At 62.8% G+C, this 115,343-nt stretch carries 100 protein-coding genes (1 of these 100 running past the window's edge); 50 read left to right on the top strand and 50 right to left on the bottom strand.

The features are described 5' to 3' along the window. Nucleotides 1-56 carry the 3' end of a sigma-54 dependent transcriptional regulator gene (locus I8746_RS18800; protein WP_012051385.1) on the top strand. The gene continues 1,273 nt to the left of window position 1, outside the view, so 56 of the gene's 1,329 nt are visible here — the last part of the coding sequence; its start codon lies beyond the left edge, outside the window; it ends in the stop codon at nt 54-56. A 23-nt stretch (nt 57-79) separates the two neighbouring features. Continuing rightward, nucleotides 80-415 (top strand): GlpM family protein, encoded by a 336-nt coding sequence (locus I8746_RS18795; RefSeq protein ID WP_003254977.1) that lies wholly within the window; start codon nt 80-82, stop codon nt 413-415. A 117-nt stretch (nt 416-532) separates the two neighbouring features. Here the strand turns inward: I8746_RS18795 and I8746_RS18790 are convergent, their stop codons facing one another. Continuing rightward, nucleotides 533-1,528 (bottom strand): alpha/beta fold hydrolase, encoded by a 996-nt coding sequence (locus I8746_RS18790; RefSeq protein ID WP_012051384.1) that lies wholly within the window; start codon nt 1,526-1,528, stop codon nt 533-535. Between the two features lie 195 nt (nt 1,529-1,723). Here I8746_RS18790 and metR point away from each other — a divergent pair, with 195 nt between their 5' ends. Then, entirely contained in the window at nt 1,724-2,641 is a 918-nt protein-coding gene (metR, locus tag I8746_RS18785; RefSeq protein WP_003254981.1) for a transcriptional regulator MetR, read from the top strand. On the opposite strand, the gene I8746_RS18780 is transcribed toward metR, so the two are convergent. Beyond that, complete coding sequence (locus tag I8746_RS18780; RefSeq protein ID WP_003254983.1) at nt 2,625-3,038, bottom strand: NUDIX domain-containing protein; 414 nt, start codon at nt 3,036-3,038, stop codon at nt 2,625-2,627. The two genes, metR and I8746_RS18780, sit on opposite strands and share 17 nt — an antisense overlap. A 136-nt stretch (nt 3,039-3,174) precedes the next feature. On the opposite strand from I8746_RS18780, the gene I8746_RS18775 reads away from it, so the two are divergent. Next, complete coding sequence (locus I8746_RS18775; RefSeq protein WP_221100934.1) at nt 3,175-7,455, top strand: DEAD/DEAH box helicase; 4,281 nt, start codon at nt 3,175-3,177, stop codon at nt 7,453-7,455. A gap of 282 nt (nt 7,456-7,737) precedes the next feature. Beyond that, on the top strand, nt 7,738-9,357 hold the full coding sequence (locus I8746_RS18770) for an FMN-binding glutamate synthase family protein (protein WP_012051382.1): 1,620 nt from the start codon (nt 7,738-7,740) through the stop codon (nt 9,355-9,357). A 36-nt stretch (nt 9,358-9,393) separates the two neighbouring features. On the opposite strand, the gene I8746_RS18765 is transcribed toward I8746_RS18770, so the two are convergent. Further along, nucleotides 9,394-10,812 (bottom strand): amino acid permease, encoded by a 1,419-nt coding sequence (locus tag I8746_RS18765; protein WP_003254987.1) that lies wholly within the window; start codon nt 10,810-10,812, stop codon nt 9,394-9,396. 388 nt (nt 10,813-11,200) lie between these two features. On the opposite strand from I8746_RS18765, the gene I8746_RS18760 reads away from it, so the two are divergent. The 3 genes from I8746_RS18760 to I8746_RS18750 all read left to right on the top strand — a co-directional run bounded on the left by I8746_RS18760 (nt 11,201) and on the right by I8746_RS18750 (nt 15,739). Next, complete coding sequence (locus tag I8746_RS18760) at nt 11,201-14,350, top strand: transglycosylase domain-containing protein (RefSeq protein WP_012051381.1); 3,150 nt, start codon at nt 11,201-11,203, stop codon at nt 14,348-14,350. A gap of 89 nt (nt 14,351-14,439) precedes the next feature. Next, nucleotides 14,440-14,985 carry a PadR family transcriptional regulator gene (locus I8746_RS18755; protein WP_012051380.1) on the top strand — a complete coding sequence of 182 codons (546 nt, stop codon included), beginning with the start codon at nt 14,440-14,442 and terminating at the stop codon, nt 14,983-14,985. Further along, entirely contained in the window at nt 14,978-15,739 is a 762-nt protein-coding gene (locus tag I8746_RS18750; protein ID WP_012051379.1) for a siderophore-interacting protein, read from the top strand. The genes I8746_RS18755 and I8746_RS18750 overlap by 8 nt, the downstream gene beginning before the upstream one ends. 275 nt (nt 15,740-16,014) lie before the next feature. Here I8746_RS18750 and I8746_RS18745 read toward each other — a convergent pair whose 3' ends face one another. Genes I8746_RS18745 through I8746_RS18690 form a run of 12 tightly spaced genes read right to left on the bottom strand, consistent with a single transcriptional unit; the run spans nt 16,015 to nt 26,442 of the window. Continuing rightward, nucleotides 16,015-16,677 carry a type II secretion system protein N gene (locus tag I8746_RS18745; RefSeq protein ID WP_221100933.1) on the bottom strand — a complete coding sequence of 221 codons (663 nt, stop codon included), beginning with the start codon at nt 16,675-16,677 and terminating at the stop codon, nt 16,015-16,017. After that, nucleotides 16,674-17,060 (bottom strand): type II secretion system protein GspM, encoded by a 387-nt coding sequence (gspM, locus tag I8746_RS18740; RefSeq protein WP_014859960.1) that lies wholly within the window; start codon nt 17,058-17,060, stop codon nt 16,674-16,676. The genes I8746_RS18745 and gspM overlap by 4 nt, the downstream gene beginning before the upstream one ends. Beyond that, a complete protein-coding gene (locus I8746_RS18735) occupies nt 17,057-18,133 on the bottom strand; it encodes a type II secretion system protein GspL (RefSeq protein WP_237617306.1) in 1,077 nt (358 codons plus the stop codon). Before I8746_RS18735 ends, gspM begins: the two co-directional genes overlap by 4 nt. Beyond that, nucleotides 18,130-18,720, bottom strand: a complete 591-nt coding sequence (locus tag I8746_RS18730) for a type II secretion system protein (protein WP_012051376.1) — start codon at nt 18,718-18,720, stop codon at nt 18,130-18,132. Before I8746_RS18730 ends, I8746_RS18735 begins: the two co-directional genes overlap by 4 nt. Further along, on the bottom strand, nt 18,717-19,085 hold the full coding sequence (locus I8746_RS18725; protein WP_003254995.1) for a type II secretion system protein GspI: 369 nt from the start codon (nt 19,083-19,085) through the stop codon (nt 18,717-18,719). Before I8746_RS18725 ends, I8746_RS18730 begins: the two co-directional genes overlap by 4 nt. Beyond that, nucleotides 19,082-19,513 carry a type II secretion system minor pseudopilin GspH gene (gene gspH, locus I8746_RS18720; RefSeq protein ID WP_003254996.1) on the bottom strand — a complete coding sequence of 144 codons (432 nt, stop codon included), beginning with the start codon at nt 19,511-19,513 and terminating at the stop codon, nt 19,082-19,084. Before gspH ends, I8746_RS18725 begins: the two co-directional genes overlap by 4 nt. 2 nt (nt 19,514-19,515) lie before the next feature. Beyond that, the gene (gspG, locus tag I8746_RS18715; RefSeq protein WP_004575677.1) at nt 19,516-19,950 is read right to left on the bottom strand and encodes a type II secretion system major pseudopilin GspG; all 435 of its coding nucleotides are present in this window, start codon (nt 19,948-19,950) and stop codon (nt 19,516-19,518) included. A gap of 17 nt (nt 19,951-19,967) precedes the next feature. Beyond that, nucleotides 19,968-21,170 carry a type II secretion system inner membrane protein GspF gene (gene gspF / locus I8746_RS18710; protein ID WP_012051375.1) on the bottom strand — a complete coding sequence of 401 codons (1,203 nt, stop codon included), beginning with the start codon at nt 21,168-21,170 and terminating at the stop codon, nt 19,968-19,970. 3 nt (nt 21,171-21,173) lie between these two features. Next, on the bottom strand, nt 21,174-22,622 hold the full coding sequence (locus I8746_RS18705) for a GspE/PulE family protein (protein WP_020192622.1): 1,449 nt from the start codon (nt 22,620-22,622) through the stop codon (nt 21,174-21,176). Further along, nucleotides 22,622-24,358: a type II secretion system secretin GspD gene (gene gspD / locus I8746_RS18700; RefSeq protein ID WP_221100936.1), complete on the bottom strand. Its 1,737-nt coding sequence runs from the start codon at nt 24,356-24,358 to the stop codon at nt 22,622-22,624. Before gspD ends, I8746_RS18705 begins: the two co-directional genes overlap by 1 nt. A gap of 21 nt (nt 24,359-24,379) precedes the next feature. Then, entirely contained in the window at nt 24,380-24,802 is a 423-nt protein-coding gene (locus I8746_RS18695) for a hypothetical protein (RefSeq protein ID WP_003255004.1), read from the bottom strand. Further along, on the bottom strand, nt 24,802-26,442 hold the full coding sequence (locus tag I8746_RS18690; protein WP_221100932.1) for a lipoprotein UxpA: 1,641 nt from the start codon (nt 26,440-26,442) through the stop codon (nt 24,802-24,804). Before I8746_RS18690 ends, I8746_RS18695 begins: the two co-directional genes overlap by 1 nt. 224 nt (nt 26,443-26,666) lie before the next feature. Between I8746_RS18690 and I8746_RS18685 the strand changes: the two genes are divergently transcribed. Continuing rightward, a complete protein-coding gene (locus tag I8746_RS18685) occupies nt 26,667-28,742 on the top strand; it encodes a PhoX family phosphatase (RefSeq protein ID WP_012051371.1) in 2,076 nt (691 codons plus the stop codon). A 129-nt stretch (nt 28,743-28,871) separates the two neighbouring features. On the opposite strand, the gene gspK is transcribed toward I8746_RS18685, so the two are convergent. Continuing rightward, complete coding sequence (gspK, locus tag I8746_RS18680; protein ID WP_003255010.1) at nt 28,872-29,837, bottom strand: type II secretion system minor pseudopilin GspK; 966 nt, start codon at nt 29,835-29,837, stop codon at nt 28,872-28,874. Between the two features lie 145 nt (nt 29,838-29,982). Between gspK and tatA the strand changes: the two genes are divergently transcribed. From tatA to tatC, 3 genes are read left to right on the top strand one after another with little or no spacing between them, the layout of a single operon-like run. Further along, nucleotides 29,983-30,216: a twin-arginine translocase TatA/TatE family subunit gene (tatA, locus tag I8746_RS18675; protein ID WP_012051370.1), complete on the top strand. Its 234-nt coding sequence runs from the start codon at nt 29,983-29,985 to the stop codon at nt 30,214-30,216. Then, nucleotides 30,216-30,506, top strand: a complete 291-nt coding sequence (tatB, locus tag I8746_RS18670) for a Sec-independent protein translocase protein TatB (protein WP_003255013.1) — start codon at nt 30,216-30,218, stop codon at nt 30,504-30,506. Before tatA ends, tatB begins: the two co-directional genes overlap by 1 nt. Next, nucleotides 30,503-31,264 carry a twin-arginine translocase subunit TatC gene (gene tatC / locus I8746_RS18665; protein WP_012051369.1) on the top strand — a complete coding sequence of 254 codons (762 nt, stop codon included), beginning with the start codon at nt 30,503-30,505 and terminating at the stop codon, nt 31,262-31,264. Before tatB ends, tatC begins: the two co-directional genes overlap by 4 nt. Before the next feature lie 103 nt (nt 31,265-31,367). Here the strand turns inward: tatC and I8746_RS18660 are convergent, their stop codons facing one another. After that, nucleotides 31,368-31,679, bottom strand: a complete 312-nt coding sequence (locus tag I8746_RS18660) for an NIF3 1 (RefSeq protein ID WP_012051368.1) — start codon at nt 31,677-31,679, stop codon at nt 31,368-31,370. A gap of 3 nt (nt 31,680-31,682) precedes the next feature. Continuing rightward, nucleotides 31,683-35,582 (bottom strand): phosphoribosylformylglycinamidine synthase, encoded by a 3,900-nt coding sequence (purL, locus tag I8746_RS18655; RefSeq protein ID WP_012051367.1) that lies wholly within the window; start codon nt 35,580-35,582, stop codon nt 31,683-31,685. Nucleotides 35,583-35,919: 337 nt separating this feature from the next. Between purL and mltF the strand changes: the two genes are divergently transcribed. Then, complete coding sequence (mltF, locus tag I8746_RS18650) at nt 35,920-37,377, top strand: membrane-bound lytic murein transglycosylase MltF (protein ID WP_012051366.1); 1,458 nt, start codon at nt 35,920-35,922, stop codon at nt 37,375-37,377. 91 nt (nt 37,378-37,468) lie between these two features. On the opposite strand, the gene tadA is transcribed toward mltF, so the two are convergent. Both tadA and I8746_RS18640 read right to left on the bottom strand, forming a co-directional pair. Continuing rightward, nucleotides 37,469-37,948: a tRNA adenosine(34) deaminase TadA gene (gene tadA, locus I8746_RS18645; RefSeq protein ID WP_012051365.1), complete on the bottom strand. Its 480-nt coding sequence runs from the start codon at nt 37,946-37,948 to the stop codon at nt 37,469-37,471. Beyond that, nucleotides 37,948-39,327 (bottom strand): multicopper oxidase family protein, encoded by a 1,380-nt coding sequence (locus I8746_RS18640; RefSeq protein ID WP_012051364.1) that lies wholly within the window; start codon nt 39,325-39,327, stop codon nt 37,948-37,950. Before I8746_RS18640 ends, tadA begins: the two co-directional genes overlap by 1 nt. Before the next feature lie 340 nt (nt 39,328-39,667). Between I8746_RS18640 and I8746_RS18635 the strand changes: the two genes are divergently transcribed. Both I8746_RS18635 and tri1 read left to right on the top strand, forming a co-directional pair. Then, a complete protein-coding gene (locus I8746_RS18635; protein WP_012051363.1) occupies nt 39,668-41,143 on the top strand; it encodes a DUF6861 domain-containing protein in 1,476 nt (491 codons plus the stop codon). Continuing rightward, nucleotides 41,140-42,207 carry an ADP-ribosylarginine hydrolase Tri1 gene (tri1, locus tag I8746_RS18630; protein ID WP_221100931.1) on the top strand — a complete coding sequence of 356 codons (1,068 nt, stop codon included), beginning with the start codon at nt 41,140-41,142 and terminating at the stop codon, nt 42,205-42,207. The genes I8746_RS18635 and tri1 overlap by 4 nt, the downstream gene beginning before the upstream one ends. Before the next feature lie 124 nt (nt 42,208-42,331). On the opposite strand, the gene guaA is transcribed toward tri1, so the two are convergent. The 4 genes from guaA to I8746_RS18610 all read right to left on the bottom strand — a co-directional run bounded on the left by guaA (nt 42,332) and on the right by I8746_RS18610 (nt 46,904). After that, nucleotides 42,332-43,909: a glutamine-hydrolyzing GMP synthase gene (guaA, locus tag I8746_RS18625; RefSeq protein WP_003255024.1), complete on the bottom strand. Its 1,578-nt coding sequence runs from the start codon at nt 43,907-43,909 to the stop codon at nt 42,332-42,334. 78 nt (nt 43,910-43,987) lie between these two features. Next, on the bottom strand, nt 43,988-45,457 hold the full coding sequence (guaB, locus tag I8746_RS18620) for an IMP dehydrogenase (RefSeq protein WP_003255025.1): 1,470 nt from the start codon (nt 45,455-45,457) through the stop codon (nt 43,988-43,990). 86 nt (nt 45,458-45,543) lie between these two features. Continuing rightward, nucleotides 45,544-46,101 carry a hypothetical protein gene (locus tag I8746_RS18615; protein WP_003255027.1) on the bottom strand — a complete coding sequence of 186 codons (558 nt, stop codon included), beginning with the start codon at nt 46,099-46,101 and terminating at the stop codon, nt 45,544-45,546. 47 nt (nt 46,102-46,148) lie between these two features. Beyond that, a complete protein-coding gene (locus I8746_RS18610) occupies nt 46,149-46,904 on the bottom strand; it encodes a sulfite exporter TauE/SafE family protein (protein ID WP_012051361.1) in 756 nt (251 codons plus the stop codon). Nucleotides 46,905-47,001: 97 nt separating this feature from the next. On the opposite strand from I8746_RS18610, the gene I8746_RS18605 reads away from it, so the two are divergent. From I8746_RS18605 to leuA, 4 genes are all read left to right on the top strand, one after another. Next, nucleotides 47,002-47,880, top strand: coding sequence for a LysR family transcriptional regulator (locus tag I8746_RS18605; protein ID WP_003255031.1), 879 nt, complete (start codon nt 47,002-47,004; stop codon nt 47,878-47,880). A gap of 203 nt (nt 47,881-48,083) precedes the next feature. After that, on the top strand, nt 48,084-49,463 hold the full coding sequence (gene xseA / locus I8746_RS18600) for an exodeoxyribonuclease VII large subunit (protein ID WP_029611814.1): 1,380 nt from the start codon (nt 48,084-48,086) through the stop codon (nt 49,461-49,463). 3 nt (nt 49,464-49,466) lie between these two features. Further along, entirely contained in the window at nt 49,467-50,294 is an 828-nt protein-coding gene (locus I8746_RS18595) for a M23 family metallopeptidase (RefSeq protein ID WP_012051358.1), read from the top strand. A 432-nt stretch (nt 50,295-50,726) separates the two neighbouring features. Then, nucleotides 50,727-52,400, top strand: coding sequence for a 2-isopropylmalate synthase (gene leuA / locus I8746_RS18590; RefSeq protein WP_003255035.1), 1,674 nt, complete (start codon nt 50,727-50,729; stop codon nt 52,398-52,400). Nucleotides 52,401-52,462: 62 nt separating this feature from the next. On the opposite strand, the gene I8746_RS18585 is transcribed toward leuA, so the two are convergent. From I8746_RS18585 to zwf, 5 genes are all read right to left on the bottom strand, one after another. Next, nucleotides 52,463-53,176, bottom strand: a complete 714-nt coding sequence (locus I8746_RS18585; RefSeq protein ID WP_014755484.1) for a monalysin family beta-barrel pore-forming toxin — start codon at nt 53,174-53,176, stop codon at nt 52,463-52,465. 19 nt (nt 53,177-53,195) lie between these two features. Then, nucleotides 53,196-53,915: a monalysin family beta-barrel pore-forming toxin gene (locus tag I8746_RS18580; RefSeq protein ID WP_221100930.1), complete on the bottom strand. Its 720-nt coding sequence runs from the start codon at nt 53,913-53,915 to the stop codon at nt 53,196-53,198. Nucleotides 53,916-54,135: 220 nt separating this feature from the next. Then, nucleotides 54,136-54,816, bottom strand: a complete 681-nt coding sequence (locus I8746_RS18575; RefSeq protein WP_003255037.1) for a bifunctional 4-hydroxy-2-oxoglutarate aldolase/2-dehydro-3-deoxy-phosphogluconate aldolase — start codon at nt 54,814-54,816, stop codon at nt 54,136-54,138. 17 nt (nt 54,817-54,833) lie between these two features. After that, the gene (gene pgl / locus I8746_RS18570; RefSeq protein ID WP_012051355.1) at nt 54,834-55,547 is read right to left on the bottom strand and encodes a 6-phosphogluconolactonase; all 714 of its coding nucleotides are present in this window, start codon (nt 55,545-55,547) and stop codon (nt 54,834-54,836) included. Next, complete coding sequence (gene zwf, locus I8746_RS18565; protein ID WP_014755481.1) at nt 55,534-57,003, bottom strand: glucose-6-phosphate dehydrogenase; 1,470 nt, start codon at nt 57,001-57,003, stop codon at nt 55,534-55,536. The genes pgl and zwf overlap by 14 nt, the downstream gene beginning before the upstream one ends. A 211-nt stretch (nt 57,004-57,214) precedes the next feature. On the opposite strand from zwf, the gene hexR reads away from it, so the two are divergent. After that, nucleotides 57,215-58,078 carry a DNA-binding transcriptional regulator HexR gene (gene hexR / locus I8746_RS18560; protein ID WP_169774905.1) on the top strand — a complete coding sequence of 288 codons (864 nt, stop codon included), beginning with the start codon at nt 57,215-57,217 and terminating at the stop codon, nt 58,076-58,078. Here the strand turns inward: hexR and I8746_RS18555 are convergent. The 11 genes from I8746_RS18555 to edd all read right to left on the bottom strand — a co-directional run bounded on the left by I8746_RS18555 (nt 58,071) and on the right by edd (nt 71,349). Then, nucleotides 58,071-58,925 carry a D-hexose-6-phosphate mutarotase gene (locus I8746_RS18555; protein ID WP_003255044.1) on the bottom strand — a complete coding sequence of 285 codons (855 nt, stop codon included), beginning with the start codon at nt 58,923-58,925 and terminating at the stop codon, nt 58,071-58,073. The genes hexR and I8746_RS18555 overlap by 8 nt on opposite strands. A 117-nt stretch (nt 58,926-59,042) precedes the next feature. Then, nucleotides 59,043-60,386, bottom strand: a complete 1,344-nt coding sequence (locus I8746_RS18550) for a carbohydrate porin (RefSeq protein WP_014755478.1) — start codon at nt 60,384-60,386, stop codon at nt 59,043-59,045. Nucleotides 60,387-60,426: 40 nt separating this feature from the next. Further along, complete coding sequence (locus I8746_RS18545; protein WP_012051353.1) at nt 60,427-61,581, bottom strand: ABC transporter ATP-binding protein; 1,155 nt, start codon at nt 61,579-61,581, stop codon at nt 60,427-60,429. A gap of 3 nt (nt 61,582-61,584) precedes the next feature. Continuing rightward, nucleotides 61,585-62,430 carry a carbohydrate ABC transporter permease gene (locus I8746_RS18540; protein ID WP_221100929.1) on the bottom strand — a complete coding sequence of 282 codons (846 nt, stop codon included), beginning with the start codon at nt 62,428-62,430 and terminating at the stop codon, nt 61,585-61,587. After that, a complete protein-coding gene (locus tag I8746_RS18535) occupies nt 62,423-63,331 on the bottom strand; it encodes a carbohydrate ABC transporter permease (RefSeq protein WP_009683405.1) in 909 nt (302 codons plus the stop codon). The genes I8746_RS18540 and I8746_RS18535 overlap by 8 nt, the downstream gene beginning before the upstream one ends. A 133-nt stretch (nt 63,332-63,464) precedes the next feature. Continuing rightward, nucleotides 63,465-64,751 carry an ABC transporter substrate-binding protein gene (locus I8746_RS18530; RefSeq protein ID WP_012051351.1) on the bottom strand — a complete coding sequence of 429 codons (1,287 nt, stop codon included), beginning with the start codon at nt 64,749-64,751 and terminating at the stop codon, nt 63,465-63,467. A 107-nt stretch (nt 64,752-64,858) separates the two neighbouring features. After that, complete coding sequence (locus I8746_RS18525; RefSeq protein ID WP_221100928.1) at nt 64,859-66,112, bottom strand: AGE family epimerase/isomerase; 1,254 nt, start codon at nt 66,110-66,112, stop codon at nt 64,859-64,861. A gap of 215 nt (nt 66,113-66,327) precedes the next feature. Further along, nucleotides 66,328-67,782, bottom strand: a complete 1,455-nt coding sequence (locus tag I8746_RS18520; RefSeq protein WP_012051349.1) for an ATP-binding protein — start codon at nt 67,780-67,782, stop codon at nt 66,328-66,330. Beyond that, the gene (gene gltR, locus I8746_RS18515; protein WP_221100927.1) at nt 67,763-68,488 is read right to left on the bottom strand and encodes a two-component system response regulator GltR; all 726 of its coding nucleotides are present in this window, start codon (nt 68,486-68,488) and stop codon (nt 67,763-67,765) included. Before gltR ends, I8746_RS18520 begins: the two co-directional genes overlap by 20 nt. Before the next feature lie 78 nt (nt 68,489-68,566). Beyond that, nucleotides 68,567-69,526, bottom strand: coding sequence for a glucokinase (locus I8746_RS18510; RefSeq protein WP_004575645.1), 960 nt, complete (start codon nt 69,524-69,526; stop codon nt 68,567-68,569). After that, nucleotides 69,523-71,349 (bottom strand): phosphogluconate dehydratase, encoded by a 1,827-nt coding sequence (gene edd / locus I8746_RS18505; protein ID WP_003255057.1) that lies wholly within the window; start codon nt 71,347-71,349, stop codon nt 69,523-69,525. The genes I8746_RS18510 and edd overlap by 4 nt, the downstream gene beginning before the upstream one ends. Before the next feature lie 264 nt (nt 71,350-71,613). Between edd and gap the strand changes: the two genes are divergently transcribed. From gap to I8746_RS18475, 6 genes are all read left to right on the top strand, one after another. Next, nucleotides 71,614-72,615 (top strand): type I glyceraldehyde-3-phosphate dehydrogenase, encoded by a 1,002-nt coding sequence (gene gap, locus I8746_RS18500; RefSeq protein ID WP_003255058.1) that lies wholly within the window; start codon nt 71,614-71,616, stop codon nt 72,613-72,615. Nucleotides 72,616-73,007: 392 nt separating this feature from the next. Beyond that, nucleotides 73,008-73,520 carry an RNA polymerase sigma factor gene (locus I8746_RS18495; RefSeq protein ID WP_003255059.1) on the top strand — a complete coding sequence of 171 codons (513 nt, stop codon included), beginning with the start codon at nt 73,008-73,010 and terminating at the stop codon, nt 73,518-73,520. A gap of 88 nt (nt 73,521-73,608) precedes the next feature. Then, nucleotides 73,609-74,571 (top strand): FecR domain-containing protein, encoded by a 963-nt coding sequence (locus tag I8746_RS18490; RefSeq protein WP_221100926.1) that lies wholly within the window; start codon nt 73,609-73,611, stop codon nt 74,569-74,571. Between the two features lie 125 nt (nt 74,572-74,696). After that, nucleotides 74,697-77,285 carry a TonB-dependent receptor gene (locus I8746_RS18485; RefSeq protein ID WP_221100925.1) on the top strand — a complete coding sequence of 863 codons (2,589 nt, stop codon included), beginning with the start codon at nt 74,697-74,699 and terminating at the stop codon, nt 77,283-77,285. Between the two features lie 221 nt (nt 77,286-77,506). Continuing rightward, nucleotides 77,507-78,100 carry a biliverdin-producing heme oxygenase gene (locus I8746_RS18480; RefSeq protein WP_014755469.1) on the top strand — a complete coding sequence of 198 codons (594 nt, stop codon included), beginning with the start codon at nt 77,507-77,509 and terminating at the stop codon, nt 78,098-78,100. Between the two features lie 54 nt (nt 78,101-78,154). After that, complete coding sequence (locus tag I8746_RS18475; protein WP_003255065.1) at nt 78,155-78,568, top strand: YbaN family protein; 414 nt, start codon at nt 78,155-78,157, stop codon at nt 78,566-78,568. On the opposite strand, the gene arcD (I8746_RS18470) is transcribed toward I8746_RS18475, so the two are convergent. Then, entirely contained in the window at nt 78,548-79,975 is a 1,428-nt protein-coding gene (gene arcD / locus I8746_RS18470; RefSeq protein ID WP_003255067.1) for an arginine-ornithine antiporter, read from the bottom strand. The two genes, I8746_RS18475 and arcD (I8746_RS18470), sit on opposite strands and share 21 nt — an antisense overlap. A gap of 436 nt (nt 79,976-80,411) precedes the next feature. Between arcD (I8746_RS18470) and arcD (I8746_RS18465) the strand changes: the two genes are divergently transcribed. From arcD (I8746_RS18465) to gltS, 7 genes are all read left to right on the top strand, one after another. Further along, on the top strand, nt 80,412-81,839 hold the full coding sequence (gene arcD / locus I8746_RS18465; RefSeq protein ID WP_003255071.1) for an arginine-ornithine antiporter: 1,428 nt from the start codon (nt 80,412-80,414) through the stop codon (nt 81,837-81,839). A 33-nt stretch (nt 81,840-81,872) separates the two neighbouring features. Beyond that, a complete protein-coding gene (gene arcA, locus I8746_RS18460; protein WP_221100924.1) occupies nt 81,873-83,126 on the top strand; it encodes an arginine deiminase in 1,254 nt (417 codons plus the stop codon). A gap of 69 nt (nt 83,127-83,195) precedes the next feature. Continuing rightward, nucleotides 83,196-84,206, top strand: a complete 1,011-nt coding sequence (locus I8746_RS18455; RefSeq protein ID WP_010952185.1) for an ornithine carbamoyltransferase — start codon at nt 83,196-83,198, stop codon at nt 84,204-84,206. A 163-nt stretch (nt 84,207-84,369) separates the two neighbouring features. After that, complete coding sequence (arcC, locus tag I8746_RS18450) at nt 84,370-85,299, top strand: carbamate kinase (RefSeq protein WP_221100923.1); 930 nt, start codon at nt 84,370-84,372, stop codon at nt 85,297-85,299. 56 nt (nt 85,300-85,355) lie between these two features. Then, on the top strand, nt 85,356-85,724 hold the full coding sequence (locus tag I8746_RS18445; protein ID WP_012051340.1) for a DUF5064 family protein: 369 nt from the start codon (nt 85,356-85,358) through the stop codon (nt 85,722-85,724). A 152-nt stretch (nt 85,725-85,876) separates the two neighbouring features. Further along, a complete protein-coding gene (locus tag I8746_RS18440; RefSeq protein ID WP_012051339.1) occupies nt 85,877-87,385 on the top strand; it encodes a sigma-54-dependent transcriptional regulator in 1,509 nt (502 codons plus the stop codon). A gap of 127 nt (nt 87,386-87,512) precedes the next feature. Beyond that, nucleotides 87,513-88,718 (top strand): sodium/glutamate symporter, encoded by a 1,206-nt coding sequence (gene gltS, locus I8746_RS18435; RefSeq protein WP_012051338.1) that lies wholly within the window; start codon nt 87,513-87,515, stop codon nt 88,716-88,718. Nucleotides 88,719-88,779: 61 nt separating this feature from the next. On the opposite strand, the gene I8746_RS18430 is transcribed toward gltS, so the two are convergent. Together I8746_RS18430 and I8746_RS18425 are read right to left on the bottom strand one after the other, a co-directional pair. Next, a complete protein-coding gene (locus tag I8746_RS18430) occupies nt 88,780-89,421 on the bottom strand; it encodes a DUF1109 domain-containing protein (RefSeq protein WP_221100922.1) in 642 nt (213 codons plus the stop codon). Continuing rightward, nucleotides 89,411-89,995: a sigma-70 family RNA polymerase sigma factor gene (locus I8746_RS18425; protein ID WP_012051336.1), complete on the bottom strand. Its 585-nt coding sequence runs from the start codon at nt 89,993-89,995 to the stop codon at nt 89,411-89,413. Before I8746_RS18425 ends, I8746_RS18430 begins: the two co-directional genes overlap by 11 nt. A gap of 224 nt (nt 89,996-90,219) precedes the next feature. On the opposite strand from I8746_RS18425, the gene I8746_RS18420 reads away from it, so the two are divergent. The 10 genes from I8746_RS18420 (at nt 90,220) to I8746_RS18375 (ending at nt 99,963) form a co-directional block, all read left to right on the top strand. After that, nucleotides 90,220-90,507, top strand: coding sequence for a DUF2282 domain-containing protein (locus I8746_RS18420; protein WP_003255083.1), 288 nt, complete (start codon nt 90,220-90,222; stop codon nt 90,505-90,507). Between the two features lie 16 nt (nt 90,508-90,523). Then, nucleotides 90,524-91,357: a DUF692 domain-containing protein gene (locus I8746_RS18415; RefSeq protein ID WP_221100921.1), complete on the top strand. Its 834-nt coding sequence runs from the start codon at nt 90,524-90,526 to the stop codon at nt 91,355-91,357. Beyond that, nucleotides 91,354-92,127 (top strand): DNA-binding domain-containing protein, encoded by a 774-nt coding sequence (locus I8746_RS18410; RefSeq protein ID WP_221100920.1) that lies wholly within the window; start codon nt 91,354-91,356, stop codon nt 92,125-92,127. Before I8746_RS18415 ends, I8746_RS18410 begins: the two co-directional genes overlap by 4 nt. Further along, nucleotides 92,120-92,587 (top strand): DoxX family protein, encoded by a 468-nt coding sequence (locus I8746_RS18405; protein WP_012051332.1) that lies wholly within the window; start codon nt 92,120-92,122, stop codon nt 92,585-92,587. The genes I8746_RS18410 and I8746_RS18405 overlap by 8 nt, the downstream gene beginning before the upstream one ends. A gap of 303 nt (nt 92,588-92,890) precedes the next feature. Further along, nucleotides 92,891-93,274, top strand: coding sequence for a glycine cleavage system protein GcvH (gene gcvH, locus I8746_RS18400; protein WP_221100919.1), 384 nt, complete (start codon nt 92,891-92,893; stop codon nt 93,272-93,274). 11 nt (nt 93,275-93,285) lie between these two features. Further along, a complete protein-coding gene (gcvP, locus tag I8746_RS18395) occupies nt 93,286-96,141 on the top strand; it encodes an aminomethyl-transferring glycine dehydrogenase (protein ID WP_221100918.1) in 2,856 nt (951 codons plus the stop codon). Nucleotides 96,142-96,291: 150 nt separating this feature from the next. Continuing rightward, nucleotides 96,292-97,668, top strand: coding sequence for an L-serine ammonia-lyase (locus tag I8746_RS18390; protein ID WP_004575653.1), 1,377 nt, complete (start codon nt 96,292-96,294; stop codon nt 97,666-97,668). Nucleotides 97,669-97,695: 27 nt separating this feature from the next. After that, the gene (gcvT, locus tag I8746_RS18385) at nt 97,696-98,817 is read left to right on the top strand and encodes a glycine cleavage system aminomethyltransferase GcvT (RefSeq protein ID WP_221100917.1); all 1,122 of its coding nucleotides are present in this window, start codon (nt 97,696-97,698) and stop codon (nt 98,815-98,817) included. A gap of 357 nt (nt 98,818-99,174) precedes the next feature. Next, nucleotides 99,175-99,384 carry a cold-shock protein gene (locus I8746_RS18380; RefSeq protein ID WP_003255093.1) on the top strand — a complete coding sequence of 70 codons (210 nt, stop codon included), beginning with the start codon at nt 99,175-99,177 and terminating at the stop codon, nt 99,382-99,384. 90 nt (nt 99,385-99,474) lie between these two features. After that, the gene (locus I8746_RS18375; protein ID WP_012051329.1) at nt 99,475-99,963 is read left to right on the top strand and encodes an RDD family protein; all 489 of its coding nucleotides are present in this window, start codon (nt 99,475-99,477) and stop codon (nt 99,961-99,963) included. Nucleotides 99,964-100,111: 148 nt separating this feature from the next. Here I8746_RS18375 and lptG read toward each other — a convergent pair whose 3' ends face one another. Then, a complete protein-coding gene (lptG, locus tag I8746_RS18370) occupies nt 100,112-101,173 on the bottom strand; it encodes an LPS export ABC transporter permease LptG (protein WP_010952171.1) in 1,062 nt (353 codons plus the stop codon). After that, nucleotides 101,166-102,281, bottom strand: coding sequence for an LPS export ABC transporter permease LptF (gene lptF / locus I8746_RS18365; RefSeq protein WP_004575655.1), 1,116 nt, complete (start codon nt 102,279-102,281; stop codon nt 101,166-101,168). The genes lptG and lptF overlap by 8 nt, the downstream gene beginning before the upstream one ends. Before the next feature lie 301 nt (nt 102,282-102,582). Between lptF and I8746_RS18360 the strand changes: the two genes are divergently transcribed. From I8746_RS18360 to rlmF, 5 genes are all read left to right on the top strand, one after another. Then, on the top strand, nt 102,583-104,076 hold the full coding sequence (locus tag I8746_RS18360; RefSeq protein ID WP_161773537.1) for a leucyl aminopeptidase: 1,494 nt from the start codon (nt 102,583-102,585) through the stop codon (nt 104,074-104,076). Between the two features lie 50 nt (nt 104,077-104,126). Next, nucleotides 104,127-104,555: a DNA polymerase III subunit chi gene (locus tag I8746_RS18355; RefSeq protein WP_014755450.1), complete on the top strand. Its 429-nt coding sequence runs from the start codon at nt 104,127-104,129 to the stop codon at nt 104,553-104,555. A gap of 5 nt (nt 104,556-104,560) precedes the next feature. Then, a complete protein-coding gene (locus I8746_RS18350; protein ID WP_003255102.1) occupies nt 104,561-104,926 on the top strand; it encodes a hypothetical protein in 366 nt (121 codons plus the stop codon). Nucleotides 104,927-105,124: 198 nt separating this feature from the next. After that, the gene (locus tag I8746_RS18345) at nt 105,125-107,971 is read left to right on the top strand and encodes a valine--tRNA ligase (protein ID WP_003255103.1); all 2,847 of its coding nucleotides are present in this window, start codon (nt 105,125-105,127) and stop codon (nt 107,969-107,971) included. A gap of 178 nt (nt 107,972-108,149) precedes the next feature. Continuing rightward, nucleotides 108,150-109,103: a 23S rRNA (adenine(1618)-N(6))-methyltransferase RlmF gene (rlmF, locus tag I8746_RS18340; RefSeq protein ID WP_012051325.1), complete on the top strand. Its 954-nt coding sequence runs from the start codon at nt 108,150-108,152 to the stop codon at nt 109,101-109,103. A gap of 47 nt (nt 109,104-109,150) precedes the next feature. Here rlmF and I8746_RS18335 read toward each other — a convergent pair whose 3' ends face one another. Continuing rightward, nucleotides 109,151-109,432, bottom strand: coding sequence for an HU family DNA-binding protein (locus I8746_RS18335; RefSeq protein WP_003255106.1), 282 nt, complete (start codon nt 109,430-109,432; stop codon nt 109,151-109,153). A gap of 369 nt (nt 109,433-109,801) precedes the next feature. On the opposite strand from I8746_RS18335, the gene yejK reads away from it, so the two are divergent. After that, nucleotides 109,802-110,809: a nucleoid-associated protein YejK gene (yejK, locus tag I8746_RS18330; RefSeq protein ID WP_012051324.1), complete on the top strand. Its 1,008-nt coding sequence runs from the start codon at nt 109,802-109,804 to the stop codon at nt 110,807-110,809. On the opposite strand, the gene I8746_RS18325 is transcribed toward yejK, so the two are convergent. From I8746_RS18325 to I8746_RS18310, 4 genes are all read right to left on the bottom strand, one after another. Beyond that, nucleotides 110,757-111,098, bottom strand: coding sequence for a GIY-YIG nuclease family protein (locus I8746_RS18325; protein ID WP_003255109.1), 342 nt, complete (start codon nt 111,096-111,098; stop codon nt 110,757-110,759). The genes yejK and I8746_RS18325 overlap by 53 nt on opposite strands. Beyond that, nucleotides 111,091-111,567, bottom strand: coding sequence for a nuclear transport factor 2 family protein (locus I8746_RS18320; protein ID WP_014755447.1), 477 nt, complete (start codon nt 111,565-111,567; stop codon nt 111,091-111,093). The genes I8746_RS18325 and I8746_RS18320 overlap by 8 nt, the downstream gene beginning before the upstream one ends. A gap of 109 nt (nt 111,568-111,676) precedes the next feature. Continuing rightward, a complete protein-coding gene (locus I8746_RS18315) occupies nt 111,677-112,957 on the bottom strand; it encodes an MFS transporter (RefSeq protein WP_017148121.1) in 1,281 nt (426 codons plus the stop codon). Nucleotides 112,958-112,970: 13 nt separating this feature from the next. Beyond that, nucleotides 112,971-113,621 carry a FadR/GntR family transcriptional regulator gene (locus tag I8746_RS18310; RefSeq protein WP_004575660.1) on the bottom strand — a complete coding sequence of 217 codons (651 nt, stop codon included), beginning with the start codon at nt 113,619-113,621 and terminating at the stop codon, nt 112,971-112,973. Between the two features lie 139 nt (nt 113,622-113,760). Between I8746_RS18310 and I8746_RS18305 the strand changes: the two genes are divergently transcribed. Then, on the top strand, nt 113,761-114,945 hold the full coding sequence (locus tag I8746_RS18305; RefSeq protein ID WP_014755444.1) for an alkaline phosphatase family protein: 1,185 nt from the start codon (nt 113,761-113,763) through the stop codon (nt 114,943-114,945). Nucleotides 114,946-115,343 lie beyond the last annotated feature (398 nt).

Here is a 115,343-nt window from a genome sequence, read left to right as displayed (position 1 = left end):
TGGGCATGGCCAAGACCACGCTGTTCGACAAAGTGAAAAAATACGGCCTCGCCTGACTGAACCCAAACTGGAAAACAACGTGGACCTGGTATTCAAAGCGGCCCTGGGCGCAGGCGTGGTGCTGTTGCTGGCGGTGCTGTCGAAAACGCGCAACTACTACATCGCGGGGCTGGTGCCGCTGTTCCCCACCTTTGCCCTGATTGCCCACTACATCGTCGGCAAGGGGCGCAGCATTGCCGACCTCAAGACCACCATCCTGTTTGGCATGTGGTCGATCATTCCGTATTTCGTGTACCTGGCAACCCTGTATGTACTGGTCGACCGCTTGCGCCTCGAGGCATCGATGGCGCTGGCCACGCTGGCCTGGCTGATCGCCGCGACTGTGCTGGTGACTGTGTGGGTGCGGATGCACTGAGCGAAAGCGGCGCTGGCTGCTTCGCGGGCTCGCCCGCTCCCACAGGGTCTCCACAATGTCTGAGATCGGTGCAGCACCTGTGGGAGCGGGCAAGCCCGCGAAGCAGCCAGCGCGGATTCAGAGCCCTGCGATGTGCGTGACCGCTTGCCTGTGCGCCTGCAAATAAGGCAACACCGCCCCCAGTAACGGCGCCTTGAACGGCTCCTGAAAACGGTGCGCCAACCCCGGGATCAAGCGTAACTGGCTGCCCTGGATATGCGCCGCCAGGTGCACGCCATGCATCACCGGCAATAACGGATCAGCCGTGCCGTGTACCACCAGGGTCGGCACTCGCAACTGGTTGAGCAACTCGACGCGGCTCGGCTCGGCCAGTATCGCCATGATCTGGCGCTTGGCCCCGTCAGGGTTGAACGCCCGGTCGTAGGCCTGCGCCGCCTGCTGCAGCAGCACTTCGCGGTCGTCTCGTACCTCAGGGCTGCCCAAGGCCGCCAGCAGGTCGGCCTGCTGCTCGATAGCCACTTCACGGTTCGGCGCGCTGCGCCGGGCCAGCAACTGCACCAACGCCGGGGCCGGCGCCGGCAGCCCCGCCGCCCCTGAACTGGACATGACCAGCGTCAGGCTGCGCACACGCTCAGGCGCCATCGCCGCCAGGTGCTGGGCAATCATGCCGCCCATGCTCACCCCCAATACATGAAACTGGCGCACGCCCAACGCGTCCATCAGGCGCAAGCCGTCATCGGCCATATCAGTCAGCGTATAGGGCGCCGACACGGGCAGGCCCAACTTGTAACGCAACAGTTCGAGCGTCAGGTTGGCGTGCGGTGGTACCTGGTTCCAGCGGGACAGGCCGACATCGCGGTTGTCATAGCGGATCACCCGAAAACCTTGGCGGCACAATGCCTCGACCACATCATCTGGCCAATGAATCAGCTGCCCGCCCAAGCCCATGACCAGCAGCAAGGCCGGGTCGCGTGGCGCACCGACGCTCTGGTACACCAGGCTGACGGCACCGAGTTCGGCACGCTGCACCGGCACCTGGGCGTCACAGCGCTGTTCGGCGAAACTCGCCGGTGCGCTGAACAGAAAGAAAAGAAAAAGCCAAAAAGCCCGCATGAAAGAAACACCAGAATGCAGATCCCCAGTAGAGCGCGAGTCTGATGAATTCTGTTCGGGCGCGCTGCCACAGTTCGGTGACAGTTTCATGACTCCCGCCAGGCGGTGCGACGATCGCCTAGTCGACAGATGTAGCATCATGAGAGAAACTCAACTCATTACCTGGTTCCTCTATTCCATACCCCGGAGTTATCTGTGCTGGAGATCCGTCACCTGAAAACCCTTCATGCCCTGCGCGAAGCCGACAGCCTGGTGGAGGCCGCCGAACGCCTGCACCTGACCCAGTCGGCGTTGTCGCACCAGTTCAAGGAGCTGGAAGAGCGCCTGGGCCTCCCGATTTTCGTGCGCAAGACCAAGCCAATCCGCTTCACCAGCGCCGGGCTGCGTCTGCTGCAACTGGCTGATGCCACCCTGCCGTTGCTGCGCAGCGCCGAACGTGACATCGCACGCCTGGCCGGAGGCACTGCCGGACGCCTGCACATGGCTATCGAATGCCACAGCTGCTTCCAGTGGCTGATGCCGACCATCGACCAGTTCCGTGATGCCTGGCCGGAAGTGGAACTGGACCTTGCCTCGGGCTTTGCCTTCGCCCCGCTACCGGCCCTGGCCCGCGGCGACCTTGACCTGGTGGTGACCTCCGACCCGGTGGACCTGGCAGGCATCACTTATGTACCGCTGTTCACCTACGAGGCGATGCTGGCGGTGGCCAACCAGCACCCGCTGGCCAGCAAGCCTTACATCGTGCCGCAAGACTTGCTCGACCAGACGCTGATCACCTACCCGGTGGAGCGCGATCGCCTGGACATCTTCACGCGCTTCCTGGAGCCGGCCGATATCGAGCCAGCCGCCGTGCGTACCTCGGAACTGACGGTGATGATGATGCAGCTGGTGGCCAGCGGCCGTGGCGTATGCGGCATGCCGCATTGGGCGCTGCACGAGTACAGCTCGCGCGGCTATGTGAAGGGCAAACGCCTGGGCGAGAAAGGCCTGTTTGCCACGCTTTATGCCGCCGTACGCACCGACATGCTCGATGCCCCGTACATGCGCGACTTTTTGCTGACGGCCAAGGACACCTCGTTCGCCACCCTCGACGGCGTCAGCGCGGTGCGTTGAGCGCCTGGCGATACAGCGGCAGGATCAAGTCGCGGGTCAGGGGAGCCAGTGGCATGACGGGCGCCTGATCTGCAGCCAGCCAGACCACCTCCTCGATCTCTGCGGCCGGCACCACGGCAGCGGCGCTGTCGACACGGAACAGTTCAGCTTGCACTTCGAAGCCTGGTTCGTTGGCGGCGGGGGCACTGAACTGGCCCAGGTGCATGGCCTGAGCCGGGTCGATGCGCAGGCCCAGTTCCTCCTGCAACTCGCGCACCAGCGCCTGTACCGGCGTTTCACCGGCATCGATCTTGCCGCCTGGCTGCATGAAAGCCTCGGTGCCACGCTTGCGCACCAGCAGCGTGCGGCCCTGAGGGTCGATCAGCAGGGCGGCGGCGATGCGGATGATGTTGGGCATGAAATGGGCTCGCTAAATAAAATGACCCGCGAGGATCCCATGGGGTCATTGGCCTGACAAGGCCGGTCATTCCTGTGTCGGCCTGGCAGACGAGCGGCCCCTTGCCAACCTGTTGCACACCCTCCATAAACAACACATGAACCTGCCCGCCAAACACCACCCGGTGCTCGAGCTGTTCCACCCTGCCGTCAGCACCTGGTTCCGCCGCCGCTTCGCCACGGTCACCGATGCCCAGGCACAGGCCTGGCCGTTGATCCACGCCGGGCAGTCCATGCTGCTGGCCGCGCCGACCGGCTCAGGCAAGACCCTGAGCGCTTTTCTGGCCGTGCTAGATGAGCTGCTGCGTGAAGGCATGAAGCACCAGGGCGAACTGCCCGCACAGACACTGGTGATCTACGTTTCACCTCTGAAGGCCCTGTCCAATGACATTCGTCTGAACCTGCAGACCCCGCTCGAAGGCATCTGCCAAGCCATTGCAGAGCAAGGCCTGAACGCCCCACGCATCACCACGGCGGTACGCACCGGCGATACTCCGCAGAAGGAACGCGCCGCCATGCGCAAGCTGGCCCCGCACATTCTGGTGACGACTCCCGAATCGCTTTATGTGCTGATGGGCTCGGCTTCTGGCCGTGAAGGCCTGGCCCATGTGCACACGGTAATCGTCGACGAAATCCATGCCTTGGCCGGTAACAAGCGTGGCGCCCATCTGGCACTGACCTTGGAACGCCTGCAAGCCTTGTGCAAAAAGCCACTGCGGCGGATCGGCCTGTCCGCTACCCAACGCCCGGTCGAACGGGTGGCACAGTTTCTGGTGGGTAGCGCGCGCCCCTGCGCCATTGTCGATATCGGCCATGCCCGCAAGCGTGACCTGGCCATCGAAGTGCCGCCGGTACCGTTGGGGGCGGTGATGGCCACTGATGTCTGGGGCCTGGTGTATGACCGCTTGGCCACCCTTGCCCGTGAACACCGCACCACGCTGGTATTCGTCAATACCCGGCGCCTGGCCGAACGTATCACCCGCCACCTCAGCGACCGGCTGGGCAAGGAGGCGGTTGCCGCACACCATGGCAGCCTGTCCAAAGCGCTGCGCCTGGATGCAGAGCAGCGGCTCAAGAGCGGCCAGCTCCAGGTGCTGGTCGCGACCGCATCGCTGGAGCTTGGCATTGATATCGGCGATATCGACCTGGTCTGCCAGATCGCCTCGCCGGGCTCGATTGCCGGCTTCCTGCAACGGGTTGGCCGCGCTGGACACCAGGTCGATGGTGTGCCGAAGGGGCGCCTGTTCCCCACCTCACGCGATGACCTGATCGAATGCGTTGCCTTGCTTGACTGCGTTCGACAGGGCGAACTGGACGCACTGCACATCCCCCGGGCACCGCTGGATGTACTGGCCCAGCAGATCGTCGCAGAAGCCAGCAACCAGGCCTGGCACGAACAGGATCTGCTGGATTGCCTGCGCCAGGCCACACCTTACGCCGAGCTTGACCAGCACCATTACCAGGCCCTGCTGCGCATGCTCGCCGAGGGCTACAACGGCCGCCAGGGTGTGCGCAGTGCCTATTTGCACCGTGACGCAGTGAGCGGCACGCTGCGTGGCCGACGTGGCAGCCAACTGACCGCGCTGACCAGCGGCGGCACCATCCCCGACAACGCCGACTACACCGTGTTGCTGGAGCCGCAGGCGTTGAACATCGGCAGCGTCAATGAAGACTTTGCCGTGGAAAGCATTGCCGGCGATATTTTCCAGCTGGGCAACGCCTCCTATCGCATTCTGCGCGTCGAGCCGGGCCGGGTGCGGGTAGAGGATGCTCATGGCCTGCCACCGACCATTCCGTTCTGGCTGGGTGAAGCGCCGGGGCGCAGTGACGAGCTGTCTGCCGCCGTGGCCCGGCTGCAGGCGCGAATCGACCAGCAACTGGCGCTGGCAGGCGGCGACACGGTGGAGGTACTGGCCTGGTTGCAGGCGACCTTCGAACTGGACGAAGCTTGTGCGGGCCAGTTGCTCGACTACCTGGCCCGCACCCGTGAAGTGCTTGGCGCCCTGCCCTCGCAGGATACGCTGGTGATGGAACGTTTTTTCGATGAGTCCGGTGGGACCCAACTGATCATTCATTCACCCTACGGTAGCCGCATCAACCGCGCCTGGGGCCTGGCCCTGCGCAAGCGCTTCTGCCGCACCTTCAACTTCGAACTGCAGGCTGCCGCCAGCGAGGACGCCATCGTGCTGTCACTGTCGACCAGCCACAGTTTCGAGCTGGACGAAGTGTGGCGTTACCTGAACAGCCGCAGCGCCGAGCCGATTCTCATCCAGGCCCTGCTCGATGCACCGCTGTTTGGCGTGCGCTGGCGCTGGAATGCAGGCGTGGCCATGGCACTGCCGCGCTTTGTGGGCGGACGCAAGGTGGCGCCACAAATCCAGCGCATGAAGAGTGAGGACCTGGTTGCCGCCGTGTTCCCCGACCAGATCGCCTGCCTGGAGAACATCGTCGGCGAGCGGCAGATTCCCGACCATCCGCTGGTCGAGCAAACCCTCGACGACTGCCTGCACGAGGCGATGGACAGCGAAGGCTGGCTGGCGCTGCTGCAGCGCATGGAAAGCGGTGCAGTGCGCTTGCTGTGCCGCGACTTGCCCGCCCCCTCGCCGCTGGCTTCAGCGATTCTCAACGCCCGGCCTTATGCCTTTCTGGACGATGCGCCACTGGAAGAACGACGTACCCAGGCGGTACTCAACCGGCGCTGGAACGACGTGCACAGTAGCGACGACCTGGGCGCGCTGGACGCTGATGCCATTGCTGCCGTCGCGGCCGAGGCCTGGCCACAGCCGGCCAATCCCGACGAAATGCACGAAGCATTGATGAGCCTGGGGGCCATCGGTCAGGTCGAGGTAGATGCCAACCCCTGCTGGGATGTGCTGCTAAGGCAGCTGGCCAAGGCCGGGCGTGCCTTGCGCCTGCCCGATGACAAGCTCTGGTTGGCCCGCGAACGCCTGAACCTACTGCTGGCACTGTACCCCACAGCGCACAGGGAGCCACCGCTCGAACGGCTCGCTGGCTTTGACCAGCCCATCGAGCCCGACCACGCACTGAGCGAACTGCTGCGCGCCCGCCTGAGCGGCCATGGCCCACAGACCCTGGCGCAAATCGCTGCGCCATTGGGCAAACCGGTAACCGATATCGAACAGTCGCTGGCCCGCCTGGAAGCCGAAGGCTATGTGCTGCGCGGGCATTTCAGCCCAGGTGCCACTGACCTGCAATGGTGCGAACGCCACTTGCTGGCGCGCATCCACCGCTACACGGTCAAACGCCTGCGCCGCGAGATCGAACCGGTCAGCCTGCAAGACTTCATGCGCTTTCTGTTCGATTGGCAGCACCTGGCGCCAGACGAGCGCCTGCGTGGTCCGCAGGCGGTGGCCGAAGTGCTGGGCCAGTTACAAGGGTTCCCCAGCGCTGCAGCGGCCTGGGAGGCGGAACTGCTGCCGGCGCGTATCAAAGACTACAGTCCGCATTGGCTCGACGAAGCCTGCCGAAGCGGCCAGTTTGCCTGGAGCCGGCTGGCGGCAACAGTGGCGAGCAGCACGTTGACCAGTACCCCACTGGTGTTGCTGCCGCGGGACCAGTTGAACACGTGGCGCAGCCTGGCGCCCGCACCTGCTGTCGACGCCCTTGGCCTACGTGCGCAACGTGTGCACGAAGCGCTGAAAACCCAGGGTGCGCTGTTCTTCGATGAACTGGCACATGAGGCACACCTGCTGCCCAGTGAACTGGAAACTGCACTGCAGGAGCTGGTGGGCTCGGGCCTGGCCGGGGCGGACAGTTTCACTGGCTTGCGCAGCCTGATCACGCCTGCAACCAAGCGCAGCGCACGTAACAGCCGCCGAGGCCACCCGCCGCTTTCCAGCAGCATGGCGCATGCCGGACGTTGGGCCCTGCTGCGCCGCAGCGATGCGCCACCGGACCACGACCAGCGCCTGGAGCACATTGCCCGCACGCTGCTGCGCCGCTATGGCGTGATCTGCTGGCGGCTGTTGGCGCGCGAGAGTGATGTACTGCCGCCCTGGCGTGAGCTGCTGCGCTGCTATCACCGATTGGAAGCGCGTGGCGAGATCCGGGGCGGGCGCTTCATTGCCGGGCTGGCCGGTGAACAGTTCGCCTTGCCTGAGGCGGTAGTGTTGCTGCGGCAAGTGAGACGACGTGAACCGGACGGAACGCTGCAGGTGGTGAGCGCCGGTGACCCGCTGAACCTGATCGGCTCGTTGCTGCCCGGGGCGAAAGTGCCGGCAGTGATTGGCAACCGGCTTCTGTATCGCGACGGGATACCGGTGGCGGTGCGGATGGCCGGGCGTTACGCGTATCTGGTCGAGGCGTCCGCACAGGAGCAGGAAAGCTGGCGGCAAAAACTGCTGCGCGCCCCCCTGTAGGAGCGGGTTTACCCGCGAATACGGTGGCGGCGGCAACGCTGACCGGCGGGTAGAAATTGGCCAGCAGGCCCGACCCTTTCGCGGGTAAACCCGCGCCTACGACGGCCTGCGCCCAATCATCAATGTGTGTCCACCACCGATCTGCGTTGCGACCAGGCAATTTGGCTCGGGTCGAGAATGATTTTCGCTACCCCGATTTTATTTTGCAGTGCCCGGCAACTTGGCTATGGTCGGGGTTTGCCCCAGGCCCTGAGCCTGACCGCGCCATCGCAAGGACCCTGTATGAGCCTGTCACTTCTCAGTCGTTATGCCTTCTTCGCCGCCTGTGTGCTGTTCACCCTGGCGAGCCTCCCCTTCAGCCACCACGAATGGCTGTGGCCGTTCACCCTGACCACAGGCATTCTCAGCCTGATCGGCCTGTTCGACCTGCTGCAGCAGCGCCACGCCGTACGCCGCAACTACCCGATTCTCGGCAACATCCGCTATCTGGTCGAGGCCATTCGCCCGGAAATCCGCCAATACCTGCTGGAGTCCGACAGCGATGCCCTTCCCTTTTCTCGCGCCCAGCGCTCGCTGGTGTATGCCCGGGCGAAGAACGAAGCCTCGGACAAACCTTTCGGCACCCTGATCGACGTATATGAATCCGGTTTCGAGTTCATCGGCCACTCCATGCGCCCGGCACCGCTGGCCGACCCGGCCAGCTTCCGCGTCATCGTCGGTGGGCCGCAGTGCAGCCAGCCGTACTCCGCGTCGATCTTCAACATTTCGGCCATGAGTTTCGGCTCACTCAGCGCCAATGCCATCCGTGCGCTCAACCAGGGCGCCAAACTGGGCAATTTCCACCATGACACCGGCGAGGGCAGCATCAGCCCCTACCATCGCGAGCACGGTGGTGACCTGGTGTGGGAACTGGGCAGCGGCTACTTCGGGTGCCGCACGCCAGATGGACGCTTCGATCCCGAACGCTTCGCCGCCCAGGCGCGCAGCCCTCAGGTGCGCATGATCGAGATCAAGATGAGCCAGGGTGCCAAGCCTGGCCATGGCGGCATATTGCCCAAACACAAGGTCACCCAGGAAATCGCCGAAACCCGTGGCGTGCTGATGGGCGAGGATTGCATCTCACCGTCGCGCCACAGCGCCTTCTCGACACCGATCGAAATGATGCAGTTCATCGCCCAGTTGCGTGAGCTGTCCGGTGGCAAGCCAGTGGGGTTCAAGTTCTGCCTGGGCCACCCGTGGGAATTCATGGGCATCGCCAAGGCCATGCTGGAAACCGGCATCCTGCCCGACTTCATCGTCGTCGATGGCAAGGAAGGCGGCACCGGCGCAGCGCCCGTGGAGTTCACCGACCATATCGGCGTGCCACTGCGTGAAGGCCTGCTGTTCGTGCACAACACCCTGGTCGGCCTGAACCTGCGCGACAAGATCAAGCTGGGCGCCAGCGGCAAGATTGTCAGCGCCTTCGACATCGCCAGCGTGCTGGCCATTGGTGCCGACTGGGCCAACTCGGCACGCGGCTTCATGTTTGCCATCGGCTGCATCCAGTCGCAAAGCTGCCACACCAACAAGTGCCCGACCGGTGTGGCCACGCAAGATCCGCTACGCCAGCGTGCGCTCGTGGTGCCCGACAAAGCCCAGCGGGTGCTGAACTTCCACCACAACACGTTGCGTGCCTTGGCAGAAATGCTGGCGGCGGCCGGCCTGGAGCATCCGGCACAACTGGAGGCCAAGCACCTGGTGCGGCGCATTTCAGCCACCGAGATCAAGCTGTTCTCGCAGATGCATGTGTTTTTGAAGCCAGGTGAGCTGCTGACCGGCGAGGTGAACGGGCAGTTCTATTCGCGGATGTGGCAACTGGCCCGGGCGGACAGTTTCGAGCCGCACAGCGAAGTGGCGGCCTGAGAGAACGCTGGGGCCGCAAAGCGGCCCCACGTCAGGTCAGGAGGCGGTACTCGTCACACCTTGTGCGTCTTTCGGCGCCAGGCGGAACGTGTAATACAGCACCGTCAGCAGCACCAGGAACGCCGGGCCGATGTACAGGGCCACACGCGTATCCTCGAAGTACGCCATCAGCCCGACCACCAGCACCAGGAAGGCCAGTGCCAGATACGAGCTCAGCGGCCACAGCCACATGCGGTACTTCAGTGCCTTGCGCTCGGCCGTGGTAAGGCCGGCACGGAACTTCAGCTGCGCCAGCAAGATCATCACCCAGGTCCAGATCGCACCGAAGGTGGCGATCGAGGTCACCCAGACGAAGACCTTTTCTGGCACCAGGTAGTTGGCCAGCACGCCCAGCAGCAACGCGCCGATCGACAGCAGCAGCGCATTGCGTGGCACGCCGTTCTTCGAGGTGCGGGCGAAGGCCGCCGGCGCCTGGCCGTTCTGCGCCAGGCTATAAAGCATGCGCCCGGTGCTGAAGATGCCGCCATTGCACGACGAAAGCGCCGCCGTGATGACCACGAAGTTGATGATGCCGGCAGCGGTCTTGATGCCGAGGCGCTCGAAGGTCATGACGAACGGGCTGCCCTGGCTGCCGATTTCGTTCCACGGGTAAATCGACAGGATCACGAACAACGCGCCGACGTAGAACAGCAGGATGCGCCAGAACACCGAGCCGATGGCCTGGGGAATGGTCTTTTGCGGGTTGCGTGCTTCACCGGCGGTGAGGCCGATCATTTCCACACCCAGATAGGCGAACATCACCATCTGCAGCGACATCAGCACGCCGGTCACGCCATTGGGCATGAAGCCGCCGTTGCTCCACAGGTTGGAGATCCCCACTGCCACACCGTCATTGCCAAAGCCGAAGGCAATGATGCCGATGCCGCCAAGCACCATGGCGATGATGGTGACGATCTTGATCAGCGCGAACCAGAACTCGAACTCACCAAAAGCCTTCACCGCCACCAGGTTGACCGCGCCCATGCTGCCCAGCGCCGCCAGGGCCCAGATCCAGCGCGGAACGTCGGGGAACCAGATGCCCATGTAGATGGCCACTGCCGTGATTTCGGCAACACAGGTCACCAGCCACAGGAACCAGTAGTTCCAGCCGGTCAGGAAGCCCGCCAATGGGCCGAGGTAATCCTGGGCATAACGGCTGAACGAGCCGGCGACGGGGTTGTGCACGGCCATTTCACCAAGGGCGCGCATGATCACCAGGATGGCCAGGCCGCCGATGATGTAGGACAACATGATGGCCGGACCGGCCATTTCGATCGCCTTGGCCGAACCGAGGAAAAGACCGACACCGATACAGGCGCCCAGCGCCATCAGGCGGATGTGCCGTTCGCCCAGTTCACGCTTGAGCGGGCCGCCTTCTGTGGCCTGGCCGTGGGCAGAGTGGTTGCCGACTGGCATAGCAATACAACCTCATTTTGTTATTGGATTTGACCTTCGTGCCGCCGCGACCAAGCCGATAGGCGTGGCATTGGCTTGCCAGGCTGGCCTTGTGGACCGGCCCGTGTGCCGGAGTAGAGCGTCCGGCAAGGCGAAGGGGGCGAGCAGTATAGGAAGACCGTTGTAGGAGTTTTCACTGTATATATGCAGAAATTTGGCTAGAACTCTGGGGCCGCTACCCGCCCCAAAAATCGCCGGGGCACCATAGCAACATCGGCCGTTGAAGGAACCCACACCAAAGCCGCATAGCCCCTCACCACTTTCCTTCTTCTACAAATTTTTCACCCTATCCACTCAACGTCTAAGCTTCAGACAAGCAAGACGAAAATACTTGGCCGGATAGAAGACTATGGGCGCACTGTGGCAATCGGAACCAAGCAGAACGGAAGCACCCGAGATACCTCCGGCCGAGACGCCACAACCCAAGTCCCCCCGTCAGCGTCGGCTATGGTGGCGGCTGATCATCCTCATCCTGCTGGTGGCACTGGTAGCCATAGGTGTTGCCGCGTATGACGAATTCCGTACCTCCGAACTGCAATCGCGCGAGTTCAGTAAACTGGCCGGTACACTGACCTATTCGCTGCAAGCCGGTCCCAGCGATGCCATCATCTACCCCGGTGACGGGCCGTTCGACAAACGCCTGGGCTATAGCGCCCTGGGTGAATTCCTGCCACGCCTGCTCAAGCGCGACTACCTCATCAGTGAACAGGTGAAGTTCTCACCCGCATTGATGAACTACGTCGATCATGGGCTGTTCGCGCCCTATATCGAGAAAATCCAGGCCGGCCTGTCGATCACCGACTGCCGCGGCGACACGCTGTACCAGTACAACTACCCCCAGCACCTGTACCCGGACTTTGCAGCGATCCCTCCCGTGATGGTCAACAGCTTGCTGTTCATCGAAAACCGCGACCTGCTGGATACCCAGGACCCACGTAACAACCCGGCAGTGGACTGGCCACGCTTTGCCAAGGCCGCCTACAGCCAGGTCGCCAAGTACCTGGCCCTGCCCGGCCAGTCTGCCGGCGGCAGCACCCTGGCCACGCAGCTGGAGAAATATCGCCACTCACCCGACGGCCTGACGGTGTCGGGCGCGGAGAAAATCCGGCAGATGATTTCTGCCAGCGTGCGTGCCTACCAGGGCGGTCCCGACACCACCGAGGCACGCCAGCGCATCGTGCGTGACTACCTCAACAGCGTACCGCTGTCGGCTGTACCTGGGCATGGTGAGGTACATGGCATGGCCGAGGGCCTGCGGGTGTGGTACGGCGCCGACTTCGACCAGGTCAACCAGGCCCTGAACGCCACCGCTACCGACCCCGAGAGCATGGCCGCACGTGGCCTGGCCCTGCGCCAGGTGCTTTCGCTGATGATTGCCCAGCGCCGCCCCTCGCATTACTTGTCCAAGGGCCGGGTCGAGCTGGCCGAACTCACCGATTCGCACATTCGCCTGCTTGCCGCCAACAAGGTCATCGATCAGCCGCTGGCCGATGCCGCGCTGGCCAGCAAGGCGGTGTACCGCGACTGGGTCGCGCAGCCGACCATCGTACCGATCATTACCAACAAGGGCATCAGCCTGGCGCGCAACCGCCTGTCGGCCATGCTCAATCGCCCGCTGTACGACCTCGACCGCCTCGACCTGTCAGCCACCAGTACCTTGCAGGCCGACCTGCAGTTGCAGATCAGCCAGTACCTGAAAAACCTTGCCGACCCGGCGTTTGCCGCACAGATCGGCCTGATCGGCGAGCGGCTGCTCACTGCCAAGACCACCGACCAGGTGAGCTACAGCTTCACCTTGTTCGAACGCACCGCCGATGGCTCGCGGGTCCGGGTGCAGACCGACAGCACCAACCAGCCCTTCGACATCAACGAAGGCAGCAAGCTGGAGCTGGGCTCAACCGCCAAGCTGCGGGTACTGACCACCTACCTTGAAATTATCGCCGAGCTGCACGACAAGTACGCCGGCAAACCTGCCGCCGAGCTGAAGAAGGTCGAAGTGGCCGAACTCGACCGCATCACGCAATGGTCGCTGGAATGGCTGGCGCTGAACAGCAAGAACCAGAGCCTTGACGCCATGCTCGACGCCGCGCTCGAGCGCAAGTACTCGGCCAACACCGGCGAAGCGTTTTTCACCGGTGGCGGGATGCATGTGTTCAACAACTTCCGCAAGGAAGACAACAACCGCAACCCGACACTCAAGGATGCACTGCGCGAGTCGATCAACCTGCCGTTCATCCGCCTGATGCGCGACCTGGTGCGCTACGTGACTTACCAGCAGCCGTACAACCGCGTGCCGCTGCTCAAGGACGATGCCGACCCGCGCCGCCAGGAATACCTTGCGCGCTTTGCCGACAAGGAAGGCACCAACTACCTGATGCGCTTCTGGAAGAAGTACCAGCGTAAAACCTCGCAACAACGCCTGGACACCTTCCTCGACAGCATGCGCGTGACCCCACAGCGGTTGGCGGCGGTACACCGCTACCTGTTCCCCGAGGCAGGCCAGGAAACCTTCAACGCGTTCGTGCGTGCCCACCTCAAGGGCGACAAGGCCGTGCTGGGCAAACTGACCGATGGCCGTCTGTCCGAGATGTACGCAGCTTACGGCCCCGGCAAGTACGACCTGCCCGACCAGGGTTACATCGCCAAGGTCCACCCACTGGACCTTTGGCTGCTTGGCTACCTGCTGAAGAACCCAAGCTCGACACTGACCGAGATGATCAACGCCAGTCGTTTCGAACGCCAGGAGGTATACGGCTGGCTGTTCAAGAGCCGCCACCAGGGCGCCCGTGACAGCCGCATCCGCACCATGGTCGAAATCGAAGCCTTCCTCGATATCCACCAACGCTGGAAACGCGTGGGCTATCCATTCGACCACCTGGTGCCCTCATTGGCCACCGCCATCGGCAGCTCCGGCGACCGCCCCGCTGCCCTCTCCGAACTGGTCGGGATCATCCAGAACGACGGTGTTCGCCTGCCGACCCTGCGCATCGACACCCTGCATTTCGCAGCCAACACACCCTATGAGACCAAGTTGATCACAGACCCTGACCGGGGCGTGCGAATTCTGCCAGTCGAAGTGGCGCGTGCACTCAAAGGCGCCATGTCGCAAGTGGTCGATGCAGGTACCGCGCGGCGTATTTCCGGCAGTTTCAAGCTGCAGGACGGCACCCCACTGGTGATGGGCGGCAAGACCGGTACCGGCGACAACCGAATCGAGAGCTTTGGCGCCGGCGGCCGGCTGATCGGCTCGCGCTCGCTAAACCGCACCGCCACCTTCGTGTTCTTCCTCGGCGACAACCATTTCGGCACGCTGACCGCCTTCGTGCCGGGTCGCACGGCAGAAGCGTTCAAATTTACTTCGGCGCTGCCAGTGCAGGTGCTCAAGGGCATGGCACCGATCCTCATGCCATACCTGCAGCCTGGCAATCCGAATGAGTGCAAGCCGCCACAGGTTGCCCTGCACACACCGCCACCGGCAGGGAACACATCGACGCAGTAGATGATAATCATCAGCATTTAAGGGCTTGTCTTTAGATATATCTTAAGTAATATCTTAAGATATATCGCAAACGACGGAGCCCTATCCTTATGCGCGAACATCCCCCTCATGATCCCTTCGAGCGGCGCCCCGCCCGTGGCGAGCGCGGCCCGCGTGTCTTCGCCCCGGGTGACCTCAAGCTGCTGATGCTGGACTTGCTGGCCGAGCAGCCCGGCCACGGTTACGACCTGATCCGCCAGATCGAAAATCTGTTCGACGGCAGCTACAGCCCAAGCCCTGGGGTGATCTACCCCACGCTGAACTTCCTCGAAGAGGCCGAACTGATCAGCGGCCAGGTACAAGGCAGCAAACGCCTCTACGCCATCACCGATGCCGGCCGCAGCGCCTTGGTGGATCAGGCAGTAGCCCTGGATGGCGTGCGCATGCGCATCGAGGTCAGCAAACGCGCCCTGCGCGGCCACGACCGCCCGCCAGAGATTCATGAAGCGGTCGGCAACCTGCGCCATGCACTGCACATGCACAGCGGCCGCTGGACAGTGGAAGAAATCGAACGGGTCCGTGACCTGCTCAACCATACCGCCAAGGCCATCGCCTCCGGGCCCACCGAACCTTTCAGGGAGACGCCCCATGAGTGACACCATTCACCGCGTAAACCACGAGATCCGCCAGCGCCGTCTGCAGGTGCTGCGGGTCACCGAGCTGACCCCGCGCATGCGCCGCATCACCCTGGGGGGTGCCGAGCTGCAAGGCTTTACCAGCGTGGGCAGCGACGACCATATCAAGCTGCTGTTCGCCGAAACGCCGGAGCAACAACAGGCCATCGAGGCCCGTAATCTGGGCAAGGACGGTGGCGCGCGGCCCACCATGCGCGAGTACACACCACGGCGCATCGACCTGGTGGCACATGAGCTGGACATCGACTTCGTGCTGCACGGCGACGGCCCTGCCTCTACCTGGGCCGCGCAAGCCGCGCCCGGGCAAACCCTGGACATCGCAGGGCCACGGGCCTCGCTGGTGGTGCCGGATATTTTCGACAGCTACCTGCTGATCGGAGATGAAACTGCCATCCCGGCCATTGGCCGTCGGCTGGAGGAGTTGCCGGCGGGCCGCCAGGTGCTGGCAGTGATCCAGATCGAAGACGAGCACGAGCGCCAGCCGCTGCCAAGCAAGGCGCAGGTGGAAGTGATCTGGGTACGTCGCCAAGGGGAAGACTTGTTGGAGCTGGTGCGTAACCTGAGCTTGCCGCAAGGCCAGCTGTATGCCTGGGTGGCGCTGGAAAAAGCCCTGACTCGCCAGGCCAAGGCGTTGTTGCTGGAGAAAGGGGTAAAGGAAGACGCGCTAAAGGCTGCAGCCTACTGGCGGGCCAACGGGACTGCCGACGACGAGTGATCGTGATTGCCTGATCTGCCGTCTTCGCGGGCAAGCCCGCTCCTACACTGATCGGGGATGGACACAACTCGGCGGTTGGGCACAAATCGGTGGTTGGGCACAGGCCGTTGTAGGAGCGGGTTCACCCGCGAACACCGGCGCAGCCGGTGCCACGCAACGCGCCGCCTGCTTCGCGGGTATGCACCATCGATACGACCAAGCGCTTAAGCCCCGAGCACCTCAGAAAAGCTCGACCGCTCGCAGCGTATCTACAGGAGGCCGCGCCACGTTGTTGCTTACCAACGAAGGTCTCGCTGCCCCGCCAAGGCCTGCGGCCCAAGCCATTGGGCCCCACGCAACAATGGCGTCAACTGCGCTTCAGGCTGCAGCTGGAACACCACCTGCGCCTGGCGTCCTGGCAGGTCGGCATCCACGGTCAGTTGATGTTGCCCTTGCTGCGCCAACTGCCCGCGCAGGTGCCAGCCACTGCGGCAATCCATTTCCAGCCAGCCGTGCCCAAGGCCTAGGGACCAAGGGTCGCTCAGGGCAAGGTCGGTTACGATCACGCGGCCTTCACTGGCCTGGCATTGGCGCCCTGTCCCCTGCATCCTCAACACACCCTGCCACTGGCCGGCCAGGCGGTAATCCGTCGAGACCGTCGCCAAAGGCCCCTTGGCTGATGCCTCCAGCCGCCAACGCCAGGGCCAGCCTTCTGCACGCAACTGCCAGGCCTGCCCCTGGAACCCCACTTGCGCGTTCGCCTGCAAGCGCCAGGGCTGCAGCGTCCAGCGCAAAGGCCCGACCGGCCCCCATTGTTGTGCCTGCCCTTGCCAGAGGCTTCCACCGACATCGCGTACCGGCAGGCCGAACGCACGCACCACCCAATTGGCCGGAAGCTCGATAAACAGCGTGAGCACGAATACCAGTAACACCCAGGCCATTGCTGCACTGCGGCTCATGGCTGCACCACCAGATCAAATCGCAAAGCCTTGCCCTGCTGCTCCAGTCCCCATTGCAACGGCAGTGCGCCTTCTGCACGCAGGCTCTGCACCCAGCCTTGCAGCATGCGCTCATCGGCCACCTGCCCGCGCAGTTGCCAGGCCTTGCCTTGCGTATCGACTTCGGTCAGTTCGACCCCACGGGCCTGGGCCGACTGACGTAGCCGCTCCAGGTTCAAACCGGGCCCGCCTTGCAGGCTGGCCGCCTGTTCGGCCAGCACACGCCACTGGCCAAGCACGCGCCATTGCGCAACGCCTTCGCGCAGGGCCAGGAAGGCCAGCAGCAGGGCGATCAGTCCCCAGGCGAACGTGAAGCGATGACGCTGTAGCCAGTCCCGGTTCATGAAGCTGCTCCCAGGTCGAAGATCACTTGGCCTTCTTGAACCTGCACTGTGGCGCCAGCGGCAGCCGCCATATCACGCCATGGTGGCGCACTGCCCTCGCCCTCCAGGCGCAGGTGCCAACGCTGACCATCGAAGCGCACCGCTTGCAGGCGCAAGCCGGGGTTGGCACGCAGCCAGGTCTGCAAGCGAGCCTGCAGGTCGTCTAGCTGACGTGTACGCAGTTGCTGCTGCAGTACGCTCTCGCGCAGGCGCTTGAGGGCCTGTGCCGCGTGCCGAGGGCTGGCCTGCTCGCCGGTCACGGCAACGACCTGGTTGCGCCAGAGTTGCGCCTGACGCCATTGCTGACTCACCCACAGGCCACCCCAAACGGTGGCCAGCACCAGGCAAGCTGCCAGCAGCCGCTGCTGCTGGCGGGAGGCCGCCGGCAACGAGCGCACCTTGCGGGCGCGATCGAACAGGCCGGGCAGTGTGTCGAGCGGCGCAAATACGGTTGGCCAATTGCCGCTCAGCGACGTCTTGTGCAGCCCTGCCCACGGTGGCTGCGGCACGCCACCCAAGGCATCAGGCCACGCCAGCCAGTGCTCCTGTCCGTCTTCGGCCAAGCCTTTGTAGAAGGACAGCCCGGGGGTGCGTTGCCATTGCCAGGCGCATCCTGGCTCGGGCGAAGGCAGCAGCTGCAGCTCCGCCCAGCAACGCACCGTCTGCAAGCCCCATTCGGCACATTGGCCACGCCAGTCATCCAACTGCTGACGCGCCACTACCAGCAGACGAAGGTAGCCGGGTTCACGGGCCAGGCAGGCACAGGCCACCTCATGCGGGGCCTGCAGCAAGCGATCCTCAAGCAGCAAAGGCCACTCTTCGCGCTTGAGCCCGGGCGGGGCCGGCACGCGAAAATGGCTGCACGCCTCGGCAGGCAGGACCAGCGCAACATGGGCCTGCGGGTTGGCCGGTGGCTCGCCCTGCCCCTGGCTTTGCAAAATACCGTCCTGGACCAGCGCCCAATGCCAGACAGCACCCGGGCGCAGCAGCAGCCACACCTGGGCCGGCGCACGCCGCCGCCATTCAAGTTTCATGAGCGCCCCCATGGAAGGGCGAAGGTGCAGACATAGGGGGCTCCATCACGCAGCAGTTCCAGACGCACACCACGGCCTGGGTGCACCGGTTGGTCAGAAGGCCAGGCCAGCCAGCGGCCGCCCTGGTAGTACAGAACGTTCATGGCGCTGACCTGGTCGAGTCGTTCGCGCTGTACCCAGCGCGGGGCGACGGCGGCGTACAAGTCCGCCGAGCTTTCCAGCAGCAGGCGTTGCTCCCGGGCCTCGAACCGCAGGCGCTGGCGTTGCAGGCGCGAGCCACCTTCGGCTGCCGGCAGGCCGGTGCTGGCGACCCACAGCAACTGGTTGCTGGCGGGCTGCCAGTCCAGCCAACGGCTGGCCAGCGGCAGACGCTGGTCGTAGACACGGCGCAGCACCGGGCTGTCGAAGCGCCGCTCCAGGGCCAGGCAAAAGTCCAGCACCGAGGTTTGCCGAATGGTGTCCTGCAAGCGTTCGCGCACCTTCAGCCAGCCGTTGACCAGGGCGGCCAGCATGATGCCGAGCACGGCCGTCAGGGCCAGCGCGACCATCAGTTCGATCAGGGTCAGACCTGCCTGGCGGTGTTTCATGGGCGCTCCAGAAACACGGTGTACTGGCCCAGTGGCAGGCGCTGATCGCGGTCAGCGAACAATTGCAGTTCGCCACGGCGCAGGTCTCGCACGCCAGTGCGGCGCAGTTGCAGTTGCCAGTGACACCGTTGGCCACCTTGGCCGAGCTCGCCGGCTACCTGGTTTTCGGCAGGCCAGTACTGCTCGACGGCAAAGCGGGCTTGCAGCTCACGCGCGCACAGCAGGCCAAGGCGGTGCTGTTGCAGGTTGTCCTGAACGGCCAGCCGCTGGCGCAGCACCTGGCTGGTGATCACCGCCAGCACGGCAGCGATTGCCAGGGCTACGGTCACCTCCAGCAGAGTGAAACCACGCTGTGCTTGCTTCATGGCACGACCCACATGCCATCGGTGCGGCTCCAGGCCCATTGCTGACTGCCATCGGCCCAGCGCCAGCGCACGCTACCCGCCTGCGCCCAGCCATGCGGCGTGAACAGCACGCGCGGTTGCGGGCTGGCGGGCCAGTCCGGGTGCAGGCCCTTGGGCCAGTCGCCGAGCGGGACCGCTTCGACCACCCAGGCATTGCCCTCGCGGCGGACGAACTCCGGGCGCTGGCCATTCCAGCGCAACCCGCGCAGTTGCCCCGCATGCCGGGCCAGCGCGGCCTGGCCGCGGACCTCGACCGCCAGCCGTTGCAGGGCCTGCTCGACACTGGCCTGGCCGTTGCCAAGGCCGGCCACCGCCAGCCCGGTCATCAGCCCGGCAATGGCCAGTACCACCAACAGTTCGATCAGGCTGAAGCCGCGCTGATGACGCACCGTTACAGCGCCCAGTTACCCAGGTCGGCATCCTGGCCTTCGCCGCCCGGCAGGCCATCGGCACCCAGCGAGTACACATCGACCCGGCCATGCTCGCCGGGCATGCGGTACTGGTACGGGGTGCCCCACGGGTCCTCCGGCAGGCGACGTACGTAGCCATCACTGCGCCAGGCCCGAGGCACTGGCTCCTGAGCCGGCTTTTTCACCAGCGCGGCCAGGCCCTGTTCGCTGCTGGGGAAGCGCAGGTTGTCCAGCCGGTACATGTCCAGCGCCTGCTCCAGGGTGGCCAGGTCGGCCATCACCTTCTGCTTCATGGCCTTGTCCTGGTTGCCCAGCACGCTGGGCGCCACCACGGCGATCAGCAGGCCGATGATGAAGATCACCACCATGATCTCCATGAGGGTGAAGCCGCGTTGGCGGTTACGTCGATGCTGCATGGCAATACTCCTTGTCGTCACAATTGCAGGCCCTGGTTGAGTTGCATGATCGGCAGCAGCACCGCCAGCACGATGAACAGCACCACGGCGCCCATCACCAGGATCATCAGGGGTTCGAACAGCGCCATGGCGGTATCGACCTGGCGGGCAAAGCCGCGCTCCTGGTCGTCGGCCACGCGCTCGAGCATGTCCGCCAGGGTGCCGCTGGCCTCGCCGCTGCCGACCATGTTCACCAGCAGCGGCGGGAATTGCTGGCTGGCATCCAGCGCACGGTGCAGGCTGGTGCCGCCCTGCACGTGTTGGCGCACCTGCTCCATGGCCAGGCGGATACGCCGGTTGCCGATGGTTTCGGTGGCCACTTGCAAGGCTTCGAGCAGGGCCACGCCACTGCCAGTGAGAATCGCCAGGCTGCGCGCCAGGCGCGCGCTCTCCAGCACCTGCAGCAGGCTGCCAATACGCGGCAGGCGCAGCAGCAGCTGGTCGCGACGCAGGCACCAGTGCGGTTTGCGCAGCAGCCAGCCAGCCAGCCCCCCGAGCAACAGCGCCCCCCCTAACAACCAGGGCCCGGCGTGCACCAGCCCCTGGCTCAGGCCGATCAGCAACGAGGTGATCAGCGGCAGGCTTTGCCCGGCGTGGGCGAATTGCTCGGTGAGTTTGGGCACGACGAACGTCATCAGGCCAATCACCACTGCCAGCGACACACCCATCAGCACAGCGGGGTAGATCAGCGCTGTGCGGGCCTTGTGTTGCTGGCGTTGCACCTGCTCCAGGTGGTCGGCCAAGCGGGTCAGCACCTGGGCCAGGTGCCCGGAACGTTCGCCGGCCTCGACCAGCGCGCAGTACAGGCCAGTAAACGGTGCGCCCTGCCGGGCCAGGCTGCGGGCCAGGCCCAGGCCTTCGGCCAGTGAGCCGCGCAAGGCCACCAGCACACTGTGCAAGGCGGGTTGACGCAGTTGCCGTTCAAGGGTGGCAAGGGCATCGACCAAGGGAATGCCGGCCCCGGTCAAGGTGGCCAGCTGACGGGTCAGCTCACACAACTGGGCGCGGCTCAAGCGCTGGCGTCGGGGTTGTCGGCTGCCGGCTTCATGGCGCTGCAACTGGCGGGCGAACAGGCCCTGCTCGCGCAGCAGCTGGCGGGCGTGGCGTTCACTGTCAGCCTGCAGGCTGGCCTTGTGCGATTTGCCGGCGAGGTCAACGGCCTGGTAGCGATAGGTCGGCATGCCTTAGCCCTGCACCACGCGCAGCACTTCAGCCAGGCTGGTCTCACCGCGGGCCAGGCAATCGCTGGCCATCGCCACCAGGCTCTGACGCCGATCAGCCAGGTAATCCTGCATGGCCAGCTCGCTGGCGCCGTCGTACAACAGGCCGATGAGCCCGGCGTCCAGCTCGATGAATTCGTACAGCCCCAGTCGGCCGATATAACCGCTGCCCTGGCACTGCTCGCAACCCACGGCGTGATAAGTGCTGCCCAACGCCGCAAGCTCAGGCCACAGCTCGCGCTCGGCAGCCTGTAGCGGGTGCGCCACGGCACAGCTGCACAAACGCCGCACCAGGCGCTGGGCCAGGACGCCGCGCAGGCACGAGGCGATCAGGAACGGCTCGATGCCCATGTCGCGCAGGCGGGTCACTGCGCCTACCGCGCTGTTGGTGTGCAAGGTCGACAGCACCAGGTGGCCGGTGAGGCTGGCCTGCACGGCGATCTGCGCAGTCTCCTGATCGCGGATTTCGCCGAGCATGATCACGTCAGGGTCCTGACGCAGGATGGCGCGCAGGCCACTGGCAAATGTCAGCCCGGCACGCGGGTTGATGGCGGTTTGGCCAATGCCGGCGATGGCGTACTCCACCGGGTCCTCGACGGTGAGGATGTTGCGGCTGCCGTCGTTGAGGCTGTTCAGGCTGGCGTACAGGGTCGTGGTCTTGCCCGAACCGGTCGGGCCGGTGGACAACACGATGCCGTTGGGCCGCGCCAGGCAACTGCGCAGGCCCTGCAACACCGCTGCCGGCATGCCCAGGTTATCCAGCGCCAGCAGGCTGGCCTGCTTGTCGAGCACGCGCATCACCACCCGCTCGCCGTGGATGCCGGGCAAGGTCGAGACCCGTACGTCCACTTCGCGCCCCGCCGCGCGCAAGGTGATGCGGCCGTCCTGGGGCTGACGCTTTTCAGCAATGTCCAGGCGGGCCATGACCTTGATCCGTGATACCAGCATGGCCGACAACGCACGTGGAGGGCGCAGCACCTCACGCAGGTGGCCATCGACCCGCAAACGCACCACCAGGCTCTGCTCGAAGGTCTCGATATGGATGTCCGAGGCGCGCAGCCGCAGCGCCTGGCCGAACAGGCCGTTGATCAGGCGGATCACCGGGGCTTCGTCGTCGCTTTCAAGCAGGTCTTCGATGCGCGGCATCTCGCTCATCAGGCTATCCAGGTCGACCTGGTCGCCAATGCCTTCGATCAGCGCTTCGGTGGCGGCATCGCCGGCCTGGTACAGCTGGCCAAGGCGCTCGTCGAACAGCGCAGGTTCCAGGTATTCGAGCAGGCTTGGCTGGCCATGCACACGCAGCAACTCCTGCAACTGGGCATTGTCGGCGTCGGGCCGCAGCCATAGCTGCCAGCCCTGCTCTGCCGGGGCCATGGCCACTCCGCTCTGCCGTGCCTGGCGATAGGGCAGCATCACCAGTCACCGCCTTCCAGGCGTGCGCGGCTGGCGGGGAATACCTGCAACAGCCGCGTGCCCTCTGCAAGGTCCGGCAATTGCAGCGGTGTGGTCTGCTGCAGGGTGCGGTACTTGTCTTCACTGAGGCCCGCCAGGCTCGGGCCGTCGCGCAGAATGCGCGGGCGGATGAACACCATCAGGTTCTGCTTGGTGTTCCTGGTGGCATCGGAGCGGAACAACCGGCCAAGATAAGGGATGTCGCCGAGCAGCGGCACACGCTGGTTGCTGGTACTCAACTCGTCGCTGATCAGGCCGCCAAGTATCACCAGGCCGTTGTCCTCGACCATGACCTTGGTCTTGATCTCGCGCTTGTTGGTGATCACGTCGCTGGCCGAGCTGGTGTCGGCAATCGACGACACCTCCTGAACGATGTCCAGGCGCACGCTGTTGTCGATATTGATCTGCGGCTTGATGCGCAGCTTCACCCCGACTTCCTTGCGCTCGATGGTCTGGTACGGGTTGGCGTTGTTCTGCGTCACGGAGCCGGTGACGAAGGGCACTTCCTGGCCAACCAGGATCGATGCCTCGGCGTTGTCCAGGGTCAGCAAGGTGGGCGTGGACAGCAGGTTGAAGCCGCTCTTGCCCTTCAGCGCGTTGATCAGCATGGCGAAGTTGAAGCCCCCGCCGAAATGGCCAATGCCCGCCGTGGCACCGGTGGTGGTGGACAACAGGTCACCCAGGGCCTCGCTGTCGCCACTCGCGGCGGCCCCGGCAATGCTGGCGATATTCACCCCGTTACTGCCGAAGTTGACGATACCGGCACCGAACTTCTCGTCGGCGAACAGCCACTGCACGCCCAGCTCCTGGGCGCTGCTGTCGGACACCTCGGCGATGATCGCTTCGACCACCACCTGGGCACGGCGAATGTCCAGTTGCTCGACAATGGCCCGGTACGCTGCCAGCTCGCTGTCGGGGCCGACCATGACCACGGCATTGGTACCTTCTTCGTATTCCAGGCGGATACCCGGGCCACCGGAGGCTGGCATCACCGGCCGGTCCTTGCCCTCTGCCTCGCCCGCGCCTTCAGCCGGCACCGCCCCTTCCTGGCTGAGCCCTCGCAGCACCTTGACCACTTCACCGGCATTGGCATGGCGCAGGTAGATCACCTGGGTACTGCCGCTGCCCGGTGCCTCTTGAGGGCGGTCGAGCTGGCGCAGCAGGCTGGCGATGCGTTCGAGGTTGCTGCGCCAGTCAGTCACCACCAACTGGTGCGCCGCCGGGTACGGTGTAATCACTCCAACCCGCGGGTCGATCAGCGGTTTGAGGATGCCCAGTACCTGTTCGCTGGCGGCGTTGCGCACGCTGAATACGCGGGTGGCCACGCTGTCGCTGCCCTCGCCCTGCTGCCCGCCCGCCTCTACCGGCACCGGCTCCAGGCGCGCGGCCTGGTCGGGTACGATTTTCACGCTGCCATTGGGCAGGTCGACGGTGGCATAGCCCTGGGCACGCAGTTGGGCCAGGAAGATGTCGTAGATGGCGTCGGCGTCGTGCAGGTCGACAGTGCGCACGGTGACCTTGCCCTTGACCCGGGGGTCGACGATGAAGGTGGTGCCGGTGATACGCGACACGCTGTCGATGAACTCACCGAGTTCGGTATCAACGAAGTTCACTTCGTACATCGGCGTACCGTTGTCATCGAACACCGGCTCTTGGGCATAGGCCATGGACAAGGCCAGGCTCAGCGCAGCCGCCATGCAGTATCTAACAGGCATCGTTCATCCTTGCCGCTTGAAGCCGGTCACGGCGGGGCGTGGCGGCCAGGGCAGGCGCTCACGCCGCCCCTGGTTGTTGAAAATCAGGCCATCGCTGTCGATGTCCTGCAGCACGATCCCTGGCGCCAGGCGCTGACCGCGGGCCAGGGTGCGCACTTGCTCGCCGTAGCGCAGCACCACCACACTGGCGGCCAATGGCTGGGCCTTGAGGCCGCCGAGGTATTGCAGCGGCAGACGGGTAATGGTGATGGCGCCGTCGTCGGGCGGCGCCTGCCAGTGACCGACCATCAGCCCGGGCAGCAGGCTGTCGGCCACCGCAGACGCCGTGGCCGGGTGTGGCTGCCGGCTCAACTGCAGCACACACTGCGCAGACAGCCAGCCGGCCAGGGTCAGGCCAGCGCCGGTGAGCAGACGCGAGGTGAGCATCACGAGGCCAACTGCCGTGGGTGCCAGCCTGGGTGCCCCTGCACGTAACGCACTTCGGGCAGTTGCAGCGGCGCCAGTTGCCAGTTGTCAGGCTGACGGGCCAGCCAGGCTTCGACCCGCTGCCACAGTGGCTCGCCGGCCTGGCTTTCGAATTGCAGGCCAAAGGTGCGGCAAAGGCCCTGCACCGGCTCCAGCCCCGTGATGCGCTTGCCTTGTGGGCTGTAGCTGACGCTCCAGGCCTGGCCCAGCCAGCGCGGCAGGTCCTGGCTGTTGTCCAGCAGCAGCGGGTCACCGAACAATTGTTCAGCGGCGTTTTCCAGCACTTGTTCGACCTGCCTGGCCGGTGCCTCGACCACTGGCGCCGGGTAGCCACCGGTAAGGCTGATCAGATGTTCGCGGGTAATGGGCGCCCCTACTGCCAGCGGGTAGTCATAACGCAGGCCCGGCAGCAACACGGGCATGCTGCTATCGTCGGCCAAGGCTTGATGCAGCAGGCGGTCCCAGCTGCCGCCACGGGTATCGCGGCGCCACAAGGCCTGGGGCGCGCGGGCCAGCGGCTGGTCGAGCCAGGCCGCATGGCCGGCCCGTTGCTGGTGCAGTTGCGCCTGCAGTGGCGCGACACGCAGCTGCGCGGCAGGCGCCAGTTGCTGTTCAAAGGCCGGGAAAAAACGCCCGTCGAACTGCCACTGGCCGGCCACACGCTGGCAGCGCAGGCGGAAGGCACCGCTGCCCCGGCAGCCGGCAAACAGCACCGGTACGCGGCGACCGCTGGCCTGGGTGACCTCGACCGGCGCGGGCCACAGGTCCTGACCACGGGCGCACAACAGCACGTCGACTTGCGGCACCCGTTCAGCCAGCCACAGGCCGGGGCCCGTGCCTGCATCGGCCATGGCCACCACCAGGTCAGCCTCGCGCCGGGCTTGCTCGAACACAGGCAGCAGAGACTGGTACCACTGTTTAAGAGAGGCTTTCTGGTCTTGGGCATAGGGGTCGGTCACGCCAACCACTGCAATACGGGCACCGCCGCGCTCGAAAACGTGCAGGGCTTGCACGCCCAGTGCCTGGCGTTGTGCGTCTGCCAGCCCGGCGCCGAGGGTAATGGCGCTGGTCTGGCGATACAGGCCCGTGCTGCGTTGTGGCCACAGCACACGCTCATCGCTGCTGACCCGCGCTTCGATGCCCAGCAGTTGGCTGCCTTGCACACCACTTTCGCCCTGGGTCAGGTACGCCAGGCCACTGCCATTCCAGCCCTGGCCGTTCTCCAGGGTCAGGCTGTTGCCCGCACCGGCCTCGCCACGCAGTTGTTCCAGCAACGCCGCGAGCACCGCATAACCGCCCAGTTGCGCTGCCGTTGCCTGGCTGGCATCCAGCAGCGGCGCCAGTTGCGGGTAGGCGATACTGGCACTGCGGCCAGTCATCCAGGGCGCGCGGCCCAAATGGCTGACCGGCCCCAACCGGGTAGCCGGTACCACCGCCTGGCCAGGCTGGCGGGCATCGAGGGTATCGGCGACGTACAGCAAGTCGAGCTGGGCGTTGCCGCCCTGCTGCCCTGGGAAGGCTGTGCAGGCGCCGAGCAGCGGTGCCAAGGCACCGATACCCATCCAGCCGATCACTTCGCGCCTGTGCACACTGCTCGCCATCGCATCCGCCATCCTTATCCACGTCCATTCAGGGACCCGGATGTTGCGGCGTTGGCATTACAGTTTGATGGCAGAAATCCGACAGCAATTCCAATTTGATCTGTAGACCACAAATCTAAGAACTGGCAGTTTTAAAAGCTCGTTAACATTTCTGCCAAGGAATCATCACACTTGCGCCTTAAAGTCGCGGTTTCCTCCCACTCAGCCAACACAAGGACACCCTGATGAGTCGAGATACCGGCGACAACCTGGACCGGAACCAAAGCGGCAACCTGCCGATGGCCAATGTCATGGACGCCTACCTGAGCCGCCGCAGCGTCATGCGCGGCAGCCTGGGCGCCGCCATCGCCATGATCGCCGGTACCGGCCTGACAGGCTGCTTCGACGGTGGTGGTTCCGATCATGATGATCCGGTCACCGAGCCCCCGGTGACCGAACCGCCAGTCACCGAGCCGGAAGTGCCGAAACTGGCACTGGGCTTTCAGTCCATCCCAGGCTCGCGCACCGACGCCTGTGTGGTCGCCGCCGGCTACAGCGCCTACGTGCTGGCGCCCTGGGGGACGCCACTGAACAGCAACGGCAACCCGTGGAAGTCCGACGGCAGCAACACCTCGACCGACCAGGCCAACGCCATGGGCATGCACCACGACGGCATGCACTTCTTCCCCATCAACGGCAGCTCGGAAGACGGCCTGCTGGCAATCAATTTCGAGTACATCGACACTGCCGCCCTGCACCCGGCCGGCCCCACTACCGATGTCAATGGCAAGCGCCCGGTTGAAGAAGTGCGCAAGGAAATCAACGCTCACGGTGCTGGCGTTGTACGCCTGCAGAAGATCAACGGCCGTTGGCAAGTGGTCGACAACGACCCGCTGAACCGTCGCTTCACCACGGCTTCACGCATGGAAATCACCGGCCCGCTGCGTGGCACCGACCACGTCAAGACCAAATACTCCACTGCTGGCACCCACTGCCGTGGCACCAACAACAACTGCGGCAACGGCTATACCCCGTGGGGCACCTACCTGACCTGCGAAGAGAACTGGCCGGGCATCTTCGTCAACAAGGGCACCCGCCCCGAGGACCAGCGCCGCATTGGCGTGGGCACCTCCAGCGGCCAGTACAAGTGGGAAACCGCTGCCGGTGACGCCAGCGAAGTGGACGACGAATTCGCCCGCTTCGACGTTACCGTCAAAGGCGCCAGCGCCACCGACGACTACCGCAACGAAGCCAGCACCTACGGCTACATCGTCGAGATCGATCCGTACAACAACAGCACCCTGGCCACCAAACGCACTGCGCTGGGCCGCTTCCGCCACGAGGGCTGCGCCCCCGGCCTGCCCGTCGCCGGCAAGCCGCTGGTGTGGTACATGGGTGACGACTCGAACAACGAGTACCTGTACAAGTGGGTGTCCACCGCCGTGTGGGACGCCGCTGATGCCAACCCGGCCGACCGCCTGGCCACCGGCGCCAAGTACCTCGACCAAGGCAAACTCTACGTGGCCCGCTTCAATGCCGACGGCACCGGCGTATGGCTGCTGCTGGACGTGGCCACCGCCACCACCGGCGGCAGCACCCTGGGCGCGCTGTATGGTGACCTGCCGGGCATCATCCTCAACACCCGTGGTGCTGGCGACGCCGTGGGCGCAACGCCGATGGACCGCCCGGAGTGGACCACGGTCAACCCGCTGAACGGCGATGTGTACCTGACCCTGACCAACAACAGTGCACGCACCCCGGAAAAGGTCGATGCAGCGAACCCACGCGGCCCGAACCGACACGGCCACATCATTCGCTGGCACGACAGCGACGACCAACTGAGCTTTACCTGGGACATCTTCGTGTTCGGCGCCAACGCTGCCGGCACCGCCGACATCAACCGCTCCGGCCTGACCGAACTGAACCAGTTCGCCAGCCCCGACGGCATGAGCTTCGATAGCCGCGGCGTGCTGTGGTTCGAGACCGACAACGGCGAAACCACCTTGACCGACTACACCAACGACCAGTTGCTGGCGGTGATCCCTACCGACCTGGTGGATGCCAGCGGCAAGCAGGTGCCGGTGAACGCACAGAACCAGGTGGACCTGCGGCGCTTCTTTGTCGGGCCAAATGGTTGCGAGGTGACCGGTATTACCTTTACCCCGGACAACAAGACGCTGTTCGTCAACATTCAACACCCGGACAACTGGCCGTATACCGACAAGGCGACCGATGCGACGCCGGCTGGGGCTACCGTGCGGCCGCGGGCTTCGACGGTGGTGATCCAGCGTATTGATGGTGGGGAGATCGGGACCGTTTGATCCCGTGCCGGTCAGCCAACGTTTGCTGGCTGTACCGGCCTCTTCGCGGGCAAGCCCGCTCCTACAGGGGGCTCACTGGTTTCAGAACCAGCGTAGGGGCGGGCTTGCCCGCTTAGAGGTCAGTGAACGTTACCAGGCTATTGGCTCCCGGCTACGCACCCGCACTTGCTGCGCGGGCACCCGGGCATGCCATTGCACCACCCCCAGCGCCTCCACCTGGAACTCGCTGCGCATCACCCGCCCCTCTTCCTCGAACGACAGCTGCAACAGAAAATGCCCGCTGTTGAGCAGCAGCCCTTCGCTCAACCGTTCGAACGTTTCGTCATCCACCGCCCCAAGCGCCTGACGCAGTGCAGCCGCGTCCACATACCCCGACGCCGGCCTGCCGCTGACAATGCGGCTGAGCAACGAACGCGAGTAACGCCCTTCATACAGCGCCTCCAGCAGGGGCAGATGCTCCAACCCCAGCGCGTTGGCGTTGAGCCGCCAACCCGTGGTCTGGGGCAAGGCGCACAGCATCGGGTAACGCGCCTGGCGGCTGGCGTCCGGCTCCAGCAACAGGTTCAGCTCGCTGGTGTCGAGCATCGGCTGGTCAGCCGCCAGCCGTGGCGGTTGCTGACGCAGGTACTGGGCGCTCTCGGCGCCCTGCAGGCGGGCATCACTGTCGGCATCGAGCCAGTCGGCCAAAGCATCGACCAGGCGTTCGGCCGCCATGTCATTGCCCAGCAAGTAACGCAACTGGCGCTCGGCGCGTTCGCCATCGGCCCCCAGCAACGCATTGACGTTGAAGCAGGTGTGCTGGTCGCGTACCCGCAACTGCGCCTGGCCAGCGCCAAAATCGTAGTTAAGCGGCTGCCCACGCAAGGCTTGCCAGAACAGCGGACTGAGCCGCCAGGCGGGGTCACGCAGGGCCTGCCCGGCATAGGCCAGGCCGGCCTGCTCCATGGCCCGCACCTGCACTCGCTGGTGCAGCAGGCGCACTTCGTCGACCTGACGCCGGCCATCTTCCACCAGCCAGGCCATGCCCGCCGCCAGCATTGCCAGCACCACCATCACCATCAACAGGGCCGCACCCTGCTGTTGCCTTCCACCCATCGGTGCGTGCCTCGCTTGCGGAATAAAAACGCCAGTCAACACGCGGGGTGTTTCAGGTAGATGGCAGTGCCCGTTCGTCATGTGCTCGTCATCTAGGCAAGGCAGGATTGCCCTTCCTTTTCATGACCTTACAGGAGTGGTCGCTATGGGTGGCATTGGAATCTGGCAACTGGTGATCGTATTGCTGATCGTGTTCTTGCTGTTTGGTACCAAGCGCCTGAAGGGGCTGGGTAGCGATGTGGGCGAGGCGATCCAGGGTTTTCGCAAGTCCATGGGTGGTGACAATGACGCCAACGCCGCTGACCAGGCGCACGTGCAGCAACAGTGTCCGCTGAACGGCCAAGTTGCCCAGCAATCTCAAGCGGACCGCCAGGCCTGATGTTCGAGGTCGGCTTCAGCGAGTTGCTGCTGATCGGCGTCGTCGCGCTGTTGGTGCTGGGCCCCGAGCGCCTGCCGGTGGCAGCCCGTACCCTCGGCCGCGGCCTGGGCCAGGCGCGCCGGGCCATGCACGCATTGCGCACGCAGGTGGAGCGCGAAATCGAGATGCCCAACCTCGACCAGGCACCTCTGCAACGCCTGGAACAGGAGATCCGCCAGGGCATCAGCCTGAACGCGGAACCGGCCAATGATGCGGCCACGGCCGTGCTGCCCAAGGAAAATGCTTCATGAGTATTGCCATGGACCCTGCCGCGAACATGCCCCTGACCGAACACCTGCGCGACCTGCGCAAACGCCTGGTGCGTTGCCTGGCGCTGGTGGCATTGGTGTTCGCCGGCCTGTTCCCCTTTGCCCAGACGCTGTACACGCTCATATCCGAGCCGCTACGGCGCTTTTTGCCGGAAGGCGCGAGCATGATCGCCACCAGCGTCACCTCGCCCTTTCTGGCACCGTTCAAGCTGACCGCGATGTGCGCCCTGTTCCTGGCCATGCCGCTGCTGCTGCATCAGGCCTGGGGCTTTCTGGCGCCGGGGCTGTACCGCCGTGAACGGCGCATTGCCCTGCCGCTGCTGGTATCGAGCATCGTTTTGTTCTATGCCGGCATGGCGTTCGCGTTCTTTCTGGTGTTCCCGATGATGTTCGGTTTCTTTGCCAGCGTGACGCCGGACGGCGTGGCGATGATGACCGATATCAGCCAGTACCTGGACTTTATCCTGGCGCTGTTTCTGGCCTTCGGGCTGGCGTTCGAGATCCCGGTGGCGACGTTCATCGTGGTCTGGGCAGGGTTGGCCGATGTGGCCACATTGCGGCGCAGCAGGCCCTACGTGGTCGTCGGGTGCTTTGTGGTGGGGATGATCCTGACACCGCCGGATGTGTTTTCGCAGACGATGCTGGCAGTGCCGATGTGGGTGCTGTTCGAGGTGGGGTTGCTGGCTTGTGGAATGTTGAAGCGGCCGGAGCCAGGCAAGGAGATTGTGGCTGGATTGTAGGGCCCTTTCGCGGGCACGCCCGCTCCCACAGGGATATCACAGGTTCTGAAGATTGTGATATCCCTGTGGGAGCGGGCGTGCCCGCGAATAGCCGTGATGCGTTCTAGAACTCGGCGAGCCGCCAGACTTCATAGGCTGGCGTCTCGTACGGGTGGCTCTGCTTGAGCGCAGCGACGACCTGCACAATCAGCTCGTCAGCCACCACCAGCTCCACCTTCCACTCTTCCACCACCTCGACCTGGCCGGTTTGCCCGAGGAACGGCTGGCTGCCGTCCAACGGGCGGAACTGGCCCTGGCCAAGGGTTTGCCAGGCGCAGTGCTCATAGTCACCGATGCGCCCGCCGCCAGCAGCGAACACAGCGGCCTTGACCACTTCGACATGGCTGGCGGGGACGAAGAAGGCGAGCTTGTACACGCCTTAGTTCACCCACACCCGCGCGTTGCGGAACATACGCATCAGCGCGGCATCTTCCTGCCACTCGTCCGGGCGCCAGGAGTTCTGCACAGCGCGGAACACACGCTCCGGGTGCGGCATCATGATGGTCACGCGGCCGTCGCGGCTGGTCAGGCCAGTGATGCCACGTGGCGAGCCGTTCGGGTTGGCCGGGTAAGCTTCGGTGACCTTGCCGTGGTTGTCGACGTAGCGCAGGGCCACGCAACCGGACACATCGGCTTCCAGCAATGCTTCTTCGCTGGCGAACTCGGCATGGCCTTCGCCGTGGGCAATGGCGATCGGCATGCGCGAACCGGCCATGCCCTGCAGGAAGATCGAGTTGGACTTCTGCACTTCGACCATGGCCACGCGGGCCTCGAATTGCTCCGAGCGGTTGCGCACGAAGTGCGGCCAGTACTCGGTGCCCGGGATCAGCTCGTGCAGGTTGGACATCATCTGGCAACCGTTGCACACGCCCAGGGCGAAGCTGTCGGTACGCTCGAAGAAGGCCTGGAAGGCGTCACGGGCACGGGCGTTGAACAGCGCCGACTTGGCCCAGCCTTCGCCAGCGCCCAGCACGTCACCGTACGAGAAGCCGCCACAGGCGACCAGGCCCTTGAAGGCTTCGAAGTCGACACGGCCAGCGAGAATATCGCTCATGTGCACGTCGATGGCGGCGAAGCCGGCGCGGTCGAAGGCAGCAGCCATCTCGACCTGGCCGTTGACACCCTGCTCGCGCAGGATGGCCACTTGCGGGCGCACGCCTTTCTTGATGTAAGGCGCCGCGATGTCGTCGTTGACGTCGAAGCCCAGCTTCACCGACAGACCCGGGTTGTCTTCCTCGAGCAGCAGGTCGAACTCCTGGTCAGCGCAGTCGGCGTTGTCGCGCAGGCGCTGGATCTGGTAGCTGGTTTCAGCCCACTGGCGCTGCAGCATGCGACGGTCATCGTCGAACAGCACTTCGCCGTTCAGGCTGATGGTCACTTCAGCGTTGTTGACTGGCTTGCCGATCACCGCGACGCACTCTTCACCCAGGCCAGCAGCGCTGAACTGAGCCAGCACGTCCGGGGTAGCGTCCTGGCGAACCTGGATCACCGCACCCAGCTCCTCATTGAAGAGGATGGCCGGCACTTCGCCCTTGCTGTCGGTCAGCGGGTCGAGTTGCAGGTCGAGGCCGCAGTGGCCGGCGAAGGCCATTTCCAGCACGGTGGTAACCAGGCCGCCGTCGGAACGGTCGTGGTAGGCCAGCAGGTGGCCGTCGGCGTTCAGGCCCTGGATCACGGCGAAGAAGGCCTTGAGGTCTTCGGCGTCGTCGACGTCCGGTGCCTGCGCAGCGATCTTGCCGTAGGTCTGGGCCAGGATCGAGGCGCCCATGCGGTTCTTGCCGCGGCCCAGGTCGATCAGGATCAGGTCGGTCTCGCCCTTGTCCATGCGCAGTTGCGGGGTCAGGGTCTTGCGGATGTCGGTGACCGGGGCGAAGCCGGTGATGATCAGCGACATCGGCGAGGTGACGCTCTTCTCGACGCCCTCGTCGCTCCACTTGGTCTTCATCGACATCGAGTCTTTGCCGACCGGAATGGTGATGCCCAGCTCCGGGCACAGCTCCATGCCGACAGCCTTCACGGTGTCGTACAGGCGTGCGTCTTCACCTGGGTGACCAGCCGCGGACATCCAGTTGGCCGACAGTTTGATGTCGGACAGCTTTTCGATGCGCGAAGCCGCCAGGTTGGTCAGGGTTTCGCCGATGGCCATGCGGCCGGACGCCGGGGCATCCAGCAGCGCCAGCGGCGTACGCTCGCCCATGGCCATGGCTTCACCGGTGTAGACGTCGAAGCTGGTGGCGGTAACGGCGCAGTCAGCCACCGGAACCTGCCACGGGCCGACCATCTGGTCACGGGCAACCAGGCCGGTGATGGTGCGGTCGCCAATGGTGATCAGGAAGCTCTTGCTGGCCACGGCCGGGTGGTTCAGCACGCGCTGGACGGCGCTGTCCAGGTCCAGTTCGCTCGGGTCGAAGTCATCGCCCAGCTCGGCTTCGCGGGTAACCGAACGGTGCATGCGCGGCGGCTTGCCCAGCAGCACGTCCAGCGGCATGTCCACCGGGGTGTTGCCGAAGTGGCTGTCGCTGACGGTCAGGTGCGGTTCTTCAGTGGCTTCACCCACCACGGCAAACGGGCAACGTTCGCGCTCGCAGATGGCCTTGAAACGCTCGAAGTCGACCGCGCTGACGGCCAGCACGTAACGCTCTTGCGATTCGTTGCTCCAGATTTCGTGCGGGGCCATGCCCGGCTCGTCGTTGGGCACGTTGCGCAGCTCGAAGCGGCCACCGCGGCCACCGTCGTTGACCAGCTCAGGGAAGGCATTGGAAATACCGCCAGCGCCCACGTCGTGGATGAAGGCGATCGGGTTGTTGTCGCCCAGCTGCCAGCAACGGTCGATGACCTCCTGGCAACGGCGCTCCATTTCCGGGTTTTCGCGCTGTACCGAAGCGAAATCCAGGTCAGCCGAGCTGGCACCGGTAGCCACCGACGAAGCAGCGCCGCCGCCCAGGCCGATCAGCATGGCCGGGCCACCGAGCACGATCAGCTTGGCGCCGACAGTGATTTCGCCCTTCTGCACGTGGTCTTCACGGATGTTGCCCATACCGCCGGCGAGCATGATCGGCTTGTGGTAGCCGCGCACTTCTTCACCGTGCGGGGTGTTGATGGCTTGCTCGAAGGTACGGAAGTAACCGGTCAGGGCCGGGCGGCCGAATTCGTTGTTGAACGCAGCGCCGCCAAGAGGGCCTTCGATCATGATGTCGAGGGCGTCGACGATACGCTCGGGCTTGCCATAGGCCTGCTCCCACGGCTGCTCGAAGCCCGGAATGCGCAGGTTGGACACGGTGAAGCCGGTCAGGCCGGCCTTGGGCTTGGCGCCACGGCCGGTCGCACCTTCGTCGCGGATTTCGCCACCGGAGCCGGTGGAGGCGCCGGAGAACGGGGCGATGGCGGTCGGGTGGTTGTGCGTTTCCACCTTCATCAGGATGTGCACCGGCTCCTGCACCGCGCCGTACTGGCGGGTTTCAGGGTTCGGGAAGAAGCGGCCGGCAACGTTGCCGACGATCACCGAGGCGTTGTCCTTGTACGCCGACAGCACACCTTCGTTGTGCATCTGGTAGGTGTTCTTGATCATGCCGAACAGGCTTTTTTCCTGGGCCTGGCCGTCGATATCCCAACTGGCGTTGAAGATCTTGTGGCGGCAGTGCTCGGAGTTGGCCTGGGCGAACATCATCAGTTCGATGTCGTTCGGGTTGCGCTTGAGGCCTTGGAAGGCATTGACCAGGTAGTCGATCTCGTCTTCGGCCAGGGCCAGACCCAGGTCGATGTTGGCCTTGGCCAGGGCGTCACGGCCGCCGGCCAGGATGTCGACCGAGGTCATTGGCTTGGGCTGGGCGTGGCTGAACAGGTCAGCGGCCTGCTCCAGCTGGCTGAGCACACGCTGGGTCATGCGGTCGTGCAGTTCGGCGGCGATCAGGGCGGCGTCAGCGTCGCTCAGGGTGCCGGCCACGTAGTAGGCGATGCCGCGCTCCAGGCGCTGGATCGACTGCAGGCCGCAGTTGTGGGCGATGTCGCTGGCCTTGCTGGCCCATGGCGAAATGGTGCCCAGGCGCGGTACCACCAGGAACAGACGACCCGTCGGCTCCTGTACCGGCACGCTCGGGCCGTACTTGAGCAGACGGCCCAGCACCTGCTGCTGGTCGGCGGTCAGCTCGCCGTCAACATCGGCGAAGTGGGCAAATTCGGCATACAAACCAGTAACAGCGGGGACTTTCTGGCTCAGTTGCTCGAGTAATTTACCGTGGCGAAAGGCAGAAAGGGCAGGAGCGCCGCGCAGGATCAACATCGTCGGGACAGCCTCAGGAAGGGGTGTGCTTAGAGGCCGTGCATTCTAGCCTAATTCGATGGCTTTCGGCACCTGCTCTAAGCCACGCCTGCCAGGCGGCGGAACCGGACTTCGGGGTCAGTTTTCAGCGGTGTCCGGCTTGAGACGAGATCGAGCGCCGCCGGGTGTCCGGTTCAACACATTCAGCGCCTGTGAGATCGCCCAGGCGCTGAATGTCTCAAACCGGGCACCTGGTAGCCCTCATGCAATCCCCCTCCCCAACCACACAACCCGCTACCAGACAAGCTAACCGTTGTCGAGATATGGTTGGGCCAGTCCTTTGCGTATACTGCAACCTATGTTCGCCCACACTGCTTTGCGCCAGCGTTGCGCCAAATGGCTTCTCGCAACCGGACTCTTTCTGCTGCTAGGTGCCTGCGTTGAAAAACCCAGCACCCTCGAGCGCGTGAAGGAGGATGGCGTGCTGCGCGTGATCACACGCAACAGCCCGGCAACCTACTTCCAGGACCGTAACGGCGAAACCGGCTTCGAGTACGAACTGGTCCAGCATTTCGCCGACGATCTCGGCGTAAAGCTGCAGATCGAGACCGCCGACAACCTGGACGAGCTGTACGACGCCCTCGGCAAACCTTCCGGCCCGGTACTGGCTGCCGCTGGCCTGGTTAGCAGTGAGCGGCGCAAAACCCAGGTGAAATACTCCCATCCCTATCTGGAGGTGACCCCGCAGGTCATCTACCGCAACGGCCGCGCGCGCCCCACCGGCGCCAAGGGTTTGGTCGGCAAGAAGATCATGGTGCTCAAGGGCAGCAGCCATGCTGACCAGTTGGCCGAGCTGAAAAAGCAGTACCCTGCCTTGCAATATGAGGAATCCGACGCCGTCGAAGTGGTCGACCTGCTGCGCATGGTGGACGAAGGTCAGATCGACTTGACCCTGGTGGACTCCAACGAACTGGCGATGAACCAGGTGTATTTCCCCAACGTGCGGGTCGCCTTCGATTTGGGCGACACCCGCGACCAGCGCTGGGCAGTGGCAGCCGGCGAAGACAACAGCCTGCTCAACGAAATCAACGAATTTCTCGACAAGGCACAGAAAAACGGCACCCTTCAACGCTTGAAGGACCGCTACTACGGCCATGTCGACGTGCTTGGCTATGTCGGCGCCTACACCTTCGCCCAGCACCTGCAACAGCGCCTGCCCAAGTACGAGAAGCACTTCAAGAGCTACGCCAAGGTCGAGCAGGTCGACTGGCGCCTGCTGGCCGCCATCGGCTACCAGGAATCGATGTGGCAGCCGGAAGTCACCTCCAAGACTGGCGTGCGCGGCCTGATGATGCTGACCCAGCGCACCGCCCAGGCCATGGGTGTGTCCAACCGCCTGGACCCGAGGCAGAGCATCCAGGGCGGCGCCAAGTACTTCATGAAGATCAAGGAAGAGCTTGACGACAGCATTCAGGAACCGGATCGCACCTGGTTTGCCCTGGCGGCCTACAACGTCGGCAGCGGCCACCTGGAAGACGCCCGTACCCTGGCCAAGCGCGAGAAGCTCAACCCGAACAAGTGGCTGGACGTGAAGAAAATGCTGCCGCGGCTGGCTCAGAAGCAGTGGTACCGGCAGACCAAGTACGGCTATGCCCGTGGGGGCGAACCGGTGCATTTCGTGGCCAACATCCGTCGTTACTACGACATCCTCACCTGGGTGACCCAGCCGCAGCTCGAAGGCCAGGTGGCCGAGGGTAACCTGCATGTGCCTGGGGTCAACAAGGACAAGCCAGCGGATAAGTCGTCGCCGATGTAAGCCAGTAGGCCTCTTCGCGGGCAAACCCACGCCTACAAGATTTGCGCAGAACCTGTAGGAGTGGGCTTGCCCGCGAAGAGGCCGGTGCTGCTCAAGCCTTGGCCCGGCGGGCCTTGAAGAAGTCGCTGAGGATCTGCCCGCACTCTTGCGCCAGCACCCCGCCCTCCACCATCACCCGATGGTTGAGAAAGCCTTGGCCAAAGAACTGCCCCTGGCTCTGCACGATCCCCGCCTTGGGCTCCAGCGCGCCAAACACCACGCGCATCACCCGCGAATGCACGATCAGCCCCGCACACATGCTGCACGGTTCCAGGGTCACATACAGGGTGCTGCCGGGTAGCCGGTAGTTGCTGGCCGACCTGGCTGCCGCCCTGATCGCCACCATCTCGGCATGCGCGCTGGGGTCGCTGTCGATGATCGGCCGATTGAAACCCTGGCCGATCACCTGCCCATGCTGTACCAGCACCGCCCCCACCGGCACCTCGCCCAGTGCCGCGCCTTCGGCGGCCAAGGCCAGCGCCAGGCGCATGAACTCCTGATCGCGACTGCGATCGATGATCTGCGGGCGCATCAGACCACCGCAATCGCGGCCATCAGGCCGGTTTCCATGTGGTCGATGACGTGGCAGTGAAACATCCAGGTCCCAGGGTTATCCGCCACAAGTGCTACCTGGGCGCGCTCGTTCTTGCCCAACAAGTAGGTGTCGGTGAACCACGGTTCCTTGATGTCGTGACGGTTGGAGGCGATCACCTTGAAGCTCATGCCATGCAAGTGGATCGGGTGCTGGTACTGGGTCATGTTCTTAAGCTCGAAGATGTAGCTCTTGCCCTTCTGCAACGTGGCGATGGGGCGGTCGGCGCAGGTCTTGTCGGTAATATCCCAGGCCTGGCCGTTGATCTGCCACATGCTCGACGGTTTGGCCGGATCAGCGGTGACAGAGACGCTGGCCGCCCACTCGAAATTGAAGTTCAGCTTTTCGGCATTCTCCAGGTCCGGCTCGGCGATCGGATTGGGCGGCAGCGCGGGCGGCCAGTCACTCGGCGCGTCGTTGTTGGCCACCGAACGCAGGGTGCCCAGGCGCACGAAACCGTCGCGCAGGGAAATTTCCTCACCCGCCTCAGGAATGCGGATGGCCAGGCAGATACGCATGCCAGGGCCTAGCCAGTATTCGTCCAGCGCACGCGGGGTCACCGGGTTGCCGTCGAGGGCATAGATTCTCGCCTCGCAGTTGCCCTTGAGGTTGAGGCGGTAGGTCCAGGTATTGTCCAGGTTCAGCACGCGCACCCGCACCACCTGGCCGGCCGGCAGCTCGGTGATCGAGTCGGCCTGGCCGTTGATGGTGATCAACCGCCCGGCAGTGCCGTTGCGCGCGGCCTCGCGCGGGATGCTGAAAGGCAGCCATGCGCCCTGCTCGTCCACATGCCAGTTCTTCAGGCTCAGCGTACGCTCATGCTGGAAACCGGTGGGCTCACGCTCCTCGACGATCAGCGGCCCGACCAGACCGCGGCCTAGCTCCTCGGAGCTGCTGACGTGCGGGTGGTACCAGTAACTGCCGGCGTCCGGCACACGGAATTTGTAATCGAAGTACTCACCCGGCTTGACCGGCAACTGCGACACATAGGGTACGCCGTCCATTTCCAGCGGCAGGCGAATGCCGTGCCAATGGATAGTGGTTTCGACCGGCAGATGGTTGATAAAGCGTACCCGCAGCCAAGTGCCCTGGCGCACGCGCAGCTCGGTGCCCGGGGCCGATGGGCCGAAGGCCCAGGCCTCGGTCTTGAAGCCCGGCACCAGCTCGACGTCCAGGGGTGCTGCGATCAGCTCATAATCGTGCCCTGCGCTGTCGTCTTCGACCTTGCCCAGCCAGTAACGCGCCGCGCCCCCGGCGCCCAGGCCAACCACAACCAGGCCGGTCAGGCCCTTGAGCATTTGTCGACGGGTGAAGGACATCGGTGCGGGTACCTCGTGTTCTGCGCAATCAGTCTGCCAGCAAGGCGCTGACGATGAGGGGCGAATACGATACACCTGCAAATGGGAAATATTAAGTGAAGTATCCAAGCATCGTCCGCTTTAGCCACGGCATTGGCTGGACGGCAGGCGTAGCGGAACCAATCGACAGCGCCGACATCAAATTGACACCATTGCCAGAGGCACCTCAGATGAGAAAATGCCTCGCAATGCAACCATCAGCTTATTTGGCAGTTGGCTTGACTGCCAGGGCGGTGCATGGGAATGAATCGCCTTCAGCCAGCACACTCACCGGGCCTTCTCTAAAGGAATGCAATGGTAAATGGACTTATCAGCTTACGTCCCTAGCTGGGACGACATCGAACGCAACCTGGACCAGAAGTTCAGCGCCCTGAATCAGAGCGTCAGCAGCGGGTTGCGCAGTGCCCATGACAGCTGGGACGGCTTCACCCGCCGTGTAAGCGATGGCGCCAGCCAGGCCTATGGCGCTGTAGGCGGGCACCGGATCGACAACGTCCGGCAGGCGATGGCGCTGTCCTATCCCATGATGCAGTCAAATCTGTCCCGCAAATGGGCATCCATCAACATCGACCAGATTTTGCCCGTGCTGCTCAAGCTCGTGCAGGAAGTGGTGATGATTCTCGGCGGCAGCGTCGCGCTAGGCGGCGCTATAGGCGGCGCGGTAGGTTCTCTTGCCTTTGGCGTGGGCGCGGCACCTGGGGTGGTCGCAGGCAGCGGTATCGGCCTGCAGGTCGGTAACCTGATCCTGATGGCATTGGGCCTGGCCGCCATCGCGGAGTATTTCTATCAAGGGCTTCCCGCCTGCCTGGCCTCGATGCAAGAGGGGCTTGCAACCGCGTGGACTGCCGAAGACGGCCTGAAACCCTCGGGTCTCGACCCTTCGGGCGGCTCGGCCGCGCTGGTTCAAGAACGTACCGAACAAGCTGCAAGGCAACTGGCACGCGGACAAGAGCAACTCGTGATGCTTTTGCTGATGGCGATCGTGACCTACCTGACCCGCGGGCAGATGAAAGCCGGCGTGATGAGCAGCATGGAAAGCATCGCCAGCCGCAGCGCCAAGCTTCAGGCCGAGATTTCCAACAAGCAGTTGGCCAACTGGCTGGCAAAAAACCAGAACAGGCTGCTGATCGAACCTGAGCTGCAGATGAAAACCGCAACGCCGCTTAAGAAAGCGGAGCCAGAGCTGCCCCCAGCGACGCAAGCCACGGAAAAAACCGTTGCAGCGGCGCCGAAGAAGCTCATGAGCCTGCGCGATGCAGTGGGCAAGGACATGGCAGAGCGATGGATTGCCGAAGGCCGCGCTCGGGCAGACATACGGGCCCCGGAGCTTTCAAGACTGCTCAGCGACGATCAAATAGGCGCACTTTACGGCTACTCTACCAACGATGTGTACAAGGCGTATAACCAAGCATTGCGCGAAGGCACTGCTACGCCTGGTATCAAGGCCTTTGCCGAGCATGCAACCGAAGGCCTGGCACGCTTGCCTCGCTACTTAGGCGCTGAAACCTATCGTGGAACGGATCTTCCGCAGCATGTGCTCAATCGGATGCAAATGGGTGCAGTAGAGACCGACATGGCATTCTTCAGCTCATCCGCTACAACACCGTTTTCGGGCAATACCCAGATGGTCGTACGCGGCGTATCCGGCAAGGACATCAGTTTCCTCACGCAAATTCCCGAAGCGGAGGTACTGTACCCGCCAGGTACCTCTTTCAGAGTACTGAATCGGATTGAACAAGGCCCCACGACTCGTCTCTTATTAGAAGAAGTACTATGATCGACCTCCACAGCTCCACCCTCGCCGTTACCGAATATGCCTACCGGTACAACCACTTGCTGCCAGCGCCCACCCCACGCGAATCCGCAAGCCGTGGGTACGTACACCCGCAATGGCAAAATTCGCGCGCCTGCACACTCACCCCCGATCAATCGCTCGACAGAGCCAAGGGGGCATTGCTGGGGTTGGCCATTGGCGATGCCGTAGGCACCACACTGGAGTTCTTGCCCCGTGATGCCAAGCATGTCGATGACATGGTCGGCGGCGGGCCGTTCAGGCTCAAGCCAGGTGAGTGGACCGATGATACGAGCATGGCGCTTTGCCTGGCGGACTCGTACCTGGCGTGCATGCGATTTGATCATGCCGATTATCTTGAGCGTCTGTGCAGGTGGTACAAGCAAGGGGAAAACAGCGCTAACGGTGTCTGCTTCGACATTGGCAATGCAACCCGCCTTGCCTTGGAAGGATGGCTACGGCAAGGCTTGGACTGGTCAGGCAACACAGACCCGAACACGGCCGGTAATGGCTCGATCATCCGACTCGCCCCGACCGCCATATTCAGGCGCCACATGCTACCGTCCACCTGGCGCGAAGCTCAAAGTCAGAGTCGGACCACCCACCGGGCGCCCGAAGCACTAAGTTGTTGCGAACTGCTGGGTGCGCAGCTGCACCTCGCCCTGAACGGCGCGGACAAGGATGAAATGTGCCGCCCTATGGTCCGCCCGCTGCAAGCCCGCGCCACCATCATCAACGCTGGCGAATACAAGGAAAAAAGCCGCGATCAGATCCGCTCTTCAGGGTATGTCATCGACACCTTGGAAGCTGCACTGTGGGCGGTGTGGAATACCGACAACTTCAGGGACGCAGTGCTTCTGGCCGCAAACCTGGCAGACGATGCCGACAGTGTGGCAGCCGTGGCGGGGCAACTAGCCGGGGCGTTGTACGGGGTATCCGGTATGCCCGAGCAATGGGTAAAGACAGTGGCGTGGTCAGAACACATACAAGACCTCGCCCAAGCGCTGCACGACCAGGCGCCTGAAAGCGACCCGTTCTACTCGCTGTGATATTGCACGCAGCGGGGCAGATGAACGTGAGGAGCCGATAGACCTCAGAATGACAAAGGCCCGCGATTACGCGGGCCTTTGTGTGTTACAGGTCATCTGACACTGGCTATTGCCATGTGCCGGCTTATTCCCACTCGATGGTCGCCGGCGGCTTGCTCGACACATCGTAGGTAACGCGCGAGATACCGTCGATTTCGTTGATGATACGACCGCTGACAGTTTCCAGCAGCTCGTACGGCAGGTGTGCCCAACGCGCGGTCATGAAGTCCACGGTCTCGACAGCACGCAGGGCCACAACCCAGGCGTAGCGACGGCCGTCGCCGACGACGCCGACCGACTTGACCGGCTGGAACACCACGAATGCCTGGCTGGTCTTGTGGTACCAGTCGGCCTTGCGCAGCTCTTCGATGAAGATGTGGTCGGCGCGACGCAGGATGTCGGCGTATTCCTTCTTCACTTCACCGAGGATACGCACGCCCAGGCCCGGGCCCGGGAACGGGTGGCGGTAGACCATGTCGTATGGCAGGCCCAGCTCCAGGCCGATCTTGCGCACTTCGTCCTTGAACAGTTCACGCAGCGGCTCGACCAGCTTGAGGTTCATCTCCTCCGGCAGGCCACCAACGTTGTGGTGCGACTTGATCACGTGAGCCTTGCCGCTCTTGGCGCCAGCCGACTCGATCACGTCCGGGTAGATGGTGCCCTGGGCGAGGAACTGGATGTTCTCCAGCTTGCTGGCTTCGGCATCGAACACGTCGATGAAGGTGCGGCCGATGATCTTGCGCTTCTTCTCAGGGTCGGCTTCGCCGGCCAGGTTGTCCAGGAACTGCTTTTCAGCGTCGGCGCGGATCACCTTGACGCCCATGTTCTCTTTGAACATGGCCATCACCTGGTCGCCTTCGTGCAGGCGCAGCAGGCCGTTGTCGACGAATACGCAGGTCAGCTGGTCGCCGATGGCGCGGTGCAGCAGCGCGGCAACCACCGAGCTGTCAACGCCGCCGGACAGGCCCAGCAGGACGTTGGCCGAACCGACTTGCGCACGCACCTGGGCGATGGCGTCTTCGACGATGTTGGACGCCGTCCACAGGGCTTCACAGCCGCAGATGTCCTGCACGAAGCGGGACAGGATGCGACCCCCTTGCTTGGTGTGGGTCACTTCAGGGTGGAACTGCACGCCGTAGTAGCCGCGGACGTCGTCGTACATGCCAGCGATCGGGCAGCTTGGGGTGCTGGCCAGAATGTTGAAGTTGCCAGGCATCTGGGTGACCTTGTCACCGTGGCTCATCCACACGTCCAGGCCCAGCACGCCGTCGTCGTCAACGTGGTCTTCGATGCCGTCGAGCAGGCGGCTCTTGCCGACAACGTCCACGCGGGCATAACCGAACTCACGCAGGTCGGAACCTTCTACCTTGCCGCCCATCTGCTCGGCCATGGTCTGCATGCCGTAGCAAATACCCAGCACAGGCACATTCAGGTCAAACACGGCTTGCGGAGCGCGCGGGCTGTTGGCTTCGTGGACCGACTCGGGGCCGCCGGCAAGGATGATGCCGCGCGGGTTGAATTCGCGGATCGCTTCATCGTCCATGTCGAACGGGTGCAGTTCGCAGTACACGCCGATTTCGCGCACGCGGCGGGCGATCAGCTGGGTGTACTGGGAACCGAAATCGAGGATCAGGATGCGGTGAGCGTGAATGTCGAGGGCCATGACTCAATCTCGTCAGTGGAAATCGGAAACGACGCGGGGCTGTCATGACAGCCCCGCTTTATGTTGTAGCTGGAAGCCTCAGCCTACGCGGTAGTTAGGGGCTTCTTTGGTGATTTGCACGTCGTGCACGTGGGACTCGGCCATGCCGGCACCGGTGATACGCACGAACTCCGGCTTGGTGCGCATTTCTTCGATGGTTGCGCTGCCGGTATAGCCCATGGACGAACGCAGGCCGCCCATCAGCTGGTGGATGATCGCGGCCAGGGCGCCTTTGTAAGGAACGCGGCCTTCGATGCCTTCCGGTACCAGCTTCTCGGCGCCGGCCGAGGAGTCCTGGAAGTAACGGTCGGACGAGCCTTGCGCCTGTGCCATGGCACCCAGCGAGCCCATGCCGCGGTAGGCCTTGTAGGAACGGCCCTGGAACAGCTCGACTTCACCCGGGGCCTCTTCGGTACCGGCGAACATCGAACCCATCATCACGCAGGACGCGCCGGCAACGATGGCCTTGGACAGGTCACCGGAGAAGCGGATACCGCCGTCAGCGATCAGTGGCACGCCAGTGCCTTCCAGTGCTGCGGCAACGTTGGCGATGGCGCTGATTTGCGGCACGCCGACACCGGCAACGATACGGGTGGTGCAGATAGAGCCAGGGCCGATACCGACCTTGACCGCATCGGCACCCGCTTCGGCCAGGGCCTTGGCGGCAGCGCCGGTGGCGATGTTGCCGCCGATCACCTGCACTTGCGGGTAGGTTTCTTTCACCCAGCGTACGCGGTCGATCACACCTTTGGAGTGGCCGTGGGCAGTGTCGACGACGACGACATCAACGCCAGCTGCCACCAGCGCAGCAACGCGCTCGCCGGTGTCCTTGCCGGTGCCGACGGCGGCGCCGACGCGCAGGCGACCTTGGTCGTCCTTGCTGGCCAGCGGGTAAGCCTTGGCTTTTTCGATGTCCTTGACGGTCATCATGCCCTTGAGGTTGAACTTGTCGTCAACGATCAGGACTTTTTCCAGGCGATGCTTGTGCAGCAGCTCGCGAACTTCGTTTTTATCGGCGCCTTCGCGGACGGTGACCAGGCGCTCTTTCGGCGTCATCACGTCGCGAACCTTGGCGTCCAGGCGATTTTCGAAGCGCACGTCACGGGAGGTGACGATGCCGACCAGGTCGCCGTTCGCCAGTACCGGCACGCCGGAGATGTTGTTCAGGCGGGTCAGCTCGAACAGGTCGCGCACAGTGGCATCGGCGTCGATGGTGATCGGGTCCTTGACCACGCCAGCCTCGAACTTCTTGACCTTGCGCACTTCGCCGGCCTGTTGTTCGATGGTCATGTTCTTGTGGATGATGCCGATACCGCCTTCCTGAGCCATGGCAATGGCCAGACGCGCTTCGGTCACGGTATCCATGGCAGCGGAAACCAGCGGAATGTTCAGCTCGATGCCACGGGTCAAACGGGTCTTGAGACTGACTTCATTGGGCAGTACCTCGGAATAGCCAGGTACAAGGAGGATATCGTCGAAGGTCAGGGCTTCTTGGCTGATACGCAGCATCGCGGGGGCTCCCGGGCGGGAAAAATGGAAGCGCGCCATTATACTCATGCATGGCGCGCCGCTCAATGCAAAATAAGGGCCTTCGGTCAGGCTTGTGGCAGTTTTACCTGCACCACGGCCACCGGCTGGTCGAGCCAGTCGGCGAAGCTGTCGAGAAAGGCCTGGGTGAACCCGGCCTCGCCCCAGTTGTTGAAGATGAACCCCAGGTTGGAAAAGGCACATGGCTGCAGGTAAATGAAGCCATTGATGTCATCTTCGAAGCCGCACAGTGGGCAGGTAAAGTTGTCGCTCACTGCCGGCATCCACTCTTCCAGGCTTTCGAACAACGGCTCGCCTACCTCGCGCCGGCACTCCGGGCAACCGGCTTCTTCGAGGAAGCCTTCGGTGGGGGTATAGATGCAGCGCTTGAGCATCACTTCCAGGCCGTTGACCGGTTCGCCGAAGGGCAGTTTTTCCGGGTGCAGGGCCACTTTGCGCGCCCCTGCCGCCAGGGCATGGCCCATGCGGTTACCGGTGCGGCCACAGGTGGTCAGCTGCTCCTCGACGACCTTTTCGCGCACCAGCCAGCGCAGGATGGCGCGTGCGCGGGCTTCATGCACCGGGACGGTAGACAGCTTTGGAACGATGATGCTCTGGGTGTTCATGAACGGGACAAGCCTGAGAAACGCCGGTAATGACGCAATTCTACCGCTCAGGCGCTCAGGTAGCGACCAATCAACGCCAGCCCACTGGCCAGCACCAGCCAGGTCACCAGCCGTACGAACGCTTCGCGGGATAACCGGTGGGTCAACCGACGCCCTACCCACAGACCAATGAACATGACAGGCAGCAGGCAGGCGGCGAGCAGCAGCAGGCGTTGGTCGGCATAGACACCGGCGATCAGGAACAGCGACAGACGCACTATCGTACTGCAGCTGATCAGCGCGCTCTGGGTGGCGCGTACCTGTTCCTTCACCTCCAGCCGTGCGCTCAGGTAAAGGGCATAAAGAAACCCGCCGCTGCCGAACAAAGCCCCGAACAACCCGCCTGCCGTGCCCATCGGCACCGCCCAGAAGCCGGACAGGCTGGCTGGCCTCACTTTCACTGCCAGCCCGTAAAGTGCATAGGCAGTCACGAATACCCCCATCAACAGCAGCAACAGGTCGGACTTCAGTTGCAGCAGGAACACCACGCCCAACGTACAACCCAAGGCCATGAAGGGCAGCAGCCGCAGCAATTCACTGCGTACCACATCCCGGCGCGACGGCAGCAGGTTGCCGAACGCGGCCACGAAATCCAGCAGCACCAGCAACGGGATGATGCGTGACAACGGCATGAAGTGAATCAGCACCGGCCCCGCCACGAGTGCAGTACCGAAGCCGGCGATGCCGAAGACGATGTAGGCCGCAGCGATGGCGAACAGGATCGGCAGCCAGTCAAGGCCGGAAAACGACAGTTGGGCAAGCATGGCAACAGTTCCTGGGGAGACAGGCAAAGGTTAGTCAGCCATGAGCCATGCCGACTAATATGCCTTTATCCAGAAAGCCATCTCGAAAAGGCATGACATGACGTCGATCCGACAGTTGCGTTACTTCGTGGAAATCGCCGAGTGTGGCAGTTTCAGCAGTGCAGCCGAGCGACTGTACGTCGCCCAGTCTGCCCTTAGCCGGCAGATCAAGGAGCTGGAGCAGCAACTGGGCACGCCGCTGTTCGAACGCACGGCGCGCCTGCCTCGCCTGACGCTGGCCGGTCAGGCCTTTCTTGAACGGGCACGACGCCTGCTGGCTGACCTGGCACAGGCGGAGCGGGTTACCCGTGACATTGGCCAAGGGTTGCAAGGCAGCTTGCGCCTGAACCATTCCAGCACCGTGCCGCTGACCGGCGGGCTTCTGGCTCGCCTGGGGAACTACCTGAAGCACAACCCAGGGGTTTCGCTGGAGATTGCGCAGCAGTCGTCGGAGGCACAACTGGAAGACATTGCTGCCGGACGGCTGGATATCGGCCTGTTGCGCTTGCCGGTGCTGCGCCAGCATGAAGGCGTGGTGCTGCATGAACTGTTCGACGAACCCTTGTTGCTGGCGGTCGCCGCTGGGCACCCCTTGGCGGGTACTCGGCACGTGCAACTGGAGCAATTGAAGGAAGAACGCTTCATTTCCATCCCGCACCGGGATCGCGGTGGCTTGAGCTACCTGTCGGCCTCGCTGTGCATGGGGGCAGGGTTCTTCCCGCAGGCGGCGCAGGTACTGTCGCGCAAAACTACGCAGTTGCAGCTGATACAGGCGGGGTTTGGGGTGGCGTTGTTGCCGCGGTGCATGTGCGAGATTGCCCCGGCTTCAGTCAGCTTCGTAGCGCTGGAGGGTGATTGCCAGAGCACGGTGGCACTGGCCTGTCGCCGTGATGCGGGGCAACTGGTGCGGCAGTTCGTGGCGACGATGCAGGGCTGAAGGCACCGGTTGCGGTCTTGTGGGAGCGGCCTTGCGTCGCGAAAGGGCTGCGATGCGGCCCCAGGTTTTCAGCTTCGCCGCATGAAGTGCCGGGGCCGCGTTGCGGCCCTTTCGCGACGCAAGGCCGCACACAAGGATGGGGTCAAGGCTGACAGTAGGGGCAAGACAGACAACCGGGGCCGATGTCATTTATGATGCCTGCCATGATCAAAGACCCTTTCGAACGACTCGGGCTGGACCGCGAGGTCCTTACCGTCAGCCAACTCAACGGCCGCGCCCGCGTGCTGCTGGAAGACGTTTTCCGCAGCGTGTGGGTGGAAGGCGAAATCTCCAACCTCGCCCGCCCGGCGTCCGGCCACATGTACTTCACCCTCAAGGACAGCGGCGCCCAGGTGCGTTGCGCGTTGTTCCGGCAGAACGCCACGCGGGTACGCCAGGCGCTGCGAGACGGCCTGGCGGTGCGGGTGCGCGGCAAGGTTTCGCTGTTCGAGGGACGTGGCGACTACCAGCTGATTCTCGACACCGTCGAGCCCGCCGGTGATGGCGCGCTGCGCCTGGCTTTCGAGGCCCTGAAGGATAAGCTCGGTGCCGAGGGACTGTTCAGCACCGAACGAAAGAAGCCACTGCCGGCTCACCCGCAGCGCATCGGCATCATCACCTCGCCCACTGGCGCGGTGATCCGCGACATCATCAGTGTGTTCGGCCGCCGTGCCCCGCAGGTGGAGCTGAACCTGATCCCTACGGCGGTACAGGGCCGCGAAGCCATCGCGCAGATCGTACGCGCCATCCGCCTGGCCGACAGCCTCGGCTTCGATGCGCTGATTCTGGCGCGTGGTGGTGGTTCGCTGGAAGACCTGTGGTGTTTCAACGAGGAAGCCGTGGCGCGTGCCGTGGCCGCCTGCGTCACGCCAATTGTCAGCGCCGTGGGCCATGAAACCGACGTGTCGATCAGCGACTTCGTGGCTGACGTGCGCGCGCCCACCCCGTCGGCTGCCGCCGAGCTGCTGGCCCCTGACAACAGCGGCCTTCGGCAACGCCTGGATGGCCTGCAACGGCGCCTGCTGCTGCGCATGCAGAACCGCCTGACCCACGACCGCCTGCGCCTGGAGTCACTCACCCGTCGCCTGCGTCATCCAGGCGAGCGTTTGCGCCAGCAGGCTCAACGCCTGGACGACCTGGACATGCGCCTGCGTCGCGCGTTCATGCTCAACCTCAACCAGCGCCGCGAACGCCTGGCACGCCTGGACGCCCGCCTGGCCGCGCAGCATCCGGGGCGTAACCTGAAACTGCTGAACCAGCGCCTGGACAGCCTGGCCGAGCGCCTGCCACGGGCCATGCGTGAGGTGCTCAAGGACCGTCGCCAGCGGTTCCAGGCCCAGTTGCAGACACTGCAGGTGGTCAGTCCGCTGGCCACCCTGGCCCGCGGATACAGCATTTTGCTGGATGAACAAGGCCAGGCCATTCGCAGCGCGGAACAGACCCGCAACGGCCAACGCCTGACCGCCCGCCTGAACGAAGGCGAGCTGCTGGTGCGGGTCGAAGACAACCACCTGACCCCGGTCACCCTCTCACTACTGGACTGACACATGCCCCGCGTGCTCGCGCCCCTGCTTGCCCTTTCCCTGTTGCTGCTGGCCGGCGGCGCCCAGGCCAGCTACATCACCCGTACACTGAACAAACCGGTACCCGGCGGTGTGGCAGTCGTCGACCTAGGCCCCGCCGCCAACGCACCCAGCGCCCGTTTCGACGGCAAACCGGTGCTGGTGGTGAAGGAGCAGGACAACTGGCTGGCCATCGTCGGCATCCCGCTGACCCAGAAGCCCGGCACCGCAGTGCTGAACCAGGGCGGGCGCACCCTGCCTTTCAGCGTAGGCAGCAAGACGTACCCTGAGCAGCGCATCACCCTGAAGAACACGCGCCAGGTCAACCCGAACCCGGCCGACCTCAAGCGCATCGACCGCGAACTGGCCGAGCAGATCAAGGCCTACCGCAGCTTCAGCCCTAACCTGCCGAGCAACCTGGTTCTCGACAAGCCGGTCAACGGCCCGCTGTCGAGCAAGTTCGGCGTGCGCCGCTTCTTCAACGGCGAAGAACGCAACCCGCATGCGGGGCTGGATTTTGCGGTGCCGGCAGGCACGCCGATCAAGACACCCGCCAATGGCAAAGTGATTCTGGTGGGGGACTATTTCTTCAACGGCCGCACGGTGTTCGTCGACCATGGGCAGGGCTTTATCAGCATGTTCTGCCACATGTCGAAAATCGATGTGCAGGTGGGCCAGCAACTGCGTCGTGGCGAGGTGGTCGGACGCGTGGGCTCGACCGGGCGGGCTACCGGGCCGCACATGCACTGGAACGTCAGCCTGAACGATGCGCGGGTGGACCCGGCGATTTTCATTGGCGCGTTCCAGCCCTGAAACTGCGGCGCCTGCTTCGCGGGCACGCCCGCTCCCACAGGTACAGCGAAGCCTTCAGACACAGCTCAATACTTGTGGGAGCGGGCATGCCCGCGAAGAGGCCAGCGCAGTCGACAGCAGTTCAACTGTGTTGCGCCATCGAAAAATACTGCGCAAAAATCAATAAGCACCCAGCAGATCCAAGCCATAAAATCTCGCCTAATTACTTTTTTTAAGCATTCCTCTCAATTTTTCCCGAACGCTTGCCATCCCCCACCCCACTGGTTAAGTTTGAAGGCATGAAAACCTTCAGCACCCTCATCCTGCTCCGACAACATCGCAGCCTCTGCCTGGTCAGCGCCCGACTACCAGGCTGAATCGCGTCGCCTCGCCTCTTCATATCGTTATCGCTCGGCAGGCCCGATCTCGGCCGCACACAAAAGGATTGCTTCCATGACCATGCTCAAAGACCCTTCGAAGAAATACCGCGCTTTCCCGACCATCGACCTGCCTGACCGTACCTGGCCGTCGAAGACCATCACCCAGGCACCTATCTGGTGCAGTTCCGACCTGCGTGACGGCAACCAGTCGCTGATAGAGCCGATGGACTCGGAGAAGAAACTGCGCTTCTGGAAGACCTTGGTGCAGGTTGGCGTGAAGGAGATCGAAGCCTCGTTCCCGTCTGCCTCGCAAACCGATTTCGACTTTGTGCGCACCCTGATCCAGGACGGCCACATCCCGGATGACACCACCATCCAGGTGCTCACCCAGGCACGTGAAGACCTGATTGCCCGCACCTTCGAATCGCTGCGCGGTGCGAAGAAGGCCATCGTCCACCTGTACAACGCCACCAGCCCGTCGTTCCGCCGCATCGTCTTCAATCAGGACAAGCAAGGCGTGAAGGACATCGCGGTGAACGCGGCCAAGCTGTTCGTCAAGTACGCCGCTCAGCAGCCGGAAACCCAGTGGACCTTCCAGTACTCGCCAGAAACCTTCAGCGCCACTGAAATGGAGTTCGCCAAGGAAGTCTGCGACGCGGTCATCGAGGTGTGGAACCCTACCCCTGAACACAAGATCATCCTCAACCTGCCGGCCACCGTGGAAGTGTCCACGCCAAATATTTACGCCGACCAGATCGAGTGGTTCTGCCGCAACGTCAGCCGCCGCGACAGCGTGATCATCAGCCTGCACTGCCACAACGACCGCGGCACCGGCATCGCTGCCACCGAACTGGGCCTCATGGCCGGCGCCGACCGTGCCGAAGGCTGCCTGTTCGGCAACGGCGAGCGTACCGGTAACGTCGACCTGGTGACCTTGGCACTGAACCTCTACACCCAGGGCATCGACCCGTTGCTGGACTTCTCCGACATCGACGGTGTGCGCAAGGTGGTCGAAGAGTGCAACCAGTTGCCAGTACACCCACGTCACCCGTATGTGGGCGACCTGGTCCATACCGCGTTCTCCGGCTCGCACCAGGACGCCATCCGCAAGGGCTTCGCCAAGCAGCAGGATGGGGAACTGTGGGAGGTGCCTTACCTGCCGATCGACCCGGCCGACATCGGCCGCAGCTACGAAGCGGTAATCCGCGTCAACAGCCAGTCGGGCAAAGGCGGTATCACCTACCTGCTCGAGCAGGAATATGGCATCAGCCTGCCGCGTCGCATGCAGATCGAATTCAGCCAGGTGGTGCAGGGTGAGACTGACCGCCTGGGCCTGGAAATGACCGCCCAGCAGATCTACAGCCTGCTGCACAAGGAATACCTCCAGGCCAACGCGCCATACGCACTGGTCAGCCATCGCCTGCAGGAAGAAAACGGCCACAGCGCTGTGGAAGTGGAAGTTGCCGGTGAAGGCGAAACCACCCTGCACTGGCGCGGCAAGGGCAACGGCGCCCTGGAAGCACTGGTGGCCGGCCTGCCGATTGCCGTGGAGATCATGGACTACAACGAGCATGCGATTGGTGCTGGCACCAACGCCAAGGCAGCTGCCTACATCGAACTGCGCGTGGCCGGTGGCCGCCCGGTGCATGGCGTGGGTATCGATGAGAACATCACCACGGCCAGCTTCAAGGCCCTGTTCAGCGCGCTGAACCGCTCGCTGAGCCAGCAGGAAGCAAAAGCGGCTTGATCAAACCACTACAGGCAGAAAGCCCGCTGGTTTAAAGCGGGCTTTTTTCATTACGACGTTAATCAAAATACCGAGAAATCAAAAGTCCAGCGTCTGGCACCTGGCGCTTTCTCAAATTGATTGAACAAGACCGCTTGGTTAACCTGACTCCAGGTCAGAGGCTTTATTGATTTTTCATTCCTGACCGGAACAAGCTGATCGCAAACCACCGATGAAAGCATCGTGATGTCCTGCCGCACCAGCCGCCCATCGTCATTGAATATATCTGAGCTCTTGGTATAGGGTACGTATCCAGCAAGCACGCCAGCGGATGTCATGTGGTGCGCGTAGACCATGTGCACTTGATACACCATGATGGTCCCATCGCCCTTCACTCTCAATGAGCGCTTGGTTGACTCCGAACCGCTCACCGTTTCAGAAACCGAAAACATGGCAGTGAGTTCAGCGTTCGCATTCGCCGGGCCGAAGTCAGCAGAGAAGCCTACCTTAAACTCGACGCCTTGGGAGAAACTCTTGCTGAAGCCCTCGCAAACTACCACTTCGCGCTCGTGTTCCGTTTGCACATTGGATCGTATCGTGGCCACATGTTGCAGATAAGCAAAGACTGGCCGCGTGTAAGTGGCCCAGTCATAGTTACCACACCTGACATCACCGTAGGTGGTATCGGCATCCACCCAGCAACCGGCATGCAACTGATCACCTATCAGGTACTGCTCGATTTCGAAAGACCCTCTTTTCAGGGGGTACCGGCTGATTTCATTCATCAAATCGCTCATTGAATATGACCTCATCCACTCAATATTGCAGGAAGCGGTTGCTGGCCGCCTGATCATTAAAACTCCAGCCGGCGTCACCCGCTGCGCCATAAGCAAGATTGAATATCAGGTGATATAACGCCTGTCGTGATATTGGCGCTTTGGTGTTATCCAAACCATGTCCTACCCACATCAGGTCTGTGGCCACGGAAGAAAGGAAGAAAACGCCTTTGTTGTCGCCTTGCACACGCACGGGCTGTACCTTGAACAGCTCAGAGCACTGGGCATCGCCCTGTTTTACCCAATGCGCATAGACCTGCTTCAACTGGTAGGCCACATAGCATTCAGCTCCCGCTACGCGCACGGTATGCCCAACCGATGATAACGGCCGCCACTCTTCGGCAGAGCAGCCGGAGAGCAGATCTGACTTTACGCTTACCAGCCCGATTCCACTCGGCGCAGAAAAGCCTTCGGCATCATGTGCAAACCAGACCTCATGCCCACTGGCACGGGACAGATCAATTTCACAGTCTCCAGCACTTAATGTTTTATAAGTGCCCACGTAGTCGAAGTAGGCGAAAACCGGGCGGGTCAATACCTTCTTTTTTCCTGAAGGAAACCCAAACCCACCGTAGACGGTTTCACCTTCTATCCAACATCCAGGATGAAACTCGTCCGTGCTGAGCAGGTACCTTTCAATCAGGTATGAACCGTTTAAAACGGGGAACGCATCGGGTGACAAACGCTCGAAGCCTGTCATCGCACACCTCTGAACAATAGTTGAAGGCGTGAGACTATTAACTGTTGAGTTCTGCGCCTAGGCGCTCATGTTTCCTCACCAGGAAGTGTTTATGGGGGCGTGATCACGTATTGAGGGCCGGCACGTCAGCCGTCAGGTGGCAAAGCAGACAACGAAATCAAAGGATAAAAAAAAGGGGCGCCGACCAAGCGCCCCATAAGCCGTAAAGCACACAACTGATTCAGTTGGCGTCCAGCAGTGCCATTGCCTCGGCACTGCACGCTTCGATCCGCGCCCAGTCACCGTTCTTGATCCAGCTGCTGTCGAGCATCCAGGTTCCCCCCACGCACATCACGTTTGGCAGTGCCATGTAGTTGCGCACGTTGGCCGGGTTTACACCACCGGTAGGACAAAAACGAATGTCGCCGAACGGGCCACCAAAGGCCTTGATCGCCGCTACGCCGCCGCTGATTTCCGCCGGGAACAACTTGAACCGGCGGTAGCCCAGGGCATAGCCCATCATGATTTCGGACGGCGTGCTGATGCCCGGCAACAGCGGGATTTCGCTGTCCACGCCAGCCTCGAGAATATCCTGGGTAATGCCAGGGGTAACGACGAACTGCGCGCCCGCAGCTTCAACCGCCGCGAACATGCTGCGGTCGAGCACGGTACCGGCACCGACACACAGCTCCGGGCGCTGCTCACGCAGCACTTGAATGGCCTTGAGGCCATGCTGTGAGCGCAGGGTCACTTCCAGGGTACGGATACCGCCAGCGGCCAGGGCGTCAGCCAGCGGCAGGATGTCTTCCTCACGAGCAATGGTGATTACCGGCAGGATGCGCGCCTTTTTGCAAATGGCGTCGATCCGCGCGGCTTTATCAGCCATCGAGAGCTTGGGCTGTGGGCGTTCAAGGGTGGTCATGACTGTGGATCCTTGGCTCATGGGCACCAGTAGATGTCCAGGGGGTCGTGAAGAAAAGCGCGAATCGGCATTTCAGTAAGGTCATTGCCTGCCAGCGCGGCGCGCAGGGTAGCGAGTTTGCTCTGGCCTTGCACAGACAGCGCGATGAAGGCCGCGCTGGCCAGCAGCGAACGGGTCATCGACAGGCGCTGGTGCGGCACGCTCGGCGCCAGCAATGGCAGGCAGCGGCGCGGGCCGGCCGGGTCCAGGCCTGCTTCCAGGTTGGGACTGGCGGGGAACAGCGAGGCGGTATGGCCATCATCGCCCATGCCCAGCACCAGCACGTCGATCGGCGGTAGCTCGGCCAAGGCCTGGTCAGCTTTGAGCGCAGCTGCATCAAGGTTCTCCGCCTGCTGGTACAGGCCAACGAAGCGGGCCTTGGCCGCTGCGCCCTTCAACAGGTGGCGGGCCAGCAGGCCGGCATTGCTGTCAACGTGCTCCACTGGCACCCAGCGCTCATCAGCCAGGCTGACGATGACCTTGGCCCAGTCCAGCTGCTCGCTGGCCAGCTTCTCCAGGAACGGCACCGGGCTGCGGCCGCCAGACAACACCACACAGGCCTGCCCCTTGGCGGCAATCGCGGCGCGCAGGCGCTCAGCCACATCATGAGCCAAGGACACGGACAGTGCCTTGGCATCCGCCAGTTCATGAGCCTTCACGGCCGCTGGCAGTTTCAATTCAGATATCCCCATACCACGCCCTCCCATCGCGTGTGATCAGTGCAATCGAGCTCATCGGCCCCCAGGAGCCCGCCGCGTATGGCTTGGGCGCATCGCCCGCATTACGCCAGCCGGCGATCAACTGGTCGCACCACTTCCAGGCGTACTCGATTTCGTCCTTGCGCACGAACAGGTTCTGGTTGCCGCGCATCACTTCGAGCAACAGCCGCTCGTAGGCATCCGGAATTCGTGCACTACGCCAGGCATCGGAAAAATTCAGCTGCAATGGGCCACTGCGCAGTTGCATGCCCTTGTCCAGGCCCTGCTCCTTGGTCATCACCCGTAAAGAAATGCCTTCGTCCGGTTGCAGGCGGATGATCAGCTTATTACCGATCTGCAAACGCTGTTCCGGGGCGAAGATGTAGTGCGGCGTTTCCTTGAAGTGAATGACGATCTGCGACAGCTTTTGCGGCATGCGCTTGCCGGTTCGCAGGTAGAACGGCACGCCCGACCAGCGCCAGTTACGGATGTCGGCACGCAGGGCGACGAAGGTTTCGGTGTCGCTCTGGGCGTTGGCGTTGTCTTCTTCCAGGTAACCCGGCACCGGTTTGCCTTCGCTGTAGCCGGCAATGTACTGGCCACGCACCACACTGGTGCTCAAACCGTCACCAGTGATCGGTGCCAGGGCTTTAAGCACTTTCACCTTCTCGTCGCGGATGGCATCGGCGGACAGTTCGCTGGGCGGGTCCATGGCGATCAGGCACAGCAACTGCAGCAGGTGATTCTGAATCATGTCGCGCAGTTGGCCGGCCTTGTCGAAATAACCCCAACGGCCCTCGATACCGACCTTTTCCGCGACGGTAATCTCCACATGGGAGATGGAGTTCTGGTTCCATTGGGTTTCGAACAGGCTATTGGCGAAGCGCAGGGCAATCAGGTTCTGCACCGTCTCTTTGCCCAGGTAGTGGTCAATGCGGTAAACCCGGCTTTCAGGGAAGAACCGCGCCACGGCATCGTTGACCCGGCGCGACGACTCCAGGTCGTGGCCAATCGGTTTCTCGAGCACTACCCGGGTGCGCGCAGCCAGCCCGACCTTGTCGAGGTTTTCGCAGATGGCCCCATACACCGCCGCCGCCGTGGCGAAGTAGGCGATCAGCGGCAGCTCACCGGGTAGTTGCTCGGCCAGGACCTGATAGCCCTCGGGCTGAAGGAAGTCCAGATGCTGGTAATTCAGGCGGGCGAGGAAGCGCCCCAGCGCGGCAGGCTCGATATCTGCCTCGGGCACGTGCCGACGCAGGTGGGCTTCGATGCTGTCCAGGTGCTCCTGCGCACTGCCGACCTCACGGGCGAGGGCCAGCAGGCGGGTGTCCGGGTGCAACAGGTTGGCCCGGTCGAGCTGGTAGAGCGCAGGAAACAGCTTGCGCAATGCCAGGTCGCCGAGGGCGCCAAACAGGGCAAAGGTGCAAGGTTCGACACTGATTGCAGCCATGATGTTGGTTCTTTCCTAAAGTTGGTCTAGGAATACCGCTTTCACACACGGTTTTCAAGGGATAATGTAGTAAAAACCACAACATTACACACAAGTGTTACAGACAAGTGGTACGCCAACCGCACCGACAGTACGATAGACGACCGTGCAAAAAGCCTGCTGCTCCCACAGCCGGCTGTCTTCCCGACCCAAGGACACACCCATGGACCGCGTGCGAAACCTCCTGGAACAGATCCAGGGCCGCCTCGACGAGCTGAACAAGGCCGAACGCAAAGTCGCCGAAGTCATCCTGCTCAACCCGCAACAAGCCACCCGTTTCAGCATCGCTGCGCTGGCCCAGGCGGCCAAGGTCAGCGAACCGACCGTCAACCGCTTCTGCCGCTCGTTCGGCGTCAGCGGCTACCCCGAGCTGAAGCTGCAACTGGCGCAGAGCCTGGCCAGTGGGGCTGCGTATGTCAGCCGCGCAGTGGAGGCCGACGATGACCCGGCCGCCTATACCCAGAAGATCTTCGCCAGCGCCATCGCCTCGCTTGACAGCGCCTGCCAGCAACTGGACCCGCAACAGGTCAGCCGCGCCGTGGACATGATGATCCAGGCCCGGCAGATCCACTTCTTCGGCCTCGGTGCCTCGGCCCCGGTGGCCCTGGATGCGCAGCACAAGTTCTTCCGCTTCAACCTGGCCGTGTCGGCCCACGCCGATGTGCTGATGCAACGCATGCTGGCCTCGGTCGCCCACACCGGCGATCTGTTCGTGATCATTTCCTACACCGGGCGCACCCGCGAACTGGTCGAAGTGGCGCGCCTGGCACGTGAAAACGGCGCTTCGGTGCTTGGCCTGACCGCCGCGGGCTCGCCACTGGCCAATGCCTGCAGCCTGAGCCTGCACATCCCGCTGCCGGAAGATACCGACATCTACATGCCGATGACCTCGCGGATCATCCAGCTGACCGTGCTCGATGTACTGGCCACCGGCATGACCCTGCGCCGCGGCGTGGACTTCCAGCCCCACCTGCGCAAGATCAAGGAAAGCCTCAACGCCAGCCGCTACCCGATCGAGGACGACGAACTCAACTGAGCCGGTGCGCCTGCAAACGCAGGTGCGCACGCTGTCCAGGCGCCAGGCTCAGGCCTTCGCCACTGCCGCTGGTCGCCTCGACGCAGACAAAACGCTGCGACTCGCGGCCAGTCACCCCCATCAGCGGGCGATTGCCAGGGTGCCAGACCACGGTGTCGTCGCTGTCACCGGTGTCGATGCACAGCTCGCGCTGCCAGGCCGGGTCCTGCAATTGCACCCGTGGCGTGCCGGGGTAGACCTTCTGGCAGCCGCCCTTGAGCTTCAGCGCGCCATCTTCACGGCAAGCCTGGCGGTTGAGGCGGTCGTAGCCCTCAATATCTTCCAACCCAGACAGCGCTATCTCGGACACGTCGCTGATGCGCCAGTACGCCAGCAGCGCATGGCTCAACTGGCAGGGTTCGCTGTCCTGATGCTCGGTGCTCAGGCTCAGTTCCATGCGGCTACCCAGCCGGGCGTGCAGGTCGACCTGCCAGTCGCACAGGTCCAGCCGCCATTTCAGGGTCACGCCCTCCTCGTCCTCACGGCTGTCCACCAGCTTCCAGTCCAGCAGCCGCGCCCAACCGTGGGCCGGCCACAGGTCTTCGCTGGGATGACGTCCATACCAGGGCCAGCACACCGGCACACCACCCCGGATCGCCCCAACCTGCGGCCACTGTTCGGCGCACCACAGCCACGGCCGTTCACCCGCTGGTTGAAAGTGCAACAACTGCGCGCCCTGGCGGCTGAACACCGCCTGGCAACGGGGGTGATCGATGATCAGGACATCGCGCTGCTGATAACGCTCCCACTCGAATGTCGGCCGGGGCCGCTGCGAGGAAAAGAAGCGATGGAGCGGATGTTCGGGCATGGTTCAGAGCTCTTGTTGTTTGAGATAGCGCTGTCTCGGCCTATCCCCAACACCCACTGCAGGCCAGTGGATGCCGGGAACCGAAAATGGATTGGCGTAAATTTACAACAAGTTGCCTCAGAATGACGACTGAATCTTCAAGCCAGCGACCAGCGCGTTATCCACCTCGTCCACCCCACCAGGGCTCTTGATGTACTGCAGGTTGGGCCTCACGGTCAGCCAGTTGGTGACGTGGAAGCCGTAGTAGAGCTCTGCGTTGTATTCGGTACGCTGCAGCGGTACGAAACCAGGGTTGTCGTAATCGTTGATGCCGCTCTGTGCGTTGAGCAGTTCGGCGCGCTTCTTCACGTCGTCATTCACATGAATTCGCGCCAGGCCGAAGCCGATATCATCCTTGGGCCGAGCGTCGAAAGCGCCTTTGTAGACCAGCCCCACCTGCTGGTAGTTGTCGACCACGTTGGTGGCCTTGTCGTGCACGGTGAAGTTGGCGAACAGGCTGAGGCCCCGGTTGACGTCGCCGCCATGGGCAGTGACCTGCTGCTGCGCCACCACCCACCATCCGTGCTTGCTGGAATGCGACTTGAAGGCCTCACCGGTCAGCGCCTGCGGGTTGCCGTTGACGTCGTCGTACACATCGTCAGCCTTGGCCGTGCTGTAGTAGTAACCCAGGCGGTACTCGCCCGGCAGGCCATTGACCTTGGGCGACCACACCGCTTCCACCGGCAAGATCGCTCCCTTGGTACCGCTACCGCTCAGCTTGAAGCCGTTGCCGGTTTCCAGGTTGGAGGGGTTCTGCTCGAAGGCCCCGACCTGCACGAAGAACGCCGGAGTGATGTTGTACTTCACCCGCAGCGCCCACTGGCTGACCGGCCAGTTGTACCAGATACCGCCCACCCAGTTGCCCACCTGCGAGCCGCAGAAGGCCAGGTTCTGGAAGTCGCAAGGGAAGCTGTTGAAGTCCTCCCCCTCGCCAAAACGGCCAAATTTCACGTCCAGCGCGCCGTCGAAGTACTTCTGCTTGATCCACATCTGGGTCAGGCGCCAGGTCTGGCCACGGCCCCACACCTCCTGCACCGAGCTGAACTGCCCGGCGCGCGGGTCGCTGATGCGGTCGTTGGACAGGTTGCGACCGCTTCGCTCGGTGATTGCCAGCTTGAACTCGGCATCATGCCAGCCCAGTATCTTCTGCAAGTCCAGATGCGCGCCGAGGGCGAACTGGTCGCTGTAGCGTGCTGTCTTGTCGTCGTTGTAGCCGCCATGCAGGTTGCCAGCCACCTCACCCACATAATCGAGGGTGAAGTCATAGCCTTTGTCCAGGAGCTCGGTCCGGGTGCCGCCCCAGTCGCCGGTCATCCATTTGGATTCGCTGGAAAAAGCCTCGGCAGCCTGTGTACCGCTGCTGCCTACAAGTGCAAGCAGAGCCAGCGATCCCAGTGTCTTGATGCGTTTGCGCTGTTCCATCCCTTTGCGTCCTCTTTTTCTTATTGATGGTGTAGACGATTCAACGGCCTTTGAAGTGAGCCACGTTGTCCTTTGCGGTTGCGCCAGTGCTGGCCAGGTGCAGGCGCTCGCCATTGGCAGCGTCGAACAGCAGCACCCGGGCCGGGTCGAATTGCAGGTTGAGGGTGTCACCCACCCGGCACGCCACATCTGGCGCCAGGCGGCAGCACACCTTGGTCTGGTTGAGCGTGACGAACACCAGCAGGTCCGGCCCGGTGGGCTCTGTGACCTGCACCTCGGCGCGGATAGCCGGCAAACCATTGCCGTCAGCAGCGCCCAGGGCAATCTGCTCAGGGCGGATGCCGAGGATGATCTCGCGCCCCTCAAGCGCGTCAGCAGCCCCCCCCAAGGGCAGCTCGCAGCGCGCCTGGCCGCTGTCGAGCAACGCCAGCAAGCGGCCGTCCTGCCTGGCCAGACGCACCGGAATGAAGTTCATTGGTGGCGAACCGATGAAGCTGGCCACGAACTGGTTGGCCGGGTCGTTGTAGATCTGCTGCGGGGTGCCGAACTGCTGGATGATGCCGTCCTTCATCACCGCCACCTTGTCGCCCAGGGTCATGGCCTCGATCTGGTCATGGGTGACGTACACCGTGGTGGTCTTCAGGCGCTGGTGCATCAACTTCATTTCGGTGCGCATTTCGACCCGCAGCTTGGCATCGAGGTTGGACAGGGGTTCATCGAACAGGTAAATCTTGGGTCGCCGCGCCAGTGCCCGGCCCATGGCCACGCGCTGCTGCTGGCCGCCGGACAGCTGCGCCGGCTTGCGCGCCAGCAAGTGTTCGATCTGCAGCAACTTGGCCACCCGCGCCACTTCCTCATCGATGGCGGCCTGGGGCAGCTTGCGGATCTTCAGGCCAAATTCGATGTTCTCGCGCACGCTCATGGTCGGGTACAGCGCATAGGACTGGAACACCATGGCGATATCGCGGTCCTTGGGGCTCATGCCACTGACGTCCTGCTCGTCAATGAGGATGGCGCCGCCGGTGATCTGCTCCAGGCCGGCGATACAGTTCATCAGGGTCGACTTGCCGCAGCCCGACGGGCCCACCAGGATCAGGAACTCGCCGTCCTTGATCGACAGCTGGATGTCCTTGAGGGTATCCGGCAGGCCGCTGCCGTAGGTCTTGTTCACATTGCGAAGTTCGAGCGTTGCCATGGCTTACCCCTTGACCGCGCCGGCCGTCAGCCCGCGCACGAAATATTTGCCTGCCACCACGTAGACCAGCAGGGTTGGCAGGCCAGCGATCATTGCTGCCGCCATGTCGACGTTGTATTCCTTGGCCCCGGTACTGGTATTGACCAGATTGTTCAGGGCTACGGTAATCGGTTGCGAGTCGCCGCTGGAGAACACCACGCCGAACAGGAAGTCGTTCCAGATCTGGGTGAACTGCCAGATCAGGCAGACCATGATGATCGGCGTGGACATCGGCAGGATGATGCGGCGGAAGATGGTGAAGAACCCGGCGCCGTCCAACCGTGCGGCCTTGACCAATGCGTCGGGGATGCTCACGTAGAAGTTGCGGAAGAACAGCGTGGTGAAGGCCAGGCCGTAGACCACATGCACCAGCACCAGGCCACCGGTGGTGCTGGCCAGGCCAAGCTTGCCAAGGGTGAACGAGGCCGGCAGCAGCACGGTCTGGAACGGCAGGAAACAGCCGAACAGCAGCAGGCCGAAGAACAGTTGCGAACCTCGGAAGCGCCACATCGACAGCACATAGCCGTTCAGTGCACCAATCGCGGTGGAGATCAGCACCGCGGGCACGGTGATCATGAGCGAGTTCCAGAAGTAACCGCTGACCGCTCCCCAGGCCTTGACCCAGCCTATGCCGGTAATCACTGCAGGCCAGCTCAGCAGGTTGCCGGTGCTGATGTCTTCGGGGGTCTTGAAGCTGGTCAGCAGCATCACCACCAGCGGTACCAGATACAGCAGCACGGCGATCAGCAACACGGCATGGATGGCCATACGGCTGAGGCTGAACACCGGCTTGTCGACAGGACTATGCATGGCGTTTGCTCCGCAGCTCCGAGTACAGGTAAGGCACGAGGATCGCCAGGATTGCCCCGAGCATCAGGATGGCGCTGGCCGAGCCCATGCCCATCTGGCCGCGGCTGAAGGTGAACGAGTACATGAACATTGCCGGCAGGTCGGAGGAGTAACCCGGGCCGCCGGCCGTCATTGCCGCCACCAGGTCGAAGCTCTTGATGGCAATGTGCGAGAGGATCATCAGCGCGCTGAAGAACACTGGGCGCAGGCTGGGCAGCACTACAGTCCAGTAGATGCGCGGCAAGCTGGCACCGTCGATCTGTGCGGCGCGGATGATCGACTGGTCAACGCCGCGCAGGCCGGCGAGGAACATCGCCATGATAAAGCCCGAGGCCTGCCACACGGCGGCGATCACCAGGCAGTACACGACCCGGTCAGGGTCGATCAGCCAGTCCAGGCGAAAACCCTCCCAGCCCCAGTCGCGCAGCAGCTTGTCCAGGCCCATGCCGGGGTTGAGCAGCCACTTCCAGGCCGTGCCGGTGACGATCATCGACAGTGCCATGGGGTACAGGTAGATGGTGCGAATGAAGCCCTCACGGCGGATGCGCTGGTCGAGCAACACCGCCAGCAACACACCGATGGCCAGGCTGATGGCGATGAACAGGCCGCCGAACAGAAGCAGGTTCTTGCTCGCCACCCACCAGCGGTCGTTGTCGAACAGACGGGCGTATTGCGCAAGGCCCGCCCACTTGTAGGTAGGCAGAAAGGTCGAGGTGGTGAAGGACAGCACGAAGGTCCAGAGGATGTAGCCGTAGAAGCCCACCAGGACGATGAACATGCTGGGTGCCAGCACCAGCTTGGGCAGCCAGCGCTGAAGCGCGTCCAGGGGTGAGGCCCGCAGTTGGGCGGTGGTCGTAGTCATGTCTTGGATCCCGAGGTAGTGGCGGTGCTACGCACCGCTTCGCGGGCAAGCCCGCTCCCACAGGTCCGGCGTCATGACCAGGAACAGTGGTGAGCAGGGCCCATCTGGGAGCGGGCGTGCCCGCGAACAGCCGTTACTGGGCAGCCTTGATCGCCGCCGCCAGCTTCTTCGCCGCATCGGCCGGGTCGGCCTTGGGGTCGTTGATGTAGTTGGTTACCACATCGAAGAACGCACCCTGCACAGCCAGCGTGGTGGCCATGTTGTGCGCCATGCTCGGCTGCAGGCCGCCGGTCTTGGCATCGGCAAGGAAGTCCTTGGCGGAGGTTTGCGCGCAGGCATCGAAACCGTGCTTGCCCATGTCGGCGAGCATGTCGTTACGCACCGGGATCGACCCTTTGTTGATGCTGAAGACCTTCTGGAAGTCCTCCCCCAGCACTTTGCGCGCGATGTCCTGCTGCCCGGCAGAGGTGCCGGCGTTGTTCTGTTTGAACACCACCAGCGAGTCGATGTTGTACAGGAAGGCCTTGTCGGTACCGGGGAACGGCACGCACTGGTAATCCTTGCCGGCGGTTTTCTTCGCCAGGGTCCATTCGCTCTTGGCCCAGTCGCCCATGATCTGCATGCCGGCCTTGCCGTTGATGACCTTGGCGGCTTCCAGGTTCCAGTCCTGGCCCTTGCCGTCCGGGTCCATGTAGGTGGCGACCTTTTTCAGCTCGGTCAGCGCCTTGACCATCTGCGGCCCGGTCAGCGTTGCACTGTCAAGGTCGACCAAGGCCTTCTTGTAGCCATCGACGCCCATCACCGACAGCACCACGCTTTCGAATACGGTGCTGTCCTGCCAGGGTTGGCCACCATGAGCCAGCGGGATGAAGCCGGCCGCCTTGAGCTTGTCGGCGGCGGCGTAGAATTCGTCGAGGGTGGTAGGCGCCTTGTCGATGCCGGCTTTTTTGAACACCTCGGGATTGATCCACAACCAGTTGATGCGGTGGATGTTCACCGGTACAGCAACGTAATCACCGTCGTACTTCACGGTGTCGGCCACTTTCTTGTCGAGCAGCGAGTCCCACTTTTCGGCCTTGGCCACATCCTTGAGCACATCGGCATCAAGCAAGCCGGTGGCCGCCCAGTCCTGGATGTCGGGGCCTTTGATCTGCGCGACACCGGGGGGGTTGCCTGCGACGGCGCGGCTTTTCAGCACGGTCATGGCCGTGGCACCACCACCACCGGCAACAGCGCCGTCCTTCCAGGTGAAGCCGTCTTTCTCGACCTGCGCCTTGAGCACATCGACCGCCGCCTTTTCACCGCCAGAGGTCCACCAGTGCACGACCTCGACACTGCCTTTGGATTCGGCAGCCGAAGCCCCCAAAGGAAGTAAAGAAGCCAGAGAGATTGCGGCAGCGAGACGGAGCGTGGAATTCATCGGAGCACCTTTCTTGTTGTTATGCCGTGCAAGTCGATCGCTTGCGTAGCATGAAGTCTAAACAGCGTGCCCGCCTCGTCAGGTAACGAAGCGATGCGTGAATGTCATCATCTGGTTACATAGCTGGAGCTGGCCAGGTTGCTGGCCAGGCTGGGTGCCAGCGGCAAGCCTGGCAGCAGCAGCGCCTGGTAGGCGTGGTAGAGGTCGGGCTTGCCCGGCCAGATGGTCCCCGCTGGCCGGTTGCGGGCATCGAGTTCGTGGTGCCAGCTGCCAGCGACAGGGTCGATGAAATGGTTGGCGATAAAGCCCCAGCAGTTGCGGTACCACTGCTCGTACTGAGCTTCGCCGGTGCGCTGCAACAAGGCTGCTGCTGCGGCACAAGCTTCGGCGTGCACCCAGTGCAGGCGTGCATGCACCACCGGGCGATTGGCCCAGTCCAGGGTGTAGACGAAACCTGCAGCGCCATCGACGTTCCAGGCATGCTGGCAGGCGGCATCGAACAATCTGCAGGCACTGTCTGGAAGCCACTGCGGGGCGAACAACCCGGCCCGTTGCAGGCTGGCCTCCAGGTGCAACAGGAGCCGTGCCCACTCCATGGCATGCCCGGGCGTAGTGCCATAGGGCCGGAAGTGGTCGGCGGGGTGCTCGCGGTTGTAATCCGGCAGCGGCTGCCAATGGGCGTCGAAATGTTCGATGACCCGATAACCGTTGGCGGCGGCATGGGTATGGATAATGCGCTCAGCAATGCGCAAGGCGCGTTGCAGCCAAAGGCTGTTGCCGGTGGCATCGGCCAGGGCCAGGAATGCCTCGGTCGCGTGCATGTTGCTGTTGGCGCCACGGTATGGCTCAGGCAGTTGCCATGCGCGAGAGAAGGTCTCTCGAAGGGCACCCTTGGCTTCGCTCCAGAAGTGCGTTTCGATCACCTCGGTTGCATCGGCCAGCAACAGCTGGGCATCGGCTGCACCGGCCACCACTGCAGAGCTGGCGGCAAGGGCGACGAAGGCATGCAGGTAGGCGGCCTTGCCGCTGTCTTCCTGGCCGCCGGGGTGGGCGAACCAGCCACCGTAGCTGGCGTCCTGCATGGCCCCACGCAGGGCAGCCACACCGTGTTCGGCATAGGCCAGGCTGCCGGGAATGCCCTGCAGATGGGCCAGGGCGAAGCAGTGGGTCATTCGCGCGGTGTTCATGGTTTCGGCGCAGGCGCCAGGAGCGAGCTGGCCTTTGGCATCCAGGTTGCCAAAGCCGTCAGGCAGTTTCGCAGCTTTGGCGAATGCCAGCAGGCGCTGTGCTTCGGCCAGGCGCCAGGCGGTATGGGCCGGGGCGTTGAGCCAGCTGGTGGGCGGCAGGTTGAGGGTGTTCATGGGCCAGCTTGATCCTTGCCAGTCGTTTGCGAATTCTAGCCAGCGGGGTCATGGCGGATGTCACGAAGGACGACGGGATTGTCACCGGTCAGTGACATTTGGGGTGCCTGTGCGGGCCTCTTCGCGGGTGAACCCGCTCCTACAACGGCCGAGTCAGGTTTGCGTCGCAGGAGCGGGTTCACCCGCGAAGAGGCCCGCACAGGCACCCCAAAAATTCAATCCATACCCCGCGGCAGATACAGGGTCACTCGCAGCCCGCCCTCACGCAGGTTCAGCAAGCTCACCTCGCCCCCATGGCTATGGGCGATGTTGCGCGCAATGCCCAACCCCAGCCCATAGCCCTGCTGCTGCCCGGCCAGACGGAAATGCGGCTCGAACACCTGCTCCAACTGTTGCTGCGGCACCCCCGGCCCCTGATCGTCCACTTGCAACACAAAGCCCTCTGTACCGTCGATGATGCGCAGCCGCGCCCGCTCGCCGTATTTGATGGCGTTATCGATCAGGTTGCCGATGCAACGACGCAACGCCAGCGGCTTGCCCGGGTAAGGCGCCAACGCCTGGCCCTCGACGGTGATGCGACCATCGCCCAGGTAAGGCTCGGCCAGAATCTCCAGCACCTGGTTAAGGTCGACCGGCTCGATGTTTTCGTGGATGTCGGTGTCCTTCACGCACTGCAAGGCGCCTTTGACCAGCAACTCCAGCTCGTCCAGGTCCTGGCTGAACTTGGCCTGCAATCGCTCGTCTTCCAGCAGTTCGACGCGCAGGCGCAGGCGCGTGATCGGCGTGCGCAGGTCGTGGGAAATGGCGCTGAACAGCTGGCTGCGTTCGGTCAGGTAACGGCTGATACGCTCGCGCATGCTGTTGAATGCCCGGCTCACCTCGACCACTTCGCTGCCGCCCGCTTCAGCCACTGGCGCCACATCGGCACCCAGCGACATCTCTCGGGCGGCCCGCGCCAGGCGCTTCAATGGCCAGCTTTGCCAATGCACCAGCAAGCCGATGAACAGCAACAGCAAGGCCGTGGTCAGCACGATGAAGCCGATCTGCTGGCGCGGCAGGCGTTCGGCTTCCAGCCCCGTGTACGGTTCGGGCAACAGTGAGGCGATGTACAACCATTCGCCCTCGCCCAAGCGGATCTGCGTGACCAGTACCGGGGGTTTCAGCGGCTCCAGGGTCAGCGAATAATGGGCCCATGAGCGCGGCAGTTCGTCGAGTTTGAGGCCGCTGTTGAAGATGCGCAGGTCGTCAGGCCCGACAAACTCCACGGAAATTTCCATCTGCGAACCCAGGCGCTCGTGCAGCACCTGCTGGAATACATCGATCACCGCTTGCTTGCGAGGGGTGACGGGCAGTGCCTGCATGTCCAGCGGTGTGGCGTTGAGCGACACGAAGAAACGCGTGCCGCCCATGCTGCGCAATTGGTCGAGCACCAGCGGCCGATAGGCCACCGGCAGCGAGCGGAAGTAACTGACGCTGGCACTCATGGAATGGGCCAGGCTGCTGGCGCTGGCACGCAGCCCCTGAAGCTGGCTGGCGCGCAGCTGGGACACCCAGATGATGCTGGACAACCCCTGGGCCAGCAGGACAACCAGCAAGGTCAGCAGCAGCATGCGCCCCAGCAAGGAGCGCGGCAGCAGGCGCCAGCGCCGCTCAGGGCGCACAGCAGACATGCGCCGCCAACAAGTAGCCACTGCCACGCACGGTGCGGATCAGCCGGGGAGGTTTGTCGGTATCGCGCAGGCGCTGGCGCAGACGGCTGACCGCCATGTCGACGATGCGGTCCAGCGGCATCGGTTCGCGGCCACGGGTGGCGTTGCCGATGGTGTCACGGTCGAGGATTTGCTGCGGGTGATCGAGGAACAGTTTGAGCAGGGCAAAGTCGGCGCCGGAGAGGATCACCTCCTCTCCATCACGGTGGAACAGGCGGTGGCTGACCGTGTCCAGGCGCCAGTCGTCGAAGGCCAGCACAGCAGTGCCCGGCGCCGCCTGGCCGAACTCGGAGCGGCGCAACAAAGCCTTGATTCGCGCTTGCAGTTCGCGGGGGCTGAACGGCTTGCCCAGATAGTCGTCAGCGCCCAGCTCCAGGCCGATGACCCGGTCGGCCTCGTCGGAGCTGGCGGTGAGCATGATGATAGGTACGCGCGCCTGGCGTGGGTGCTGGCGTACCCAGCGGCACAAGCTGAAGCCGTCCTCGTCGGGCAACATGACGTCAAGAATGACCAGGTCGCAGGGCGTGGTTTCCAGCGCGTGGCGAAAGCCCTTGCCGTCAGCTTCGGCATGCACCTGGAAGCCGGAGCGGCTCAGGTAGGTTTGCAGCAGTTCACGGATTTCCTGGTCGTCGTCGACCATCAGGATCGATTTGCCGGCAGTGCTCAAGGTGGTCCTTCCTCTTGTTGATTGCAGGTCTTCTTGCCTGCTGTCGGGTAGTGCCATTGGCGCCGCAAAGCGGCTCCATCAGTGATCCAACGCCTGCTGCAACGCTACCCCTGCCCCCTCCAATCCGGAAAATTCCGCCGTCACCAGCCACACCGGCACCCCGGTAAAATAGCCACTCATACACCCCTTGTCGGCAAAACTCGCGGCAAACCCGCTACGCAGGAACAGCTCGGCAAAGCGCGGAATCACACCGCCCACAATATAGACCCCGCCTCGCGCGCCCAGCGTCAGCACATTGTTACCCGCCACGCGCCCAAGGAAACGACAGAACTGCTCGACCACCGCCAGCGCCCGTGGCTCACCGCCCAGTGCGGCGTCGGTGATATGCGCCGGGGTCTTGTGCCTGGGCGTGTCGCCGTCCAGCGCACAGATCGCCTGGTACAACCGCACCAGCCCCCCCCCACTGAGAACGGCCTCGGCGCTGACATGGCCGATCTGACTGTGGATCTGCTGGTGGATTGCCGCTTCGCGAGCATTGCCTACCGGCAGGTCAACATGCCCGCCTTCACCCGGCAGGGCCTTCCAGTGCTGTTCGCCCAGACGCAGCAGCGAGCCCACACCCAGGCCAGTACCTGGCCCGATCACCAGTGCCGGCCTCGAGGGGTCGGCCTGGCCGGGGCACACCTCGCGGAACTCGCCTTCGCGCAGACGCGTCATGCCCAGCGCCATCGCGGTGAAATCATTGATCAGCAACAGTCGCTCGACCTGCAAGGTCTTGCAAAATGCCGTGCGGCTCAGGCGCCAGTGGTTGTTGGTGAAGCGAAATTCATCGCCATCGACCGGGCCGGCCACCGCCAGGCACACCGCCGCCAGGCCACCACGGGCGATACCTTGGCTTTCCAGGTAGGCCTCGATGGCCTGCTCGGGGTTGGTGTAGTCCGCGGTGGCGAAAACGTTTACCTCATGCAGCTGGTTGTCACGCCACAACGCAAAACGGGCATTGGTGCCGCCAATATCACCAACCAGCAGGTGCTTCATTTGAGGTGCTCCAGGGCCGAGGTAAAGGCACTGGCGCCCTGCTCTGCCGGGCTGAACGCCATGCGCATGAAGCCGAACAGCTCGCGCCCACACCCCAGGTCGTTGCCCTGGGGGGCCGGCGGCAGCTCACGGCTGGCCAGTTCTTCGGCCGACACCATGATCCGCAACGTGCCTTCGACTCCGTCGACCCGCACGATATCACCATCGCGCACCCGCGCCAGCGGGCCGCCGTCGTAAGCCTCCGGGCAAACGTGGATGGCCGCGGGGATCTTGCCCGAGGCACCGGACATACGCCCGTCGGTAACCAGCGCCACCTTGTAGCCACGGTCCTGCAATACACCGAGGAACGGGGTGAGTTTGTGCAGTTCCGGCATGCCATTGCAACGCGGGCCCTGGAAGCGCACCACCGCGACAAAGTCACGCTCCAGCTCACCGGCCTTGAACGCGTCGGCCAGCGACTGCTGGTCCTGGAACACCCGCGCCGGGGCCTCGACCACCTGGTGCTCGGGGGCAACGGCAGACACTTTCATCACGCCACGGCCCAGGTTGCCCTCCATCACCCGCAGGCCGCCTTCGGCCGAGAATGGTCGCGACACCGGGCGCAGGATACTTTCGTCCAGGCTGTGTTGCGGCCCTTCGCGCCACACCAGCTTGCCATTGTCGAGGAAGGGTTCCTGGGTGTAGCGGCGCAGGCCATGGCCGGCCACGGTGTTGACATCTTCGTGCAGCAGGCCGGCGTCGAGCAGTTCACGAATCAGGAAGGCCATGCCGCCGGCAGCCTGGAAGTGGTTGATGTCGGCCTTGCCGTTGGGGTACACGTGCGACAGGGTCGGCACCACTTCGGAGAGGTCGGCCATGTCCTGCCAGGTCAGCTGGATACCGGCAGCCTGGGCAATCGCCGGGATGTGCAGGGTGTGGTTGGTCGAGCCGCCAGTAGCGTGCAGCGCGACGATGGAATTGACCAGTGCCTTCTCGTCGACGATTTCGCCCAGCGGCATGAAGCTGCCGCTGGCCTTGGTCATGCGCGTCACCTGCTGCGCAGCCTCGGCGGTGAGTGCGTCACGCAGCGGCGTGTACGGGTTGACGAACGAGGCGCCCGGCAGGTGCAGCCCCATCACTTCCATCACCAACTGGTTGGTGTTGGCGGTGCCGTAGAAGGTGCAGGTGCCGGGGCTGTGGTAGGAATTCATCTCGGACTCCAACAGCTCTTCGCGGCTGGCCTTGCCTTCGGCATAGCGCTGGCGCACATCGGCCTTCTGCTTGTTGGAGATGCCGGAAACCATTGGCCCACCCGGGACGAAGATGGTCGGCAGGTGGCCAAAGCGCAGCGCCCCCATCATCAGCCCGGGGACGATCTTGTCGCAGATGCCCAGCATGAGTGCTGCGTCGAACATGTTGTGCGACAGCGCTACCGCCGTGGACATCGCGATCACTTCACGGCTGGCGATCGCCAGCTCCATGCCCGGCTCGCCCTGGGTCACCCCGTCGCACATGGCCGGCACGCCACCGGCGAACTGGCCGACCGAGCCGACCTCGCGCAGGGCCTGCTTGATCTGCTCGGGGAAGTGCAAGTAAGGCTGGTGGGCAGACAACATGTCGTTGTAGGCAGAGACGATGGCCACGTTAGCCGCGTTCATCAGGCGCAGAGTCTGCTTGTCTTCGCTGCCGCAACCGGCCACGCCGTGGGCGAAGTTGGCGCACTGCAGGCTGGCACGCATGGGGCCTTCACTGGCCGCACCGCGAATCAGTTGCAGGTAGCGTTCGCGGGTGGCGCGGCTGCGTTCGACCAGCCGCTGGGTGACCTCAAGGATGCGCGGATGCATGTACTGGACTCCAGGCTAATTGTAAGGGCGGTTTACCGGGCATTTCCCCTCCAAACGATTGCGGCCTAGGCTCATGGTTAGGAGCCCGCTGCATCGGTGGAGGCACGTCGCCCAACCACTCGTTGTATATTTAAACAAAATACTGCCACTAAAAAGGCTTGTTTTCTATCAGCCAGTGAATAATCTTGTAATTCCAACAACAAAACCGTTTCAGTGAAGCTCCTTTGTGCCACAGGTTTCACTCGAACTGCCAGAGGTACTGCCATGACCCTTCGCATCGCCATCAATGGATTCGGCCGAATCGGGCGCAACGTCCTGCGCGCACTGTATACCCAAGGCTACCGCCAGGACCTGCAGGTCGTCGCCATCAACGACCTGGGCGACAGCGCCATGAATGCCCACCTGCTCAAGTACGACAGTGTCCACGGCACCTTCGACGCGACCGTCGAGGCCGACCACGAAAGCCTGACGGTCAACGGTGACCGTATCGCGGTCAGTGCCATTCGCAATCCGGCCGAACTGCCCTGGAAGGCCGAGGCGATCGACGTGGTGTTCGAGTGCACCGGGCTGTTCACCGACCGCGCCAAAGCCGCTGCGCACCTGGCCGCCGGGGCGGGCAAGGTGATTGTCTCGGCTCCGGCCAAGGGTGCCGATGCCACTGTGGTGTACGGGGTCAACCACGACATCCTGCGGGCCTCGCACCAGGTCATTTCCAATGCGTCCTGCACCACCAACTGCCTGGCGCCGATCGCCCAGGTGCTGCACCGAGAGTTCGGCATCGAGCAAGGCCTGATGACCACCATCCACGCCTACACCAACGACCAGGTGCTGACTGACGTTTACCACAGCGACCCGTACCGCGCGCGTTCAGCCACCCAGTCGATGATCCCGAGCAAGACCGGTGCCGCCGAGGCCGTGGGCCTGGTGCTGCCGGAGCTGGCCGGCAAGCTGACCGGCATGGCGGTGCGGGTGCCCGTCATCAACGTGTCGTTGGTGGACCTCACCGTCAACCTCAAGCGCGAGGCCACGGCCGAGCAGGTCAACCAGCTGTTCCTCGAGGCCAGCAAGCATTCCAAGGTATTGGGCTACAACGCCCTGCCATTGGTTTCCTGCGATTTCAACCACAACCCGCTGTCGTCGATCTTCGATGCCAACCATACCCGGGCCAACGGGCGGATGCTCAAGGTGCTGGCCTGGTATGACAACGAGTGGGGGTTCAGCAACCGGATGCTGGATAACTGCCTGGCGCTGCACCGGGCTGGCTGACGCGACCCGTGTGGGGGCAACTGTCTTGCTCAATTTCTAAAAGCTGGCGCGATCCCTGTGGGAGCGGCCTTGCGTCGCGAAAGGGCCGTGCAGCGGCCCCAGGATCTCCGCATCATGCATAGATTGCTGGGGCCGCTTTGCGGCCCTATCGCGACACAAGGCCGCTCCCACAGGGGTTGCTCAGGCCTCGTGGCAAACGTGGTCGTCGACCAAGGTATAACGCACCGTGACCGATGAATGGTTGGGGCAGGCTCAAGGTTGCAGGCCGCTCCCGCAAAAAAGCACACCACATCCCGCGACTACAATCTTTACCTTTTCCTGATAATTCCACACTTGACCTGCAGCACGGATGATAAGCATTATCATTAACCTTTCGTCGGCCAGGTCCCCCCGTGAGTCAGTCCCGGTTCAATTCCGTCTTCCTCGTTCAGCGCCTCACCCTGCTGCGTACCCTGCAGCGCATGGTCGGTAACCCCAGCACGGCCGAAGACCTGCTGCAGGAAACCTACCTGCGGGTGTCCCGCGCGCTGGGCGAGCGGCCCATCGAGCACATCGAGCCGTTTGTGTTTCAGACCGCGCGCAACCTGGCGTTGGACCACCTGCGTGCACGCCGGGTGCAGGCACGCATGCTGGTCGACGACGTGCCCGACGAAGTGCTGCACAGTGTCGCCGCGCCCGCCACCAGCAGCGAGGATGCCGCGCACGCCGAGCAGTTGCTCAAGCACCTCAGCGTCAGCCTCAATCAACTGAGCGAGCGCCAACAACGCATTTTCATCCTAAGCCGCCTGCATGGCGCCACCTATCTGGAAATCGCCGAACAACTGAGTGTTTCGCCCAGCACGGTACAAAAGGAACTGAAACTGATCATGGCAATCTGCATGGGTGTTGCCGAACGACTCAAGTAAGCTGACCGCAGGCGAACGGCAACGCAAAGCCCTTGCCACACCCCGCCTTAGTCTTGATCATTCGCAAAAAACCATTCAAGGATTCACCGTGACCGACAGCCCCGCCCCTCGCCCGTCACCTGCCAGGCCTATTGCCCGTGCTCGTGCCATGGACGAGGCGCTGGACTGGCTGGTGCGCCTGCAATGCGCAGATGCCGAGGACACCCAGGCCTTTGAAGCCTGGCTGAGCGCCGCGCCAGAAAACGCCGAGGCCTATGTCGAGGCTGAGGCACTGTGGAACGGTGCGCCGTTGCATCAGGTGGCCACGCACATGCACCAGCGGCAACGCCGCTCATTACGCGGGCGCCTGCGCAGTCACTGGAAACCCCTGGCCACCGCGGCGATGCTGCTGGTCGGGCTGTTCACCGTCGGTAACCTGCCCATACGCCTGCAGGCCGACCACCTTACGGTGGTCGGCGAGCGCCAGCGCTTGCAACTGGAAGACGGCGCAAAAGTGCTGCTCAACACCAATTCAGCGTTTGCCAGCGAACGCCAGGACGGCCGCCAGGTCGCCCGCCTGCTACAGGGCGAGGCTTACTTCCAGGTCCCCGAGGGCGCTCAGTTGCCGCTGGAGGTGGAAGCCGGGCCGTTGCGCGCACAGGTGCGCGACACCGACTTTGCCGTGCGCTACCTTGACGGCGAGGCCGAGGTACGGGTGCAACGCGGTGATGTCGACCTGCAGGGAGATCGTGACCAGCGCATCCGCTTGACTGCCGGCGACAGCATCAGCGTCGGCCCCCAGGGCTTTGGCCAGCGCCAGCGCCCCGACATGCACAAGGACCTGGCCTGGATCGACGGCCGTCTGGTGTTCGAGAACTGCCCGTTGAGCCAGGTATTGGCCGAAGTGCAGCGCTACTACCCGGGCTGGATCATCAACCGCAATGCACAGCTGGAGAACGTTGCCGTCACCGGTAACTATCGCCTCGACCAGCCGCTGGAAACCCTGCGCGCACTGGCCCACATCACCTCGGCACAACTGCATGAGTACCCGGCGCTGGTCATCCTGAACTGACCCCTGAATTATTTTTACGCGATCGCACTCGCCCGCCCGTCTCGTTATAGCCAATGCAACTGATTCTTGTTTAAAGCAAGAACAGCCATCACCTATAACAGCCCGCGCGTCTGGGAGCGCTTCCGATGTCCACTGGTCCTACCCGCTCGTCCAACCTTCCCCGCCGTACAGGACAACTGTCCCTGTTGACCCTTGCTCTGCTCGCCAGCGGCGCCTGCAGCCTGCCGGCGCTGGCCGCCGAGCCGGCCCAGGCCAGCAGCCCGCGCATGGGCGACTACCGCTTCAGCATCGGCCAGCAGCCGCTGGTGTCGGCGATCAACGCCTTCAGCCAGGTCACCGGCTGGCAGGTCGGCTTCAGCGCCGAGCTGGCCGACGGCGTGGCTTCGCCAGGCGTACAAGGTTCGCTGCCGCCAGATGCTGCCCTCAAGCGCCTGTTGCGGGGCACCGGGCTGAGCTTTCGCAAGATCAGCAACGGCAATGTGGTACTGGAGCGCCAAACCGCAAGCAACGTGATCGCCCTGCAGCAGGTGACCGTCAGCGCCACCCGCAGCGCACAGGACGTCAGCCAGGTACCCAGCACTGTCAGTGTGCAGACCCGTGAGCAACTGGACCGGCAGAACGTGAACAATATCCAGGATCTGGTGCGCTACGAGCCGGGGGTGTCGGTATCCGGAACCGGCCAACGCAGCGGGCTTAACGGCTACAACATCCGTGGTATCGACGGCGAGCGGATCCTCACCCAAGTCGACGGCGTGTCGATCCCCGACAGCTTCTTCTACGGCCCTTACGCCCAGACCCAGCGCAACTACGTCGACCCGGAAATCGTCAAGCGTGTGGAAATCCTCCGCGGCCCGGCCTCGGTGTTGTATGGCAGCAACGCCATCGGCGGTGCGGTGAGCTACTTTACCCTCGACCCGGACGACATCATCAAGCCCGGTAAAGACGTGGGTGCACGCCTGAAAACCGGCTACAGCTCGGCTGACGAAAGCTGGCTGACCTCCGCCACCGTCGCCGGCCGCCAGGGTGATTTCGACGGCCTGCTGCACCTGAGCCAGCGCAACGGCCACGAGACCGAAACCCACGGCAGCCACAGTGGCGACGGCCTGTCGCGTACCGAAGCCAACCCGATGGACGTGCGCACCACCAACGTGCTGGCCAAGCTGGGCTGGAACTACGCCGACGACGCGCGCCTGGGGTTCACCTACGAGCGCTACAAAGATGACCGCGACCAGAACATCCTCAGCGCGGTGGGTGGGCCGTTCATCCCCGGCTTTGGTGGCATGGGCTACTACAAGGCGCGTAATGGCAACGACACCATCACCCGCGAGCGCTTCGGCATTAACCATGAGTTCGGCCTGGACTCGCTGGTCGCCGACCACGTCAAGTGGAGCCTGAACTACCAGATTGCCAAGACCGACCAGCACACCGAGGAAGTTTACGTGCCGCCTGGCCGCCAAGTGCTGCGCACCCGCGATACCACCTACAAGGACCGCCAGTGGGTGTTCGACGCCCAGCTGGACAAAGCCTTCAGCATCGGCGCCACCGACCACCTGCTGACCTACGGCACAACGCTCAAGCACGAAAAGGTCACCGGTTCGCGCAGCGGTACCGGTACCTGCTTGACCGTAGGATCCGGTTGTTCCGCCGCCGGCGCCGAACGCCCGGCAGACGGCCAGGTTCTGGTCAGCGACTTCCCGGACCCGACCGTGAATACCTACAGCCTGTTCGCGCAGGATGAAATCCGCTGGAACAACTGGACCTTCATGCCCGGCGCGCGCTACGACTACACCCGTATGGAGCCCAAATTCACCGAGGCATTCCTGCGTGGCCTGGAGTCCAGCGGTGCGGCGCCTACCTCCCAGGACGATTCGGACAAGAAGTGGCACCGCGTCTCGCCCAAGTTCGGCCTGACCTACGCCTTCAACGACAATTACACCTGGTACGGCCAATATGCAGAGGGCTTCCGCACGCCGACCGCCAAAGCCATGTATGGCCGCTTCCAGAACCTGGACCAAGGCTACCGCGTGGAGGGCAACCCGAACCTTGAGCCTGAAAAGAGCAAAAGCTACGAAACCGGCCTGCGTGGCAACTTCGACGCCGGCAACTTCGACGTGGCAGTGTTCTACAACAAGTACCGTGATTTCATCGACGAAGATGCCGTGCAAAGCGCCAACCTGGAACAGACCTTCCAGGCCAACAACATCAAGCACGCCACCATCAAGGGTGCCGAATTCAAGGGCCGCCTGAACCTCGACCACTTCGGCGCACCGCAGGGGCTCTATACCCAAACCTCGATTGCCTACACCTATGGTCGTAACGATGACACCGGTCAACCGCTGAACAGTGTCAACCCGCTCAAAGGCGTATTCGGCCTGGGCTACGAGCAGCAGAACTACGGTGGCTTGCTGAGCTGGACGCTGGTCAAGCGCAAGACCCGTGTCGACGACAGCACCTTTTATTCGCCTGACGGTTCTACCTCGAAGTTCCGCACCCCGGGCTACGGTGTGCTGGACCTGACCGGCTACTACAAGGTCACCGACGACGTCACCATCAACGCCGGGCTGTACAACCTTACTGACAAGAAGTACTGGCAGTGGGATTCGGTGCGCAGCTACGACGGCCAGGGTGAGGCGGCTGTGACCCAGCCAGCCAACATCGACCGCCTGACCATGCCGGGGCGCAATTTCGGTATCAATGTGGTTTGGGATATCTGACCTGAGCTGCCACTAGTCGATGTGTTCCGTCAGTGCCGGCCCCTTCGCGGGTAAACCCGCTCCTACAGGAACTGCGCATGCCTTGAGCCAGTGATGCGCCTGTAGGCGCGGGTTTACCCGCGAAGAGGCCGGTACTGGCAACACAAATACCGGCTTTTTTTACTGTCCCGCTCCCGCTGTTTCGTCTTGTATCTAGACGCCCTCTTTCCAAGGACTGCCCCATGACCGAACGCCCAGCCCTGCGCTCCCAGCGCCTGAACCAGATCACCCACGCCCCGCACGCCGAACTGGATGCCCTGGTCAAATCCCACGCGCCTTTCGACAGCCGCGAAAGTTTCGCCCGCTTCGTCGTCGCGCAGTACCTGTTTCAGTCCGAGCTGCAGGCCCTGTACAACGACCCTCAGCTGATCGCCATCGTCCCTGATCTGGCTGAGCGCTGCCGTGCCGACCAGGCCCGCCTGGACCTCGCCGACCTCGACACCGAAGTACCAGCCGCCGTACCGGGTGCCGTGGGCAAGCCGAGCCTGGGCGAGGCAATGGGCTGGATCTTCGTCTCCGAAGGCTCCAAACTGGGCGCTGCGTTTCTGATCAAGCGTGCCGTGGCCCTGGAACTGTCCGACAGCTTCGGTGCCCGTCACCTGGGGGAGCCCGCCGGTGGCCGTGCCGAAGGCTGGAAGCAGTTCACCCGCATCCTCGATGGCCTGGCGCTCTCGCCGGAAGAGGAAGCGGCTGCCGAGCGCGGTGCAGTGGCCGCTTTCGAGCGCTTCACCGAGCTGCTCAAGCACGCCTACGCTGCGGATGCCGCGCTGGTCTGATACGCCGAAGCCGGCCACCCCTCCGGTGGCCGAACCGTTTTATGCAGTGAGAACATGACCCGACCAGCCCGCTCGAAACTCGCCCGCCTGTTGTATGGAATCCTGGCCTACGTGAGCCTCGGGGTGGGCCTGGTCGCCATTGTGATTCCTGGCTTGCCGACCACCGAGTTCATCCTGCTGGCCGCCTGGGCCGCCACGCGCAGCTCACCGCGCCTGTCGGCATGGCTGGAGAACCACCGGCTGTTCGGGCCAATTCTGCATAACTGGCGCAACGGCAAGGTGATCCAGCGCCGGGCCAAGGTCAGCGCAACCATCAGCATGCTGCTGTGCGCGGGCCTGATGCTGACCTTTCTGGAACACCACTGGCCGGTATTCCTGGCAATCGCCGGCATGACCCTGGGCAACCTGTGGATCTGGTCACGCCCGGAACACGCCTGCCCTGCCCCGTCACAAGCTCAGCAGCCCTGAATACAAGGCGTAGGCCGCCAGCGCGGCACCCACCAGCACGGCGGCGAAAATCAGTTTTTCCCAGGCCGTGAACAACGTCTGCCCCTGCTCATGCTTGGCCCTCGCGAACAAGATGACCCCAGGGGCGTACAGCAGCGCCGAAAGCAGCAGGTACTTGAGCCCGCCGGCATACAGCAGCCACACGGCATACAGCAGGGCAACCAGCGCCACCAGCAAGTCCTTGCGCCGCAACCTCGGCTGCCCGGCATAGGTTTCTGCGCGCATCGCCAGCAGCACGGCATACGCCGCAGACCACAGGTAGGGCACCAGGATCATCGACGAGGCCAGGTAGATCAGACTGGTGTACGTACCGGCGGAGAACAGCGTAATCAGCAGGAAACCCTGAATCATGCAGTTGGTCAGCCACAGGGCGTTAGCCGGCACATGGTTGGCGTTTTCCTTGGCCAGAAAGCGCGGCATGGTCTTGTCCCGCGCCGTGGCGTAGAGGATTTCGGCACACAACAACGCCCATGAAAGCAAGGCGCCAAGCAGCGAAACCGCCAGGCCGAGGCTGATCAGCAAGGCGCCCCAAGGGCCGACGATATGCTCCAGCACCGAAGCCAGTGAGGGGTTCTGCAGCCCGGCCAGTTCCGGTTGGGTCATGATGCCCAGCGACAACACGTTGACCAGCACCAGCAGCGCCAGCACACCTAGAAAACCGATGACAGTGGCCTTGCCCACGTCTGACCGACGCTGGGCGCGCCCGGAATACACGCTGGCGCCCTCTATGCCGATGAACACGAATACGGTCACCAGCATCATATTGCGCACCTGCTCCAGCACGCTGCCGAATTGTGGGTTGCTCAAGCCCCAGATATCCCGGGTGAAGATATCGGCGCGGAAGGCAAATGCAGCGATTACCACGAAAATCAGCAAAGGCACCACTTTGGCGACGGTGGTGACCTGGTTGATGAAGGCCGCCTCCTTGATGCCGCGCAGTACCAGAAAGTGCACCGACCACAGCAGCAGCGAGGCACAACCGATGGCGATGGGTGTGTTGCCTTCGCCGAACACCGGGAAGTAGAAACCCAGGGTGCTGAACAGCAGTACGAAGTAGCCGACATTGCCCAGCCAGGCGCTGATCCAGTAGCCCCAGGCCGAGGAAAAGCCCATGTACTCGCCAAAGCCGGCCTTGGCGTAGGCATATACCCCTGAGTCCAGTTCCGGCTTGCGGTTCGCCAGGGTCTGGAACACGAAGGCCAGGGCCAACATGCCGACTGCGGTGATCCCCCAGCCGATCAGCACTGCTCCCACATCAGCACGCGCGGCCATGTTCTGCGGTAGCGAGAAGATCCCGCCGCCAATCATCGACCCGACCACCAGCGCGATCAGCGCGCCCAGGCGCAGCTTCTGTCCCGGTTCGCTCATGAGCCTCCCTTTCTTCCAGCCCTGTCATGCGTTTGAAACAGCCTTGCGGGCTATATAAATATCGTTACTTATACTGAAGCCGTGCGCCCAACCTATATCACTAATAACTGCTTTGTCTATGTACCTGCTCCCTCAAAACTAGCAGCAGTCCGGCAACTGGAAAAGAAACTGATAAAACTCGAAATTCTTGTGAAAAATTTGCTAAAGCGGCAAAAGCGGCTAGTTTCAAGCTTCGCAGGCTGAACAGAGCGTTTGCTCTAGAAGGACATGGAGGTGCCAGCACACAAGGCCTGCAGCTCAAGCTGTCGGCACTCTCCAGGAGCACCCGTGAAGGAAATTTCCTACCTTCACGTCGCCTTAAACTGACGCAAGTCAGGTCCAGGCAACGGCGTCGGATCTATTCTGTCGTCAACTTTCTCCTGGCAGGAGTTGTTAAATGTCTGATTCATCCGGAAAACTAAAGCTCGGCGCGTTAGTTGCACTTGTCGTCGGCTCGATGATTGGCGGCGGGATCTTCTCGCTGCCGCAAAACATGGCCGCCAGCGCAGGGGTCGGGGCCGTGCTGATCGGTTGGGGGATCACCGCGGTCGGCATGCTGACCCTGGCTTTCGTGTTCCAGACCCTGGCCAACCGCAAGCCTGACCTGGATGGCGGGGTGTATGCCTATGCCAAGGCCGGCTTCGGCGACTACATGGGCTTTTCCTCGGCCTGGGGCTACTGGATCAGTGCCTGGCTGGGCAACGTCGGCTACTTCGTACTGCTGTTCAGCACCCTGGGTTACTTCTTCCCGATCTTCGGTGAAGGCAACACCCCAGCCGCCATCATTGGCGCATCGATCCTGTTGTGGGCAGTGCACTTTCTGGTACTGCGCGGCATCAAGGAGGCAGCCTTCATCAACCTGGTCACCACTGTGGCCAAAGTGGTGCCGCTGGTGCTGTTCGCCCTGATCTGCCTGTTCGCCTTCAGGCTCGACATCTTCACCGCCGATATCTGGGCCGTAGGCACGCCAGAGCTTGGCAGCGTCATGAACCAAGTGCGCAACATGATGCTGGTGACCGTGTGGGTATTCATCGGCATCGAGGGCGCGAGCATCTTTTCGGCGCGGGCGGAAAAACGCACCGACGTGGGCAAGGCAACGGTGATCGGCTTCGTGACCGTGCTGCTGTTCCTGGTGTTGGTCAACGTGCTGTCGCTGGGCATCATGACTCAACCGGAACTGGCCAAGCTGCAGAACCCATCGATGGCTGCCGTGCTGGAGCATGTGGTCGGCCACTGGGGCGCGGTGCTGATCAGCGTCGGCCTGGTCATCTCGCTGCTCGGGGCGCTGCTGTCGTGGGTGCTGTTGTGCGCCGAGATCATGTTCGCCGCAGCCAAGGACCACACCATGCCGGAGTTCCTGCGCCGCGAGAACGCCAAACAGGTACCGGCCAACGCCCTGTGGCTGACCAACGCCATGGTGCAGATCTTTCTGGTCATCACGCTGTTCTCAAGCAGCACCTACCTGTCTCTGATCTACCTCGCCACCTCGATGATCCTGGTGCCCTACCTGTGGTCGGCAGCCTATGCGTTCCTGCTGGCACTGCGCAGCGAAACCTACGAGCAGGCCCTGGCCGAACGCAAAAAGGACCTGATCATCGGTGGTATCGCCCTGCTGTACGCCATCTGGCTGCTGTACGCCGGCGGCGTGAAATACCTGCTGCTCTCTGCCCTGCTCTACGCACCTGGCGCCATCCTGTTCGCCAAGGCCAAGCGTGAGGTGGGCAAACCGGTCTTCACCAACGTGGAAAAACTGATCTTCGCAGCCGTGGTCATTGGCGCCCTGGTGGCAGCCTTTGGCCTGTATGACGGCTTCCTGACCCTTTGACCCACGTCTTCGCTCAATTGGAGGAATGAAACCATGTCCGCTGAAAAACAGAAGTACGGTGTCCACTCCGAAGCCGGCAAACTGCGCAAAGTGATGGTTTGCGCACCGGGCCTGGCGCACAAGCGCCTGACGCCGAGCAACTGTGACGAACTGCTGTTCGACGATGTGATCTGGGTCGACCAGGCCAAGCGTGACCATTTCGACTTCGTCACCAAGATGCGCGAGCGAGGTGTGGATGTGCTGGAGATGCACAACCTGCTGACCGATATCGTGCAGAACAAAGAGGCGCTCAAGTGGATCCTCGACCGCAAGATCACCCCTGATACCGTCGGCGTAGGCCTGACCAACGAAGTGCGCAGCTGGCTCGAAGGGCTGGAGCCACGCCATCTGGCCGAATTCCTGATCGGCGGTGTGGCGGGCCAGGACCTGCCGCAGAGCGAAGGCGCCGAAGTCGTGAAGATGTACAACGACTATCTGGGCCACTCCAGCTTCATCCTGCCACCCCTGCCCAACACCCAGTTCACCCGCGACACCACCTGCTGGATCTACGGCGGCGTGACGCTGAACCCGATGTACTGGCCGGCGCGTCGCCAGGAAACCCTGTTGACCACCGCCATCTACAAGTTCCACAAAGTGTTCACCGAGGCCGACTTCCAGGTGTGGTATGGCGACCCGGACAAGGACCATGGCAATGCCACCCTCGAAGGCGGTGATGTGATGCCGATCGGCAATGGCATCGTGCTCATCGGCATGGGTGAGCGCACCTCGCGCCAGGCCATCGGCCAGCTCGCGCAAAACCTGTTCGCCAAGGGCGCCGTCAAGGAAGTGATCGTCGCCGGCCTGCCAAAGTCCCGCGCCGCCATGCACCTGGACACTGTCTTCAGCTTCTGCGACCGCGACCTGGTCACGGTCTTCCCGGAAGTGGTGAAAGAGATTGTGCCATTCATCATCCGCCCGGACGAAAGCAAGCCTTACGGAATGGATGTACGCCGCATCAACAAGTCGTTCATCGAAGTGGTGGGCGAGCAACTGGGTGTCAAGCTGCGCGTGGTCGAGACCGGCGGCAACAGCTTCGCCGCCGAACGCGAACAGTGGGATGACGGTAACAACGTGGTGGCCATCGAGCCGGGCGTGGTCATTGGCTACGACCGCAACACCTACACCAACACCCTACTGCGCAAGGCCGGCATCGAGGTCATCACCATCAGCGCCGGCGAACTGGGCCGGGGCCGTGGCGGCGGCCACTGCATGACCTGCCCTATCGTGCGCGACCCGATCGACTACTAACGTCCATTACGCCCGGCCGCACCCATGAAGTGGCGGCCGGGACATCACCGAACTCAAGGAGAAACTGTCATGGCGTTCAACATTCACAACCGCAACTTGCTCAGCCTGGAACACCACACCACCCGTGAGTTGCGCTATCTGCTGGACCTGTCCCGCGACCTCAAGCGCGCCAAGTACACAGGCACCGAGCAGCAGCACCTGAAGGGCAACAACATCGCCCTGATCTTCGAAAAAACCTCCACCCGTACCCGTTGTGCCTTCGAAGTCGCAGCCTATGACCAAGGCGCCAACGTCACCTACATCGACCCCAACTCCTCGCAGATCGGCCACAAGGAAAGCATGAAGGACACCGCCCGTGTGCTCGGGCGCATGTATGACGCCATCGAGTACCGTGGCTTCAAGCAGGAAATCGTCGAAGAGCTGGCCAAGTTCGCCGGCGTACCGGTGTTCAACGGCCTGACCGACGAATATCACCCCACCCAGATGATCGCCGACGTGCTGACCATGCGTGAGCACAGCGACAAGCCGCTGCACGACATCAGCTACGCCTACCTGGGCGATGCCCGCAACAACATGGGCAACTCGCTGCTGCTGATCGGCGCCAAGCTTGGCATGGATGTGCGCATCGCCGCGCCCAAGGCACTGTGGCCACATGACGACCTGGTCGAGCGCTGCAAGCAGTACGCTGAAGAAAGCGGCGCACGCATTACCCTCACCGAAGACCCGAAAGCCGCGGTCAAGGGTGTCGACTTTGTCCATACCGACGTGTGGGTATCGATGGGCGAGCCGATCGAAGCCTGGGGTGAGCGCATCAAGCAGCTCAAGCCTTATCAGGTGAATGCTGAACTGATGAAGTCCACCGGCAACCCGCGGACCAAGTTCATGCACTGCCTGCCGGCATTCCACAACTCCGAAACCAAGGTAGGCAAGCAGATCGCCGAACAATACCCAGACCTGGCCAACGGCATCGAAGTGACCGATGACGTGTTCGAATCGCCAGCGTGCATCGCCTTCGAGCAGGCGGAAAACCGCATGCACACGATCAAGGCGATCCTGGTATCGACCCTGGCTGATCTATAAGTAGCCCGCAGTCCCTGTGGGAGCGGGCGTGCCCGCGAAGGCGTCAGCCGCATCATCGATGATGTCAGGTCTGGCCTCTTCGCAGGCATGCCCGCTCCCACAGCGAACTCCGCAGCCTCCGTGCAGCGACAGTCCATTCATTCTTTCGCTAAAGGACATTACCATGCGTATCGTTGTTGCATTGGGCGGCAACGCCCTGCTTCGTCGCGGCGAGCCCATGACCGCTGACAACCAGCGCGCCAATATCCGCACCGCCACCGAACAGATCGCCAAGATTCACCCTGGCAACGAGCTGGTCATCGCCCACGGCAACGGCCCGCAAGTGGGTCTGCTGTCGCTTCAGGCCCTGTCGTACAAGCCAGATGAGGCCTACCCGCTGGACGTGCTGGGTGCCGAAACCGAAGGCATGATCGGCTACATGATCGAACAGGAACTGGGCAACCTGCTGGACTTTGAAGTGCCGTTCGCCACCCTGCTGACCCAGGTGGAAGTGGACGCCAACGACCCTGCCTTCAAGGACCCGACCAAGTTCATCGGCCCGGTTTACAGCAAGGATGAGGCCGAGCGCCTGGCCAAAGAGAAAGGCTGGGTGGTCAAGGCGGATGGCGATAAATACCGCCGCGTGGTGGCCAGCCCGAAACCCAAGCGCATCTTCGAAATTCGCCCGATCAAGTGGCTGCTGGAAAAAAGCAGCATCGTAATTTGCGCAGGCGGTGGCGGCATCCCCACCCTGTACGATGAAAACCGCAAGCTCAAAGGCATCGAGGCGGTGATCGACAAAGACCTGTGCTCGGCGCTGCTGGCCGAGCAATTGGAAGCCGACCTTCTGATTATCGCCACCGACGTCGATGCAGCCTACATTGACTGGGGCAAGCCGACGCAGAAGGCCATCGCCCAGGCCCACCCGGACGCGTTGGAAACGCTGGGGTTTGCCGCCGGCTCCATGGGGCCGAAAGTGCAGGCTGCCTGCGACTTTGCCCGCAACACCGGCAAGGTGGCGGTGATCAGTTCGCTGGAGAACATCGAAGACATCGTCAAAGGCACGGCCGGCACTCGGGTTTCCACCGAGAAGCCGGGGATCAGCTACCGTTGAATGCAGTCGGCGGGCTTACGCGGCCCGCCATTTTCGACCTTCCAAAGGAGATAGCCATGGCCCAGTATCAGCCCGGTCATGTACACATCGAGCGCTCTGCGCTGAACAACGCCGACCACAGCTATGACCTGAACATCGAGTACGAGGCCGTGTCGGACCCCAAGGAAGGCAGAGGCATTCAGTTCCACATGCATGGCAGCATCGAAGGCAAGACGGTGGAAGAAAAGTTCTTCCTGGCCAAGGACCAGGCCTTGCCCAGCTTCCTCATGTTACTGACCCGCAAGGCGCAGTCGTATCTGGCGCCGCCGAAGAAATTCGAGACCCTGAGTTCGCCGCACAAGCTCTATGACCATATGTTTGCGGACATCCGCGAAAAGCTCGAGGTGAAATCGGGCGACCCGATCAAACCTGAACATCTGGAGTGACCCTTTTCGCGAGCAAGCCCGCCCCCGCATGGACAGCAGCAACCTTGTGGGAGTGGGAGCGGGCGCGCCCGCGAATGCGCCACCGCCGACCTTGGGCCTGAACCCCGTCTCAGGGCATACTGGCGGCCTCCGTCGCCAACTGTTCGAACCCCATGCGCATCCACGTCAGCTTCATCGACCGCGTCGGCATCACCCAGGAAGTCCTCGCCCTGCTCGGTGCCCGCAACCTCAACCTGGACGCCGTGGAGATGGTCCCGCCGAACGTCTACATCGACGCCCCCACCCTCAGCCCCGCCGTACTCGAAGAACTGCACGACGCGCTGTTCGAAGTACAGGGTGTGCAATCGGTGGACGTGGTCGACATCCTCCCCGGCCAGCGCCGCCACCTGCAGCTCGATGCCCTGCTGGCCGCCATGAGCGACCCGGTGCTGGCGGTAGACAGCGCAGGCCTGGTGCTGTTGGCCAACCCGGCGCTGATCGAACTGTGCGGCCGCGAATCTGCCGGGCGCTCGGTGGGTGAGCTGTTTGGCGACCCCGCGCTGCTGCAAGCGCTGCTGGACAACAACTTCCACCTGCCCATGCGCGAAATGCAGCTGAACGGCCATAGCCTGCTGCTGGACGCCATGCCGATTACCAACGCCGGTGGCCTGCTGACGCTGTACCCCCCCTCGCGCATGGGCGAACGCCTGTCGGCCTTGCACCACGACCACGCCGAAGGCTTCGATGCCTTGCTGGGCGAGTCGCCGGCCATCCGCACCCTCAAGGCCCGCGCCTTACGCGTGGCTGCGCTCGATGCACCGCTGCTGGTGCATGGCGAGACCGGCACCGGCAAAGAACTGGTCGCCCGCGCCTGCCATGCCGTCAGCAGCCGCCATGCGGCCCCGTTCCTGGCGCTGAACTGCGCCGCGCTGCCCGAGAGCCTGGCCGAAAGCGAGCTGTTCGGCTACGCGCCCGGGGCCTTTACCGGCGCGCAACGAGGTGGCAAGCCTGGGCTGATGGAACTGGCCAACCAGGGCACCGTGTTTCTCGATGAAATTGGTGAAATGTCGCCCTACCTGCAGGCCAAGCTGCTGCGTTTTCTCAGCGATGGCAGCTTCCGCCGGGTGGGTGGCGACCGTGAAGTGAAGGTGGATGTGCGCATCATCAGCGCCACCCACCGCGATCTGGAGCGCATGGTCGCCGAAGGCAGCTTTCGCGAAGACCTGTTCTACCGCCTGAACGTGCTTAACCTGGAGGTACCGCCGCTTCGCGACCGTGGCCAGGACATCCTGATGCTGGCGCACTTCTTCATGCAGCAGGCGTGCACACAGATCCAGCGCCCAGCCTGTCGGCTGACCCCCTCCACCCATTCGGCACTGCTGGCCAACCCTTGGCCGGGCAATGTGCGCCAATTGCAGAACGTGATCTTCCGCGCCGCGGCTATCTGCGAGGGCAACCTGGTGGATATCGGTGACCTGGACATCGCCGGCACCTCGGTGGCACGCGGGCAAGATGGCGAAGTGGCCAGCCTGGAACAGGCTGTAGGTGATTTCGAGCGCGAGCTGTTACAGCGCTTGTATGCCAGCTACCCGTCAACACGGCAACTGGCCGGGCGCTTGCAAACTTCGCACACGGCTATCGCGCAGAGGCTGCGTAAATATGGAATACCCGGGAAACCATGACGGCTGTGGTCAAAACCCATAATTGAATCGGACTTTTCCTAGCCGCTCAGCCACATGTAACTGGAGTGCTCCCCGTAGAATGGCGACATTGCAATTTTGCTTGTCACCCTGAACGAAGAGTACCCTGATGTTCGAACTCGATTTTTACGGGACACTGGTAGCTGCCTCGTTGGTACTGCTACTGGGACGCGGCCTGGTTGCACGCATTGGTTTCCTGCGCGCATACAATATCCCGGAGCCTGTTGCAGGCGGCCTGGTCGTTGCCCTGTTACTCCTGGCATTGCGCAATTTCGATGTACACGTCCAATTCGATACCTCGTTGCAAACACCGTTGATGCTGGCATTCTTCGCTACCATCGGCTTGAGTGCAGACTTCGCAAGCCTGAAGAAGGGTGGACGCGTGGTCGCCGTATTCCTTCTGGTGGTGACGGGTTTGCTAATGGTTCAGAACGCCATGGGCATCGGCCTGGCAACAGCACTGGGGCTCGACCCGCTGATGGGCCTGCTGGCCGGTTCGATCAGCTTGTCGGGTGGCCACGGTACAGGCGCAGCCTGGGGCGCGACCTTCACTGAGCGGTTCGGCCTGGCTTCGGCTTCGGAACTGGCAATGGCCTCTGCCACTTTCGGCCTGGTGTTGGGCGGTTTGATCGGTGGGCCAGTCGCCCGGTTGCTGATCAAACGGGTCGAAACACCTGGCGTGCAAGAAGAGGCACCGCAGTTACCCAAGGGCTTTGAACAACCCGACAGAGAGCGCCTGATCACATCGTTTTCATTTATAGAAACCTTGGCACTTATTGCGGTCAGCTTACTGACGGGCACATTACTTAATGGCTTGTTGAAAGGCACAGCATTCGAACTGCCGACATTCGTTTGCGTACTCTTCGTCGGTGTAGTGTTGCGCAATGGGCTTCGGGCTTTAGGCGTTTACAAAGTATTCGAACGGGAAGTGTCGGTACTGGGCAATGTGAGTTTGTCCCTGTTCCTGGCCATTGCCTTGATGTCGCTCAAGTTGTGGGACCTGGCAGCCCTGGCGTTACCCTTCTTTACCTTGTTGGCCGCACAGACACTGGTCATGGCGCTGTTCGCAATCTTCGTGACGTTCAAGGTAATGGGGCGCAACTACGATGCAGCAGTTCTGGCTGCCGGCCACTGTGGCTTCGGCCTGGGTGCAACACCGACAGCCATCGCCAACATGCAAGCGGTGACACAACGCTATGGTGCCTCGCACCTCGCCTTCCTGGTGGTGCCGATGGTGGGGGCGTTCTTCATCGACATCATCAATGTCATCGTGATCAAGCTGTACCTGGCATTGCCCTGGTTTGTTGCGGGTTAAGCGATCTCACGCTCCCCTTGAATGACATCGTTCTGAGTGGCGTGGGGCCTGCCGGTACAGCCTACCAACGCAGCATGCGGGGGCCCCACCAGGCACCGAATACCGTCGGCAGGAGCATGCCCAGGACATACCACACACCCCAGAACGGTACGCCCATTTCCGGACAATGCAGGCAGTAGGCAACCGTTGCGGTCGAGCCCGCCAGCAGGCCACCGGCAGCGCCCGCTTGCCGTAACCGGGTGGGCGCCAGACCTTTCAGCGCCCAGAACACGGTGACAAAGGCCGGCACCGACAGCAACGTGATATTCAGTGCGCAAGTACGCCATGTGCGCCCGAACAACAGGTCGGCGCGCGCCTCCACAGGCGCCCCGGCGATGCTGACCGCCGCCCCGCACCAGACCAGCAGCAGTGGCAAGCCAAGCACCTTCCAGCCTGCAGCGCCCTTCCCTCCTGGCCTGGCCAAGCGGCTCGTCAACCACAGCCCGATCAACGCCAAGCTGGTTGGAAAGGCGACTTTGCCCCAGAACAACGGGGTTTGTGCGACCTCTGTGATATCACTGCGTACACCGTAAAGGGTAATTGTCAGCAGCAGTGCGGCGGTCAGCCCGCCCAGCACAGCCACTGCCATCCGCCTGCAAACGGCGTGGCGCGGTACTGGCCCTTCGCCTGCGGCCAGCAAGGCGATCAAATCGTCAGTCTTCATGGTTGTTGGCTCCTCCAATCAGCCTGGATAGCGCTTTCAGACCTCGATGTATCCCCACCTTTACCGCTGAACTGGAAAGCCCGGTAAGTTGTGCCGTCTCTTCGACAGACAACCCCTCCAGCTTGACATGAACAATCGGCAGTCGTTGCCGCTCTGGCAGTTGCTTGAGCAGCTTGGTCAGGTCTCGGCTGGCCTCGACTGATTCAACCTCCGAGACGGCAAACAGTTGCGCATCATCGTCCAGCACATCATGCCGGGCGTCGCGACGTGAAACACTTCGCAGATGATCCGCCAGCTTGTAACGGGCGATCGCCTGCACCCAGGCGGTCAAAGGCTGCTGCGACTGGTAAGTGTGGCGCGCGTTATGCACCGCCAGCAGCACATCCTGCACCATGTCCTCTATCTCGGCCGGGCGCCTGCTCAGACGGCTGCGCAGAAACGCACGTACATGCAGCGCAAGCGTGCCAAGAAAATCCTGATAGGCCAGCTGGTCGCCTGTCAGCCCACGAAGCAACAGTGCTTTCAACCGGGCCTCGCGAGCCTCGAGCTCATCCTGTGAGTTAGTTCGCTGCATGGGTCGCCTGGGTTACACCCTGAATACAATTGACTTGATTCATCCGCTCCCGGCGTGTGGCACGCAGGTGCTGCAAATATGCCACGCCCTTGGCTTCAACATCAGGTCGTGAAGACACGCCCTGAAAAAATTTCTTCCAAGGTTGTAACCCGTTTTACGCAAGGCACGAATTACTCCATGAGCCGCCGGTAAAGACCACGGCCACACGCTCAGGAGATTGACCCATGAAAACCCTCGCCCTCACCACTGCTGCACTCGCGCTCGCCTCGCTTGCAGGCGTTGCCATGGCGGCCGACAGCACGCAACCCGCAGGCAGTGGCGCTGCCATGGAAAAATGCTACGGCGTCGCCATGGCAGGAAAGAACGATTGCAAGGCCGGCGCCGGCACCAGTTGCGCCGGCAGTGCGAAGAAGGACTACGACGGCATGCACTGGAAAAACGTCCCCGCCGGCACCTGCACATCGATCAAGACACCTGCCGGCATGGGCTCGCTGACACCTCAAAAGTCTTGATCAGGGGAAACCGACCATGAACGCAGACGCACGAATGGGCGCCGGAATCAGCCTGAAGGCCGAGCACTACGACCAGGCGCTGGCGTGCAATCTCGAAGGGCTCTGGTTTGAGGTTCACCCGGAGAACTACATGGTCGGTGGCCCTCGCCTTGCCTGGCTGAACCGAATCGCAACACTTCATCCGGTCTCATTGCATGGTGTAGCCCTTTCGCTTGCGGCTGACGCGGCCCCCGATCAGGACCATTTGCAGCGTCTGCGCGCACTGTGCGATCAGATCGAACCAGTACTTGTATCAGAGCACCTGGCCTGGTCCACCTGGCAGGGGCACTACCATCCAGACCTGCTGCCATTTCCGCGCAGCAACGAAGCCCTGCAGCGCATCGCTGAAAACATCCAGCGATGCCAGGAGGTATTGGGCCGGCGTATATCCATCGAAAACCCCAGTCATTACTTGCAGCTGCAGGGCCATGACTGGGACGAGATCGACTTTCTTGACGAACTGACACGTCGCACCGGTTGTGGCCTGCTGCTGGACATCAACAACGTCTATGTGAGTGCTCACAATCTGGGGTTTTCGGCAACTGCCTACCTGGACCGCTTTCCAGCGCAAGCCATCACAGAAGTTCATCTGGCCGGGCACAGCGATGATGACCAAGGCAGCCTGTTGATCGACTCTCATGATGCGCTGGTGGCCGAGTCTGTGTGGGCGCTGTACCGCCAACTGGTTTCCCGTGTCGGCCCGCGCCCGACACTCATTGAACGTGACGACAAGCTTCCCCCGTTCACCGAGCTGCTTGCTGAACGGTCCATCGCACAGTCGATCATGTCTTGCCCAGGTGTATTGCCATGAACCTTTCCCTTGGTCAGTTCCAGCAAGCGTTCATCGAGGCGCTCTATTCCCGTCCTGCTCCCGAGCTTTCAGGAGTGACCGAACAAGCGGCGTTCGCGGTTTATCGCAACACGGTGTTGGCCGGCTGCGTGGATGCGCTGCGCGCTAACTTTCCGAGCGTGTGCACACTCGTCGGGCGCGCCTGGATGGATGAGACCGCGGCAATTTATGCGCGGCAATCCCCCCCCAGTGATCCCCGGCTGATCTGCTATGGCGCAACCTTCCCGGATTTCCTCGAAGACATTCAGTCACAGCACGCTGTGCCGTATCTGGCGGATGTCGCCCGCCTGGACCTGCATTGGACAGAAGCCTTCAGCGCGCCGTACGAAACGTGCCTGAACCTTGTCGAACTGGCAGGCATGACCCCCAGCGATCTTGATCACGGTTGCTTGCCCCCCCGTGCCAGTGCTCGCTGGTACTGGTGCGAAGCGCATCCTGTGTACACCCTGTGGCGCTGCGCCCGCGAGCAGGTTGCCTGGCCCCATGACCAGCCATGGGTGGGCGAAGGGGTGCTGTTTGTCGGCACCGCTGATGGCGTATGCCATCAGCCGCTGGGGAAAGGTGGCCATGCGTTTCTCAAGGCCTGTGCGGCCGGACAGTCGCTGATGCAGGCCTCGGAACTGGCGCGACACGCTGAAACCGACCTGGATTTCACCGAGATGCTCGGGCGCCTGATGACAGCCCAGGCTTTTCGCCCACTTGCCTTCACAGGAGAACACCATCATGGCTAGTGCCGACTTCACGCCCCCGGCCAGCAGCCTGCGGCGCGCCTGGAACCACATTGCACAGAGCCTCGAGCACCGTTTGAGCGATGACTTATTGTGCATGGTCGCCCGGTTCGGGATCGCCTCGGTATTCTTTCTTTCCGGGCGCACCAAAGTGGAAGGTTTACTTACCCTCACACCCGGCACCTATGAGCTGTTCCGCACCGAGTACGCGCTGCCGCTACTCTCGCCCTGGCTTGCAGCGCACCTGGCCGCCTACGCTGAGCACTTGTTCCCGCTATTGCTGGTGCTCGGGCTGATGACCCGGCTATCGGCGCTGGCACTGCTGGGCATGACGTTGGTGATCGAAGTATTCGTCTACCCCGATGCGTGGCCCACCCACCTGACTTGGGCAGGGCTCCTGCTGCTCCTGGTTGCTCGAGGCGCCGGCGCGTTTTCGCTGGATCATCTGCTGAAAGTGAGATGACCGAAGGCCATTGGCACCTCGCTTGTCCAGGCAACACGTGTATCGTTTTCGCTACGTCGTATCGAAAACGATACACTCCCTCCTCGCCGTCGGTGCACAAGGGTTTGATGCTCAAACCCTTTTCCGCCCAGAGGCACCTGTAACGATATCATTCCATACGAAAAATACGGCTTCTCCGTCAATTTACGTAACTTATTGATAAATAAGCATTTTTATAGGTTGGCCGCATTATTGCTAAGGGAACCTTACCCTAAGAGCGCGGCGCCACCGCGCCCCCAACGCCCTGCTTCCCGAGGATTCCCCATGAGCGAGTTGCGTTTCACTGAAGATCACGAATGGCTGCGCGTCGAAGCCGATGGCAGCGTCACCGTGGGCATCACCGCCTACGCCCAGAATGCCCTTGGCGACGTGGTTTTCGTGCAACTGCCAGAGTTGCAGCAGTATGAGAAAGGCAGCGAAGCGTCCACCGTCGAATCGGTCAAGGCCGCCAGCGGCGTGTACATGCCACTGAGGGGTGAAGTGGTCGAGGTCAACGGCCAGCTTGAAGACAGCCCGGAACTGGTCAACGAAGACCCGATGGGCGAAGGCTGGTTCTTCCGCTTCATCCCTGCCGATGCAGAAGCCGTAACCGCTCTGCTCGACCAGGACGCCTACGACCGCCTGCTCAAAGCCAACGACGACGCCTGAGGAATCCCGCCATGACCATCAACCTCGGCACCGCCAACGAATTCATCGCCCGTCACATAGGCCCGCGCGCCGCTGACGAACAGGCCATGCTCACTGCACTGGGCTTCGACTCGCTGGACGCCATGACCGCTGCGGTCATCCCCGACAGCATCAAAGGCACCAGCGTGCTTGGCTCGCACGACGGCAAGAGCGAGGCCGACGCACTCGCCGCACTCAAGGCCATCGCCGGCAAGAACCAGCTGTTCAAAAGCTACATCGGCCAGGGCTACTACAACACCCACACCCCGGCACCGATCCTGCGCAACCTGCTGGAAAACCCGGCCTGGTACACCGCCTACACCCCGTATCAGCCAGAAATTTCCCAAGGCCGCCTGGAAGCGCTGCTGAACTTCCAGACCCTGATCAGCGACCTCACCGGCCTGCCGATCGCCAACGCCTCCTTGCTCGACGAAGCCACTGCTGCGGCCGAGGCCATGACCTTCTGCAAGCGCCTGTCGAAGAACAAATCCAGCCATGCCTTCTTCGCCTCCGTGCATTGTCACCCGCAAACCCTCGACGTGCTGCGCACCCGTGCCGAGCCGTTGGGTATCGAGGTTGTGGTTGGCGACGAACGCGAGTTGGGCGACGTCAGCGCCTTCTTCGGCGCCCTGCTGCAATACCCGGCCAGCAACGGTGAAGTGTTCGACTACCGTGAGGTCGTGCAGCGCTTCCACGCGGCCAACGCCCTGGTCGCCGTAGCGGCAGACCTGCTGGCCCTGACCCTGCTGACCCCACCGGGCGAGTTCGACGCCGACGTGGCCATCGGCAGCGCCCAGCGCTTCGGCGTGCCGCTGGGCTTCGGTGGCCCGCACGCGGCTTACTTCGCCACCCGTGACGCGTTCAAGCGCGACATGCCTGGCCGCTTGGTCGGCGTGTCGATCGACCGCTTCGGCAAAACCGCCCTGCGTCTGGCCATGCAGACCCGCGAGCAGCACATCCGCCGCGAAAAGGCCACCAGCAACATCTGCACCGCCCAGGTGCTGCTGGCCAACATCGCCAGCATGTTCGCCGTGTACCACGGCCCTGCCGGCCTCAAGCGCATTGCCGAGCGCACCCATGCCCTGACCGCGATCCTCGCCGCCGGCCTGAAGGCGCTGGGCGTACAAGTGGTGGGCGCCAGCGCCTTCGATACCCTGACCCTGGCCACCGGCACTGCCACCGCCAGCCTGCATGACAAGGCACGCGCCCAGGGCATCAACCTGCGCCAGATCGATGCCGCCCATGTGGGCCTGTCTCTGGACGAAACCAGCACTCAGGCTGACGTCGAATCGCTGTGGCAGCTGTTGGGTGGCGAGCAGGCACAGCCTGATTTCACCGCACTGGTAGCCAGCACCGGTTCCCTGCTGCCTGCCGCCCTGCTGCGCCAGTCGGCCATCCTCGAACACCCGGTGTTCAACCGCTACCACAGCGAAACCGAGCTGATGCGCTACTTGCGCCGCCTGGCCGACAAGGACCTGGCGCTGGACCGCAGCATGATTCCGCTGGGCTCGTGCACCATGAAGCTGAACGCCGCCAGCGAGATGATCCCGGTCACCTGGGCCGAGTTCGGCAACCTGCACCCATTCGCCCCGGCCGAGCAGAGCCAGGGCTACCTGCAGATGACCACCGAACTGGAGGCCATGCTGTGCGCGGCCACTGGCTATGATGCCGTATCGCTGCAGCCCAACGCCGGCTCGCAGGGCGAATACGCCGGGCTGTTGGCGATCCGCGCCTACCACCGCAGCCGGGGTGAAGGCCACCGCGATATCTGCCTGATCCCGTCGTCGGCCCATGGCACCAACCCGGCCACCGCACACATGGCTGGCATGCGTGTCGTGGTTACCGCCTGTGACGCCCGTGGCAACGTCGATGTCGAGGACCTGCGCGCCAAAGCCATCGAGCACCGCGAGCGCCTGGCCGCAATCATGATCACCTACCCGTCGACCCACGGCGTGTTCGAGGAAGCGATCGGCGAAATCTGCGCGATCATCCACGACAACGGTGGCCAGGTGTACATCGACGGCGCCAACATGAACGCCATGGTCGGACTGTGCGCACCCGGCAAGTTCGGCGGCGACGTTTCCCACCTGAACCTGCACAAGACCTTCTGCATCCCGCACGGTGGTGGTGGCCCGGGCGTAGGCCCGATTGGCGTCAAGTCGCACCTGGCGCCGTTCCTGCCAGGCCATGCACAGCTGGAAAACACCCAAGGCGCGGTATGCGCTGCGCCGTTCGGTAGCGCCAGCATCCTGCCGATCACATGGATGTATATCCGCATGATGGGCGGTGCCGGCCTCAAACGTGCCTCGCAGATGGCAATCCTCAACGCCAACTACATCGCCCGCCGCCTGGAAGAGCACTATCCTGTTCTGTATACCGGCGGTAACGGCCTGGTGGCTCACGAGTGCATTCTCGACCTGCGCCCACTGAAGGACACCAGCGGCATCAGTGTCGACGACGTGGCCAAGCGGTTGATCGACTTTGGCTTCCACGCCCCGACCATGTCCTTCCCAGTGGCTGGCACGCTGATGATCGAACCGACCGAAAGCGAGTCCAAAGAAGAACTGGACCGCTTCTGCAACGCGATGATCCAGATCCGCGAAGAAATCCGCGCGGTGGAGGACGGTAGCCTGGACAAGGACGACAACCCGCTGAAAAACGCACCGCACACTGCGGCTGAGCTGGTTGGCGAATGGACCCATGGCTACAGCCGCGAGCAGGCGGTATACCCCCTGGCGAGCCTGGTGGAAGGCAAGTACTGGCCGCCGGTCGGCCGGGTCGACAACGTGTTCGGCGACCGCAACCTGGTGTGCGCCTGCCCGTCGATCGAGAGCTATCAGGACGCCTGATAGCCCCTCCCCGCCACCTGGCTTGGGTGGCGGGCGCTGTGTAGGCGCGGGTTCACCCGCGAATGCGAGGGTGGCTATACCGCCGCATTCGCGGGTAAACCCGCGCCTACAGGGCTCAACGTCCGCCCAACAAACTGGCAGGAGGTCAACATGTCACTGAGCGTCTTCGACCTGTTCAAGATCGGCATCGGCCCCTCCAGCTCCCACACGGTCGGCCCGATGCGCGCCGCTGCGCGGTTTGCCGAAGGGCTGCGCCGTGACGGCCTGCTGGCCCGCACCGCCAGCGTCAAAGCCGAGCTGTATGGCTCACTGGGCGCCACAGGCAAAGGCCACGGCAGTGACAAAGCCGTGCTGCTGGGCCTTGAAGGCGAACACCCGGACATTATCGACACCGACAGCATTCCCGCCCGCCTGCAGGTCATCCGCGACAGCGGACGCATCAACCTGCTGGGCGAACACAGCATTGCGTTCATCGAAAAGCAGCACCTGGCGATGATCCGCAAGCCGTTGGACTACCACCCCAACGGCATGATATTCCGCGCCTTCGACGACGCAGGCCTGCAAATCCGAAGCCGCGAGTATTACTCGGTAGGCGGTGGTTTCGTGGTCGACGAGGACGCTGCCGGCCATGACCGCATCGTCGAAGACACCACGGTGCTGGCCTATCCGTTCAAGACCGCCAAGGCGCTCCTCGGCCACTGCACCGCGCATGACCTGTCGGTGAGCCAGGTCATGCTGGCCAACGAGACCGCCTGGCGCCCTGAAGCAGAAACCCGAGCCGGGCTGCTGCGCATCTGGCAGGTGATGCAAGATTGCGTCGCGGCAGGTTGCCAGCATGAGGGCATATTACCGGGAGGGCTCAAGGTCAAACGCCGCGCGCCGGCCCTGTACCGCCAACTGAGCGGCCACCCGGAAGCCAGCCTGCGTGATGCCCTGTCAGTGCTCGACTGGGTCAACCTCTACGCCTTGGCGGTGAACGAGGAAAACGCCTACGGCGGTCGTGTGGTCACCGCCCCTACCAACGGTGCAGCGGGCATCGTCCCGGCAGTCCTTCACTACTACATGCGCTTCGTCCCCGGTGCCAGCGAGGACGGGGTGGTGCGCTTTCTGCTCACCGCCGCAGCCATCGGCATCCTGTACAAGGAAAACGCCTCCATCTCCGGGGCCGAAGTGGGCTGCCAGGGCGAGGTCGGCGTTGCCTGCTCGATGGCCGCCGGGGCGCTGTGCGAAGTGATGGGCGGTAGCGTGCAGCAGGTGGAGAACGCAGCCGAAATAGGCATGGAACACAACCTCGGCCTGACCTGCGACCCGATCGGCGGCCTCGTACAGGTGCCCTGTATCGAGCGCAATGCCATGGGCTCGGTGAAGGCCATCAACGCGGTACGCATGGCCCTGCGCGGCGACGGGCAGCACTACGTGTCGCTGGACAAGGTCATCCGCACCATGCGCCAGACCGGCGCCGATATGAAAAGCAAATACAAAGAGACCGCCCGTGGCGGCCTGGCCGTCAACATCATCGAATGTTGACCCAACAATGACAGCAAGGAGTCATCGATGTCCGAAACACTGCTCAAGACCCCACTGCATGCCTTGCACCTGGAACTGGGTGCACGCATGGTGCCGTTCGCCGGCTACGACATGCCGGTGCAGTACCCGCTGGGCGTGCTCAAGGAACACCTGCACACCCGCGAGCAGGCCGGCCTGTTCGACGTCTCGCACATGGGCCAGATCATTCTGCGTGGCGCTGACGCCGCCAAGGCGCTGGAAAGCCTGGTACCGGTGGACATCATCGACCTGCCGATGGGCATGCAGCGCTATGCCATGTTCACCAATGAGCAAGGCGGCATTCTCGACGACCTGATGGTTGCCAACCTGGGCGAGGACACCCTGTTCCTGGTAGTCAACGCCGCCTGCAAGGAACAGGACCTGGCTCACCTGCAATCCCACATTGGCAACCGTTGCGAGGTGCAGCCGCTGTTCGAGGAGCGCGCCCTGCTCGCCCTGCAAGGCCCGGCTGCAGTCAAGGTGCTGGAACGCCTGGCCCCAGAAGTGGCCGGCATGACCTTCATGCAGTTCCGCCGAGTAACACTGCTGGAGGTGGACTGCTTCGTCAGCCGCTCGGGCTACACCGGCGAAGACGGCTACGAGATCTCGGTACCGGTCAACGCTGCCGACGCCCTGGCCCGCCGCCTGCTGGCCGAGCCGGAAGTACAGCCGATCGGCTTGGGCGCACGCGACTCGCTGCGCCTGGAAGCTGGCCTGTGCCTGTATGGCCACGACATGAACAGCGAGACTACGCCGATCGAAGCCAGCCTGCTGTGGGCAATTTCCAAGGTGCGCCGTGCCGAGGGTGCACGCGCTGCCGGCTTCCCCGGTGCCGAGGCGATCTTCGCCCACGTGCGCGATGGTGTTGCGCGCAAACGTGTCGGCCTGTTGCCGCAGGAGCGTACGCCTGTTCGTGAAGGTGCGGACATTGTCGACGCAAACGATAAACCCGTAGGTAAAGTGTGCAGCGGGGGCTTTGGCCCGACACTCGCCGCACCTGTCGCAATGGGTTATATCGATAGTGAACATGCTGCACTCGACACCGAGCTGTTTGCCGTGGTGCGTGGAAAGAAGGTGGCCTTGAAAGTCAGCAAAATGCCTTTCGTGACACCACGTTACTACCGTGGCTGAAACAGCTTTGTGAAGGTTTTGGGCAGCGTCGACATATTCGTTTTCGAACCTGCCCAATAACTTTTGAACATGGCGCCAGGCCAGGCGCCATGCCGTTTCCGACAAATCGGTCGGTTATCGGCAAGCGGCCAGTTTTCCATACGACCAAGGGCTTGTTTTTCGCTCGGGAGTTGGCGTAGAGTCACTGCACTGTGTTTGCATGGGTCGCAACAGTTCGTGACCTGGGCCAGTAGCCGAGATTTGCTACAACCCGTTCGACGTCTCTTACTTCCTGCAACCCAGCCCAGTAATCTTTCGCTTACAAAAAAGTGCGAAAGAAACTGTCATCAAAATTTAAGCTTCATAGGAAATAAGACAATGGCTGAGCGTCAGAACGGTACCGTCAAGTGGTTCAATGACGAAAAAGGTTACGGCTTCATCACCCCAGAAAGCGGTCCGGATCTGTTCGTGCACTTCCGCGCTATCGAAGGTAGCGGCTTCAAAAGCCTGAAAGAAGGCCAGAAGGTTACCTTTGAAGCAGTTCAGGGCCAGAAAGGCATGCAGGCTGACAAGGTTCAACCTGTCTGATCCAGCGCCAGACTTTGAAAAGCCCCTGCCAAGTGCAGGGGTTTTTTTTTGCCCGTAGAATAGCAGGCTCGTCTTCTGGAGCTGTCCTGCATGTCCAAGCCTCTGCTCACACCCCAGGGTGATTTTCCGCCGGTCGGCCTGGGCCGGCGCCTGGCAGCGATGTTCTATGACTTTCTACTGTGCACCGCGCTGCTGATCGTGACCGCCGGCGCCTACAAGATAATTCAGATGTCGATCATCGGCGAAGCACGTATGCGCGAGCTGACCGAGGCCGGTGCACTGGATGGCGACCCATTGCTGTCTACGGTACTGCTGTTTGCCCTGTTCGGCTTCTTTGCCAAGTTCTGGACCCACGGTGGGCAGACGCTGGGTATGCAGGTATGGGGCGTTCGGGTGCAGAATGCCGATGGCTCGGCCATCAGCCTGTGGCAGGCGCTCTTGCGGTTCGTCGTGTCGATTGCCTCGTGGCTGTGCCTGGGGCTGGGTTTTTTCTGGGTGCTGATCGACAAGCGCAAGCGTGGTTGGCATGACATCTATTCGGAAAGCCAGCTGGTGCGGGTACCTAAACAGAAGAAATGAGCCAGAGGATTGGCGTTGCCGGTTCGGGCCCTTTCCTGATGCCTGCGCGATACCTGTAGGCGCGGGTTTACCCGCGAACGGGCCGGGCCAGATAAACACCCATGAAAAAGCCGACCCTGAGGTCGGCTTTCTTGTGCAGCTCTGGCTATTACCCTGCCCGGCGCAACAACCACACACCGGCCAAGGCACAGATGCCCGCCGGTATCACCACCGCCAGCAGCGGCGGGAAGCCGAATACCTGGCTCGAAGGCCCGAGCAGGTCCTGGCCAATGCGAAACACGAAGCCCACCAGCACACCCGTGAACACGCGCTGACCAAGGGTAACCGAACGCAGCGGGCCAAAGATGAACGAGATCGCCATCAGCACCAGGGCCGCCGTTACCATGGGCTGCAGCACCTTGGTCCAGAATGCCAGCCAGTATCGGGAGTTGTTCAGGCCCTGGTCAGACAGGTAGTGGATGTAGTCCCACAAGCCGGTAATCGAAAGCGACTCCGGCGCGAGGATCACGGTATTGAGCAGCTCTGGGGTGAGCGAAACATCCCAGCGCTCCTCCGGCGCGTTGACCACCTCGGTGTGGTCGCCACGGAAATAGGTGGTACGCACATCAGCGAGCAGCCAGTGATCGTTCTGGTACTGCGCACGGCGGGCAAAGCTCGAGGTGACAATCTTGCGCTCGCTGTCGAAGCGGTAGCGGGTCACGCCCAGCAGCAGGCCATCGGGCTGTACGGCGTTGATGTGCACGTACTCCTCGCCCTGGCGGTGCCACATGCCACGTTTTGAGCTTTGTGCTTCACCACCACCCTGGGCCAGGGAACGGTCGGCCTGGGCCTTGTTCTCGGTCACCGGTGCCACATATTCGCCAATCAGCAGCCCCACCAGCATCAGCACCAGCATGGGTTTCATCACCGCCCAGACGATACGGCCGATGGACACGCCGGCCGCACGCATGATGGTCAGCTCGCTGCTGCTGGCCAGACTGCCCAGGCCGATCAGGCAACCGATCAGGGCGGCCATTGGCAGCATTTCATACAGCCGCCGAGGTGCGGTAAGCAGGACAAAGTTGCCTGCTTCCATCACCGTGTAGGTGTCACTCAGGTCGCCCATCTCATCGATGAAGGCGAAAAGCGAAGCCAGGCCGAGGATGATCCCCAGCACGGCCAGGATGGCCAGCAGCACGCTCTGGCCGATGTAGCGATCGAGCTTAGCCATGGGCCACCTCCGCACGGCGGGCGGCACGTTTGAGGCGCAGCGGCTCCCAGTACATCAGGCCAAGGCCGATCAGCAGGAACAGGCCGTGGACCCACCACATGCCCAGGGCGATCGGCAGTTTGCCCTTCTCGAGGGCGCCGCGTACGGAAATCAGCATTGTCAGGTAGGCCATGTACAGAAGAATTGCCGGCAGCAGCTTGAGGAAACGGCCCTGGCGCGGGTTGACCCGCGACAGTGGCACCGCCAGCAGGGTGACGACGAACACCAGGATCGGCAGCGACAGCCGCCATTGCAGCTCGGCGCGCTCACGCAGGCCCTCCTTGCCGATCAGTTCGGAGGTGGGAAGCGCTTCGCGCTCGGTCACTTCCTCGGCGACTTCCGGCTTGGGCAGCAGCACACCGTAGGTGTCGTACTTGATGGCGCGGTAGTCGGCCTGGCCCGGGTTGCCGTCGTAGCGGTAACCGTTTTCCAGCACCAGATAGCGGTTGCCGTCGGCCTGGATTTCCTGGTGGCCTTTCTCGGCGACCAGCACCGACGGGGCGCGATCCTTGGTCTTGTCTTGGTTGAAGCGCTTCTCGGAGATGAACACCCCGCCCAGGTTGATGCGGTCATCCGACAGTTGCTCGGTATAGGTTACCCGCGAGCCATCACGCAAGGTCTGGAAGCGGCCCGGGACCAAGGTGTCGAACTCGGTCAGGGCATCCTGCTGGCTGATGATCTGCTGCACCTGGGCCACGCCCAGCGGGGCCAGGCTCAGGCTCAGCCAGGCCACCAGCAGGGCAACCAGGGCAGCCGGCGCCATGGTCATGCCCAGCAGGCGCTGCTGGCTCATGCCAGTGGCCGACAGCACGGTCATCTCACTTTCCAGGTACAGGCGCCCGTAAGCCAGGAGGATGCCGAGGAACAGCCCCAGAGGCAGGATCAGTTGCAGGAAGCCTGGCAAGCGGAAGCCCATGATCAGGAACAACACGCCAGGGTCGAGCACGCCCTGGGCAGCCTGGGCCAGGTACTTGATGAAGCGCCCGCTCATGATGATCACCAACAGCACAGCGCTGACGGCGCTCAAGGTGACCAGGACCTCGCGGGACAGATAACGAAAGACGATCAAACCAGACACTCCTGGGTTGTCAGGGCGGACTGCCATGCAATGGCGCCAAACAATGACTTAGTACATCCAAGACCAATGCCGGTTCGCCAAAGGCGAACCTCCATGTAAAGTGCGCGCATTATCCTGTGATTGACCGCCCCTGTCACTTGGCCGCGTACGAAGGTGCACAACGGGGTTGTCAGCACGCTTGCCACAGGCTCAAACTGGCAGCTTTTCCGCTGGTGCGCGACGACGCGGCCAGGCCCGTCCAGAGCGCTGGAACACACAGCGCCATTCGTATCGATCATTCGGGGATCCTGACATGGAACTGGTTGTAAAAAGCGTAGCTGCTGCATCCGTAAAAACCGCCACACTGGTCCTTCCGGTAGGTGAAAACCGCAAGCTCGGCGCTGTTGCCAAGGCTGTCGACCAGGCCAGCGAAGGCGCCATCAGCGCCGTGCTCAAGCGCGGCGACCTGGCCGGCAAGCCGGGCCAGACCCTGCTGCTACAGAACCTCCCGGGCCTGAAGGCCGAGCGCGTGCTGCTGGTGGGCAGCGGCAAGGAAGAAGCCTTGGGCGACCGTGCCTGGCGCAAACTGGTGGCCAGTGTCGCTGGCGTGCTCAAGGGCCTGAACGGCACTGACGCAGTACTGGCCCTGGACGATATCGCAGTCAGCAACCGCGACGCCCATTACGGCAAATACCGCCTGCTGGCCGAAACCCTGCTGGACGGCGAATATGTGTTCGACCGATTCAAAAGCCAGAAAGCCGAGCCGCGTGCGCTGAAAAAGGTCACCCTGCTGGCCGACAAAGCCGGACAGGCCGAAGTCGAGCGTGCGGTCAAGCATGCCAGCGCCATCGCCAGCGGCATGGCCTTCACCCGTGACCTCGGCAACCTGCCACCCAACCTTTGCCACCCAAGCTTCCTGGCCGAACAGGCCAAGGAACTGGGCAAGGCGCACAAGGCCCTCAAGGTTGAAGTGCTGGACGAGAAAAAGATCAAGGACCTGGGCATGGGCGCGTTCTACGCCGTGGGCCAGGGCAGCGACCAGCCGCCACGCCTGATCGTGCTCAATTACCAGGGCGGCAAAAAGGCCGACAAGCCATTCGTGCTGGTGGGTAAAGGCATTACCTTCGACACCGGTGGCATCAGCCTCAAGCCAGGCGCCGGCATGGATGAAATGAAGTACGACATGTGCGGCGCCGCCAGCGTGTTCGGCACCCTGCGTGCAGTGCTCGAGCTGCAACTGCCGATCAACCTGGTGTGCCTGCTGGCCTGCGCCGAGAACATGCCAAGCGGCGGCGCCACCCGCCCAGGTGACATCGTCACCACCATGAGCGGTCAGACCGTGGAAATCCTCAACACCGACGCTGAAGGCCGCCTGGTGCTGTGCGACACCCTGACCTACGCCGAGCGCTTCAAGCCGCAGGCAGTGATCGACATCGCCACCCTGACCGGCGCCTGCATCGTCGCCCTGGGCAGCCACACCTCCGGCCTGATGGGCAATAACGACGACCTGGTCGGGCAGTTGCTCGATGCCGGCAAGCGCGCCGACGACCGTGCCTGGCAGCTGCCGCTGTTCGATGAATACCAAGAGCAGCTGGACAGCCCGTTCGCCGACATGGGCAACATCGGTGGGCCGAAGGCCGGTACGATCACCGCGGGTTGCTTCCTGTCGCGCTTCGCCAAAGCCTACAACTGGGCGCACATGGACATTGCCGGTACCGCCTGGGTCAGTGGCGGCAAGGACAAAGGCGCCACTGGCCGCCCGGTACCTCTGCTGACCCAGTACCTGCTGGACCGCGCTGGCGCCTGAAGCCGTGAAGCCGGTGGTGCCTTGCGCGCCACCGGCCGGCGATTCCCACCATGAGCAAAGTCGACTTCTACATTCTGCCAACCGACTCGCTGTCGGCGCGGCTCGATTTCGCCTGCAAGCTGTGCGAGAAGGCCTGGCGCCTTGGCCACCGGGTCTATCTGCACTGCCAGGATGCAGAACAGCGCAGTGAACTGGACCAACGCTTGTGGCGCTTCAAGGGCGAGGCCTTCGTGCCCCACGACCTCGCCGAGGTGCATGCCGATGCTGGCGTGGTTCTGGGCCTGGCTGACAACGCCGGCGAGCACCACGGCCTGCTGATCAACCTCGGCGCCAGCGTGCCGGGCTTTGTCGGGCAGTTCGAGCGGGTCGCCGAAATCGTTGTTGAAGAGCCGGCTATCCGCCAATCAGCCCGTGAGCGATTCCGTTTCTACCGTGAACAGGGCTATGCTCTGCAAGACCACCGCTTACAGCGACTTTGACGACGATGGACAAGCCCTCCCCTTTGCCCGATTCCGCCCATCTGCTCGATGACCTCGAGTCGATCCGTCAGCTGCTTGGCGACGCCGACCTGCAACCGCCGCTGCTCACCGAGACGGTAGAGCAGATTCCGTTGCTGCTGGACGAAGCCGCCAGCGACCCCGCGGCGCCCGCCGAACCTGTAGCTGCCGAACCCGAGGACGACCCGCAGACCCGCCGCCAGGACACCCTGCTGCACCTGGAAAGCGAGCTGCGCGCCGCAGCGCAGATGATCATGCAGGACGTGATCAACGACTTTACCCCGCATATCGAGAACGAAATCAAGCGCCGGCTGGATGCGCGGATCGAGCGGCTGATCAAGCGTTCCGAGTAGACCCGGGCAACGGTGTCGACTGCTTCGCGGGCGCGCCCACTCCCACAGGTTCTGAGCCTGCGCTTTGCCCGTAAGAGCGGACTTGCCCGCGAAGCAGGCGACTCTGTTCCGACAGTTGTCAGCAGCTTGTCGCCTGCGGCCCCCAGCTTGGTTATACTTCCCGGCTTTCCCGAATAAATGCACAGGGTCCCGCCGCGCATGGATAAGACCTACCAGCCGCACGCAATCGAAACTTCCTGGTACAACACCTGGGAGTCCGAGAACTATTTCGCTCCACAAGGTGCAGGCGAGTCCTACACCATCATGATCCCGCCGCCGAACGTAACCGGCAGCCTGCACATGGGCCACGGGTTCAACAACGCGATCATGGACGCCCTGATCCGTTTCCGCCGCATGCAAGGCCGCGACACCCTGTGGCAGCCGGGTACCGATCACGCGGGTATCGCCACGCAGATGCTGGTCGAGCGCCAACTTGAAGCCAAAGGCCAGAACCGTCATGACCTGGGCCGCGAAAAGTTCCTGGAAAAAGTCTGGGAATGGAAGGATCAGTCCGGCGGCAACATCAGCCGCCAGATTCGCCGCCTGGGCTCATCGGTAGACTGGAGCCGCGAGCGCTTCACCATGGACGACGGCCTCTCCGAAGCGGTTAAAGAAGCGTTCGTGCGCCTGCATGAAGACGGCCTTATCTACCGCGGCAAGCGCCTGGTCAACTGGGACACCAAGCTGCACACGGCCATCTCCGACCTCGAAGTGGAAAACCACGACGAGAAAGGCCACCTGTGGAACCTGCGCTACCCACTGGCCGACGGCGCCAAGACTGCCGAAGGCCAGGACTACCTGGTAGTTGCCACCACGCGTCCGGAAACCCTGCTGGGTGACGCTGCCGTAGCAGTCAACCCGAACGACGAACGCTACCAGGCACTGATCGGCAAATTCGTCGAACTGCCATTGGTCGGCCGCCGCATCCCGATCATCGCCGATGACTACTGCGACCCCGAGTTCGGTACCGGTTGCGTGAAGATCACCCCGGCCCACGACTTCAACGACTACGAAGTCGGCAAGCGCCACAACCTGCCGCTGCTGAACATCTTCGACAAGAACGCCTTCGTGCTGGCCAGCGCCCAGGCCTTCAACCTCGACGGCAGCGTTAACGAGCAGGTCGACACCCAACTGCCGGCCCAGTACGCCAACCTTGACCGCTTTGTCGCGCGCAAGCAGATCGTCGCCGACCTGGACGCCCAGGGCCTGCTGGTCAGCATCGACGACCACGCCCTGAAAGTGCCGAAAGGCGACCGTTCCGGCACGGTCATCGAGCCGTGGCTGACCGACCAGTGGTACGTTTCCACCAAGCCGCTGGCAGAGCCTGCCATCGCCGCCGTGGAAGATGGCCGCATCCAGTTCGTGCCCAAGCAATACGAGAACATGTACTTCTCCTGGATGCGCGATATCCAGGACTGGTGCATCAGCCGCCAACTGTGGTGGGGCCACCGCATTCCTGCGTGGTACGACGAGGCCGGCCAGGTCTACGTTGGCCGCAACGAGGAAGAAGTGCGCGCCAAGCACAAGCTGGGCGCCGACGTGGTCCTGCGTCAGGATGACGACGTACTCGACACCTGGTTCAGCTCGGGCCTGTGGACATTCTCCACCCTGGGCTGGCCGGAACAGACCGAATTCCTCAAGAAGTTCCACTCCACCGACGTGCTGGTGACTGGCTTCGACATCATCTTCTTCTGGGTTGCGCGCATGATCATGCTGACCATGCACCTGATCAAGAACGAAGACGGCACCCCGCAGGTACCGTTCAAGACCGTGTACGTGCACGGCCTGGTACGTGACGGCCAGGGCCAGAAGATGTCCAAGTCCAAGGGCAACGTGCTGGACCCGCTGGACATCGTCGACGGCATCACCCTCGACGCCCTGCTGGAAAAACGCACCAGCGGCATGATGCAGCCCAAGCTTGCCGAGAAGATCGCCAAGCAGACCAAGGCCGAGTTCCCCGAAGGTATTGCCAGCTACGGCACCGACGCCCTGCGCTTCACCTTCTGCTCGCTGGCCTCGACAGGCCGCGACATCAAGTTCGACATGGGCCGCGTCGAAGGCTACCGCAACTTCTGCAACAAGATCTGGAACGCTGCCCGCTACGTGCTGGACAAGGGTGAAGACTGCGGCCAGAACGGCGAAGCCTACGAGCTGTCGCTGGCAGACCGCTGGATCATCTCGCAACTTCAGCGTACCGAAGCCGAAGTAACCCGCCAGCTGGAGCAGTTCCGCTTCGACCTGGCCAGCCAGGCGCTGTACGAGTTCATCTGGAACCAGTACTGCGACTGGTACCTGGAGCTGTCCAAACCGGTACTGTGGGACGAAAACGCCCCGGTAGAGCGCGCCCGTGGCACCCGCCGCACCTTGGTGCGCGTGCTGGAAGTGGCACTGCGTCTTGCGCATCCGTTCATGCCGTTCATCACCGAAGAAATCTGGCAGCGCATTGCGCCGCTGGCCGGCATCGACGGCAAGACCATCATGCTGCAGCCATGGCCAGTGGCCAACGAAGCGCGCATTGACGCCGCCGCCGAAGGCGACATCGAGTGGCTGAAAGAGTTGATGGTCGGCCTGCGTAATATTCGCGCCGAAATGAACATCGGCCCCGGCAAGCCGCTGCCGCTGTTCCTGAAGAACGCCAACGCCGACGACCAGCGCCGCCTGCAGGAAAACGAAGCGCTGCTGAAGAAGCTGGCCAAGGTCGAGTCGTTCACCGTACTGGGTGATGCCGACGAAGCGCCGCTGTCCGCTACCGCCCTGGTCGGTGACCTGCAAGTGCTGGTGCCAATGGCCGGGCTGATCGACAAGGATGCCGAGCTGGCGCGCCTGAACAAGGAAATCCAGCGTCTGCAAGGTGAAGTGCAACGTGTTGGCGGCAAGCTGTCCAACGCAGCCTTCGTCGACAAGGCCCCGCCTGCGGTGATCGAGAAGGAACGCGCCAAGCTGGCCGAGTCCGAACAGGCCCTGGCCAACTTCACCGAGCAGCATGCGCGGATTGCAGCGCTGTAATCACTAGAGAGACCGTTGGGGCCGCTGCACGGCCCTTTCGCGACACAAGGCCGCTCCCACAGGACGGCGCCAACCTTCAAGGCGCCACCACCCTGTGGGAGCGGCCTTGTGTCGCGAAAGGGCTGCGTAGCAGCCCCAGGTTCTTCAAGCCACCGCTCGTATAGGGCTGGACACTGCCATGACCCCGAACAAACCCACCCTGCACCCGCGCAACCGCCACCAGGGTCGCTACGACTTCCCCAGCCTGATCAAGGCCCACCCTGACCTGGCCCGTTTCACCATCACCAACCCCCACGGCAAGCCCAGCATCGATTTTGCCAACCCCGAAGCCGTCCGCGTGTTCAACCGTGCACTGCTCAAGGCCCAGTACGGCATCCAGCACTGGGACATCCCAGCCGATTACCTGTGCCCGCCCATTCCTGGCCGTGCCGACTACATCCACGTAGCCGCCGATCTGCTGGCCGATGACAATGCTGGTGACGTCCCAAGGGGCACCCAAGTGCGCGCGCTGGACGTCGGCGTAGGGGCCAACTGCATCTATCCACTGCTGGGCCACAGCGACTACCGCTGGCGCTTCCTCGGTTCAGACATCGACCCCGTGGCTCTGGCCTCGGCCAAGGCTATCGTCCAGGCCAATGGCCTGGGCAAAGCCATTACCCTGCGCCAGCAGGCCAACCGAGCGCACATCCTCAGCGGCCTGCTGCAGGAGGGCGAACGCTTTGACCTGACCCTGTGCAACCCGCCCTTCCATGCCTCACGCGACGAAGCCACCCGCGGCAGCCAGCGCAAATGGAAGAACCTCGGCAAGCAGGACCCCAAACGCAAGCTGCCGGTGCTGAACTTCGGTGGCCAGAACAATGAACTGTGGTGCGAAGGCGGAGAAATCCGCTTTGTCACCCAGTTGATTGGCGAAAGCGTGCAGTACGCCGAACGGGTGCTGTGGTTCACCAGCCTGGTGTCCAAGGCCAGCAACCTGCCTGGCATCGAGGCCGCGTTGAAGAAGTCCGGCGCCAAGGCCGTGCGCATCATCGAGATGGGCCAGGGTCAGAAACAGAGCCGCATGGTCGCCTGGAGCTTCCATGACGACGCTGCACGCCAGGCCTGGCACGCCCAGCGTAAATCACAGGCATGAAAAAACCGCGCCCGGGCAAGCCGGGCGCGGTTTCGTCAAAACAACAATTACTTGTTGATAGCGTCGGTCAGCACTTTGGCTGGAACGAACTTGACGACTTTCTTGGCAGCGATTTCGATGGCAGCGCCAGTCGAAGGGTTGCGGCCGGTACGGGCAGGACGCTCGGAGACTTTCAGCTTGCCGATGCCTGGCAGAGTGATTTCAGCGCCGTTTTCCAGTTGGTCGGCAACGATCTGGCCCAGTTGTTCCAGAGCGTTCTTGGCGGTGGCTTTTGGCGCGGCGATCGATTCGGCGATGTCGGCAATCAGTTGGTCTTTGGTCAATGCCATGGTGGTGTTCCTTCCCTATCAAATTCGATGGTTATGCAGCGGACTACGACGTTATCGGGCCAGCCCCTTGAAATGGAGGGCCGCGCCAATTGCGTATGTAGATACGAAAATCGGCGTTTGGTTCGACACGACGACAGCATGCTGCCAGCAATGCGCACACGAGGGGCGCAAGACCGCGCAAAACTACCACATGAATGGATAAATATCCGCTTCGCACTTTGATTAAATGCAGGTTTTTCGGGGGTTTCAGCTGAAAACACACAAAATTGAACAAAAAACGAACAACCGACATATCTGCCAACATACGGCCACTGCATCACCTCAGGTCTAGGTTAAACTTGGCAACTTTTGCAGCTCGCCGAGAATTCCATGCCAATCCGTCATTGCATCGTTCACCTGATCGACAAAAAGCCCGATGGCAGCCCCGCCGTGCTGCATGCTCGCGACTCCGAACTGGCTGCCTCCGATGCCATCGAAAACCTCCTGGCCGACCTCAATGACAGCTACAACGCCAAGCAAGGCAAGGCCTGGGGCTTTTTCCACGGCGAATCGGGCGCCTACCCGCTGAGCGGCTGGCTGAAGCAGTACCTGGAGGGGGAAAAGGACTTCACCGCCTTCAGCCGCGTGGCTGTCGAGCATCTGCAGAAGCTGATGGAAGAGTCCAACCTGTCCACCGGCGGCCACATCCTGTTTGCCCACTATCAGCAAGGCATGACCGAGTACCTGGCGATCGCCCTGCTGCACCATAGCGAAGGCGTGGCGGTGAATGCCGAGCTCGACGTGACCCCTTCCCGTCATCTCGACCTTGGCCAGCTGCACCTGGCAGCACGCATCAACCTGTCGGAGTGGAAGAACAACCAGAACTCCAAGCAGTATATTTCGTTCATCAAGGGCAAGAACGGCAAGAAGGTGTCGGATTACTTCCGCGACTTCATCGGCTGCCAGGAAGGCGTCGACGGCCCGGGCGAAACGCGCACCCTGCTCAAGGCCTTCAGCGATTTCGTCGAAAGCGAAGACCTGCCGGAAGAATCCGCCCGCGAAAAGACCCAGACCCTGGTCGAGTACGCCACCACCCAGACCAAGCTGGGCGAGCCAGTGACGCTCGAAGAGCTGTCCAGCCTGATCGACGAGGACCGCCCCAAAGCGTTCTACGACCACATCCGCAACAAGGACTACGGCCTGTCGCCGGAAATCCCGGCGGACAAACGCACCCTCAACCAGTTCCGCCGTTTCACCGGGCGTGCCGAGGGGCTGTCGATCAGCTTCGAGGCGCATCTGCTGGGGGACAAGGTGGAGTATGACGAAGCGGCGGGGACCTTGATCATCAAGGGGCTGCCGACAACCTTGGTGGATCAGCTGAAGCGCCGCAAGGACTGATTTCCCCCAAGCCGCCAAAGGAGGCCACCAGTGCCTCCTTCGCTGACTTGCGCAGCCGCTTCACCAACCGCTCCTGGCGCAGCGCCGCGCCCTTGTCCGGCCACTGCTCCACGTACACCAGCGCCTGGGCCGGGCTGGTCTTGAAATAGCGGGCGCCCTGCCCTTTCTGATGCGCGGCGAACCGACGCTGAGGGTCATCGCTGATGCCGCAATACAACGAGCCATTGGCTGCCCTTACCAGATAGACAAACCAGGGCTTACCAACGGCAGGTTCGACGACTTCACTCACCCTGGGCCTGCTGGAATGCGCGCAACCCCTTGAATGCCTGCAGGCGGACCTTGTTCTGCATCAGCGGCGACCACCCCAGCAGCATTCCAGGAACACCCAACGCTTGCCGCGACCAGCGCCACAGGTCAAAGGTATCGTCATGCTGGCAAATCAGCCCATCACGCATGACAAAGCGTGCCCGGATATCGTTGACCACAACACGGCCGGTCTGGCTGAACAGGTAGGTAGCCACCCAGTGCGCGCTGCCACTGTGCTCATCTGCACGTATGCTGTCGAATGTCAGGGTGAAGTTCTTGGCGCGGGTGGTGAGCATCCGCCACATATCGCCTGCGTCCTTGCCGCGCAGGGTGCCGAACACCGGGTCGCTGAAAACGATATCGTTGCTGTAGCAGGCCAGCATGGCGTCGGCATCCAGGCGCTGGAAAGCCTGGTAGAAACGGGTAATCAGGGCGCGGTTGGCATCGCTCATTGTGGGCTTGTCCGTCCTAGGTTCGAAAACTGCACGATAATCTGCCCCGATGGCTTATGCCAGTACCCTCCTCTTGGCAGGCAAGAGGACGGTACTGCAAAAACATGCTTCAGACTTTTTCGCAGGTCACCTGCACCTGCAGTGCCCGCCCGGCACCCAGCCCGAACACGACGGCGCCAACGCCCAGTACCGCAAAAATCCAACCCAATGCCGCCCAGCCGCCGGTCAGGTCATGCACCAGGCCCACCGCGAAAGGCCCCATCGAGGCCAGGGTATAACCCACCCCTTGGGCCATGCTCGACAAGTTCGCCGCCACATGGGCATCTTTCGAGCGCAGCACGATCAAGGTCAGCGCCAGGGCAAAGGTACCGCCCTGCCCCAGGCCCAGCACAATGGCCCACCCCCACAACCCGGAAAGTGGCGCATACAGGCAACCGAACAGCCCCGCCAGCGTACCCGACATGACCACCACGATTGCCAGCCGCTGGTCCTTGCCGCGGGTGGCCAGCCAGGGGGCACTGAGCGAGCTGATCAACTGCACGATTACCGACCCCGACAGCACCAGCCCTGCCTCGGTAGGGCTAAGGCCGCGACCGATCAGGATCGATGGCAACCAACCGAACACGATGTAAGCCAGTGATGACTGCAGGCCCATATACAGGGTCACCTGCCAGGCCAGTGGGTCACGCCACAAGCCTCGCACGCGATAGGCCACCTTGTGCAGCCCATGCCCCTGACGGGCCTGTGGCAGCCACACCAGCATGGCCAGCAAAGCCGGCAGCACCCAGAAGCCCAACCCTAGTGCCCAGCTGCCGTCGAAATGCTGGGCCAAAGGCACGGTGGCGCCGGCGGCCATGGCCGCGCCCAGGCATAATGCCATGGTGTATACACCGGTCAGCGTGCCAGCGTGCTGCGGAAAGTCGCGCTTGACGATACCTGGCAACAATACGCCGATAATGCCGATGCTGGCCCCTGCCATCAGGCTGCCGAGGAACACCCCGACAGCCCCAACGGTACTTCGTACCACGAGGCCAAGCGCCAGGGTGACGAGGATGCCAAGAATCACCCGCTCGCTGCCAAAGCGCCGCGCCAGCACTGGCGCCAAGGGAGCAAACAGGCCCAGGCAGAGCACCGGCAAGGTGGTCAGCAAGCCCGCCTGCGAAGCATTCAGCCCCAAGCCTTCAGATACTTGGCCGAGCACCGGCGCCATGCTCGACAATGCCGGGCGCAGGTTCAGGGCCACCAGAACCAGGCCCAGCAGCAACAGCCATGGCCGCCGCAACACCACAGCCTGCTGCTGGACCTGTTCGTCGTCAGCTTCAGCGTCGATCAGCAGCTCATCGAGATCCCGCTCGTTCGATGGGGTATTACGGGTGATGGATTCAGCCATGGCCTTCTCGGTATCAGGATTCAATTAGGGTACGGCTCAGGCGCTTGGCCCGTTCAGCGTCACGTTGCTCGATGGCGTCGAGGATCTGCCCATGCAAGTCGAACGTGGCCTGGCAGCGCGGAACGGTGGCCATATTGTGTTGCAGAGCGGCAGCCACAACCCCGGAGAAGTAACGGTACAGCTCGCTCAATGCCGGGTTGTGGGCGGCATCGACCAGCCGCTGGTGGAAGACCAGATCGCAGGCGACATAGGCATCAACATCGCCATGAAAGTGCCCGGCACTGCCTTCCAGGGCATCCTTCAGCGCTTGCAGGTCGGCATCGTTACGACGCAAAGCCGCCAGGCCGATGGCTTCCGCCTCGAGGATATGGCGGGTCTCGCGAGCCTGCTCGAGCGTACATCGGGACATCGCGTGCACCGCCTGCAGCGGGTCCTGGGCAGTGCGCAGGTAGCTGCCGTCTCCCTGGCGAATTTCCACCAGGCCACTGAACGCCAGCACGCGCATGGCCTCACGCACCGTGTTACGGCTAATGCCCAGTTGCAAGGCAAGCTCGGGCTCGGTAGGCAGGCGCTGACCGACCTGCCAATCGCCCAGCACGATGCATTCGCGCATGCGCTCTACCGCCAATTCCACCAGGGAACGCTTGGTCAGCTCTGTATTCATGCCACTCAACCAATCATCCGATGAATTGCTGCAGCTTACTGGATTGCAGGCAAAGACGTAAACCACCTGGTATTTCTGCCAGTTGTGGGCATGCCACTTTGTTGCAACGCTCGTTGCGTGCTTTCAAGGATGCGCCCACATGCGAATGGCGAGTTTGCTGTTACTGCTGTTCCTGGCCCTGCAGCCAGGCTGTGACCCGGCCCGGCACCCGAGCCGCCCCAAGACCTTGCTCATCGGCCTTGATGGCGTGCAACTGCAGCAGTATTTGCAACTGGGCGATGCAACCAACCTGAAGCAGCGGCTTTACTACGGCAAGGCTTACGCCGGGGGTATCAATGGTAAAGCCAGCGAGCAGCTCACGTTGAGCGGCCCTGGCTGGATCACTTTGCTGACCGGCGTGTGGAGCAACAAGCATGGCGTTGAATCGGACGACGACTCGCAACGGGTAAACCCGGCGTTTCCCAGCCTGTTCAAGCGGCTACGCCTGGCCTACCCCAATGCCTACCTCTCCAGCATCGTTAACTGGTCACCCATCAACACGGCATTTCTGCTGGAGGACGCCCATGACGCCGATGTACGCGAAAGTGGTTTGCCAGATGAACAGGTGATTGAGCGTACGTTGCAGATCCTGGGTGACACACCCGCCGACTTCACGTTCATTCAACTGGACGAACCTGACCAGATCGGCCATCAAAGGGGTTATGGTGAGCACTATGCGCAGGCGTTGCGCAAGGCCGACAGCGAGATCGGGCGGCTATTGGACAAGGTAGACCAGCGGCATCGCATGTTCCCACAGGAAGACTGGCTGGTACTCGTCAGTACCAACCATGGCCGGGACTATTGGGGGAAAGGCCATGGCGGCGCTTCGGAGCAGGAAAAGAGTATCTTCATCGCCAGCAACAAGCCGTTGAATCAGGAACTGACCGAGCTGAGCATTCCTGTGGAGATGCCTGGGCCCGGCGGCCTGTACGGGCTTCCTGCGCAGACCTCGGTAGCGCCCACGGTGCTGCGCCACATGGGCCTCAAGCTGCAGCCGCAATGGCTATTGGACGGCACGCCTTTACTGGGTGATACCGGCGTGCGCAAGGCGCGGGCCGATGAAAACAAAGGACGACTACGCTGGAACAGTAACGCCAAGGGTTATCTGACCATTATCAAGAACGGCCATGTGGTTGCCCAGGTTGCGGCCAGAGACGACCAATGGATCGATCCGGAGGGGATGGAAAAGCAGAACGATTATGTACTGGTGCTGGATGGTACACCGGCGGCGGTGCGCAACAGGCCGGCAGCCAAGCCATTTGTGATCGAAGACCGCCGCTATTAAGCCCTTGAGAAGCAACAGTTCTGTCGTTCCTCAAGGGCTGGCGCGATCCCCGCAGGAGCGGGTTCACCCGCGAAAGGGCCGGCCCTGCTGGCCAGTTTCCACCCGCCGTTCGCCGCTGCCGCCGCTACCGTATTCGCGGGTAAACCCGCTCCTACATTGGACGCGCACAGGCTGTTGTAGGAGCGGGTTCACCCGCGAATGGGCCGGGCCTGCTGGCCAATTTCCTCCGGCCGTTCGCCGCTGCCGCCGCTACCGTATTCGCGGGTAAACCCGCTCCTACATTGGACTGAGCTGCGCCCCAGATGTTGGACATCTGTCCATCATCTGGGGGTTTTCATGAGCAAGTACTCAACACAATTCAAGCAGTCAGCCATCCAGGCTTTCCTCAAGCGTGGCCG

This window comes from Pseudomonas sp. USTB-Z, from assembly GCF_019691255.1.
In the GTDB taxonomy this organism is placed as follows: Bacteria; Pseudomonadota; Gammaproteobacteria; order Pseudomonadales; family Pseudomonadaceae; genus Aquipseudomonas; species Aquipseudomonas alloputida.
The sequence above is the reverse complement of the archived record's forward strand: the minus strand, read 5'-3'. Positions and strand labels throughout refer to the sequence as shown.

Bases quoted from the DNA above. Each gene is read 5' to 3' on its own strand.
- I8746_RS18790 (WP_012051384.1), bottom strand. From the start codon at position 1,528: ATGCGGGCTTTTTGGCTTTTTCTTTTCTTTCTGTTCAGCGCACCGGCG.
- I8746_RS18780 (WP_003254983.1), bottom strand. From the start codon at position 3,038: ATGCCCAACATCATCCGCATCGCCGCCGCCCTGCTGATCGACCCTCAG.
- I8746_RS18775 (WP_221100934.1), top strand. From the start codon at position 3,175: ATGAACCTGCCCGCCAAACACCACCCGGTGCTCGAGCTGTTCCACCCT.
- I8746_RS18770 (WP_012051382.1), top strand. From the start codon at position 7,738: ATGAGCCTGTCACTTCTCAGTCGTTATGCCTTCTTCGCCGCCTGTGTG.
- I8746_RS18765 (WP_003254987.1), bottom strand. From the start codon at position 10,812: ATGCCAGTCGGCAACCACTCTGCCCACGGCCAGGCCACAGAAGGCGGC.
- I8746_RS18760 (WP_012051381.1), top strand. From the start codon at position 11,201: ATGGGCGCACTGTGGCAATCGGAACCAAGCAGAACGGAAGCACCCGAG.
- I8746_RS18755 (WP_012051380.1), top strand. From the start codon at position 14,440: ATGCGCGAACATCCCCCTCATGATCCCTTCGAGCGGCGCCCCGCCCGT.
- I8746_RS18750 (WP_012051379.1), top strand. From the start codon at position 14,978: ATGAGTGACACCATTCACCGCGTAAACCACGAGATCCGCCAGCGCCGT.
- I8746_RS18745 (WP_221100933.1), bottom strand. From the start codon at position 16,677: ATGAGCCGCAGTGCAGCAATGGCCTGGGTGTTACTGGTATTCGTGCTC.
- gspM (WP_014859960.1), bottom strand. From the start codon at position 17,060: ATGAACCGGGACTGGCTACAGCGTCATCGCTTCACGTTCGCCTGGGGA.
- I8746_RS18735 (WP_237617306.1), bottom strand. From the start codon at position 18,133: ATGAAACTTGAATGGCGGCGGCGTGCGCCGGCCCAGGTGTGGCTGCTG.
- I8746_RS18730 (WP_012051376.1), bottom strand. From the start codon at position 18,720: ATGAAACACCGCCAGGCAGGTCTGACCCTGATCGAACTGATGGTCGCG.
- I8746_RS18725 (WP_003254995.1), bottom strand. From the start codon at position 19,085: ATGAAGCAAGCACAGCGTGGTTTCACTCTGCTGGAGGTGACCGTAGCC.
- gspG (WP_004575677.1), bottom strand. From the start codon at position 19,950: ATGCAGCATCGACGTAACCGCCAACGCGGCTTCACCCTCATGGAGATC.
- gspF (WP_012051375.1), bottom strand. From the start codon at position 21,170: ATGCCGACCTATCGCTACCAGGCCGTTGACCTCGCCGGCAAATCGCAC.
- I8746_RS18705 (WP_020192622.1), bottom strand. From the start codon at position 22,622: ATGCTGCCCTATCGCCAGGCACGGCAGAGCGGAGTGGCCATGGCCCCG.
- gspD (WP_221100936.1), bottom strand. From the start codon at position 24,358: ATGGCGGCTGCGCTGAGCCTGGCCTTGTCCATGGCCTATGCCCAAGAG.
- I8746_RS18695 (WP_003255004.1), bottom strand. From the start codon at position 24,802: ATGCTCACCTCGCGTCTGCTCACCGGCGCTGGCCTGACCCTGGCCGGC.
- I8746_RS18690 (WP_221100932.1), bottom strand. From the start codon at position 26,442: ATGGCGAGCAGTGTGCACAGGCGCGAAGTGATCGGCTGGATGGGTATC.
- I8746_RS18685 (WP_012051371.1), top strand. From the start codon at position 26,667: ATGAGTCGAGATACCGGCGACAACCTGGACCGGAACCAAAGCGGCAAC.
- gspK (WP_003255010.1), bottom strand. From the start codon at position 29,837: ATGGGTGGAAGGCAACAGCAGGGTGCGGCCCTGTTGATGGTGATGGTG.
- tatA (WP_012051370.1), top strand. From the start codon at position 29,983: ATGGGTGGCATTGGAATCTGGCAACTGGTGATCGTATTGCTGATCGTG.
- tatB (WP_003255013.1), top strand. From the start codon at position 30,216: ATGTTCGAGGTCGGCTTCAGCGAGTTGCTGCTGATCGGCGTCGTCGCG.
- tatC (WP_012051369.1), top strand. From the start codon at position 30,503: ATGAGTATTGCCATGGACCCTGCCGCGAACATGCCCCTGACCGAACAC.
- purL (WP_012051367.1), bottom strand. From the start codon at position 35,582: ATGTTGATCCTGCGCGGCGCTCCTGCCCTTTCTGCCTTTCGCCACGGT.
- mltF (WP_012051366.1), top strand. From the start codon at position 35,920: ATGTTCGCCCACACTGCTTTGCGCCAGCGTTGCGCCAAATGGCTTCTC.
- tadA (WP_012051365.1), bottom strand. From the start codon at position 37,948: ATGCGCCCGCAGATCATCGATCGCAGTCGCGATCAGGAGTTCATGCGC.
- I8746_RS18640 (WP_012051364.1), bottom strand. From the start codon at position 39,327: ATGTCCTTCACCCGTCGACAAATGCTCAAGGGCCTGACCGGCCTGGTT.
- I8746_RS18635 (WP_012051363.1), top strand. From the start codon at position 39,668: ATGGACTTATCAGCTTACGTCCCTAGCTGGGACGACATCGAACGCAAC.
- tri1 (WP_221100931.1), top strand. From the start codon at position 41,140: ATGATCGACCTCCACAGCTCCACCCTCGCCGTTACCGAATATGCCTAC.
- guaA (WP_003255024.1), bottom strand. From the start codon at position 43,909: ATGGCCCTCGACATTCACGCTCACCGCATCCTGATCCTCGATTTCGGT.
- guaB (WP_003255025.1), bottom strand. From the start codon at position 45,457: ATGCTGCGTATCAGCCAAGAAGCCCTGACCTTCGACGATATCCTCCTT.
- I8746_RS18615 (WP_003255027.1), bottom strand. From the start codon at position 46,101: ATGAACACCCAGAGCATCATCGTTCCAAAGCTGTCTACCGTCCCGGTG.
- I8746_RS18610 (WP_012051361.1), bottom strand. From the start codon at position 46,904: ATGCTTGCCCAACTGTCGTTTTCCGGCCTTGACTGGCTGCCGATCCTG.
- I8746_RS18605 (WP_003255031.1), top strand. From the start codon at position 47,002: ATGACGTCGATCCGACAGTTGCGTTACTTCGTGGAAATCGCCGAGTGT.
- xseA (WP_029611814.1), top strand. From the start codon at position 48,084: ATGATCAAAGACCCTTTCGAACGACTCGGGCTGGACCGCGAGGTCCTT.
- I8746_RS18595 (WP_012051358.1), top strand. From the start codon at position 49,467: ATGCCCCGCGTGCTCGCGCCCCTGCTTGCCCTTTCCCTGTTGCTGCTG.
- leuA (WP_003255035.1), top strand. From the start codon at position 50,727: ATGACCATGCTCAAAGACCCTTCGAAGAAATACCGCGCTTTCCCGACC.
- I8746_RS18585 (WP_014755484.1), bottom strand. From the start codon at position 53,176: ATGAGCGATTTGATGAATGAAATCAGCCGGTACCCCCTGAAAAGAGGG.
- I8746_RS18580 (WP_221100930.1), bottom strand. From the start codon at position 53,915: ATGACAGGCTTCGAGCGTTTGTCACCCGATGCGTTCCCCGTTTTAAAC.
- I8746_RS18575 (WP_003255037.1), bottom strand. From the start codon at position 54,816: ATGACCACCCTTGAACGCCCACAGCCCAAGCTCTCGATGGCTGATAAA.
- pgl (WP_012051355.1), bottom strand. From the start codon at position 55,547: ATGGGGATATCTGAATTGAAACTGCCAGCGGCCGTGAAGGCTCATGAA.
- zwf (WP_014755481.1), bottom strand. From the start codon at position 57,003: ATGGCTGCAATCAGTGTCGAACCTTGCACCTTTGCCCTGTTTGGCGCC.
- I8746_RS18555 (WP_003255044.1), bottom strand. From the start codon at position 58,925: ATGCCCGAACATCCGCTCCATCGCTTCTTTTCCTCGCAGCGGCCCCGG.
- I8746_RS18550 (WP_014755478.1), bottom strand. From the start codon at position 60,386: ATGGAACAGCGCAAACGCATCAAGACACTGGGATCGCTGGCTCTGCTT.
- I8746_RS18545 (WP_012051353.1), bottom strand. From the start codon at position 61,581: ATGGCAACGCTCGAACTTCGCAATGTGAACAAGACCTACGGCAGCGGC.
- I8746_RS18540 (WP_221100929.1), bottom strand. From the start codon at position 62,430: ATGCATAGTCCTGTCGACAAGCCGGTGTTCAGCCTCAGCCGTATGGCC.
- I8746_RS18535 (WP_009683405.1), bottom strand. From the start codon at position 63,331: ATGACTACGACCACCGCCCAACTGCGGGCCTCACCCCTGGACGCGCTT.
- I8746_RS18530 (WP_012051351.1), bottom strand. From the start codon at position 64,751: ATGAATTCCACGCTCCGTCTCGCTGCCGCAATCTCTCTGGCTTCTTTA.
- I8746_RS18525 (WP_221100928.1), bottom strand. From the start codon at position 66,112: ATGAACACCCTCAACCTGCCGCCCACCAGCTGGCTCAACGCCCCGGCC.
- I8746_RS18520 (WP_012051349.1), bottom strand. From the start codon at position 67,782: ATGTCTGCTGTGCGCCCTGAGCGGCGCTGGCGCCTGCTGCCGCGCTCC.
- I8746_RS18510 (WP_004575645.1), bottom strand. From the start codon at position 69,526: ATGAAGCACCTGCTGGTTGGTGATATTGGCGGCACCAATGCCCGTTTT.
- edd (WP_003255057.1), bottom strand. From the start codon at position 71,349: ATGCATCCGCGCATCCTTGAGGTCACCCAGCGGCTGGTCGAACGCAGC.
- gap (WP_003255058.1), top strand. From the start codon at position 71,614: ATGACCCTTCGCATCGCCATCAATGGATTCGGCCGAATCGGGCGCAAC.
- I8746_RS18485 (WP_221100925.1), top strand. From the start codon at position 74,697: ATGTCCACTGGTCCTACCCGCTCGTCCAACCTTCCCCGCCGTACAGGA.
- I8746_RS18480 (WP_014755469.1), top strand. From the start codon at position 77,507: ATGACCGAACGCCCAGCCCTGCGCTCCCAGCGCCTGAACCAGATCACC.
- I8746_RS18475 (WP_003255065.1), top strand. From the start codon at position 78,155: ATGACCCGACCAGCCCGCTCGAAACTCGCCCGCCTGTTGTATGGAATC.
- arcD (WP_003255067.1), bottom strand. From the start codon at position 79,975: ATGAGCGAACCGGGACAGAAGCTGCGCCTGGGCGCGCTGATCGCGCTG.
- arcD (WP_003255071.1), top strand. From the start codon at position 80,412: ATGTCTGATTCATCCGGAAAACTAAAGCTCGGCGCGTTAGTTGCACTT.
- arcA (WP_221100924.1), top strand. From the start codon at position 81,873: ATGTCCGCTGAAAAACAGAAGTACGGTGTCCACTCCGAAGCCGGCAAA.
- I8746_RS18455 (WP_010952185.1), top strand. From the start codon at position 83,196: ATGGCGTTCAACATTCACAACCGCAACTTGCTCAGCCTGGAACACCAC.
- arcC (WP_221100923.1), top strand. From the start codon at position 84,370: ATGCGTATCGTTGTTGCATTGGGCGGCAACGCCCTGCTTCGTCGCGGC.
- I8746_RS18445 (WP_012051340.1), top strand. From the start codon at position 85,356: ATGGCCCAGTATCAGCCCGGTCATGTACACATCGAGCGCTCTGCGCTG.
- I8746_RS18440 (WP_012051339.1), top strand. From the start codon at position 85,877: ATGCGCATCCACGTCAGCTTCATCGACCGCGTCGGCATCACCCAGGAA.
- gltS (WP_012051338.1), top strand. From the start codon at position 87,513: ATGTTCGAACTCGATTTTTACGGGACACTGGTAGCTGCCTCGTTGGTA.
- I8746_RS18430 (WP_221100922.1), bottom strand. From the start codon at position 89,421: ATGAAGACTGACGATTTGATCGCCTTGCTGGCCGCAGGCGAAGGGCCA.
- I8746_RS18425 (WP_012051336.1), bottom strand. From the start codon at position 89,995: ATGCAGCGAACTAACTCACAGGATGAGCTCGAGGCTCGCGAGGCCCGG.
- I8746_RS18420 (WP_003255083.1), top strand. From the start codon at position 90,220: ATGAAAACCCTCGCCCTCACCACTGCTGCACTCGCGCTCGCCTCGCTT.
- I8746_RS18415 (WP_221100921.1), top strand. From the start codon at position 90,524: ATGAACGCAGACGCACGAATGGGCGCCGGAATCAGCCTGAAGGCCGAG.
- I8746_RS18410 (WP_221100920.1), top strand. From the start codon at position 91,354: ATGAACCTTTCCCTTGGTCAGTTCCAGCAAGCGTTCATCGAGGCGCTC.
- I8746_RS18405 (WP_012051332.1), top strand. From the start codon at position 92,120: ATGGCTAGTGCCGACTTCACGCCCCCGGCCAGCAGCCTGCGGCGCGCC.
- gcvH (WP_221100919.1), top strand. From the start codon at position 92,891: ATGAGCGAGTTGCGTTTCACTGAAGATCACGAATGGCTGCGCGTCGAA.
- gcvP (WP_221100918.1), top strand. From the start codon at position 93,286: ATGACCATCAACCTCGGCACCGCCAACGAATTCATCGCCCGTCACATA.
- I8746_RS18390 (WP_004575653.1), top strand. From the start codon at position 96,292: ATGTCACTGAGCGTCTTCGACCTGTTCAAGATCGGCATCGGCCCCTCC.
- gcvT (WP_221100917.1), top strand. From the start codon at position 97,696: ATGTCCGAAACACTGCTCAAGACCCCACTGCATGCCTTGCACCTGGAA.
- I8746_RS18380 (WP_003255093.1), top strand. From the start codon at position 99,175: ATGGCTGAGCGTCAGAACGGTACCGTCAAGTGGTTCAATGACGAAAAA.
- I8746_RS18375 (WP_012051329.1), top strand. From the start codon at position 99,475: ATGTCCAAGCCTCTGCTCACACCCCAGGGTGATTTTCCGCCGGTCGGC.
- lptG (WP_010952171.1), bottom strand. From the start codon at position 101,173: ATGGCTAAGCTCGATCGCTACATCGGCCAGAGCGTGCTGCTGGCCATC.
- I8746_RS18360 (WP_161773537.1), top strand. From the start codon at position 102,583: ATGGAACTGGTTGTAAAAAGCGTAGCTGCTGCATCCGTAAAAACCGCC.
- I8746_RS18355 (WP_014755450.1), top strand. From the start codon at position 104,127: ATGAGCAAAGTCGACTTCTACATTCTGCCAACCGACTCGCTGTCGGCG.
- I8746_RS18350 (WP_003255102.1), top strand. From the start codon at position 104,561: ATGGACAAGCCCTCCCCTTTGCCCGATTCCGCCCATCTGCTCGATGAC.
- I8746_RS18345 (WP_003255103.1), top strand. From the start codon at position 105,125: ATGGATAAGACCTACCAGCCGCACGCAATCGAAACTTCCTGGTACAAC.
- rlmF (WP_012051325.1), top strand. From the start codon at position 108,150: ATGACCCCGAACAAACCCACCCTGCACCCGCGCAACCGCCACCAGGGT.
- I8746_RS18335 (WP_003255106.1), bottom strand. From the start codon at position 109,432: ATGGCATTGACCAAAGACCAACTGATTGCCGACATCGCCGAATCGATC.
- yejK (WP_012051324.1), top strand. From the start codon at position 109,802: ATGCCAATCCGTCATTGCATCGTTCACCTGATCGACAAAAAGCCCGAT.
- I8746_RS18320 (WP_014755447.1), bottom strand. From the start codon at position 111,567: ATGAGCGATGCCAACCGCGCCCTGATTACCCGTTTCTACCAGGCTTTC.
- I8746_RS18315 (WP_017148121.1), bottom strand. From the start codon at position 112,957: ATGGCTGAATCCATCACCCGTAATACCCCATCGAACGAGCGGGATCTC.
- I8746_RS18310 (WP_004575660.1), bottom strand. From the start codon at position 113,621: ATGAATACAGAGCTGACCAAGCGTTCCCTGGTGGAATTGGCGGTAGAG.
- I8746_RS18305 (WP_014755444.1), top strand. From the start codon at position 113,761: ATGCGAATGGCGAGTTTGCTGTTACTGCTGTTCCTGGCCCTGCAGCCA.